At 60.3% G+C, this 111792-nt stretch carries 114 protein-coding genes, 1 other RNA gene and 1 other annotated feature (2 of these 116 running past the window's edge); of the genes, 47 read left to right on the forward strand and 68 right to left on the reverse strand.

The genetic code is table 11. The features are described 5' to 3' along the window. Positions 1–213: the 5' end (the start) of a heavy metal translocating P-type ATPase gene (locus tag B5E56_RS06925; protein ID WP_087389163.1), read on the reverse strand. The gene continues 2307 nt to the left of window position 1, outside the view; 213 of the gene's 2520 nt are visible here — the first part of the coding sequence; the start codon lies at positions 211–213; the stop codon falls past the left edge of the window. Between the two features lie 20 nt (positions 214–233). Then, entirely contained in the window at positions 234–497 is a 264-nt protein-coding gene (locus B5E56_RS06930; protein WP_087188540.1) for a metal-sensing transcriptional repressor, read from the reverse strand. Positions 498–652: 155 nt separating this feature from the next. Between B5E56_RS06930 and B5E56_RS06935 the strand changes: the two genes are divergently transcribed. The 3 genes from B5E56_RS06935 to trxA are packed head-to-tail and all read left to right on the forward strand — an operon-like array spanning position 653 to position 2147. After that, positions 653–967 carry an ArsR/SmtB family transcription factor gene (locus B5E56_RS06935; RefSeq protein ID WP_087188541.1) on the forward strand — a complete coding sequence of 105 codons (315 nt, stop codon included), beginning with the start codon at positions 653–655 and terminating at the stop codon, positions 965–967. Further along, positions 949–1806, forward strand: a complete 858-nt coding sequence (locus B5E56_RS06940; RefSeq protein WP_087389164.1) for an NAD(P)/FAD-dependent oxidoreductase — start codon at positions 949–951, stop codon at positions 1804–1806. The genes B5E56_RS06935 and B5E56_RS06940 overlap by 19 nt, the downstream gene beginning before the upstream one ends. A gap of 26 nt (positions 1807–1832) precedes the next feature. Then, positions 1833–2147 (forward strand): thioredoxin, encoded by a 315-nt coding sequence (gene trxA / locus B5E56_RS06945; RefSeq protein WP_087389165.1) that lies wholly within the window; start codon positions 1833–1835, stop codon positions 2145–2147. A gap of 61 nt (positions 2148–2208) precedes the next feature. Here the strand turns inward: trxA and B5E56_RS06950 are convergent, their stop codons facing one another. The 13 genes from B5E56_RS06950 to B5E56_RS07010 form a co-directional block, all read right to left on the reverse strand. Next, positions 2209–2544, reverse strand: a complete 336-nt coding sequence (locus B5E56_RS06950) for a thioredoxin family protein (RefSeq protein WP_087389166.1) — start codon at positions 2542–2544, stop codon at positions 2209–2211. Between the two features lie 35 nt (positions 2545–2579). Beyond that, positions 2580–3596 (reverse strand): permease, encoded by a 1017-nt coding sequence (locus B5E56_RS06955; RefSeq protein WP_087389167.1) that lies wholly within the window; start codon positions 3594–3596, stop codon positions 2580–2582. Positions 3597–3685: 89 nt separating this feature from the next. After that, the gene (locus B5E56_RS06960; protein WP_087389168.1) at positions 3686–3997 is read right to left on the reverse strand and encodes an ArsR/SmtB family transcription factor; all 312 of its coding nucleotides are present in this window, start codon (positions 3995–3997) and stop codon (positions 3686–3688) included. Positions 3998–4121: 124 nt separating this feature from the next. Further along, positions 4122–5048 (reverse strand): helix-turn-helix domain-containing protein, encoded by a 927-nt coding sequence (locus tag B5E56_RS06965; protein WP_087389169.1) that lies wholly within the window; start codon positions 5046–5048, stop codon positions 4122–4124. Positions 5049–5179: 131 nt separating this feature from the next. Beyond that, positions 5180–5635: an AlbA family DNA-binding domain-containing protein gene (locus tag B5E56_RS06970; RefSeq protein WP_087389170.1), complete on the reverse strand. Its 456-nt coding sequence runs from the start codon at positions 5633–5635 to the stop codon at positions 5180–5182. Positions 5636–5735: 100 nt separating this feature from the next. Then, positions 5736–6461 (reverse strand): NAD-dependent protein deacylase, encoded by a 726-nt coding sequence (locus B5E56_RS06975; protein WP_087389171.1) that lies wholly within the window; start codon positions 6459–6461, stop codon positions 5736–5738. A gap of 13 nt (positions 6462–6474) precedes the next feature. Next, positions 6475–6639: a FeoB-associated Cys-rich membrane protein gene (locus tag B5E56_RS06980; protein WP_087188550.1), complete on the reverse strand. Its 165-nt coding sequence runs from the start codon at positions 6637–6639 to the stop codon at positions 6475–6477. Between the two features lie 4 nt (positions 6640–6643). Continuing rightward, on the reverse strand, positions 6644–9091 hold the full coding sequence (gene feoB / locus B5E56_RS06985; protein WP_087389172.1) for a ferrous iron transport protein B: 2448 nt from the start codon (positions 9089–9091) through the stop codon (positions 6644–6646). 202 nt (positions 9092–9293) lie between these two features. After that, entirely contained in the window at positions 9294–9764 is a 471-nt protein-coding gene (locus B5E56_RS06990; RefSeq protein ID WP_087188552.1) for a CD1247 N-terminal domain-containing protein, read from the reverse strand. A gap of 197 nt (positions 9765–9961) precedes the next feature. Continuing rightward, the gene (gene efp / locus B5E56_RS06995; RefSeq protein ID WP_087188553.1) at positions 9962–10531 is read right to left on the reverse strand and encodes an elongation factor P; all 570 of its coding nucleotides are present in this window, start codon (positions 10529–10531) and stop codon (positions 9962–9964) included. 79 nt (positions 10532–10610) lie between these two features. Further along, positions 10611–11672 (reverse strand): M24 family metallopeptidase, encoded by a 1062-nt coding sequence (locus tag B5E56_RS07000; protein ID WP_087389173.1) that lies wholly within the window; start codon positions 11670–11672, stop codon positions 10611–10613. Between the two features lie 37 nt (positions 11673–11709). Further along, positions 11710–12555: a TIM barrel protein gene (locus B5E56_RS07005; RefSeq protein ID WP_087389174.1), complete on the reverse strand. Its 846-nt coding sequence runs from the start codon at positions 12553–12555 to the stop codon at positions 11710–11712. Next, positions 12552–13052 carry a YqeG family HAD IIIA-type phosphatase gene (locus B5E56_RS07010; RefSeq protein ID WP_087389175.1) on the reverse strand — a complete coding sequence of 167 codons (501 nt, stop codon included), beginning with the start codon at positions 13050–13052 and terminating at the stop codon, positions 12552–12554. The genes B5E56_RS07005 and B5E56_RS07010 overlap by 4 nt, the downstream gene beginning before the upstream one ends. A gap of 306 nt (positions 13053–13358) precedes the next feature. On the opposite strand from B5E56_RS07010, the gene B5E56_RS07015 reads away from it, so the two are divergent. Further along, positions 13359–14138, forward strand: coding sequence for a hypothetical protein (locus B5E56_RS07015; protein ID WP_087389176.1), 780 nt, complete (start codon positions 13359–13361; stop codon positions 14136–14138). A gap of 55 nt (positions 14139–14193) precedes the next feature. On the opposite strand, the gene rpsU is transcribed toward B5E56_RS07015, so the two are convergent. The 5 genes from rpsU to B5E56_RS07040 form a co-directional block, all read right to left on the reverse strand. Beyond that, complete coding sequence (gene rpsU, locus B5E56_RS07020; protein ID WP_009259223.1) at positions 14194–14376, reverse strand: 30S ribosomal protein S21; 183 nt, start codon at positions 14374–14376, stop codon at positions 14194–14196. 111 nt (positions 14377–14487) lie between these two features. Next, complete coding sequence (locus B5E56_RS07025) at positions 14488–14892, reverse strand: VOC family protein (protein WP_087389177.1); 405 nt, start codon at positions 14890–14892, stop codon at positions 14488–14490. After that, entirely contained in the window at positions 14889–17309 is a 2421-nt protein-coding gene (leuS, locus tag B5E56_RS07030) for a leucine--tRNA ligase (RefSeq protein ID WP_087389178.1), read from the reverse strand. The genes B5E56_RS07025 and leuS overlap by 4 nt, the downstream gene beginning before the upstream one ends. 147 nt (positions 17310–17456) lie before the next feature. Continuing rightward, complete coding sequence (locus B5E56_RS07035; protein ID WP_087389179.1) at positions 17457–18794, reverse strand: DUF4179 domain-containing protein; 1338 nt, start codon at positions 18792–18794, stop codon at positions 17457–17459. Between the two features lie 49 nt (positions 18795–18843). Further along, positions 18844–19230: an RNA polymerase sigma factor gene (locus B5E56_RS07040; RefSeq protein ID WP_242958809.1), complete on the reverse strand. Its 387-nt coding sequence runs from the start codon at positions 19228–19230 to the stop codon at positions 18844–18846. Between the two features lie 146 nt (positions 19231–19376). Between B5E56_RS07040 and B5E56_RS07045 the strand changes: the two genes are divergently transcribed. Both B5E56_RS07045 and B5E56_RS07050 read left to right on the forward strand, forming a co-directional pair. After that, positions 19377–19934: a DUF2975 domain-containing protein gene (locus B5E56_RS07045; RefSeq protein ID WP_087188563.1), complete on the forward strand. Its 558-nt coding sequence runs from the start codon at positions 19377–19379 to the stop codon at positions 19932–19934. 12 nt (positions 19935–19946) lie between these two features. After that, positions 19947–20159 carry a helix-turn-helix domain-containing protein gene (locus B5E56_RS07050; RefSeq protein WP_087188564.1) on the forward strand — a complete coding sequence of 71 codons (213 nt, stop codon included), beginning with the start codon at positions 19947–19949 and terminating at the stop codon, positions 20157–20159. Positions 20160–20235: 76 nt separating this feature from the next. Here the strand turns inward: B5E56_RS07050 and B5E56_RS07055 are convergent, their stop codons facing one another. Then, complete coding sequence (locus B5E56_RS07055) at positions 20236–20772, reverse strand: uracil-DNA glycosylase (protein WP_087188565.1); 537 nt, start codon at positions 20770–20772, stop codon at positions 20236–20238. A gap of 447 nt (positions 20773–21219) precedes the next feature. Here B5E56_RS07055 and aspS point away from each other — a divergent pair, with 447 nt between their 5' ends. The 5 genes from aspS (at position 21220) to B5E56_RS07080 (ending at position 27165) form a co-directional block, all read left to right on the forward strand. Next, positions 21220–22518 (forward strand): aspartate--tRNA(Asn) ligase, encoded by a 1299-nt coding sequence (gene aspS, locus B5E56_RS07060; RefSeq protein ID WP_087389180.1) that lies wholly within the window; start codon positions 21220–21222, stop codon positions 22516–22518. Positions 22519–22530: 12 nt separating this feature from the next. Then, the gene (gene gatC / locus B5E56_RS07065; RefSeq protein ID WP_087268720.1) at positions 22531–22818 is read left to right on the forward strand and encodes an Asp-tRNA(Asn)/Glu-tRNA(Gln) amidotransferase subunit GatC; all 288 of its coding nucleotides are present in this window, start codon (positions 22531–22533) and stop codon (positions 22816–22818) included. Between the two features lie 10 nt (positions 22819–22828). Further along, positions 22829–24271 (forward strand): Asp-tRNA(Asn)/Glu-tRNA(Gln) amidotransferase subunit GatA, encoded by a 1443-nt coding sequence (gatA, locus tag B5E56_RS07070; RefSeq protein WP_087389181.1) that lies wholly within the window; start codon positions 22829–22831, stop codon positions 24269–24271. Then, positions 24268–25689 carry an Asp-tRNA(Asn)/Glu-tRNA(Gln) amidotransferase subunit GatB gene (gene gatB, locus B5E56_RS07075; RefSeq protein WP_087389182.1) on the forward strand — a complete coding sequence of 474 codons (1422 nt, stop codon included), beginning with the start codon at positions 24268–24270 and terminating at the stop codon, positions 25687–25689. The genes gatA and gatB overlap by 4 nt, the downstream gene beginning before the upstream one ends. Positions 25690–25863: 174 nt before the next feature. Next, complete coding sequence (locus B5E56_RS07080; protein WP_087389183.1) at positions 25864–27165, forward strand: MATE family efflux transporter; 1302 nt, start codon at positions 25864–25866, stop codon at positions 27163–27165. 59 nt (positions 27166–27224) lie between these two features. Here B5E56_RS07080 and B5E56_RS07085 read toward each other — a convergent pair whose 3' ends face one another. After that, positions 27225–28883: a Na/Pi cotransporter family protein gene (locus tag B5E56_RS07085; protein ID WP_255396441.1), complete on the reverse strand. Its 1659-nt coding sequence runs from the start codon at positions 28881–28883 to the stop codon at positions 27225–27227. A gap of 265 nt (positions 28884–29148) precedes the next feature. Between B5E56_RS07085 and B5E56_RS07090 the strand changes: the two genes are divergently transcribed. Next, the gene (locus tag B5E56_RS07090; protein WP_242958810.1) at positions 29149–30921 is read left to right on the forward strand and encodes a CvpA family protein; all 1773 of its coding nucleotides are present in this window, start codon (positions 29149–29151) and stop codon (positions 30919–30921) included. 44 nt (positions 30922–30965) lie between these two features. Here B5E56_RS07090 and B5E56_RS07095 read toward each other — a convergent pair whose 3' ends face one another. From B5E56_RS07095 to spoIVB, 4 genes are all read right to left on the reverse strand, one after another. Further along, positions 30966–32345, reverse strand: coding sequence for an alanine/glycine:cation symporter family protein (locus B5E56_RS07095; protein ID WP_087389184.1), 1380 nt, complete (start codon positions 32343–32345; stop codon positions 30966–30968). 75 nt (positions 32346–32420) lie between these two features. Beyond that, the gene (locus B5E56_RS07100; RefSeq protein WP_087389185.1) at positions 32421–33023 is read right to left on the reverse strand and encodes a pentapeptide repeat-containing protein; all 603 of its coding nucleotides are present in this window, start codon (positions 33021–33023) and stop codon (positions 32421–32423) included. Between the two features lie 144 nt (positions 33024–33167). Next, entirely contained in the window at positions 33168–33941 is a 774-nt protein-coding gene (gene spo0A, locus B5E56_RS07105; RefSeq protein ID WP_343212787.1) for a sporulation transcription factor Spo0A, read from the reverse strand. Positions 33942–34191: 250 nt separating this feature from the next. Then, positions 34192–35247, reverse strand: coding sequence for a SpoIVB peptidase (spoIVB, locus tag B5E56_RS07110; protein ID WP_087389186.1), 1056 nt, complete (start codon positions 35245–35247; stop codon positions 34192–34194). A 261-nt stretch (positions 35248–35508) separates the two neighbouring features. On the opposite strand from spoIVB, the gene B5E56_RS07115 reads away from it, so the two are divergent. After that, on the forward strand, positions 35509–36024 hold the full coding sequence (locus B5E56_RS07115) for a DUF6512 family protein (protein ID WP_087389187.1): 516 nt from the start codon (positions 35509–35511) through the stop codon (positions 36022–36024). A gap of 256 nt (positions 36025–36280) precedes the next feature. After that, entirely contained in the window at positions 36281–38518 is a 2238-nt protein-coding gene (locus B5E56_RS07120; protein WP_206404962.1) for a bifunctional metallophosphatase/5'-nucleotidase, read from the forward strand. Between the two features lie 64 nt (positions 38519–38582). Here the strand turns inward: B5E56_RS07120 and B5E56_RS07125 are convergent, their stop codons facing one another. Continuing rightward, a complete protein-coding gene (locus B5E56_RS07125; protein WP_087188146.1) occupies positions 38583–38831 on the reverse strand; it encodes a TIGR03905 family TSCPD domain-containing protein in 249 nt (82 codons plus the stop codon). A gap of 200 nt (positions 38832–39031) precedes the next feature. Between B5E56_RS07125 and B5E56_RS07130 the strand changes: the two genes are divergently transcribed. Continuing rightward, positions 39032–39592, forward strand: coding sequence for a TetR/AcrR family transcriptional regulator (locus B5E56_RS07130; protein WP_242958812.1), 561 nt, complete (start codon positions 39032–39034; stop codon positions 39590–39592). 231 nt (positions 39593–39823) lie between these two features. Next, a complete protein-coding gene (locus B5E56_RS07135; protein ID WP_242958814.1) occupies positions 39824–41071 on the forward strand; it encodes a cation:proton antiporter in 1248 nt (415 codons plus the stop codon). Positions 41072–41131: 60 nt separating this feature from the next. Here B5E56_RS07135 and B5E56_RS07140 read toward each other — a convergent pair whose 3' ends face one another. The 3 genes from B5E56_RS07140 to B5E56_RS07150 all read right to left on the reverse strand — a co-directional run bounded on the left by B5E56_RS07140 (position 41132) and on the right by B5E56_RS07150 (position 45799). Continuing rightward, positions 41132–41614: a DUF4358 domain-containing protein gene (locus B5E56_RS07140; RefSeq protein ID WP_087328341.1), complete on the reverse strand. Its 483-nt coding sequence runs from the start codon at positions 41612–41614 to the stop codon at positions 41132–41134. Between the two features lie 45 nt (positions 41615–41659). Further along, positions 41660–42958 carry an S-layer homology domain-containing protein gene (locus B5E56_RS07145; RefSeq protein WP_087389190.1) on the reverse strand — a complete coding sequence of 433 codons (1299 nt, stop codon included), beginning with the start codon at positions 42956–42958 and terminating at the stop codon, positions 41660–41662. Between the two features lie 249 nt (positions 42959–43207). Beyond that, a complete protein-coding gene (locus B5E56_RS07150; protein ID WP_087389191.1) occupies positions 43208–45799 on the reverse strand; it encodes a transglycosylase domain-containing protein in 2592 nt (863 codons plus the stop codon). A 297-nt stretch (positions 45800–46096) separates the two neighbouring features. Between B5E56_RS07150 and B5E56_RS07155 the strand changes: the two genes are divergently transcribed. The 6 genes from B5E56_RS07155 to B5E56_RS14735 all read left to right on the forward strand — a co-directional run bounded on the left by B5E56_RS07155 (position 46097) and on the right by B5E56_RS14735 (position 49943). After that, on the forward strand, positions 46097–46417 hold the full coding sequence (locus tag B5E56_RS07155; RefSeq protein WP_242958817.1) for a DUF1292 domain-containing protein: 321 nt from the start codon (positions 46097–46099) through the stop codon (positions 46415–46417). A gap of 3 nt (positions 46418–46420) precedes the next feature. Continuing rightward, positions 46421–46622, forward strand: a non-coding RNA gene (gene ssrS, locus B5E56_RS07160) — 6S RNA. 180 nt (positions 46623–46802) lie between these two features. Beyond that, the gene (locus B5E56_RS07165) at positions 46803–48401 is read left to right on the forward strand and encodes a peptidylprolyl isomerase (RefSeq protein ID WP_087389192.1); all 1599 of its coding nucleotides are present in this window, start codon (positions 46803–46805) and stop codon (positions 48399–48401) included. Between the two features lie 52 nt (positions 48402–48453). Beyond that, positions 48454–49173 (forward strand): tRNA threonylcarbamoyladenosine dehydratase, encoded by a 720-nt coding sequence (locus tag B5E56_RS07170; protein ID WP_087389193.1) that lies wholly within the window; start codon positions 48454–48456, stop codon positions 49171–49173. A gap of 45 nt (positions 49174–49218) precedes the next feature. Continuing rightward, positions 49219–49587, forward strand: coding sequence for a TSUP family transporter (locus B5E56_RS14730; RefSeq protein WP_191433693.1), 369 nt, complete (start codon positions 49219–49221; stop codon positions 49585–49587). Beyond that, positions 49587–49943: a TSUP family transporter gene (locus tag B5E56_RS14735; RefSeq protein WP_206404963.1), complete on the forward strand. Its 357-nt coding sequence runs from the start codon at positions 49587–49589 to the stop codon at positions 49941–49943. Before B5E56_RS14730 ends, B5E56_RS14735 begins: the two co-directional genes overlap by 1 nt. 7 nt (positions 49944–49950) lie before the next feature. On the opposite strand, the gene ruvX is transcribed toward B5E56_RS14735, so the two are convergent. Further along, positions 49951–50370 carry a Holliday junction resolvase RuvX gene (gene ruvX, locus B5E56_RS07180; RefSeq protein ID WP_087188158.1) on the reverse strand — a complete coding sequence of 140 codons (420 nt, stop codon included), beginning with the start codon at positions 50368–50370 and terminating at the stop codon, positions 49951–49953. A 321-nt stretch (positions 50371–50691) separates the two neighbouring features. Between ruvX and rpmG the strand changes: the two genes are divergently transcribed. The 7 genes from rpmG (at position 50692) to rplL (ending at position 54214) form a co-directional block, all read left to right on the forward strand. After that, a complete protein-coding gene (rpmG, locus tag B5E56_RS07185) occupies positions 50692–50856 on the forward strand; it encodes a 50S ribosomal protein L33 (RefSeq protein WP_087188137.1) in 165 nt (54 codons plus the stop codon). Between the two features lie 43 nt (positions 50857–50899). Beyond that, entirely contained in the window at positions 50900–51184 is a 285-nt protein-coding gene (gene secE / locus B5E56_RS07190) for a preprotein translocase subunit SecE (protein ID WP_087188136.1), read from the forward strand. Between the two features lie 10 nt (positions 51185–51194). Continuing rightward, on the forward strand, positions 51195–51716 hold the full coding sequence (gene nusG, locus B5E56_RS07195) for a transcription termination/antitermination protein NusG (protein ID WP_087188135.1): 522 nt from the start codon (positions 51195–51197) through the stop codon (positions 51714–51716). Between the two features lie 93 nt (positions 51717–51809). Further along, on the forward strand, positions 51810–52235 hold the full coding sequence (rplK, locus tag B5E56_RS07200) for a 50S ribosomal protein L11 (protein ID WP_087188134.1): 426 nt from the start codon (positions 51810–51812) through the stop codon (positions 52233–52235). A gap of 21 nt (positions 52236–52256) precedes the next feature. Then, positions 52257–52949, forward strand: a complete 693-nt coding sequence (gene rplA / locus B5E56_RS07205; protein ID WP_087188133.1) for a 50S ribosomal protein L1 — start codon at positions 52257–52259, stop codon at positions 52947–52949. Positions 52950–53064: 115 nt separating this feature from the next. Continuing rightward, positions 53065–53200: a sequence feature (ribosomal protein L10 leader region), on the forward strand. Between the two features lie 45 nt (positions 53201–53245). After that, positions 53246–53788: a 50S ribosomal protein L10 gene (gene rplJ, locus B5E56_RS07210; protein WP_087272719.1), complete on the forward strand. Its 543-nt coding sequence runs from the start codon at positions 53246–53248 to the stop codon at positions 53786–53788. A gap of 51 nt (positions 53789–53839) precedes the next feature. Then, a complete protein-coding gene (rplL, locus tag B5E56_RS07215) occupies positions 53840–54214 on the forward strand; it encodes a 50S ribosomal protein L7/L12 (protein ID WP_087188131.1) in 375 nt (124 codons plus the stop codon). Positions 54215–54303: 89 nt separating this feature from the next. Here rplL and B5E56_RS07220 read toward each other — a convergent pair whose 3' ends face one another. Then, positions 54304–55563: a diaminopimelate decarboxylase gene (locus B5E56_RS07220; RefSeq protein WP_087389194.1), complete on the reverse strand. Its 1260-nt coding sequence runs from the start codon at positions 55561–55563 to the stop codon at positions 54304–54306. A 316-nt stretch (positions 55564–55879) separates the two neighbouring features. Between B5E56_RS07220 and B5E56_RS07225 the strand changes: the two genes are divergently transcribed. Together B5E56_RS07225 and B5E56_RS07230 are read left to right on the forward strand one after the other, a co-directional pair. Continuing rightward, on the forward strand, positions 55880–57280 hold the full coding sequence (locus B5E56_RS07225; RefSeq protein WP_087389195.1) for a uracil-xanthine permease family protein: 1401 nt from the start codon (positions 55880–55882) through the stop codon (positions 57278–57280). A gap of 145 nt (positions 57281–57425) precedes the next feature. After that, positions 57426–57995, forward strand: coding sequence for an ECF transporter S component (locus B5E56_RS07230; RefSeq protein WP_087188128.1), 570 nt, complete (start codon positions 57426–57428; stop codon positions 57993–57995). A 51-nt stretch (positions 57996–58046) separates the two neighbouring features. Here B5E56_RS07230 and B5E56_RS07235 read toward each other — a convergent pair whose 3' ends face one another. From B5E56_RS07235 to glnA, 4 genes are all read right to left on the reverse strand, one after another. Further along, on the reverse strand, positions 58047–59264 hold the full coding sequence (locus B5E56_RS07235) for an LL-diaminopimelate aminotransferase (RefSeq protein WP_087389196.1): 1218 nt from the start codon (positions 59262–59264) through the stop codon (positions 58047–58049). Between the two features lie 18 nt (positions 59265–59282). Continuing rightward, on the reverse strand, positions 59283–60077 hold the full coding sequence (dapF, locus tag B5E56_RS07240; protein ID WP_087389197.1) for a diaminopimelate epimerase: 795 nt from the start codon (positions 60075–60077) through the stop codon (positions 59283–59285). Between the two features lie 93 nt (positions 60078–60170). Beyond that, positions 60171–60689, reverse strand: a complete 519-nt coding sequence (locus B5E56_RS07245) for an ANTAR domain-containing response regulator (RefSeq protein ID WP_087272071.1) — start codon at positions 60687–60689, stop codon at positions 60171–60173. Between the two features lie 32 nt (positions 60690–60721). Continuing rightward, positions 60722–62053, reverse strand: a complete 1332-nt coding sequence (glnA, locus tag B5E56_RS07250; protein ID WP_087389198.1) for a type I glutamate--ammonia ligase — start codon at positions 62051–62053, stop codon at positions 60722–60724. 329 nt (positions 62054–62382) lie between these two features. Here glnA and fumC point away from each other — a divergent pair, with 329 nt between their 5' ends. Then, positions 62383–63747, forward strand: coding sequence for a class II fumarate hydratase (gene fumC / locus B5E56_RS07255; protein WP_087389199.1), 1365 nt, complete (start codon positions 62383–62385; stop codon positions 63745–63747). Between the two features lie 16 nt (positions 63748–63763). Continuing rightward, positions 63764–64933, forward strand: a complete 1170-nt coding sequence (locus B5E56_RS07260; protein ID WP_087389200.1) for an NAD(P)-dependent malic enzyme — start codon at positions 63764–63766, stop codon at positions 64931–64933. A 75-nt stretch (positions 64934–65008) separates the two neighbouring features. On the opposite strand, the gene ftsZ is transcribed toward B5E56_RS07260, so the two are convergent. The 30 genes from ftsZ to mutY form a co-directional block, all read right to left on the reverse strand. Continuing rightward, positions 65009–66124: a cell division protein FtsZ gene (gene ftsZ, locus B5E56_RS07265; protein ID WP_087328301.1), complete on the reverse strand. Its 1116-nt coding sequence runs from the start codon at positions 66122–66124 to the stop codon at positions 65009–65011. A gap of 60 nt (positions 66125–66184) precedes the next feature. Next, positions 66185–66574 (reverse strand): small basic family protein, encoded by a 390-nt coding sequence (locus B5E56_RS07270; RefSeq protein WP_087389201.1) that lies wholly within the window; start codon positions 66572–66574, stop codon positions 66185–66187. Beyond that, positions 66575–67327 carry a DUF881 domain-containing protein gene (locus B5E56_RS07275; RefSeq protein ID WP_087389202.1) on the reverse strand — a complete coding sequence of 251 codons (753 nt, stop codon included), beginning with the start codon at positions 67325–67327 and terminating at the stop codon, positions 66575–66577. A 16-nt stretch (positions 67328–67343) separates the two neighbouring features. Continuing rightward, complete coding sequence (locus B5E56_RS07280; RefSeq protein ID WP_087389203.1) at positions 67344–68318, reverse strand: cell division protein FtsQ/DivIB; 975 nt, start codon at positions 68316–68318, stop codon at positions 67344–67346. An 89-nt stretch (positions 68319–68407) separates the two neighbouring features. Then, on the reverse strand, positions 68408–69655 hold the full coding sequence (murA, locus tag B5E56_RS07285) for a UDP-N-acetylglucosamine 1-carboxyvinyltransferase (protein WP_087272091.1): 1248 nt from the start codon (positions 69653–69655) through the stop codon (positions 68408–68410). 63 nt (positions 69656–69718) lie between these two features. After that, positions 69719–70852: an undecaprenyldiphospho-muramoylpentapeptide beta-N-acetylglucosaminyltransferase gene (gene murG, locus B5E56_RS07290; protein WP_087389204.1), complete on the reverse strand. Its 1134-nt coding sequence runs from the start codon at positions 70850–70852 to the stop codon at positions 69719–69721. Between the two features lie 25 nt (positions 70853–70877). Beyond that, on the reverse strand, positions 70878–72089 hold the full coding sequence (locus tag B5E56_RS07295) for an FtsW/RodA/SpoVE family cell cycle protein (protein ID WP_242958822.1): 1212 nt from the start codon (positions 72087–72089) through the stop codon (positions 70878–70880). A 34-nt stretch (positions 72090–72123) separates the two neighbouring features. Beyond that, positions 72124–73104, reverse strand: a complete 981-nt coding sequence (gene mraY / locus B5E56_RS07300; protein ID WP_087389205.1) for a phospho-N-acetylmuramoyl-pentapeptide-transferase — start codon at positions 73102–73104, stop codon at positions 72124–72126. 97 nt (positions 73105–73201) lie between these two features. After that, a complete protein-coding gene (locus B5E56_RS07305) occupies positions 73202–74665 on the reverse strand; it encodes a UDP-N-acetylmuramoyl-L-alanyl-D-glutamate--2,6-diaminopimelate ligase (RefSeq protein ID WP_087389206.1) in 1464 nt (487 codons plus the stop codon). A 36-nt stretch (positions 74666–74701) separates the two neighbouring features. Beyond that, complete coding sequence (locus tag B5E56_RS07310) at positions 74702–77137, reverse strand: penicillin-binding transpeptidase domain-containing protein (RefSeq protein WP_087188114.1); 2436 nt, start codon at positions 77135–77137, stop codon at positions 74702–74704. A gap of 192 nt (positions 77138–77329) precedes the next feature. Next, positions 77330–77881: a hypothetical protein gene (locus B5E56_RS07315; protein ID WP_087272097.1), complete on the reverse strand. Its 552-nt coding sequence runs from the start codon at positions 77879–77881 to the stop codon at positions 77330–77332. 36 nt (positions 77882–77917) lie between these two features. Further along, positions 77918–78868: a 16S rRNA (cytosine(1402)-N(4))-methyltransferase RsmH gene (gene rsmH, locus B5E56_RS07320; RefSeq protein WP_087389207.1), complete on the reverse strand. Its 951-nt coding sequence runs from the start codon at positions 78866–78868 to the stop codon at positions 77918–77920. 1 nt (position 78869) lies between these two features. Further along, positions 78870–79295 carry a division/cell wall cluster transcriptional repressor MraZ gene (mraZ, locus tag B5E56_RS07325; RefSeq protein ID WP_242955360.1) on the reverse strand — a complete coding sequence of 142 codons (426 nt, stop codon included), beginning with the start codon at positions 79293–79295 and terminating at the stop codon, positions 78870–78872. Between the two features lie 318 nt (positions 79296–79613). Beyond that, positions 79614–80123, reverse strand: a complete 510-nt coding sequence (locus B5E56_RS07330; RefSeq protein ID WP_087188111.1) for a hypothetical protein — start codon at positions 80121–80123, stop codon at positions 79614–79616. Beyond that, positions 80123–80620: a pantetheine-phosphate adenylyltransferase gene (gene coaD / locus B5E56_RS07335; RefSeq protein WP_087188110.1), complete on the reverse strand. Its 498-nt coding sequence runs from the start codon at positions 80618–80620 to the stop codon at positions 80123–80125. The genes B5E56_RS07330 and coaD overlap by 1 nt, the downstream gene beginning before the upstream one ends. 7 nt (positions 80621–80627) lie before the next feature. Then, complete coding sequence (rsmD, locus tag B5E56_RS07340; RefSeq protein WP_087389208.1) at positions 80628–81185, reverse strand: 16S rRNA (guanine(966)-N(2))-methyltransferase RsmD; 558 nt, start codon at positions 81183–81185, stop codon at positions 80628–80630. Beyond that, positions 81182–83020 carry an excinuclease ABC subunit UvrC gene (gene uvrC, locus B5E56_RS07345; protein WP_087389209.1) on the reverse strand — a complete coding sequence of 613 codons (1839 nt, stop codon included), beginning with the start codon at positions 83018–83020 and terminating at the stop codon, positions 81182–81184. The genes rsmD and uvrC overlap by 4 nt, the downstream gene beginning before the upstream one ends. 97 nt (positions 83021–83117) lie before the next feature. Continuing rightward, the gene (locus B5E56_RS07350; protein ID WP_007495691.1) at positions 83118–83381 is read right to left on the reverse strand and encodes an HPr family phosphocarrier protein; all 264 of its coding nucleotides are present in this window, start codon (positions 83379–83381) and stop codon (positions 83118–83120) included. A gap of 154 nt (positions 83382–83535) precedes the next feature. After that, positions 83536–85908 (reverse strand): endonuclease MutS2, encoded by a 2373-nt coding sequence (locus B5E56_RS07355; RefSeq protein WP_087389210.1) that lies wholly within the window; start codon positions 85906–85908, stop codon positions 83536–83538. A gap of 57 nt (positions 85909–85965) precedes the next feature. Next, positions 85966–86829, reverse strand: coding sequence for a PhzF family phenazine biosynthesis protein (locus tag B5E56_RS07360; protein WP_087389211.1), 864 nt, complete (start codon positions 86827–86829; stop codon positions 85966–85968). Between the two features lies 1 nt (position 86830). Then, positions 86831–87586, reverse strand: a complete 756-nt coding sequence (gene recO, locus B5E56_RS07365; RefSeq protein ID WP_087389212.1) for a DNA repair protein RecO — start codon at positions 87584–87586, stop codon at positions 86831–86833. Position 87587: 1 nt separating this feature from the next. Continuing rightward, on the reverse strand, positions 87588–88481 hold the full coding sequence (gene era / locus B5E56_RS07370) for a GTPase Era (RefSeq protein ID WP_087334516.1): 894 nt from the start codon (positions 88479–88481) through the stop codon (positions 87588–87590). Between the two features lie 25 nt (positions 88482–88506). Beyond that, positions 88507–88722, reverse strand: coding sequence for a hypothetical protein (locus B5E56_RS07375; RefSeq protein ID WP_087269465.1), 216 nt, complete (start codon positions 88720–88722; stop codon positions 88507–88509). Next, positions 88715–89212 (reverse strand): rRNA maturation RNase YbeY, encoded by a 498-nt coding sequence (ybeY, locus tag B5E56_RS07380; RefSeq protein ID WP_087389213.1) that lies wholly within the window; start codon positions 89210–89212, stop codon positions 88715–88717. The genes B5E56_RS07375 and ybeY overlap by 8 nt, the downstream gene beginning before the upstream one ends. Then, positions 89209–90189 (reverse strand): PhoH family protein, encoded by a 981-nt coding sequence (locus B5E56_RS07385; RefSeq protein ID WP_087389214.1) that lies wholly within the window; start codon positions 90187–90189, stop codon positions 89209–89211. The genes ybeY and B5E56_RS07385 overlap by 4 nt, the downstream gene beginning before the upstream one ends. After that, positions 90186–91415 carry a sporulation protein YqfD gene (locus B5E56_RS07390; RefSeq protein ID WP_087389215.1) on the reverse strand — a complete coding sequence of 410 codons (1230 nt, stop codon included), beginning with the start codon at positions 91413–91415 and terminating at the stop codon, positions 90186–90188. Before B5E56_RS07390 ends, B5E56_RS07385 begins: the two co-directional genes overlap by 4 nt. A 16-nt stretch (positions 91416–91431) precedes the next feature. Further along, entirely contained in the window at positions 91432–91713 is a 282-nt protein-coding gene (locus tag B5E56_RS07395; RefSeq protein ID WP_087188098.1) for a YabP/YqfC family sporulation protein, read from the reverse strand. A 101-nt stretch (positions 91714–91814) separates the two neighbouring features. Continuing rightward, complete coding sequence (locus B5E56_RS07400; protein ID WP_087389216.1) at positions 91815–92687, reverse strand: 4Fe-4S cluster-binding domain-containing protein; 873 nt, start codon at positions 92685–92687, stop codon at positions 91815–91817. Positions 92688–92717: 30 nt separating this feature from the next. Continuing rightward, positions 92718–93293, reverse strand: a complete 576-nt coding sequence (locus tag B5E56_RS07405) for a thymidine kinase (RefSeq protein WP_087389217.1) — start codon at positions 93291–93293, stop codon at positions 92718–92720. After that, positions 93263–94333 carry an A/G-specific adenine glycosylase gene (mutY, locus tag B5E56_RS07410; RefSeq protein ID WP_087389218.1) on the reverse strand — a complete coding sequence of 357 codons (1071 nt, stop codon included), beginning with the start codon at positions 94331–94333 and terminating at the stop codon, positions 93263–93265. The genes B5E56_RS07405 and mutY overlap by 31 nt, the downstream gene beginning before the upstream one ends. A gap of 165 nt (positions 94334–94498) precedes the next feature. Between mutY and B5E56_RS07415 the strand changes: the two genes are divergently transcribed. From B5E56_RS07415 to B5E56_RS07425, 3 genes are all read left to right on the forward strand, one after another. After that, a complete protein-coding gene (locus tag B5E56_RS07415; protein WP_087389219.1) occupies positions 94499–96409 on the forward strand; it encodes an FUSC family protein in 1911 nt (636 codons plus the stop codon). A 107-nt stretch (positions 96410–96516) separates the two neighbouring features. After that, on the forward strand, positions 96517–96981 hold the full coding sequence (locus B5E56_RS07420; protein WP_087269443.1) for a sigma-70 family RNA polymerase sigma factor: 465 nt from the start codon (positions 96517–96519) through the stop codon (positions 96979–96981). Between the two features lie 3 nt (positions 96982–96984). Beyond that, a complete protein-coding gene (locus B5E56_RS07425) occupies positions 96985–98358 on the forward strand; it encodes a DUF4179 domain-containing protein (protein ID WP_087389220.1) in 1374 nt (457 codons plus the stop codon). 203 nt (positions 98359–98561) lie between these two features. Here B5E56_RS07425 and B5E56_RS07430 read toward each other — a convergent pair whose 3' ends face one another. Both B5E56_RS07430 and recG read right to left on the reverse strand, forming a co-directional pair. Further along, positions 98562–98948: a C-GCAxxG-C-C family protein gene (locus B5E56_RS07430; RefSeq protein ID WP_087389221.1), complete on the reverse strand. Its 387-nt coding sequence runs from the start codon at positions 98946–98948 to the stop codon at positions 98562–98564. Positions 98949–98971: 23 nt separating this feature from the next. Continuing rightward, complete coding sequence (gene recG / locus B5E56_RS07435) at positions 98972–101059, reverse strand: ATP-dependent DNA helicase RecG (RefSeq protein ID WP_087389222.1); 2088 nt, start codon at positions 101057–101059, stop codon at positions 98972–98974. A 431-nt stretch (positions 101060–101490) separates the two neighbouring features. Here recG and B5E56_RS07440 point away from each other — a divergent pair, with 431 nt between their 5' ends. From B5E56_RS07440 to B5E56_RS07490, 11 genes are all read left to right on the forward strand, one after another. Then, positions 101491–104919, forward strand: coding sequence for a pyruvate carboxylase (locus tag B5E56_RS07440; RefSeq protein ID WP_087389223.1), 3429 nt, complete (start codon positions 101491–101493; stop codon positions 104917–104919). 68 nt (positions 104920–104987) lie between these two features. Next, a complete protein-coding gene (locus B5E56_RS07445) occupies positions 104988–105944 on the forward strand; it encodes a D-2-hydroxyacid dehydrogenase (RefSeq protein WP_087389224.1) in 957 nt (318 codons plus the stop codon). 85 nt (positions 105945–106029) lie between these two features. Further along, complete coding sequence (locus tag B5E56_RS07450; protein ID WP_087188088.1) at positions 106030–106374, forward strand: PadR family transcriptional regulator; 345 nt, start codon at positions 106030–106032, stop codon at positions 106372–106374. After that, complete coding sequence (locus B5E56_RS07455; RefSeq protein ID WP_242958827.1) at positions 106311–107213, forward strand: hypothetical protein; 903 nt, start codon at positions 106311–106313, stop codon at positions 107211–107213. Before B5E56_RS07450 ends, B5E56_RS07455 begins: the two co-directional genes overlap by 64 nt. Before the next feature lies 1 nt (position 107214). Continuing rightward, positions 107215–107859, forward strand: coding sequence for a DUF5044 domain-containing protein (locus tag B5E56_RS07460; protein WP_087389226.1), 645 nt, complete (start codon positions 107215–107217; stop codon positions 107857–107859). Positions 107860–107863: 4 nt separating this feature from the next. Continuing rightward, positions 107864–108682: a permease prefix domain 1-containing protein gene (locus B5E56_RS07465; RefSeq protein WP_087389227.1), complete on the forward strand. Its 819-nt coding sequence runs from the start codon at positions 107864–107866 to the stop codon at positions 108680–108682. Beyond that, positions 108675–109301, forward strand: a complete 627-nt coding sequence (locus B5E56_RS07470; protein WP_087389228.1) for a DUF5044 domain-containing protein — start codon at positions 108675–108677, stop codon at positions 109299–109301. The genes B5E56_RS07465 and B5E56_RS07470 overlap by 8 nt, the downstream gene beginning before the upstream one ends. A 4-nt stretch (positions 109302–109305) precedes the next feature. Then, on the forward strand, positions 109306–110064 hold the full coding sequence (locus B5E56_RS07475; protein WP_087188081.1) for a permease prefix domain 1-containing protein: 759 nt from the start codon (positions 109306–109308) through the stop codon (positions 110062–110064). Further along, positions 110061–110792 carry a hypothetical protein gene (locus tag B5E56_RS07480; RefSeq protein ID WP_087389229.1) on the forward strand — a complete coding sequence of 244 codons (732 nt, stop codon included), beginning with the start codon at positions 110061–110063 and terminating at the stop codon, positions 110790–110792. Before B5E56_RS07475 ends, B5E56_RS07480 begins: the two co-directional genes overlap by 4 nt. A 12-nt stretch (positions 110793–110804) precedes the next feature. Then, on the forward strand, positions 110805–111563 hold the full coding sequence (locus tag B5E56_RS07485) for a permease prefix domain 1-containing protein (protein WP_087389230.1): 759 nt from the start codon (positions 110805–110807) through the stop codon (positions 111561–111563). After that, positions 111560–111792 carry the 5' end (the start) of a hypothetical protein gene (locus tag B5E56_RS07490; protein WP_087389231.1) on the forward strand. Its footprint extends 451 nt past the window's final position, so only the first 233 of its 684 coding nucleotides appear in the window; the start codon lies at positions 111560–111562; the stop codon falls past the right edge of the window. Before B5E56_RS07485 ends, B5E56_RS07490 begins: the two co-directional genes overlap by 4 nt.

The following is a 111792-nucleotide window of genomic DNA, read 5'->3' on the forward strand; positions in this document are numbered from 1 at the left end:
GACTGCCGGGAGGGAGGCTCCGTAGCCCGCCTCCTCCACCGCGTGGATGATCTGCCCGGCATCGGTGGCACCCTCGTCGTAGTCCACCACCATGGAGTTGCCCAGCAGATTCACATTGACCCCGTCCACGCCGGCCACTTTGCACACAGCCTTTTCCACATGAGCCGAACACGCCGCGCAGGTCATGCCTTGTACATCGAACTTTTGCTTCATGGTCTCACCATATCGTCTTTCTACTTTAAAATCTTGCCCAGCGTGCCGATAAACTCATCCACCTTCTGGCTGCGTTCCTCCGGCGTTTCCGCCTCCTGAACGCAGTGCTTGAGATGGGCCGCCAGGATCTCTTTATTGGTACGGTTCAAAATAGCTTCCGTAGCCATAAGCTGCTGGGAGATATCGATACAATATCGATTCTCTTCCACCATTTTTATAATTCCGTCAATCTGTCCCCGGGCGGTACGCAGCAGCCGGAGGACTGTTTTCTGGTCTGCCATCATATCAGACACCCCCCTGGGGTGTAGTATAGCATCATCAGTTAGTCGTGTCAACCTCCCCTGTCGAAAAGTCCCGGAAAAAAAGTAGGAAAAAAGGGGTTGACATATTAGAATATTTGAATATAATAATATACAGATCAAGACAGGGAGGTGATCCTATGGAAGGTACGGATTCCATCTATCTGGAGAAGGCGGAGCTGCTGAAGGCCCTGTCCCATCCCGTCCGACTGCGGATCGTCCGGGGCCTGCTCCACTGCGGCTGCCGCAACGTGGGCTGTATGGAGGCCAATACCGGCCAGTCCCAGTCCTGCATCTCCCAGCACCTGATGCGCCTGAAGGCCGCCGGTATTGTAAAGGCGGCCCGGTCAGGCAACGAGGTCTATTACGAGGTCTCCGATCCTCAGACAGCGGCTGTGATTGCCGCTCTGTTCGGAGAGTGTGAGGAGGAATACCATTGTACGACATCGCAGTAATCGGCAGCGGCCCTGCCGGCCTGTCGGCCGCCGTCCAGGCACGGGTTCGAAATAAATCGGTGCTGGTGGTGGGCGGTGACGACCGGGATAATCCCCTCTATAAAACTCCACGCATCGAAAACTACCTGGGCTTTCCCCAAGCCAGCGGACAGGAACTGCTGGATCGGTTCCACGCCCACGCTCGTGAAATGGGAGCCGAACGAAAAGAGGGCCGTGTTCTGAATATCATGCCCATGGGCGACACATTCTATCTCAGCATCGGTTCTGAGATGGAACAGGCCCGGGCCATCATTCTGGCTACCGGCGTGGTGTGGGCCAACAAGTATCCCGGCGAGGCGGAGTATCTGGGCCGGGGCGTCAGCTACTGCGCCACCTGCGACGGAATGCTCTACCGGGGCAAGGAAGTCGTTGTGGTGGGTAAAGCCGCCGACGCCCCTCAGGAGGCCAACTACCTCCAGGAGCTGGGATGTAAGGTCACCTACGTCAGCGACAAGGCCCCCGACGGCCTGCGGCCCGACATTCCCTATGTGAAGGCTCCCAAGGTGGAGATCACCGGCAGCAGCAAGGTGGAATCCATTCGGGCCGGCAGCACCACCATTCCCTGTGAGGGTGTGTTCATCCTCCGCCCCTCGGTGGCTCCCGCCGATCTGCTCCCCGGCCTGGCACTGGAGGGCGGATATATCCAGGTAGACCGGAACATGGCTACCAGTGTACCCGGCGTCTTTGCCGCCGGCGATTGCACTGGCCTCCCGCTCCAGGTATCCAAAGCCGTAGGCGAAGGTCTGGTGGCCGGCCTGCGGGCTGCGGAATACGTAGACCACATGAGCAATTCAAATTGATTTGATACAGAGAAAGGATGTTATCTATGTCTATCATTCATCTGACCAACGATGCCTTCGACAAGGCGGTTTCCAACGGTATCTCCATGGTGGATTTCTGGGCTTCCTGGTGCGGCCCCTGCAAGATGCTCTCCCCCGTGATGGAGGATCTGGCGGGCAAGTACGAGGGCAAGGCCCTGGTGGGTAAGGTCAACGTGGACGACGAGCCCGACCTGGCCATGCGCTTCGGCGTCATGAGTATCCCCACCGTCATTTTCCTGAAGGACGGCAAGGAGTTTGACCGCAAGGTGGGCGTCATGCCTCCCCAGGCCTACACCGCCGTGCTGGATGCCAACCTGTAATCTCATTCGTGCAGCAAAAGGGCTGCCGCCAAATCTGGCGGCAGCCCTTTTGTTGTGCCGATCAGCCCCGCACCTTTTTCAGCAGAGCCTCAATTTCCTCCGACTTGAGCACCTTACCATAGGACACCACTTTTCCATCCACCACCAGGCCGGGCGTAGTCATGATCCCGTACTGAGCGATCTGGGTGAAGTCGGTGACATGGCCGATGGTAGACTGTGTGTCTCCCATCCGCTCCAGCGCCGCCCGGGTATTTGCCTCCAGCGTCCGGCAGTTCTGGCAGCCGGAACCCAGGATGAGGATGGATGCCTCCGCCTGCTCAGGCGCGGCGCTGCCGCCGCAGCCGCAGGCATAGCAGCAGCTGTTCTTTTCCTTCTTGCCAAATCCAAACAGTCCCATTACAAGTTACCTACATAAATGATTTGATATGGTTCTCAGATTACAAAAAAATACTGAAAGAAATTGAAGAAATAACCCACCAGAATAATGCCTGCCGTGCAGATCCCGATAAAAGCCGCCAGCAGCCGGGGCTTCACCGCCTTTTTCAGCATAATGAGCGAGGGCAGGCTCAGGGTGGTCACCGCCATCATGAAGGACAGGATGGTCCCCAGGCTGGCTCCTTTAAACAGCAGGCTCTCCGCCACCGGGATGGTACCAAATATATCGGCGTACATGGGTACCCCCACCAGGGTAGCCAGAATTACCGCCGCTGGATTACGGCTGCCCAATGCCGTTTCCACCCAGGTCTGGGGGATCATATTGTGGATCACTGCGCCGATGGCCACCCCGATCAAAATATAGGGCGTCACCTTTCGGATGGTGCTGAGCAGCTGCTCTTTGGCGTAGGCCGCCCGGTCACGGCGCGTCAGCTTCTCCCTTTCCAACTCAATATTGGGTGCATTTTTGATGAAGTCCTCCACATACCGGTCCATTCCCAGTTTTTCCAGCAGCGTGCCTCCAATCACCGCCACCACCAGGCCCAGCACCACATACACCACCGCCACACGGGCGCCAAAAATGCTCATCAACAGTACCAGCGAGCCCAGATCCACCATGGGCGAGGAGATGAGGAAGGAAAAGGTCACCCCTACAGGCAGTCCGGCACTGGTAAATCCCATAAAAATCGGAATGGAAGAGCAGGAACAAAAGGGGGTCACCGTGCCCAAAAGGGCTGCCACCGTATTGGCCCCAAGCCCGTGAAACCGTCCCAGGATGCGCTTGGTCCGTTCAGGCGGGAAGTAGCTTTGCAGATAAGATATGCCAAAAATCAACACCGACAGCAGAATGAAAATTTTGATGGTATCGTAAATGAAAAAGTGCAGACTGCCGCCCAGAGTGCTGTCCAGCTTCAGGCCCAGCGCCTCCAGTATGGCGCCGATCCACCCGCTGAGCCACTGCATACCCAGGACCTGGTCCTGGAGAAACCGGCCAAAAGCGCTTAAAAAATCCATCTAACTATCCCCTTTCCAGCAGATACATTCATAGTTCTAAATATATCGATATGACGTTCATAAGAAAAGCCACCGTCCGAACGATGGCTTTATTTTCGGCAAGCACAACCCGTATCAGCAGCGCCCCCGCTGTTGGTAAGCGCCTGAAGCCGCTCCCGGGCCCGCCGGGCGCCCTCCTCGCTGATGGCATAGTGCATCCACTTTCCCTCTGGATGCCCTACCACCACACCGGAATCACACAGGATCTTCATATGGTAGGAAAGGGTGGATTGGCTGATCTCCAGATCCTCCAGCAGCACACAGGCGCACTTCTCTCCTCCACGGAGCAGCTCCAGAATTTTCAGCCGGTTGGGGTCGCAAAAGGCTTTAAATATTCTGGCGTCCTCAGCATGGCGGTCCATGGTCTCCCCTCCAATCAATCGAATTTTTTCGATGTGTAGATCATACTCCATAGATGGTCATCTGTCAACAGCTATTTTTGGCGCAAGAAAAAGTGCCCATCTCACCAGAGACAGGCACTTATTCTCACTCATCCTCTTCTCCCAGCAGATGGGAAGCCAGCGCACAGATCACACCGGCAATGGGATAGACGATCCATCCCCAGGCCCAGCCCCAGTTTCCACCGTAGTCCCCTTCCAGGGCCATAGAGCCAAACCCCAGAATCATGTAAATCACGGTGGCGGCCAGCATGATGGCCCCGCACACCTTGCCCACCTTCTTCCGTTGAGCTACCGCCTCCGGGCTGGGGTCGTGCTCCTTGTTCCACTGGTCAATCTCATATTTGCCCTTCCGCAGGACAGCCCATACCAGCACCGCCACGCCAATCGCGATGATGATCAGGAACACCGCCGCTACCTTAGCCTCCGCCCGATCACCCATCAGCTCCGCACTGTCCCCCAGCAGGATCAGCCACACCACCGCAAGGAAAAAGCCCACGATAGGCAGAGCGATGAGGAAGGGATAGCGATTCAGGAACCGCTCCCGCTGCTCTTTGGTATAGAAATCCTGAAGGACCGGGTGTTCCTTCTCAAAGCGATCATAGCGCATACCGACAATCACCAGGATGGCCACCGCCACCGCGATCCCCGAGATGAGCACCGCCGCCACCCAATTCTCTGGCATACCCACCGCACCGTAGAGCCCCAGCGCGCCCCCCACCGACAGGATGATAAGCCCTGTCGCCATGGCGATCCAATTGGAGAACCAGTTCATAAAACGGTCGTATCCAACGGCGTCGGTCTGATAATTGGCCCGCACATCCCCCCGCAGCAGGGTGTCCAGGTCGGTGTGGAACAGCTCACACAGCACCAGTAATTTTTCCATTTCTGGAAAACTGGTATCCGACTCCCACTTGCTCACCGACTGCCGGGACACCTGAAGGGCCTCGGCCAGCCCCTCCTGGGTCATCCCGGCCCGGTCCCGGAGAAATTGTAGATTCGTCCCAAAACTCATGGTCTCTGCCTCCTCTCAAGGTGGCTATAACATATCAAAACCCAAGCGCAACTGAAACCAATTTGCAGTTGCGTTTGGGTTTTTTCCTGTAAACTTTCGGTTGCATCGGGCTTTTTGCCCTCAAAAAATGCTCAGTGGGACCGGCCGCCCAGCATGGCGTTCAGCTCCGCCTGGGTACAGTGATAATCCCCGTCTCCGCTGCGGCGGTAGGACCCTCTGCGGAGATTGCCCCCGATATACACCGGCCGCTGATCCTGTTCCGCCATAGGCACGGTAATGGCCACAATATCCCCGCCGTCCACATGGAGGATCTGGATGTCCTCCTCGTTTAGGATATTGAGGCTGACCACTGCCGGATCGTCCAGACCGGCAATGAACTCCTCCACCATGCCCTGGGGGTCCAGCAGACCCTGTACCCGCAGGCTGTGGTCGGGCAGCTCCTCCACCCCCAGCAGGATCACCCCGCCGTAGCTATTGGCAAAGGCGGAGTAGGTCTCCCAGATGCTGTGGGGCAGACCGCCGGTGGCCAGCTTGGCCTCCAGGCGGTTGTTCTCCCGATAGCGGCTAATCTGTGTGAAGTCGAACATAGGGCCTGCCTCCCCTTTCGTAGTGCCTTCATTATACCGGGAAGGATGGCCGTTGACAAGGAAAAAAGGGGCCTGTCCGTGGACAGGTCCCTTTTATGGGTTATACGGTAACAGCGCCCAAAATCTCCCCAATGGGTCCGGCAATCACCAGGTCGGCCTCCTTGTCGTAGGGGGTGGGGCTCTTGTTGATGAGGGTCAGCTTGTTCCCCCGGTAGTAGCGGATGAGACCCGCCGCCGGATACACCGCCAGAGAGGTGCCGCCGATGATGAGCATATCCGCCCGGGAGATGGCCAGCACAGCGGCCTCGATGGTCTCCTGGTCCAGGGACTCCTCATAGAGCACCACATCAGGCTTGATCATGCCGCCGCACACCGGGCAGTGGGGCACGCCCTTCTGCTCCATCATAAAGTCCAGGTCGTAGAACTGGTGACACTTCATACAGTAGTTGCGGTGGACCGAGCCGTGGAGCTCGTAGACGTTGACGCTGCCCGCCGCCTGGTGAAGGCCGTCAATGTTCTGGGTCACCACCGCTTTCAGCTTGCCCGCCCGCTCCAGCTCCGCCAGCTTCAGATGGGCGGCATTTGGTTTGGCGTCAGGAAAGAGCATCTTGTTGTGGTAGAAGCGGTAAAACTCCTCCGGATTCTTCTGGAAGAAGGTGTGGCTCAAAATGGTCTCCGGGGGATACTGGTATTGCTGGTTGTACAGGCCGTCCACGCTGCGGAAATCAGGGATGCCGCTCTCGGTGGACACGCCCGCCCCGCCGAAAAAGACGATATTCTCACTCTCGTCGATCCATTTCTGGAGCTGTTCCAGTTTTTGATCCATACCAAGCCCCTCCTTACGGTGCTTTCCTGTGGCGGCAGTAGGTGTGGGGGCAGCTGGAGCAGCCGCCGCAGTCGCACCCCCGCTTGCCCTTTAGATTCTGATGGAAGCGATAGATCAGGTAGACCGCCGCCCAGATAATGAGGACGGCCACCCCGGCGTAGATCAGGTATTTCAACATAGCGTTACCTCAAAAACAGAGAGCCGATCTGGTAGACCAGGAAGGAACCCAGCCAGGCCGCCCCCAGCTGCCAGCAGATGGAGGCCAGAGTCCACTTGGCGGAGTTCATCTCCTTGCGGATGGTGGACACCGCGGCCACACAGGGCACATAGAGCAGCACGAACACCAGGAAGGAGTAGGCCGCCAGGGGGCTCTGGAACGTGCCGCCCAGGGCCGCGGCAATGGCGGTGCCGCTGGCGGTGACGGAGAAGCCGTAGAACATACTCATGGAGGACACCACCATCTCCTTGGCGACCAGGCCGGAGAGGAGGGCCACCGCCGCCTGCCAGGTACCGAAGCCCAGCGGCGCGAAGAGGGGGGCCAGGAAGGACCCGATGGCGCCCAGGATGGAATATTCCTCGTTGGACACCATACCGAAGGCGCCGCCCTCAAAGCCGAAGGTCTGGAGGAACCACAGCAGCACGCTCATGGCCAGGATCAGAGTGCCCGCCTTGATGAGGAAGCCCTTCACCTTCTCCCACACATGGAGGGCGATGTTCTTCAGGGTGGGCAGGCGGTAGGGGGGCAGCTCCAGCACAAAGGCGGCGGGCTCCCCCTTGAACACCAGTTTCTTCAGCAGGATGCCGGAGAGAATGGCGAAGATCAGGCCCAGGAAGTAGAGGGAAAACACCACCAGGCCGCCATACCGTGGGAAGAAGGCGGCGGTGAGCAGGCCGTACACCGGCAGCCGGGCGGAGCAGGACATGAAGGGCACCAGCATGATGGTCATGCGGCGGTCCTTCTCATTCTCCATGGTGCGGGCGCCCATAACGGCGGGAACCGTACAGCCAAAGCCCATCAGCATGGGGATAAAGGCTTTGCCGCTGAGGCCGAAGCGCCGCAGCAGCCGGTCCATGATGAAGGCGGCCCGGGCCATATAGCCCGAGTCCTCCAGGAAGGACAGGAAGAGGAACAGAATGGCGATCTGGGGCAGGAACGTCAACACGCCGCCTACACCGGCAATGACGCCGTCCACCAGCAAAGCCTCCACCCAGGGAGCAGTACCGGCGGCAGCCAGCACACCCCGCACCCAGTCGGCAAAGTAGCCGCCAATGAGGGTATCCACCTCATCAGCCAGCATCTGGCCGGGGCCGAAGGTGAGGGCGAACATAGCCAGCATCATCAGCAGGAACACAGGGATGGCGAACACCTTGTGGGTGACGATGGCGTCGATCCGATCGGACAGGGTGGGCGTACCCAGGGGACAGCCCCGGTGCACACAGCTGTCCACCACCTTCTGGATAAACTGATACCGGGCGTCGGCGATAAGGGTCTCCCGGTCGCCCAGCTCATAGGCGCTCTCGTATTCCTGACAAACCCGTTCCAGGGCGGCCTTCTCCACCCCGTTCAGGCCCAGGGCCTTCTCCACCAGATCGTCCCCCTCAATGAGCTTGATGGAAGCCCAGTGGGCGGGAATGTGGGCGGCATAGGCCTTGTCGTGGATGAGCTCGCCCATCTTATGGTGGATCTGGTGGGTGAAGTCGTCATACAGGTCGTCCGGCTCTACGGTGACCCCAACGTGCATCTGGTGGTGGGCCACCTCCAGCAGCTTCTGGATGTTTTTGCCCGACCGGGCGGTGATGGGGATCACCGGTACGCCCAGTTCCTCGGACAGCCGGTCCACATCGATCTTGTCCCCGTGCTTCTCCACCTCGTCCATAAAGTTGAGAGCAATGACCATAGGCCGCTCCAGCTCCAGCAGCTGGGCGGTCAGATAGAGGTTGCGCTCAATGTTGGTGGCGTCAATGATGTCGATGATGGCGTCGGGCCGCTCTCCGACGATAAAATCCCGGGCCACGATCTCCTCCATGGAGTAGGGGGAGAGGGAGTAAATGCCGGGCAGATCCACCACGGTGACGGATTTCCCATCTACCTCCGCCCTGCCCTCCTTCTTCTCCACCGTCACGCCGGGCCAGTTGCCCACATACTGGTTGGAGCCGGTAAGGGCATTAAAGAGGGTGGTCTTGCCGCAGTTGGGGTTGCCCACCAGGGCCAGCTTCATCTCCCGGGTGTCGTGGCTGGCGTAGTCGGGCACGCCGCCGTGGGCCGCCGCCTCATGGGCGTGGTCGGCGTTCATCCGGCGCAGGGTCTCCTCGTCGGGCATATGCTGCACCATGCCCATGCGCTGCCTGCGGGTCTGGGCCCGCCGCTCCCCCTCCTCGCCGGTGGCGATGAGGATCTGGGCGGCGTCGGCCTTCCGCAGGGACAGCTCGTAGCCCCGCAGGTTGAGCTCCACCGGGTCGCCGAAGGGGGCCACCTTGCGCACCATGACCTGGGTACCGGGGGTCAGGCCCATGTCAACCAGGCGGCGCTTCACCGGCCCCCGGTCATTGCCTACCTGGAGAATGATGCCCTTTTCCCCGGGCTGGACTTCCTCCAGAGTCTTATGTGTCTGTGTCTCTTGTAGTTTCATCTTATCCCATCCGCAGTTCTCAGAGTTAATCTAATCTAATTCCGTGCCCATTATACTACGCTGGCAGCGGCAGACGCAAGAGACTTCCCCCGCCATTTTCACCAAAATCCCACTGGTTTTGTGGCCATAAGAGAAAACATCGAACAAAGGCAAAAAAGGAGCGCCGCGGAATCTCCGCAGCGCTCCCGATATACCTTGGAACTTAGTCCTCGTGGTCGTGGTCCTCACAGCCGCAGCCACAGCCGCAGTCGTCCTCGTCCTCATCGCCGCAGCAGCAGTCGTCAGACAGGTCCAGAGCGAACTTCTGCTTGCAGCTGGGGCACTGGATTACGCCCTCGTCCAGAACGGACTCGTCGATCACCAGAGTCTCGCCGCAGTTGGGGCACTCGGTCTCGAAGAAGTCGTCGTCATCGCAGCAGCAATCGTCGTCGTCATCCTCGTCGTCCTCGTCCTCATAGACGGCCTTCTCCACGTCGGCCAGGTCGTCGGAGATGGCGTCGATCTCCTCGCCCAGAGCCACGGTGTTCTCCTCCAGATCCTCAATGGACATCCCGATCTCCTCCAGGATGCCGATGATCACGTTGAGGAGCTTGCCCTCCTTGGACTTCTCGGTGTCGATATTCAGGCCCTCAGCCAGGCCCTTCAGGTACGCGACCTTCTCAGAAATCGTCATAATGCGTCTCCTTTTCTTCATCAGTCAGCCACGAAGGGCCAATAGAATAGGAATCTGTTTTGGGGTGGATTCACTTCACCCGAAAACACCTCGACCCGCGCCACGGGGCGCGAAACCGGGGGTATCAAATGGATTGTGCCGCCATGCGGCGCGGTCCATTTGTATCTAGGGGGCATTGGATGCCCCCTAGACGTTGATTACCCCTTGCAGCGCTCCAGGTACTCGCCGGTACGGGTGTCGATCTTGATCTTGTCGCCGGGGTTGATGAACAGGGGCACCTTGATCTCGGCGCCGGTCTCCAGGGTGGCGGGCTTGGTCACGTTGGTGGCGGTGTCGCCCTTGAAGCCGGGATCGGTCTCGCTGACCTCCAGCTCCACGAAGGTGGGGGGCTCCACGGCGAAGATCTTGCCCTTGTAGGAGTTGATCTTGCACACCATGTTCTCCTTCACGAAGCGGAAGTTGTCACCCAGCAGCTCGGAGCCGATGGGCACCAGGTCGTAGGTCTCGGGGTCCATGAAGTAGTACAGATCGCCGTCGTTGTAGCTGTACTCCATGTCCTTGCGCTCCACATAGGCCTGCTCAAACTTGGCGGTGGGGTTGAAAGAGGTCTCGGTCACGCCGCCGGTGATGACGTTCTTCATCTTGGTGCGGACGAAAGCGGCGCCCTTACCGGGCTTGACGTGCTGGAACTCGACGACCTGCATGACCTGGCCGTCCATCTCAAAGGTCACGCCGTTGCGGAAATCACTGGCAGAAATCGTAGGCATTGAAATTCATCCTCCAAAAGGTTTTTTAAATCATCAGCTAAGTCATTTTACCTTATTATTCCCCTCATTGCAAGGCTTTTTACAGAATAATCAGCTCTTTGGGAGATTTGGTGAGGTTCACAGTGCCCTCCTCGGTGTAGATGAGCACATCCTCAATCCGCACACCGAACTTGCCGGGCAGGTAGATACCGGGCTCAGCAGAAACAGCGGCACCCACAGGCATGGGGGTCTCGTCACGGCCGTTGGCATTGGGGGACTCATGGATCTCGATGCCTACGCTGTGGCCGAAGCCATGACCAAAGTATGCCCCGTAACCGGCGTCCTCAATCACCTTGGCAGCGGTGTTGTGGATCTCCTTGCCGGGCACGCCCGCCTTGGCGGCGGCAATACCGGCCAGCTGGGCCTTCAGCACGGTGTCGTACACCTTGCGCATCTCCTCGGTGGGCTCGCCCAGGGCAATGGTGCGGGTCATGTCGGAGCAGTAGCCGCCGTACTTGCAGCCAAAATCCATGGTGATAAACTCGCCCTTCTGCACCTTCTTCTCGCTGGGGATGCCGTGGGGCAGGGAGCCGTTGGGGCCGGACACCACAATGGGATCAAAGCTCATCTTTTCAGCGCCCCGGCACAGCATCTCGTACTGAAGGCGGGCAGCGATCTCCTGCTCGGTCATGCCGGGCTGGATGAACTTCAGAATGGCATCAAAGGCCTGGTCGGTGATCTCCTGGGCCTTCTTCATCAGGGCGATCTCTTCCTCATCCTTGGCCGCCCGCAGGTTGTTCACCAGGCTCTGGGCAGGCACCAGCTCGCAGGGCAGCTTGGAATACTGGTTGTAGGAGGCCACAGTCACATAGCCGTCCTCAAAGCCCATCTTCTGAATGCCCAGCTCCTGCACAGCCTGCTCGGCCAGCACCATGAAGTTCTTGTTCCGGTCGGTCATGGTAATATGGGCGCCGGTCACCAGGTTGCCGGCGGCCTCAATGTACCGGGAGTCGGTGAAATAGCGGCTTTCATTCTTGGTCACGATGACCATGCCCTCGCCGTGGAACCCGATGGCGTAGTACTCACCGGGATCGCTGGTGATGAGCATGGCGTCCAGCTTGTATTCGTCCAGCTTGGCCGCGATCTGATTGAGATGATTCATGATAAAGACTTCCTTTCTATCTCGCGCCGCAGCAGCCCTAAAGGGCGCTTTGGTACAGCTTTTTCATGGTTAGAGCGTCCTCGGCCTGTGTCCCGGCCGACTCGCAGATAAAAGTAGGGCTCCAGCCCCGGCGGGCCACCTCGGTCATCAGAGGCTCCGGGTCGGGCCCGAAGTCCGCCTGATCGAAGGTCAGGTGCATCTTCTCTCCCCCGTTGGGGGTGAACTGGATCTTGGAGAAGTGGCTGTGGAAACGGGAGGCCCGCTCCTCTCCCAGCACCTCTTTGATGCGGTCCAGCATTTTCACGCAGGCCTCATGGCCCTCCAGCTCTCCCAGAGTACGGGCGTACAGGTGGCCGAAATCCACGCAGGGGGTAAGCCGCTCATCCAGAGTACACAGCTCCAGCACCTCGTCCAGATCCCCCAGCTGGTTGATCTTGCCCATGGTTTCGGGGCAGAGGGTGATATGTCCAAACCCGGCAGCGTCGCAGGCGGTCACCACTTCTTTCAGGGATTTCAGGGCAATATCCTGGGCCTCCCGCCGGGTGCGCTTCATCAGTGCACCCGAGTGAATAACTACCCGGGTGGCACCCATCCAGTCTGCCGCCTGGCAGGCCGCTGTGATATAGCCGATGGTCTTTTGCAGGCTGTCGGGATCGGGATTGGCCAGATTGATGAAATAGGGAGCGTGGAGGGATAGGGCAATGCCCGCCTCCCTGGCCGCCTCCCCCACCTTTCTGGCCGTGGCTTCCCCTACGTTGACGCCCTTGCCGCACTGGTACTCGTAGCAGTCCAGCCCCAGCCCCGCCAGCCAGCGTGGAGCGTCCACCGAGGATTTATAGGGAAAGGACTCGGCATTACCTGCCGGTCCGAAAATAGCGCTCATAATGGTTTTGCTCTCCTTTTTGTCAGGGCGCGGAAGGGCCACTCGGCGGCGTACCGCAGGTAGCGCCCCGGATTACCCGCCAGCCGGATAGGCTCCACCAGCAGCGTGGTCACGCCAGCCCGGCTGCCGCCCAGAATATCGGTAAAAATCTGATCCCCCACAATGGCGGTCTGCTCCGGGGTGCAGCCCATCTGCTCCATGGCCTTGTAAAAGGAGCCTGGCTTGGGCTTCCCGGCGTGGCCGATATAGGGGACGCCCAGGGCCTTGCAGAACCGCTCGGGCCGCTGGGGATGCCGGTTGTTGGACAGCACAAACAGGGTGATTCCCTGATTTTCCAGTTCCGCCGTCCAGTCCCGCACCGCCTGGGTAGGTTCCGGCACCCCGTAGGGCACCAGGGTATTGTCCAGATCGGCCAGCAGCAGGCGGATGCCCTGTCCGGCCAGTGCGGCGGGATCGATGTCGTAAATGGTCTTTCCTGACCAGTGGGCCGTCAGCATGGTTTCACCTCGTCTATTTGCTGTCTGGTCAGCATAGGATGGTACAGGCTATCGAAAAGAACCTCCAGAGCAAAGGATTCGGAGGGAAAGATAGTGTGAAAGACTGCCCCGCAGGGCGATTCGGAGCGCAACCGCCGCAAGGCGGCACTTGGCGCAGAGATAAACCGTCAGGGTTGTCTTTCGCGTTCGATCAAACACGTTTTGAAACTTGGCTCAAGTTTCAAAACGTGCTTCAGCTTGTCGGAAAGCCTTTTCGACAAGCTGATTATACACGCTTCTTACAACTTGGACAAGGGGGTAGCTGATATGCAGCTGAATTCCACATTGATTCTCACCGCACCCCCCGCCCACAGCCGGGCGGCTCTGCGGTTTGGCCTTCCCGTGGCCCATGCGGCCTATCGGGTGGGGGGCGGCCCCCATCTCTTCCGGGCCAATATGCCCATATCCGTCCGGGGCGGCCTCATGGCGCTGGACTGCGTGGGCTTTGACGGCCGGGGTGAGGCCGGGCCCTTCTGCCAAGAGGTTCTGCGGGAGTGCTCGGCCCGGGGGTATGACGGCATCTTATGCGACTTTGAGGGCCGTCCCATGCCCCTGCTGGCGGAAATCGTCCGTACCCTGGCCGGTCTCACCCAAAAGCGGGGCTGGCCTCTCTATGTGACCGAGGCCTATGGCGGCTATGCCGACAGCGCCAAAGTGCTCATCTCCTCCGCCCTGTCCGGCGGCTCTCTGGCCCAGCGGCTGGCGGAGGCGGCGCAGCGGTACGGCCAGGGCCGGGTGGCCCTGGCCATAGAGCGGGTGGCAGAGGACTTCTACCTCCCCTCCCCCTCCGGTCAGGGGCAACCTCTCAGCCAGGAGGAGCTGCGCCGGCTGATGGACGAACGCAGTCCCTCCATCTTTTTCTCTACTGAGTTGTGCGCCCACTACTTTACTTATATGTCCCGGGAGAACGGCGCTCATTTCGTTCTCTTTGACGACGCCGGGTCCATCCGCAAAAAATTGCAGGTGGCCCGGGGACTGGGCATCCGGCAGGCGGTGCTGTCCTATCCACAAATTGAGGATCTGCTGGAGGATATTCTGGCAGGATAGGCAAAGATACAACAGGACCCCGCGCCATAGGCGCGGGGTCCTGTAATCTGTAGGATTAGTAATACTTCTTGCGGTTCTTGCGGGCGGCCTCAGACTTCTTGCGCCGCTTAACGCTCGGGCTCTCGTAGTGCTCACGCTTGCGAACCTCGGCCAGAACGCCAGACTTGGCACAGCTGCGCTTGAAACGCTTCAGCGCATTCTCCAAGGACTCGCCGTCCTTCACATGGACTTCCGACATTGACTTCCCCTCCCTCCGAAGCGGCGGGGTTCCACCGCCAAAGGGCCACACATAGATATGGCTTTAACAGAATCATTGTATGCTATTCGCAAGCAAATGTCAAGTGCAGATTTATTTCTTTCTTTTTTCCTGGGTCAGTTCCTGGAAAAATTCCAGCTCTTCCCCAATGGGACCGGCACAAAAAGCGATGCGGATGGGGTAGTTCCCACCCAGATTTTTATCCACCGGCTGGACCAGCACCGGGCATCCTGCGGCCCGCAGCCGCTCCACCATACCGTCCACATCGTCTGTGGCAAAAGCCAGGTGGGCAAAGAGGCCCTTACAGCGCTCCATGCCATTGGAGGTAACTTCCAGAATGGTATTACCCAGATCCAGCATGGCGCCCTGGCTGTCCCCCTGGCCCCAATGGCGGATCAGGGGACAGTCCAGCACCTGCTGATAGAAATCCAGAACCCGCTGGAATTCTTCCGCTCCCTGGGCTTTCAGGGAGACATGATGCACGCCTTTGATGCTCATTTGGCAATCAGATTGACCAGCTTGTTGGGTACCAGGATGGTCTTAACCAGGTTCTTGCCCTCGGTAAACTTCTGCACCTTGGGATCGGCCAGAGCGGCAGCCACCACGGTAGCCTCGTCGCTGTCCATGGGGACGGTGACGGTGGCGCGCAGCTTGCCGCACACCTGGACGGCCATCTGCACCTCGGCGGCCACGGTCTTGCTCTCGTCGTAGGAGGGCCAGGCCTGCTGGCAGGCCATACCGTCGGCATTGAATCCCAGGGTCTCCCACAGCTCCTCCACCATGTGGGGAGCGAAGGGGGAGAGCAGCAGCAGCAGAGTCTTGTACTCGCCCTTGGAGCAGCCGTTGGCATAGAAGTCGTTGACCAGAGCCATCAGGGCGGCAATGGCAGTATTGAACTTCATGGCCTCGATGTCGTCGGCCACCTTCTTGATGGTCTTGTGGACAGCGCTCTCATTGGCGGCGGAGTAATCCATGGAATCGGTCAGATTCTCGGACAGGTTCCACACACGGTCCAGGAAGCGCTTACAGCCCTTAACGGCGTTGTCGCTCCAGGAGGCAGCCTTCTCAAAGTCGCCGATGAACATGATATAGGTGCGCATGGTGTCGGCGCCGTACTGAGCCACCACGTCGTTGGGGTTGACCACGTTGCCGCGGCTCTTGGACATCTTCTCGCCGCCCTCGCCCAGGATCATGCCGTGGGAGGTGCGCTTCTGGTAGGGCTCCTTGGTGGGCACCACGCCGATGTCGTAGAGGAACTTATGCCAGAACCGGCTGTACAGCAGGTGCAGGGTGGTGTGCTCCATGCCGCCGTTGTACCAGTCCACAGGGCTCCAGTACTCCAGAGCCTCCTTGGAGGCCAGGGCCTTGTCGTTGTGGGGGTCCATATAGCGCAGGAAGTACCAGGAGGAACCGGCCCACTGGGGCATGGTGTCGGTCTCCCGCTTGGCGGGGCCGCCACAGTGGGGGCAGGTGGTGTTGACCCAGTCGGTCATCTTGGAGATGGGGGACTCGCCGTCGTCGGTGGGCTCGTAGGAGTCCACATCGGGGAGCAGCAGGGGCAGCTGATCCTCGGAAATGGGCTGCCAGCCGCACTTCTCACAGTACACCATGGGGATGGGCTCGCCCCAGTAACGCTGACGGGAGAACACCCAGTCACGGAGCTTGTAGTTGACCTTGGCCTCGCCGATGCCCTTCTCCTCCAGCCACTTGGTAATGACGGGGATGGCGTCCTTGACAGTCAGGCCGTTAAGAAACTCGGAGTTGACCAGGATACCGGTCTCGTCCTTGGCGGTGAAGGCAGCCTTCTGCACGTCCTCGCCGCCGGAGACCACCTCGATGATCTCGCAGCCGAACTTCTTGGCAAACTCCCAGTCGCGGTCGTCGTGGGCGGGCACGGCCATGATGGCGCCGGTGCCGTAGGTGGAGAGCACATAGTCGGAGATAAAGATGGGGATCTCCTTGCCATTGACCGGGTTGATGCCCTTCACGCCGTCCAGGCACACGCCGGTCTTTTCCTTATTCAGCTCGGTGCGCTCCAGGTCGGACTTGGAGGCGGCGGCGGCCTGGTAGGCCTTTACATCGTCGGCGTTGGCCAGCTTGCCGCTCTCCAGCCAGCCCTTCACCAGGGCGTGCTCGGGAGAGAGGACCATATAGGTGGCGCCGAACAGGGTGTCGGGCCGGGTGGTGAACACCACGATGTCCTCGCCGGTGGTGGCCTTGAAGGTGACCTCGGCGCCGGTGGAGCGGCCGATCCAGTTCTTCTGCTGGGTCTTGACCCGCTCGATGAAGTCCAGGTCGTCCAGGTCGTCGATGAGCCGCTGGGCGTACTCGGTGATCTTGAGCATCCACTGGCTCTTTTCCTTGCGGACCACGGGGGCGCCGCAGCGCTCACACACGCCGTCCACGACCTCCTCATTGGCCAGCACGCACTTGCAGGAGGTACACCAGTTCACGGGCATGGTGGTCTTGTAGGCCAGACCGTGCTTCCAGAGCTGCAGGAAGATCCACTGAGTCCACTTGTAATAGCTGGGATCAGTGGTGTTGATGACCCGGTCCCAGTCGAAGGAGTAGCCCAGCATATGCAGCTGCTTGGTGAAGTTCTCGATGTTGTCGTGGGTCACCTTGGCGGGGTGAATGTGGTTCTTGATGGCGTAGTTCTCGGTGGGCAGGCCGAAGGCGTCATAGCCCATGGGGAACAGCACATTGTAGCCGTCCATACGGCGCTTGCGGGCCACCACGTCCATGGCGGTATAGGGGCGGGTGTGGCCTACGTGCAGACCCTGTCCGGAGGGATAGGGGAACTCCACCAGGCCGTAAAACTTGGGTTTATCACTGTGGTTTTCACAGTGGAAGGTTTTTTCCTCTGCCCATTTTTTCTGCCACTTGGGCTCGATGGCAGCAAAATCGTACTTCATTGACTGCACTTCCTCGTATCATATCCTGGCGGCATCCACCGCCTCCATAATCCAGCATATTATACTAGAAATACAACATCAATGCAAGAAAAACCATCAGGCCCCGCCGTAAAATACGGCGGGGCCTGGGTCTGCTCCTGTATGACATCACTGGGCATCCAACCGGATGACCGCCTTCTGTCCCTCCAGCAGTTTATACTGCTGAACAGAAAAACAGATCCGGGCCACCTTGTCCACATCCCGGGCGTAGGATTCCGCGCTGGGGGTGGAAATCACGGTGATGGTACCGTCGCTCCGGTTCTTGATCTTTTCCACCCACACGTCCTCAAAGAGATCCTCACCCTGGGCATCCTGAAAATACACCCCATTCAGCAGGCGGGCATACCAGGCGTTTACCGCCCCCACCGGCTGCATCTTCACGATGAGTTGTCCATCCACCGCTTCATAGCTGGCCGGAGCATACCCTCCGTCGGGATTTCCTGAGTCCGCAGATGGCAGGTCTTCCAGCGCCACCACCTGTCTGGGTGAAACTCCGCCCACGGATGTGGTTGGGATGATCTCCAGCTGCTTCAGTCCCCTCACATCCCCGTACAGCTCATAGACGCTGTCCACATAACCCTCCGGGTCCCAGTAATGGTTAATCACCACCTGGTCATAGGGGATATAGGCTCCGGTATCTCCATCCCGCAGGGCAAAGTCATACCAATCCTTTTCACTGGAATCCTCCTCCGCCCAACGCAGCCTAAGCAGAGTACCCAAAGGAGACCGGTTCAGGGAGACCGCCTCCACCTGTACCGGCTCTCCCCCAATTCTGGCGGAAAGGACGGCGTCCAGCTCAAACTGCTCCCCCTGGATGGGGTTGACAGAAAAGGTCAGCGTGTTTTCCCACAACAGCGGAGCAAGTTCACCCGGCTCTGCGTCTCCATATCGCGCCAGCTTCAGCTCCACCTGCTCCCCATCTTCCAGAGGCATGCGCAGGAGGAAACGCCAGGCGCCGTACAGAGTGTGGTCGTCGGCCAGGTATTCCTGGTTTTCAAAGCTGTTGTCATAGCCCTCCATGGAAATATCCTCCCCGCCGGAGCACAGGGCCATCCTGGGGGCGTATTGCCATGTCTCGTCCTGAACGTACAAACAGTAAAAGATGGTGCAGAACGTCCCGTCAGTTGCCACACGGTCCACCGTAAACACATCGCCGTTTTCTGCCGTCACTGATACGCCCACTGGCTGGGCGCAGGTCTCATACACCTCATTCATACCCAGCATGGCATACTCATTTTGCTCCTTTAGAAACTCAAAGGCCCCCATGTAATAGGCCGCCGCTGTAATCCCCAGCAAACCGCACATCACTGCCGCCGCCACAAGCACCCGGAACGTATGTCTAGGGGTTTTTACCGGCTCTGATGTCATGGCCTCCGTCAGCCGGGCCTGAAAGTCCTGATCCGGCTCTACCTGGTCCATCCAGGTCTGATAATCCTGCTTCAGCATGGCGTTTCTCCCTCCTGTAAGTCCTCCCGCAGCATAGCCCGCGCCCGGCTCAGGCGGGCACGGAGGTCCCCTCCCGCTTGCCCAGCACCTTGGCGATCTCCGCGGTACTCAGCTCCTCGTAGTAATAGAGATGGACCACCACCCGGTAGTCCTCCGGCGGCTCCGGCGCGGCCATCTGCCCCGCCTCCTCCAATGGCACCGCACGCCTGCGCCAGAGGGAGCGGTGCAGATCCCCCGCGCAGTTGGCGGCTACCCGCAGCAGCCAGGCCTTGCAATGCTCCCCATCCCGAAAAACCGGGGCCGTCCGCACCAATCGCAGGAAGGTCTCCTGGGTGATGTCCTCCGCATCCTCACGGCTGCCCGTCCGGGCGTAGGCCAGCCGGTATACCGCCGGGCTGTACTGCTCCACCAGCCGGGCGGCTTCCTCCCGATCCATAGCCCACTCTCCTTTCTCTGTTCCTATAGGATACACGTTTTTGCTCCGCAAAACGTTACAAGCCCCGTCGTTATATTGAAAAACGATAAAAACGCATTTACAAGCAATGTGTTCCGTGGTACAGTGATGCCAAAGGAGGCGTGATTATGGAGAGAACCGGCGTGCAGAAACTGGCCCATGTGCTGACAATACTGGTTACCATCACTTTTGTATGCAACCTCATTGCACTTATCATGGTGCCCGGGCTGGTACACATCGGCTCACAGCAGGGGCTCGCGGCGTGGTGGGACTATGACATCGACGATACCCTGCATATGCTGCTCATCGGCGGCTGGTCCATGTGGGGGCGCAACGGCATCCAGGCGGATGTTCTGTCTGGTTTTCTGCTCTTCTGCGGCGCCTGTACAGCGGCCATCCTGTGGCAGGGCCGCCGGGTGCTGGGCACTGTCCTCAAAGGTACTCCCTTCTGCCTGGAAAATGCCAAAAGCCTTTTGGGGTCGGCGGTCCTCTGCTTTCTGATTTCCGGGGCCGCCCTGGTGCGTGTGATCTGGAGGATCTGCTATGCCCAATCCATCGCGCCTCTGTTCAGCTATAATACACTCTTTGTTCCGCTCTTCTTTCTGGCCGGGCTGCTCTGTCTGGTCATATCCGCCCTCTTCCGCCAGGCGGCGGAGATGAAGGCGGAAAACGACCTGACCATCTGAGGAGGTGTTCCCATGCCCATCGTTGTGAATCTGGATGTGATGATGGCCAAGCGGAAGATGAGCCTCAATGAGCTGTCCGCCAAGGTGGATGTCACCCTGGCCAACCTGTCCATTTTGAAAAACAATCACGCCCGGGCGGTCCGCTTTACCACCCTGGAGGCCATCTGCAAGGCCCTGGACTGCCAGCCCGGGGATATTCTGGAATATGTGCCGGAGACGGAGTGAACCATAACGCTCCCTTTGCCTTCTGTGATAAAAAACGAATAAAAAATTGGGACCTGCCTCAGGCAGGTCCCGTTCTTCAGTCGTAGGTATGGTTGCAGATCTCCCGGATCTTGGCCTGGAGGGTCTTTAGATCCACAAAGCTTTCAGGCCGTTTAGAGGGGTCCCGCAGCAGAGCGGAAGGGTGGAACATGGCCATCATCCACACCCCGGCCTTCTCCATCCACTGTCCGTGCTCCCGGGTGATCTTGAAGTCGTCTTTCATCAGCCGAATGGCGGCGATGCGCCCCAGGCAGACGATGATTTTGGGCCGGATCAGGGCCACCTGATTGCGCAGGTAACCGATGCAGGCCTCCTGCTCAATGTTCAGCGGGTCCCGGTTTCCCGGCGGACGGCACTTGACCATATTGCCGATAAACACCTTGTCCCGGCGCAGGTCGATCATCTCCAGCATATCGTCCAGCAGCTGGCCCGCCCGACCCACAAAGGGCCGTCCGGTCAGGTCCTCCTGCTCACCGGGCCCCTCGCCGATGAACATGACCTCCGCGTCCCGGGCGCCCTCGCCAAAGACCACGTTGTGCCGGGTATCGGCCAGGGAGCACTTGCGGCAGTCCATACATTCGGCATAGAGCTCATCCCAGTTTTTCGTGTCCTCCGCCCCCTTTCTTCGAGGATTTTCCCCATTGTAACATAGGGCCGCCCTCCTTGCCTAGGGCAGATTTTGTCAAAATTCACAGTTGCTTTTCCACGCAAAAGCGCATATACTACGCCCATAAAGGCTGCGACAAAGACCGCCGCCCGTGAGAGCCGACAGAGAATCCGGGTCACCGACTGAGAGCCCGGTCCGGCAGGATGGGATGGTGCAACACTTTTGAGCCGGCGTTTCGAGCCCCGTTTGGGAGGTAGGTTCGTCCGTATTACTCGCGTTAAGAGTTCCAAGTGGCTCCATCAAGGGTGATGGGGCAACTACGGGTGGTACCGCGGAGTTTTTCCGTCCCGAAGTCGTTTTGATCGACTTCGGGACTTTTTTTATTTTTTTCAAACAAGAAAGGTTGTGAACGGTATGGTATTCCTGGCAAAACAAATCGACAAAGCGGTGGAGGGCCGGAATAACCAGCCCGTCACCATCCACGGCGCGGTCCATGCCCTGCGGGACATGGGCGGCATCACCTTCGTCACCCTGCGCACCCGCACCGGTCTGGTCCAGTGTGTCTGCACCCAAAAGGACGCCCTGGGCGGGGCCACCGAGGAGTGCGCCGTCACCGCCGCCGGTATGTGGCGCATCGAACCCCGGGCTCCCGGCGGGAAAGAGCTGACCGACGCCAGCCTCACCGTCCTGTCCCGCCCCGCCGCTCCTCTTCCGGTGCCACTGTCCAAGAAAAAGCTGGACCTGAACCTGGACACCGAGCTGGGCCTGCGGCCGGTAGTGCTGAGAGCCCCCAAGGAGCGGGCAGTGTTCCGCGTCCAGGCCGCCATTGGCCGGGCCTTCCGGGACTACCTCCAGGGGGAGGGCTTTACCGAGATCCACACCCCCAAGATCGTCCACGCCGGGGCCGAGGGCGGGTCCAACATCTTCCGTCTGGACTACTTCGGCAAAAAGGCCTTCCTGGCCCAGTCCCCTCAGTTCTACAAGCAGACCATGGTGGGGGCCTTCGAGCGGGTATACGAGGTGGCTCCCGTGTTCCGGGCGGAAAAGCACTCCACCCAGCGCCACCTGAACGAGTACACCTCCCTGGACTTTGAGATGGGCTATATCCAGTCCTTCACCGAGATCATGGAGATGGAGCAGGGCTTCCTCCAGCACCTGATGGAGCTGCTGAAGAAAGAGTATTCCGCCGAGCTGGCTCTGCTGGGGGTGGAACTGCCCGACGCCACCAAAATCCCCTCCGTCCGCTTTGACGAGATCAAGCGGCTGGCAGCGGAGAAGTACGGCTATCAGATCCGAGACCCCTTCGATCTGGAGCCGGAGGAGGAGCACGCCATCGGCAAGTACGCCATGGAGGAGTGGGGCAGCGATTTCGTGTTCGTCACCCACTACCCCAGCAAGAAGCGGCCCTTCTATGCCATGGACGACCCTGATGATCCCCGCTTCACCCTGTCCTTCGACCTGCTGTTCCGGGGTCTGGAGGTAACCACCGGCGGCCAGCGTATCCACGACTACGCCGCCCAGGTGGCCAAGATGGAGGCCCGGGACATGGACCCGGCGGAGTTTGAAAGCTATCTCATGATCCACAAGCACGGAATGCCCCCCCACGGCGGACTGGGCATCGGCCTGGAGCGGCTGACCATGCAGCTGTGCGGTTTGGACAACGTCCGCCGGGCCTGTCTGTTCCCCAGAGACCGCACCCGACTGGAACCGTAAGGAGGATTGAACATGAAAATCACCGAAGATATGGTCGACTATATCTCCCAGCTCTCCCGGCTCCAGCTGCCGGCGGAGGAGAAAACCGCCATGACGGCGGAGCTGGAACGCATCGTGGCCTATATGGATGTACTCAACACCCTGGATACCACCGATGTGGAGCCCCTGAGCCACATTTTCCCCCTGAAAAACGTGTTGCGCGCCGACGAGGTGGTCCCGTCCTACGACCGGGAGACCCTGCTGGCAGGGTCTCCCGCCGGGGACGGCGAGACCTTCCTGGTCCCCAAGGCGGTAGAGTGAGGTGGCACACATGGAACTGTATGAACTGACTGCCCTGGAGCTGGCTCAAAAGCTCCGCACCGGCGAGGTGACCCAGCAGGAGGCGGTGGAGGCCGCCCTCTCCCGTATTCACGCCACCCAGCCGGGCAACAACGCCTTTGTCACGGTGGACGGCCCCGTCTTCTCGGCGGCCGACCTGTATGCCTCCCCTCTGGCCGGGGTGCCCATGGCCTACAAGGACAACATCTGCACCAAAGGGGTGCCTACCACCTGTGCTTCCAAGATTCTGGAGGGCTTCGTCCCCTGCTATGACGCCACTGTGGTGGAGCGTCTGTCCGCCGCCGGAGCGGTGTCCATGGGCAAGCTGAACATGGATGAGTTCGCCATGGGCTCCACCTCTGAGACCTCCCACTGCGGCCCAGTGAAAAATCCCTGGGATCTGACCCGGGCAGCTGGCGGCTCCTCCGGCGGCGCTGCCGCCGCCGTGGCAGCCGGTGAGGTGTGGTACGCCATCGGCTCGGACACCGGCGGGTCCATCCGCCAGCCCGCCGCCTACTGCGGCGTCACCGGCATGAAGCCCACCTATGGCACTGTGTCCCGATACGGCCTCATCGCCTACGCCTCCTCCCTGGACCAGATGGGCCCCATCGCCCGGTCCGCCGCCGACTGCGCGGCGGTGCTGGACCTGATCCAGGGCAGGGACCCCCGGGACGGCACCAGCCTGGACGCCCCCGCCGGAGGACTGCTGGCCTCCCTCACCGGGGACCTGAAAGGCAAGAAGATCGGTCTGCCGGTTGACTGCTTCGGCGAGGGCCTGACCCCGGAAGTGCGGACCGCCGTGCTGGCCGCCGCCGAGGTGCTGAAAGCCCGTGGGGCTGAGGTGGAGGAGTTTGCCCTGCCGGTGATGGAGTATGTGGTGCCCACCTACTATATTATCGCCGCCGCCGAGGCCTCCTCCAACCTGTCCCGGTTCGACGGCGTGAAGTACGGATGGCGGGCTGAGGGCTATGAGGACCTCACCAGCCTTTACTGCAAGACCCGCACCCAGGGCTTCGGCTCCGAGGTGAAGCGGCGCATCCTGCTGGGCACCTTCGTGCTGTCCTCCGGCTACTACGACGCCTACTACAAAAAGGCCCTTCAAGTAAAGGCCCTCATCAAGAAGGCCTTCGACGAGGCCTTTGCCAAATACGATCTGCTGCTCACACCGGTGGCACCCACCACCGCTCCCAAGCTGGGGGAGAGCCTCACCGACCCGCTGAAGATGTACCTCAGCGACATCTACACCGTGTCGGTCAACCTGGCGGGCCTGCCCGCCCTGTCCATGCCCTGCGGCTTTGACGGCAAGGGTATGCCCATCGGCGCCCAGCTCATCGGTCCCGCCCTGGGCGACGGCGGGGTGCTCAACGCCGCCCACGCCTTCCAGCTGGACACCGGCTGGCACAAGAAAAGCCCCAAAGGAGGCGACGCACAATGACCTGGGAAACCGTCATCGGTCTGGAGACCCATGTGGAGCTGGCCACCAAGACCAAGATTTTTTGCTCCTGCACCACCCAATTCGGCGGCGCGCCCAACACCCACTGCTGCCCGGTGTGTACCGGTATGCCGGGCACCCTGCCGGTGCTCAACGAAAAGGTACTGGAGTTTGCGGTAAAGGCCGGTCTGGCTCTGAACTGCGAGATCAGCCGTTTCAGCCGCTTTGACCGGAAGAACTACTTCTACCCCGACCTGCCCAAGGCCTACCAGATCTCCCAGCTCTACCTGCCCATCTGCCACGACGGCAAAGTGGACATCGGGGAAGGCAAGACCATCCGCATCCACGAGCTGCACATGGAAGAGGACGCGGGCAAGCTGGTCCACGACCCCTGGCTGGACCAGACCCGGGCGGACTACAACCGCTGCGGCGTGCCCCTCATTGAGATTGTCACCGAGCCCGACTTTCGCTCGGCTGAGGAGGTCATCGCCTACCTGGAGAAGCTGCGCTCCACCCTGCAATATCTGGGCGTGTCCGACTGCAAGATGCAGGAGGGCTCCCTGCGGTGTGACGTAAACCTGTCGGTGCGTCCCGCCGGGTCCACAGAGTTCGGCACCCGCACCGAGATGAAGAACCTGAACTCCTTCAAGGCCATCTCCCGGGCCATCGCCTATGAGGCCCGGCGGCAGATCGAGCTCATTGAGGAAGGCAAGCAGGTGGTCCAGGAGACCCGCCGCTGGGACGAGAACAAGGACGCCACTTACGCCATGCGCTCCAAGGAGAACGCCCAGGATTACCGTTACTTCCCCGAGCCGGACATTCCGCCGCTGGAGCTGTCCGACAAATATATCGAAGGACTCCGGGCCGCCCAGCCCGAGCTGGCCGAGGCCAAGCGGGAGCGATATCAGCGGGACTGGGGCCTGCCCGCCTACGACGCTGAGATGCTCACCTCCCAGAAAGCTTTGGCCGACTTTTTTGAAGAAGTAGTTGCCCTGGGAGCCGATGCCAAGCAGGCCTCCAACTGGGTCATGGGTCAGGTTATGGGCCAACTGTCCGCCCACGGCCTGGAGGCCAAGGACATGAAGCTAACCCCCGCCACTCTGGCCAAGCTCATCGCTCTGGTTCAAGATGGCAAGCTCAACCGCAACACCGCCGTCAAGGTCTTTGAAGCGGTCTTTGCCGACAACGGCGACGTGGATGCTTATATTAAGGAACATGGTCTGGCCCAGGTGTCCGACGCCGGGCTGGTGACCGCCGTGGTGGAACAGGTGCTGGCCGCCAACCAGAAGTCGGTGGAGGACTTCAAATCCGGCAAGGAGAAGGCCTTCGGCTTCCTGGTGGGCCAGGTCATGCGGCAGCTCAAGGGCCAGGCCGCCCCGGCGGTGGTCAACCAGGTGCTGCGGGAAAAGCTGTCCCAGTAACGCGCCTCACACCTTGACAGGATTCCGCTCTTCTGGTATGCTCTTATCCACAAGTAAACCATGTGCATGACGCCCGTCACCGGATGGGCGAGGCAACGTGCCTGAGTATATTCCGTAGGTCTTTGAAGGAATATACTCAGGCACGTTTTTCATTTGCACCCGGGAGGACAAACCATGCGGCGGACTTTTTTCAAGTACATCTCCTTAAATATGCTGGGAGCCCTTGGGCTGTCCGGCTACATTATGGCGGACACCTTTTTTGTGGCCAACCGGCTGGGCTCCGACGGGCTGGCGGCCCTCAATCTGGCTATTCCCATTTTCGGGCTCATCAACGGACTGGGCATCCTGCTGGGCATCGGGGGCGCCACCCGCTACTCCATCTGCCGGTATCAGGGGGATAAAGATCGGGCCAACCGCACCTTTACCTTGTCCCTGCTCACCGGGCTGGGGCTGGGGATCATCCTGGCTCTGCTGGGAGCCTTCTGTGCCCGGCCCATCGCTCTGCTGCTGGGGGCTAATACCGACACACTGCCTCTGTGCACTGTCTATCTGCGCACGGTACTCCTCTTCTCTCCCTGTTTTCTCCTCAACCATGTGATGGTGTGCTTTATCCGCAATGACGGCAATCCCAAGCTGGCCATGACCGCCATGCTCACCGGCAGTCTGGCCAACATCGCCCTGGACTACCTCTTCCTCTATCCTTTAAATATGAGTATTTTCGGGGCAGCTCTGGCCACCGGCACCGCTCCGGTAATCGGGCTGTGTCTCTCCTCTCTCCACAGCCTCACTGGTCGGAATCAGTACCGGCTGAGCCGGCCCGCCAACCCGGCCCGGTCCCTGGCCGACGTGGCAGGCCTGGGCAGCGCCGCCTTTCTCAATGAGTTTACCTCCTGCATGGTGCTGGCTCTCTATAACGCCCTGATGCTCCGGGCTGCCGGTACGGTTGGGGTGGCAGCCTACGGCGTGGTGGCCAATCTGGCGCTCATGGCTCTGGCTCTGTTTACCGGCCTGTCCCAGGGGGCCCAGCCTCTCATCAGTCAGTCCTACGGTCGGGGAGACCATCACACCGTCCGTCAGCTTTGCCGTCTGGCCCTGCTGGTCTCCTGTCTGGTGGGTCTGGCCTTGGCCCTCATCGCTCAATTCGGGGCCGAACCCCTGGCAGCCCTGTTCAACCGGGATGGCGACCCGGAACTGGCCCGGCTGGCAGTAAGCGGGCTGCGGATCTATTTCTGGGGCTTTCTCTTTGCCGGACCCAACATTATTGCCGCCTCCTTTCTGGGTGCTGTGGAGCAGCCCCGTGCCTCCTTTCTCCTGTCCCTGTTCCGGGGCGGCGTAGGCATTGCCGCGCTGGTACTTTTGCTGGCATGGCTGCTGGGCGTCACCGGGATCTGGCTGGCTTTCCCGGTCACAGAGCTGCTTACCCTCTTTCTGGCTCTGGGTGTCAGCCGCAGGGTCCTTCGTACTCCACTATCTTAATAAAACAAACTCCCCCCGGTTCAGCTCAAAGGTTGAACCGGGGGGAGTTTTGGTTTGGTTTAAACGCCGGTGGCGTCGGAGGAAATGGAGGCCCGCTCCTGAGCAATGTTCAGGGCGTGGTCGCCAATCCGTTCAAAGTCGGTGAGCAGCTCGGAGAAGATAATGCAGGCCTCGTCGGAGCAAGAACCCTTCCGCATCCGCTTGAGCTGGTTGCGGCGGTATTCCTCAGTCATGTCGTCCATCCGCTGCTCCAGGGCGGACACCTTGGTCAGCCACTTAGTGGGATCGGTAACCTCCTGTCCCAGGAGATCCAGGGCCTCCAGGCTGACCTGCTCCATCCGCTTAATCTCTTCCCGGGCCTCGGGAGAGAATTGGATGTTCTTATCATGCATCATCTGGGTATACTCGCAAATGTTCATGGCATGGTCGCCGATGCGCTCAATGTTGCCGGTGATCTTGAAGTAGGCGCTGACGGCGGTGGAATCCTGCTCGTTGGTCTCATGGACGATAACCTGGGAGATATACTGGGAGATCTCCTTATTCAGGTAGTCCAGATAGTCCTCGGTGGCCTCGGCACCTTCCATTTTCTTGGGGTCCACATCCAGCACCGCCTGGAAGCAGGTGGCGATGTTTTCCCGAGCCATCCCCAGCATCCGGTTCAGCTCCTGCCGCAGCTGGGTGATATACATGGCGGAGAAGCCGATGGGGTGCTCCTGCTTGGTGTGGGTGGGGTTGGGCACCAGATAGGCCAGGTGCATTCCCTCCTCGCCGCTCTCACTCCGGTCGGGCAGGATGAACATGGCCAGCTTCACCAGCCCGTTGCCGAGGGGCAACAGCAGAATGGTGGTGACAACGTTAAAGAGGGTGTGCATATTGGCGATCTGGGCCGCCGGATAATTCGGGGTCAGGCTCACCATGAAGTCGGTCAGCGGCGTCAGAATACAGACCGCCGTAAAGAGCACCGTACCAAACAGGTTGAACATCAGGTGGATCACCGTAGTGCGCTTGGCGTTACGGCTGGTGCCAATGGAAGCAAGCACAGCGGTGATACAGGTGCCGATGTTCTGGCCAAACAGAACGAACACGGCGCTGTCCAGGCCGATGACTCCGCTGACTGCCAGGGCCTGAAGAATGCCTACAGAGGCGGAAGAGGACTGGATCAGTGCGGTAAAGAGGGTACCCACCAGAATACCGATCAGGGGATTGGAGAAGGTGCTGACCACGTCCACGAAGGCGGGCCACTCCTGCAGGGGCTCCATGGAGGAGCTCATCATCTCCATGCCGATGAAGAGTACGCCCAGACCGGCCAGGATGTTGCCGTAGTGGTGGATCTGGGGTTTCTTCAGGAATACCACCATGGCCACGCCCACAAAGGCAAACAGGGGAGCCATCGCACCCACATCCAGGGCGATGAGCTGGCCGGTAATGGTGGTACCGATATTGGCACCCATAATGATCCACACAGCCTGCCGCAGGGTCATCATGCCGGAGTTAACGAAGCCCACCACCATGACTGTTGTGGCGGAAGAAGATTGGATCACCGCAGTGATCACCGCGCCCACCAGGACGCCAAGGAAACGGTTGGAAGTCAGTCGCTCAAGGATGCGCTTCATACGGTTGCCAGCTGCGGCCTCCAGGCCGGAACTCATCATCTGCATACCGTAGAGGAACAAGGCCAGGCCGCCCAGCAGCCCCAGAAGGATGCTTATGTTTCCCACGTTTTTTCTCCTCTTTTTTTATATTTCCTTTTCAGTTTCTTTACAATGTCCTGTCTAAGTATATCGAATGTAAAGTTTGTCGTCAATGGGATTTTGTACGAAGTTTTGCTCCCTTTCTCCCTCTGCTCCGGCAGGTTTTTCCCCCTCATTTTATGGAAATTTAATGCCTGTTCAGTTGCCTTTTCCACCGCTATGGGCTATACTACCTTTATCAGTCCCTTCTGATACTGAAAAAAATGTCGAATTGCCTAAAGGAGAAACGTTCATGGAACAGCAACCGGCCAAAAAGGCCCATGGGCCCAAAAGCAAGTCCGGAAAACTGGTGCTCTGTATCATACTCACCATTTTGATCGGCTTGGTCTATTTCTATGTGGCTCTGCCCCCTATCAATCCCCAGTCCGGCGATTTTTATGTCTTTATCGCCGTGTTGTGTATCGTATTTGTGGTCACCTCCATCCTCACCTCCGGCATGGACCTGATCCGGGACGGCAGTGGGCCCAAGGACTACCTGCGCTTCATCAAATCCCGCTGTCTGCCGGCCGGCATCCTGCTGCTGGTCCTCATCGCCATCGGCATCGTGGGCACCCTCATTTCCCTGCCCATCTTCCGGGCCGGGGCCTACCGGGATCTGCTCACCGTGGAGGACGGCAACTTTACCACCGACATCGCCGAGATTTCTTTTAATGAGATCCCCACGCTGGACGAGTCCTCCGCCGAATACCTCAGCGACCGCCAGATGGGTACCCTCAGCGATATGGTGAGTCAGTTTGAGTATTCCTTTGACTCCACCCAGATCAACTACCAGGGCCGGCCCGTCCGTGTGGCTCCCATCGCCTACGCCGACTTGTTCAAATGGTTTACCAATCGAGGTACCGGTCTGCCCGCCTATGTCACGGTGGACATGGTCACCCAGGAGGCCACGGTGGTCCGGCTGGAGGAGGGCATGAAATACTCCTTCTCCGAGCCTCTTAACCGCAATATTGAACGCCACCTGCGCTTCAACTACCCTACCTTTATCTTCGGCACCCCCCAGTTTGAGATCGACGAGGAGGGCCGCCCCTACTGGATCGCTCCCCGCATCGTCAAGACCATCGGCCTGTTCGGCGGCGACGACATCCAGGGCGCGGTGCTGGTGGACGCCATCACCGGCGAATGCACCTACTATGAGCTGGCCAATATCCCCAGCTGGGTGGACAACGTGTTTACCCCCGAGCTGATTATGGAGCAGTACGACTACCACGGCACTCTGGTCAACGGCTTCATCAACTCCATCTTCGGCCAGCGGGACGTGACCATCACCACCAGCGGCTCCAACTATATTGCCCTCAACGACGACGTGTATATGTACACCGGCGTTACCTCCGCCAATGCCGACCAGTCCAACCTGGGCTTCCTGCTGTCCAACCAGCGTACCAAGGAGACCAAGTTCTACTCCGCCCCCGGCGCCACCGAGGCGGCGGCCATGTCCTCCGCCGAGGGCGTGGTGCAGGACCTGAAATACACTGCCACCTTCCCCCTGCTGCTCAACATCGCCAACGAGCCCACCTACTTCATCCCCCTGAAGGACGCCACCAATCTGGTGAAGAGCTACGCCATGGTCAACGTAGCCCAGTATCAGGTGGTGGCCACCGGCTCCACCGTGTCGGCCTGTGAGCAGGAGTATATCAAGCTGCTCAACAACAAGGGCATCACCACCCCGAATGAGACCCCACGCACTGAGGTCTCCGGCGTCATCAGCGACATCCGCTCGGCAGTCATGGAGGGCAACTCCTACTACTTCATTCAGCTGGAGGGCGATCCCACCTACTACGCCATCTCTGCCGCTCAGAATCCCTTGGCTGTCATTCTCAATGTGGGCGACCAGGTGACTATCCAGCACACTCCCGCCATTGACGGGGAAACCTCCTCCATTCTGGATGGCTCCACCATCACTCTGGACGGAGCGGCCCAGCCCGCTCCCTCGCCTATTGTCACTCCCGCACCCCAGGAGGAGACCGGTACCGGGGAAGCTTCTCCCTCCCCCGCTCCGGCGGAATAAGATTTCTACAAAAAGAGCACGCTGCTGATGCAGCGTGCTCTTTTTCACTTCTGTTTGCTTTTCCATGTCCGCAGCAGTGCTAATGCCTCCGGGGACAGCAGCAACAGGGCGAACAGGTTGGGCAGTGCCATGAGCCCGTTGAAGATGTCCGCCAGCTGCCACACCGCTGTTACGTCGGCTACACTGCCCCACACCAGCGCCCACAAAAATACCAGCCGGTAGATCCACCGCCAGCGGTTGGAGCCGCTCAGGTAGGCCAGCCCCCGCTCGCCATAGTAACAGCACCCCAGGAGGGAGGTGAAGGCAAACAGCAGCAGGCATACCGACACAAAAATTTCCCCAAAAGAGCCGAACACGGTGGAAAACCCCGCCGCCGACAGGGGAGCTCCCAGCATCTCCGGCGTCACCTGTCCCCGCTGGATGGCTGCCAGGGCCTCCTCCGGTTGATAAACTCCGGTGGTAAGGATCACCAGCGCGGTGATGGAGCACACCACGATGGTAGCCACAAACACCTCAAAAATGCCCCACATCCCCTGCTCCGCCGGCTCTCTGGTGTCGGCGGCGGCATGGGCGATGGAGGAGGAGCCCATGCCCGCCTCGTTGGTGAACACCCCCCGGGCCACGCCGTACCGCAGCGCCGCCGCCATGGAGTAGCCAGCGCCGCCCCCCAGGGCCGCCTTGGGTGTGAACGCGCCCTCCACGATCTCTCTCAGCGCCCCAGGCAGGGCCTGGGCATGGCAGCAGAGCACCGCCATGCCCCCTCCCACGAAGAGGAGGGCCATACAGGGCACCAGAGTCTCGCTCACCTTTCCGATGCGGCCGATGCCGCCCACCACCACCGCACCGGTGAGCAGGGCCACCACGATGCCCACCGCCAGCGGGTCCAGACCGAAACCGGCGTGGAGGGCGGCTGAAATGGAATTGGCCTGCACCATATTGCCGCCCCCCAGGGAGGCGGCCACACAGCACAGGGCGAACAGGGTGGCCAAGGCGGGGCTCCCAAGCCCCTTTTCCATATAGCACATGGGGCCACCCTGCCAGCAGCCCTTCTCGTCCTTTTCCCGGTAGCGTACCGCCAGGATCTTTTCCACACAGCCGGTCATCATGCCCAGGAAGGCAGATACCCACATCCAGAATACCGCCCCCGGCCCACCGTAAAAGATGGCGGTGGCCACTCCGGCGATGGAACCTGTGCCAATGGTGGCCGCCAAAGCGGTGGACATGGCCTGCAGCTGAGTCAGCCCCCGCCCGGTACCTTTTCTGGCTTTTTTGCCCAGTGCCCCCGCCGTGGTCCTGAGCCACAATCCACAGTGTACTACCTGAAAAAATCCGCTGCGCACCGACAAATAAAGGCCCGCAATCAGAAACAAGCCCAGCAGCCACGGATTCCAGATCAGATCGGCCAGCCGCTCCAATCCGGTCATAGCCCCACCCCCTTGTCCCAGGGGTATGCGGACAGGGGCAGTTCCATGCCTGTATCTTGTCCGGAGCCGGAACGATCAGAGCAGCTGCACCCCCAGCAGAGGGGCCAGATCCACCGCCTGTCCCGGATTGATCTTCAGCCCCCGCAGCTCCTGCAGGCTCTCTGACACGGTAATGCCCTGGATCTGGCAGTCGGACAGGTCCAGACCCTTCAGCGGAGTTCGGAAAAAGTCCACCCTCTGAAAGTTGGACCCATGGGGCTCCAGGCCGCTTACCCGGGCCTCTGCCATGGAGGCCTCCCGCAGATCGCAGCCGGTCAGACTGGTCCGGTTCCACAGGGATTTGGAAAAATTCCCATAGCGAAAGCTGCTGTCGGTCACCGAGCAGTCCTTCCAGCGGCTGGAGATCATCTTCACGCCGTCTCCCTTGCACCCGGACATCCGGCACTTGTTCCACACCGTATCCAGAAAGCTGCAGTTGGAAAAATCACAGCCGTCAAATTCCGACTGATAAAAAGCCGCTTTGGAAAAATCGCACCGCTCAAAACGGCATTTATAGAACCGGATCCGGGTATACTCCAAGTGGGACAGATCCAGTCCCACAAGCTGTTCCTGTTCAATGGCCAGATCCTCCAGGTCCCGCTCCTCGGTTCTGGCCCAATGTAATTGCTGCACCAGCATGATGGTCACGCCTCCTAGGGGATACGCCCCGGCAGCGGGGCCGCATCCTGTCTGCTTATGTTATACTCCTTTTTTGTCCGGCTGTGTAGAGAAAAACGCGCCCGGCTCCGGGGCGTTCCCCGTCTGCCGGGCACATCACAGCCTTCACCGCTCCTTCTGCTGCAGTTGGAGCCGATCGGCGATCATGGCAATAAATTCCGAATTCGTAGGCTTTCCCTTGGCGTTGGAGACCGTGTAGCCGAAGTATTTTTGCAGTGTCTCCAGATCGCCCCGGTCCCAGGCCACCTCGATGGCGTGGCGGATGGCCCGCTCCACCCGGGAGGCAGTGGTGCCAAAGCGTTTGGCCACCTCGGGGTAGAGAATTTTTGTGACCGCGTTGATCACATCCATATCCCCCACGGCAATGATGATAGCCTCCCGCAGATACTGGTAACCCTTGATGTGGGCGGGCACACCGATCTCATGGATGATTCCCGTCACCACATTTTCCAGCCGTCTGGCCCGCTCTTCGCCGTCATCCCCTTCCTCCGTCTCCTGAAGGGCGGCCAGCTGGCGGACCCGCTCGGCCACCGCCGTCAGCCGGCAGGGCTTGAGCATATAGTAATCCGCGCCGGTGGATGCAGCCAGCTCAGCCACGCTGCCCCGGGCAAATCCGGAGAGCACCAGCACCCGGGGTCTGGCTTCGGCCTTGGACAGCGCCTGCAAGACCTCCACCCCATCCATCTGGGTCAGCACCAGATCCATCACCAGCACATCCGGCGCCAGACGCTCTGAAAGCTGAAGCGCCTCTTCTCCATCTCCTGTGGCTCCCACCACCTGGATGCCCGCTTCCCCTTCCAGCTGTTCCACCAGAATACGGCGAAATTCTTCGCTTGCATCCGCTACCAGGACTTTGATTCTCCGTTCCAATATTGACACCCTTTCCAGCAGGCTCCTCCTGCTCCACATTTGCCGCCTGGCCAAGGCTGATTACCGGTTGGCTATAATTTACCATAATCAGACAGCAAGCGCAAGGGTTTTACTGGTAATTTATGGTTATTTCTCTTCGACTTCGTTCGACTTTTCCGCAGAAATTCCGACGCAGACCCTCTTTTCCCTCTCATATCTTCCAATGTTCGTGCAAAAAAGACGCCGGGAGCGGCGGACCGCTCCCGGCGTTTTCGGGTTATTAGGCTTCTGTTTTACCAGTTTCCGCCTGCTCCAGCATATGCTCTGCCAGGATGCCGTAGCCCTGGGTGGGATCATTGACCAGTACATGGGTCACAGCCCCCACCAGTCTGCCGTTCTGGAGGATGGGCGAGCCGCTCATCCCCTGCACAATGCCGCCGGTAGTATCCAGCAGTCTGGCGTCGGTGACTTTCAGCATCAGATTGCGGGTATCTCCCTCTTTTTCGGGAAAAATACGGGTGATCTCCACCTCATACTCCTCCACCTGATCGCCGGCCACATTGGACAAAATGACCGCCGGGCCCACCTGGACCTGGCTGCGTTCCGCCACCGGCACCGGCTCCATGCCGTCAGTCATGGTCTCATCGCTGATCTGGCCAAAGACGCCGCTACAGGTGTTGGACCACAGCACGCCCAGGTCCCGGTCAGTCTGAAAAGCTCCGTGGAGTTCCCCCGGCGTTCCCTTCACGCCCTTCTGCACATCGGTGACTTCGGAATAGAGGATGGACCCGGACTGCATGGGCATCAGCTTTGCCGTATCCACATCGTTGATGCCGTGGCCCAGAGCGCCGAAGGTACCAGTCTCAGGATCGCAAAAAGTCATGGTGCCGATACCTGCCATGGAGTCTCTGATCCAGGCGCCCAGTTTATACTGCCCGTCGGCACTGCACTGGACCGCCTGGGCGGTAAACTGGACCTCTTTGTCGTCCCGCACCGCACGGATGCTCATGGCCTGGTCCCCCACCTGCTGCAGCACGGCCTGGACCTCTTCAATGCTGTCTACTTCTTCCCGGTTGATGTGGGTGATGATATCCCCTTCCTTCAGCCCACAGTCCCGGGCCGGGGTGTGACTGCCGTCAGCCGCCGTCACCTCACCAAAACCAACCACCATCACGCCGTCGGAAAACAGTTTAATCCCTACGGTACGGCCCATGGGGATCACTTCTCTGGTTTCCGCCGCCCTGACGGGCTGGAACCAGGCCGCCCAGGCAAGCAGCAGCACCGCCGTCAGTACCGCGCCCACCCAGGGCCTGATCTTTGGTTCTTCTTTTCCCATTTCGCTGTCCACGCTCCTTCCCCAAATCATTGGCGTTTTGTACGCCTGTTACTAATATGGTTTTCAAATGGACGAACCACGCTGGCAATGAAATGTTCCTTTGGCTTGGTGCTTCTTTCCAACTGCCGCCCGGCAGATCGTTGGCGCTTTACCCCTGTTCTTTTCTCCCCCTGTTTCCTGCTTTTTATCTGGAGGCTCTGTGGTATTTTTTTCTTTTGTTTGCATATGTTACGGCATATAAGACGAAAGGATGTGTCCGCCATGCCGCGCCTGAGCAAGACCGAGTGGATCGCTTTTGTTGCCGCCACAGTGGCCGGCGCCTGTCTGCATTTCCTCTATACCCTGCTTCCCTGTCCTGCCACCGCTCTGGTGGCTCCGGTGCGGGAGAGCCTGTGGGAGCACGTCAAACTGCTCTACTGGCCCTGCCTCATTGCCGGGCTGGCTCTGCGCCGCCAGCAGCCTGAGCTGCTGGGACAGCGGGCCTTTGCCCTGCTGGCAGCCACGGCCGGAATGCTGGGAATCGGCTACCTCTATCACATTTCCTTTCAGGGGGACTCCCTTATCTTTGATATCGTCCTCTATCTGTTGATGATGGCGGTATTTTTCCTGCTGCCCTATCTGCTCCACCAGCCCTTCTGGCAGAGCTTTCGGGAAGTGCTGGTCCTGCTGGTACTGGTGCTGGGAATCGCCACACTTCTGTTCACCTTTCTGCCTCCCAACGGCCTTCTCTTTACCGATCTGTCCGGCACTCCCACCTGGGTCACCCTGCCCTGCTGAAGCAAGTCCCCGGAGCGTTTCTCCGGGGACTTGTTGTCTTTTCTGCCTTTCTGCCTGTTTTACCAAAACCACATAAAATTTACCTGCTTTCTACACCGGACCCCTTGTATTTTTGTTTCCGTTTTGTTACCATTATGATATCCGATTTGCCCACATCCAGAGGAAATCTTTATGTGCCGCGGATGCGTTCAGGCTCCATCCAGCCAGCCGAAAAGGTCCCCTCCGGTAGGGCCCGGAAGGAAAGGTGGAATGTTTCATGAGAAAACACACACGCAAGTTCCTGTCCCTGTTCCTCTCCCTGTCCATGGCCAGCAGCTTCTGCATCCCCGCCATGGCTGCCGACGAGGGGGACACCACCGCTGCTACGGATGACGGTATTGTGGTGCTGTACACCAACGACGTCCACTGCACCAGCGACGACGGTATGTCCTATGCCGCCATCGCCGCCTATAAGGCCGAGATGGAAGCCAGCTACGGCGCCGACAACGTTACCCTGGTGGACAACGGCGACGCCATCCAGGGCGGCATCCTGGGCTCCCTGTCCAAGGGCAGCTGGATCGTGGACATCATGAACAATGTGGGCTACGACATTGCCATCCCCGGCAACCACGAGTTCGATTTCGGCATGGATACCTTCCTGGACATCGCCAAGAACCAGGCTGAGTACACCTATGTCAGCTGCAACTTCGTGGACGCCGACGGCAAGGCCGTGCTGGAGCCCTACACCATGGTCACCTACGGCGACGTGGACGTGGCCTATGTGGGTATCTCCACTCCCGAGACCCTGACCAAGTCCGCCCCCGCCTACTTCCAGAACGACAAGGGCGAGTACATCTACGGCTTCTGCCAGGATAAGGACGGCAAGGCCCTGTACGACCAGGTCCAGGATACTGTGGATGCCGCCCGCAAGGCCGGCGCTGACTATGTGGTGGCCCTGGCTCACCTGGGTGAGGACGCCCAGAGCTCTCCCTGGATGTCCACCGAAGTCATTGCCAACACCACCGGCATCGACGTGGTACTGGACGGCCACTCCCACACCACCGAGCCCTCCAAGACCGTGAAGAACGCCGACGGTGAGGACGTGCTCCTGAGCCAGACCGGCACCAAGGCCGAGTCCGTGGGCAAGCTGGTCATCGCTCCCGACGGCACTATGACCACCGAGCTGGTTGCCCTGGCTGACGTGGATACCACCTCTCAGGCCTACACCACCGCCAAGACCTTCATCGAGGGTATCCAGGCTGAGTACAAGGCCATGTCCGAAGAAGTGGTGGCTACTTCCTCCGTGGACCTGACCATCAACGATCCCTACACCGGTGAGCGTGCTGTCCGCTCCGCCGAGACCAACCTGGGCGACCTGTGCGCCGACGCCTACCGCGTGCTGCTGGGCGCTGACATCGGCTTTGTCAACGGCGGCGGCGTCCGCGACAACATCGCTGCCGGCGACATCACCTACGGTAACATCATCGCCGTCCATCCCTTCGGCAACCTGGCCTGCCTGGTTGAGGTCTCCGGCCAGCAGATCCTGGATGCTCTGGAGCTGGGCTCCATGCAGGCCGGCGTGTCTGAGAGCGGCGGCTTCCTGCAGGTCTCCGGCATCAAGTACACCGTGGACACCTCCATCCCCACCTCCGTGGAGCTGGACGACGCTGGTAACTTCGTGAAGGTGGCCGGCGACCGCCGGGTCAAGGATGTTCAGGTTCTGGACAGCGAGACCGGCGAGTACACCGCCATTGACCCCGAGGCCACCTACACCCTGGCCTCCCACAACTATATGCTCAAGGACGGCGGCGACGGCTATGCCATGTTCGGCGCTGACAACGTGAAGATCCTGAAGGATGAGGTCATGGTGGACAACGAGGTCCTCATCAACTACATCAAGGACGAGCTGGGCGGCGTGGTAGGCGAGCAGTACGCCAATCCCAGAGGCGACGGCCGCATCACCGTTCTGTACGCCGACGCCGACTTCTCCGCCTGGTACGGCGAGGCTGTCCGCTATGTGGTGAACAATGATATGATGAGCACCACCAACGGCTTCAGCTTCACTCCCTTCGGCCAGGTGAGCCGCGCCACCGTGTATCAGGTGCTGTACAACATGGAGGGTGCTCCCGCCGTGGAGAAGACCACTGTCACCGACACCGAGGGCAAGTGGTACTCCGACTGCATCAACTGGGCCGCTTCCGTGGGTCTGTTTGAAGGCACCACCTTCGGCGAGGATCAGACTATCACCCGCGCTGAGATCGCCGACCTGATCGCTGCCTATGCCGAGTACAAGGGCATCCAGGCCCCTGCCGCCGACGGCTCCATGGAGAAGGCTCCCGACTATGCCTCCATCCCCGCTGAGTCTCTGGACGGCATGACCTTCTGCTACTACGCCGGCATCATGACCGGCAACGAGGCCGGCCAGCTGATGCCCGCCGGTCAGCTGACCCGGGTGGAGTTTGCTCAGGTTCTGTCCAACTTCGGCGCCCTGACCGCCGAAGAGCCTGCTGCCTGAGGCTCACTCCTGCGTATACCAAAAAAGCTGGGGCGTGCATATGCACGCCCCAGCTTTTTTCTGTTTAGGCCTGTACCGCCTGTTTCAGCGCCTGGGCCAGCTGGTCCGGGCAGGAGGTGGCTTTGAAGCCGCAGCGGATGCCTTCCAGCCGCCGGATGGCCTCATCCACCTTCATACCCTCCACCAGACGGGAGATTCCCTGAAGGTTGCCGTTGCACCCGCCCTGGACCTGCAGGGAGCGGATCACGCCGTTCTCCACATCCACCACCATGCGGTTGGAGCAGACGCCCCTGGGACGATAATCAATGGTCATTTTTCTCTCTCCTTTGATGTTCCCGTTTAACGGGGCAAATCATACCATACTTTGGACAGGATTGCAATTCTTTATACCACTGTGGTATAATAAGCGCAAAAGCCGCAGATGCGCGGCTGTACATTTATACACCCGCCCTTTGTGCTATAAAGGGTAGGCTGCGCCTGTTACACCAGTCCGAATGAGAGGAGGTGTGCCCATTGGCTCCCAGCACCAAACTGGCGCTTGCCAATTCTTTGCGGCGACTGCTGCAGAAGAAGTTCTTGGACGATATTACCGTCAAGGAGATCGTAGAGGACTGCGAAGTCAACCGGCAGACCTTCTATTATCATTTCCAGGATATCTATGATCTGCTCCACTGGTTCCTGGAGCATGAGACCGCCGAGGTCCTGCAGCCCTGCACCTCCTGGCAGGAGGCTTTGATGACCTCCTTCCACTACATACAGGAGAACCACGTCATCATCTATCACATCTACCGCTCCAGCGGCCGTGAGCACCTGGACTGTCAGTTCTTCACCATGTCCCACGCCTTGACTGCCAAGCTGCTGGATACTGCCGCCGAAGGTCTTGTCCTGGCGGAGAGAGACCGGGAATTTCTCATTGATTTCTATATGTACGCCCTGGCCGGCACCATGCTGGGCTGGCTGGCCGACGACATGAAGGAGGAGCCCTCGGAACTGGCTGCCCGCATCAGCTTTTTGCTGGAGGATGAATTCCGGCGGGTGGCTCAGCGTTTTTCCTCACCCCCTCAGCCATCCTGATTTATCCATATATGTATCACCCCGGTAGGAATTGTCTCAGACAGTTCTTCCCGGGGAATTTTCTTGTCAGTTTTTTGAGTTGAATTATGACAGCAGCCTGAAATTCTATCCAGGTTGCCAGTTGATTTTTTGACCAAAATAAACTACCATTTATAGTGCATTTTTACTACACTAGAGAGAGGGGTGTGGGATACGAGTTATCACTTTTTATTTGAGATCGCGGTCATCCTGTTGAGCACCAAGGTCCTGGGAATTGTAACCAAGCGGTTTGCGCTGCCCCAGGTCGTCGGCGCACTGTTGGCCGGACTGCTGCTGGGCCCCGCTATGCTGGGCGTGCTTCAGGAAACCACGCTGATGGACCAGCTGGCAGAATTGGGCGTCATCGTCCTGATGTTCAACGCCGGTCTGGAGACTGACCTGGGCGAACTGAAGAAGGCAGGCGCATCTGCATTCATCATTGCCCTCATCGGTGTTCTGGTCCCGCTGGCAGGCGGCTTTGCGCTGGCCTGCTTCTTCAATACCGGAACTGACACCTTCCTGCAAAACGTCTTTGTCGGCGTGATCCTGACCGCCACCTCCGTCAGCATCACGGTAGAGACTCTGAAGGAGATTGGGAAGCTGTCCACCCGTTCGGGCAACGCCATTCTGGGCGCCGCCATCATTGACGATGTGCTGGGCATCGTGGCGCTCACCATCATCACCAGTATGTCGGGCACCGGCGCCAATGTGCTGATGGTCCTGCTGAAGATTGCAGCCTTTTTCGCTATCAGTGTGGTGGTATGGATCGTGCTTCACCGGATCGTGGAGTGGTGGTTCAAACGATATGACCGGGATAAACGCCGGTTTGTTGTCATTTCCTTTGCGTTCTGCCTGCTGTACGCCTACTTTGCCGAGGAAGTATTCGGCGTGGCCGACATCACCGGCGCCTATATCGCCGGTCTGATCTTCGCCAAGACCCCCCGGGTAGCTTACTTGCAGGACCGCTTCGATACCCTGTCTTACACGCTGCTCTCCCCCATCTTCTTCGCCAGCCTGGGTCTGAAGGTGGTACTGCCGGAGATGAGCGGCTCCATCGTTCTTTTCTCCGTCCTGCTGATCCTCTTGGCTGTAGTCTCCAAGGTGGTGGGCTGCGGGCTGGGCGCCAAACTGTGCCGCTACTCCAATCAGGATTCCCTCCGCATCGGCGTGGGCATGATCTCCCGGGGCGAGGTTGCCTTGATCGTGGCCAACAACGGCATTGCGGCGGGGCTGATGAACGACGACTTCTTTGGTCCCGTGGTGCTGATGGTTATCGCAACCACCATCCTCACCCCCATTTTGCTTAAGCTTGTCTACCGCGGCAAAGAAAAGGACTACAGCGACCTGCAGGAGAGCGAGCTGGTCAACCGCTATGAAGACGCTGCCGCCTTTGATTTGGCCGCTCAGGCCCTGCTGGAAGATCACGAACGACTCCGCGATAGTTCTCACAATCAAAAATAAGAACGCAAAAGCTCCGCTGCTATGGCAGCGGAGCTTTTGTTTTTCTAACTACTAACTAAATCAGCCGTTCAGGTAGCTGTTGTACAGCTCCACCAACTCGTCCTGCTGGGGAGAGATGATAAGCCGCACATACACGCCGTCCCGCTTGACTTCGCTCTTTTCCACGATGGCGTACTGATCGGGCAGGTAGTTGTTGAACTCGTTGCGGCGGGCGTCCAGCCGACTCTGCAGCTTGCTCTCCACCGTCTTGGCGCTGTCCTCGTCCTTGGCCTTCACCAGCACGATCTCCTTGGCGGTAATGCCATCTGCTGCAAGGTTGGCGGCAAAAGCCTCCATATCCTCACTCTGGATGCCGTAGAAGTTGAGCATATCGTCCTGACTCAGCTCAATGCCGCCCTCAATCGGGGCCTTCTCCAACATGGCGTCCATCACTTTCGCCACATCCATATCGGCGGTCTTTGTCCCGCCGCTGCAGCCAGCGGCGCTAACCGCCATCATGACAGCCAATGCCAGCAGCAGTACGCTGCGTACTTTCTTTTTCATACGATCACCTTTCCGCGGTTTCTACCGCACTGTTTTTCCATCCGGTCAGCCGTTCTGACGGGCGGCTGCATCCTGCTTCAAATAATCCACCCAGATCCGGCAGGCCTCATCGGTGAAGTGCATCCCCATACCGGAGGCATCGCTGCAATAGGAATCGGGCAGATAGCCTTCCGCGTCGGTAAGCACCGAGGCGATGTCCACGTAGTAGTAGCCGTTGCGGTCACACATCTCCTTCAGCTTCTCATTGTACAGCCGCAGGTTGGCGTTGTTAAGCACCTTTTTCTCATTGCCCTTGTGGATGGGAGTGGCCGACTGGACAAAGATCTGCAGATCGGGGGTCTTTTCCTTGATAAGCTTGAGCAGTGTCTCCATATTGGCCACCGAGCCGTCCACGCCATACAGGCCCACATCATTCATGCCCAGCAGGATATAGAGCTTTTTAGCGCCGCAGGCATGGACCGAATCCTCCAGACGCATCTTGGTGCCCTGGTAGAGAGGATGAACCGACTCGTCGCTGACCTCCCACAGCGCATTTCCGCTGCCCAGGCTGCCGGCGGTAAGGAACTGGGCCTTGCCCAGATAGTCCGGATCGCTCTGGCGCATCTTGGTCACATATCCGGTCAGCTTCAGGGATACCGAGTCGCCTACAAAGACCACGTCGTCAAACCAGGCCCACTCATCTTCAGGTACTGCCGTGGAAACCGTGGGGGTGCCGCCCCCTTCGATCTCGCCGGCCAGATCCAGTGTCTTATAGAGGAGCGTGGCGGTCTCGCTGCGAGTCACCGGCTGGTGGGGCGCCAGAAGTCCGTCCCCGGTGCCGCTGACGATCCCCCTGGCGTACAGATCACCAATGGCCGCCAGGGCCCAGTCGCTCACCGTGTCCACGTCCTGGAAATCAGCCAGTCCGCCTGACAAGCCCTCTTTCTGCTCTACGCCGAATACCGGCAGGGCCCGCCACAGGAAGGTAAAGGCCTGCTCCCGGTCCAATGAGGCCGCCGGGGAGAATTTCGTCTCAGAGGTACCCTGAGAGATCCCCTGCTCTACCGCCCAGCCCACCGCCTGATAGCAGGCGTCCTCCGGGCGCACATCGGTAAAATTGGGCGTGGCTCCGGACGGGCTTCCCGCCGCCCGCCACAGGCTGAGCACAAAGTCACCCCGATTGATCTGGACCTCCCCCAGGAAGTTTCCAGTCTTGGTGGTGTACATCACATCATGTTCCACCATATAGGATACATAGGGGTAGGACCAATGATCCTGTGAAACATCCTGAATGGTGACCCCGGACGATCCGCCGGTCATCAGTGCCCCAGCCAATAAAAATGCGACCACCTGTTGGATCAGCATAATGTTCCCTCCTGCTGTGATTTGGCTTCAGTGTATCAGATTTTTCAGGTTCCGTCCAGAGAAAGAGGAAGATTCTTTTTGCTCCATTTTCCTTTTTTCCCACAATGATACGGAAGTATGCTTCAATATCGTTGGGCCCCAACGACTTTGCCCTTTTCCGACCTACTTCTTACGATTTTATGATGGCCCGCAATACCAAAAGCGGAGGAGCCGCCCAAAGGCAGCTCCTCCGCTTTCATACTGATTGGCTCATCCGGCGGGAACGTATGGTTCCTCCGGCGGTGTCTCCGGCGTAGGCGCGGGAGACGGTGTTACACTGGGCTCCGTGGTCTCTCCACCGGACCCGCCCGAATCTGTAGGCTCCGGCGGAACCGTGGGATAGGTGGCCGGATTGGTGGGATCGAAGCCAGGCCACTGCTCCTGGGTAGGCCAGGTAGATTGGTCCTCCAACCGGAAGGTAGAGGGATCATACTCATCCGGCTCCGGGGCCTCCGGCTCCGAGGTGTGCACCGTACAGCTGCCCTGGGACTCCAGATACGCCTTGGTATACTGGTTGCTGCTGTCTCCGCTGACCAGTACGCCGATAGACTTCACTGTACCCTCGGTGATCCCCAGCGCCTCGTTGGCCTCTCTGGGACAATAGTCGCCGGCCAGATGATACAGGCCCTCGATGGGATTGCCGTCGGCATCCAGAATGGGGGAGTCGGTACAGACATCCACCATGGTGTGCTGGTCACAGTTCTCTACCGGCACATCGTCCGAGAAGAGGTACATCTGGTAGACCCGGTCCCCTCTGGGATCGCTGAGACAGGCCTCGGTGGCCCGCAGCCCGCTGTCCTTACACAGCTGTACCGGCGTCAGTCCGCTGGCCTGCGTAAAGTCCTTGTTCTCCAGGCCCTCATGGACCTGGCTCATCACTTTCTGCCACAGTACCGCCGCCGGGTTGTTGCTGGCATAGATCCGCTCGGGGGTCTTATAGCCCACCCACACAGCTGCGGTGTAGTAGGGCGTATAGCCCACAAACCAGCGGTCGTTGTTGGCGGTGGTGGAACCGGTCTTACCGGCCACCGTCATGCCCGAGATACGGGCGGCGGTACCGGTACCGTTGCTTACCACGTTCTTGAGCATCTCATTCATATAATAGGTGGTTTTAGTGGAGAGAATGACTTCCTCTTCCGTTTCCGTGTTATCCAGCAACACCTCTTCCACACCGTCCACCTCACGGGTGACCTTGGTGTAGGTACGGGGCTCGATATACACACCGTCCCGGGGGAACACCGAGTAGGCAGCCGCCATATCCATCACGCTGACACCGTGGGTCAGACCGCCCAGGGCCAGCTGGCTGGAACCGTAGTCGTTCTTGACCTCGCCGTTGCTCAGATAGGACTCCTCCAGATCAATGTGGAAATTCTGCTCCACAAAGTCAAAGGAAGTTTCCGCCCCCATCTCCTCCAGAATACGCACCGCCACAGGGTTGGAGGACACCTCCACAGCGGTATTGACCGTAATATCACCGCGGTAAGTCTGGGGGTTATTCAGGGGCCAGTTCTTTCCGTTGAGCACACGCACCGGTTCATCGGCATAGACCGAAGCCGGGGTAATCATACCCAGCTCAATGGCCGGCGCATAGACCGACAGGGGCTTGATGGAGGAACCAGGCTGACGGACAGTGCCGCTGGCCATATTGAGCACCCGGTTGGCCGTCTTTTCGCCTAGGGCGCCCGCCAGGCCCACCACATTGCCCTCGGGGTCAATGATGACAATGGAGGACTGGATATCCTGTCCCTTGGAGGAGGTAAGCACCAGACTGTTCTGATCGTAATAGACCGATTCCACAATGGACTGGATGCGGGTATCCACACAGGCGTAGATCTTCAGGCCGCCGGAGTACACCATGTTCTCCGCCAGCTGCTCGGAGTAGCCATATTCCTCCATCAGGTCGTTGATCACATCGGTGATGACCTGCTCGTCGTACCAGTTGTAAATGGTACTGGGCTTCTTTTCATCTTCGCTGCGGGTGAACACCAGTTCCTCCGCCACAGCTTCATCGTACTCCTCCTGGGAGATCATGCCCAGGTCCAGCATCTTCCACAGCACCAGTTCCTGGCGCTGCTTGTTGCGCTCCCGGCCGGTGGTGACCTCGCCGGTCTCCTCATTGGTGATACGAATGTTGGAGTTGGGACCATACAGGGTGGGGTTATTGGTGATGCTGATGAGGCTGGCACACTCGGCCAGACTCAGCTCAGACACGTCCTTGCCAAAGTAGTTTTCGGCGGCGGTTGCCACACCGTAACAGTTGTCGCCCAGATAGATCAGGTTCAGATACCACTCCATGATCTGCTCCTTGGAGTAGGTGGCGTCAAAGTCCAGGGCGGTAAAAATCTCCAGGATCTTACGCTTGACGGTGACGTCGTCATACTGGGTGGCGTTCTTAATGAGCTGCTGGGTAATGGTGGAGCCGCCCTGGATATCCTTTCCGGTGAACATGAGCAGCACGCCGTTGAGGGTACGCTTCCAGTCCACGCCATTGTGGGTCAAAAATCGCTCATCCTCAATGGCAATGGTGGCGTTGACCAGATTTTCCGGGATCTGATCGTAGGTCACTTTCTTACGGTTCTCTGTACCGTGAAGGGAAAAATGTTCCTCGTATTCTCCCGTCTCCTGGTTCATATAATAGATGGTGCTGGTCAGGTTCATATCAAAATTGGCGTCCAGATGGGCCTGAGGCAGGATGACTGTTTTGATATAGACCATGGCGAAGCAGACGAGGATGATCCCGGTGATCAGCATGACCAGCAGGAAGGTCCCCACCACCTTGCCCACGATTCCCAGGATATGCATCGCGGGACTGTAGGTCTTTTCGCTCCGGCGCCTGGGCGGCCGGGGACTTTGATTGGATCTTGACGGCAAAATGACACCTCCGTATTGGGTAAGCAGGCTTTTGGTACTGCTATCTGCAACTAAAGCTTACAGAGAATCGATGTTATTATATCACGTTCTCACCTGTTGTCCACCCTCTTTCCCGGCTTTTTTGTATCCATTCCGTGATTGAAAAAAATTTTAGCACGTCCTGCTCTTGCATTTTACTCAACTACAAGCTACAATAGAGACGACACTAAGGAAGGTATGGTGCCATCTATGAGTGAAGAATTTGGCCCTGATTTCATCACCGTTACCGATGAAGAGGGCAACGAGTTTGAGCTGGAGCACGTTGATACCCTGGACTACAACGGTCAGACTTATATGGCCTTTTTCCCCGCCATTCAGGGCGAGGAACAGGAGGACGGCGTGGAAGAGGTGGACCTGGACGATGAGGAAAACGGCCTCATCATCCTGAAGGTGGTCCATGTGGACGGCGAGGATCAGCTCTCCACCCTGGACAGCGACGAGGAGCTGGAACTGGTCTATCAGCAGTTTATGGAAGCTCTCTTCGCTGACGAAGACGAGGAACATTCCTGAACCTGATTCCTGCTCGGTGCGTGACGGGTTTTATTTAAACCCACATCTCTTAAACGGGACGCCCCCTCATGGTGTGGACTGCAGGCCTCCCGGCGCCCCTTCGAGGGACGGCTGGAAGTTGGAAGCAACGAAGCATCATGGAGGCGACCCACCTGCCATTTCGTGCAGGTTTTAAATGGATCCGCACGGCCAGAGCGGGGCCCCCACGAAACTGTGGTTTCGTGGGGTTTTCTTATATCCGCAAATCTGAACAAAGTGTAAAACTGGTTTTTAGGCTTGAAAGACAGGCCCTTTTCTTGTATAATACAGGCTTGTCTATACAGATTTGGATGTACAGCCACCCCTGCCGACGGCAGGAACATTGACGAGAGGACTGAAGCAACAAATGAGCGCATCCAGAGAAAAAAAGCAGCGCCGGAGCGATCCCGAGCAGGGATTGACCCAAAAGCAGCGGGCTGAGCTCCGGGAGCAGAAGGCCGCCAAGCAGAAAACGGTATTGTATACCGCCATCGGCGTGATCATCGCCATCCTGGTGGTCATTCTGCTGGTGTGGCACTCCGGTATTTTCCAGCGCGGCGCCACCGCCCTCACCGTGGACGGCCGGAATTATAATGTCAACGATGTGGAATACTATTTCTACGCGGCCATGGTTGAATCCTATTCCAACGGCGCCTCCTTTGATCCTCAGACCGACCTGCGTGAGCAGTATGTGGACGAGGAGCAGACCCAGACCTACTATGACTACTTCCTGGAGCAGGCCATTACCGACCTGACCGAAGTGGCTGCTGTGGAGAATGCCGCTGAGGAGGCCGGGTATACCTTTACCGACGAGGATCAGGCCACCGTGGACAATTCCATCGCCTATATGAAGAGCTATGCCGCCCAGCTGGGCGCCAGCAGCTTTGAAGGCTACCTGAGAAGCACCTATGGCAAGTATATGACCGTGGGCGCCTATGAGGACTGTGTCCGTCGGGATGTGCTGGTTTCCAGCTATAAGAACGCCTATATGGACGGTCTGGATATCACCGACGACGCCATCCAGACCTACTATGACGAGCACAAGAATGATCTGGACAGCTTCACCTTCCGCTCCATCCAGATCGACGGCACCGCTCCCAGCGGCACCGACGAGGAGGGCAACACCGTGGAGCCCACCGAGGAGGAGTCCGCCGCCGCCATGCAGGCCGCCAAGGCCAAGGCCGACGAGTTCGCCGCTGCCGTGGAGGCTGCCGAGGACAAGGAGGCCACCTTTGCCGAGCTGGCTCCCGACTATGTGTCTGAGAGCAGCAAGGAGAAGTATGAGAGCGATCCTGACTACTCCCTGACCACCGCTCTCTCCGGCACCAGCGTCTCCAGCCGCACCTACGGCGAGTGGATGCTGGATGCCTCCCGCACCACCGGCGACGTGGGCGTGGTGGAATATGATACCGGCTACTATGTGGTGCTCTTCCAGGAGCGTTACCTGGACGAGACTCCCACTGCCGACATCCGCCACATCCTCATCAAGGCTGAGCTGACCCAGGAGGATGATCCCGCCACCGAGGATGTGGACGAGTCCACCGTTCCCACTCAGGAGGCTCTGGACGCCGCCAAGGCCGAGGCCCAGTCCCTGCTGGATGAGTGGAACGCCGGCGACAAGACCGCCGAGTCCTTCGGCGCTCTGGCCGAGGCCAACTCCGATGATCCCGGCTCCAACACCAACGGCGGTCTGTATGAGGAGGTCTACAAGGGTCAGATGTTCGATGCCTTTAACGACTGGATCTTTGATGAGGCCCGTCAGCCCGGCGACACCACCCTCATTGAGAACACCCAGTCCGGTCAGCAGGGCTGGCACGTGGTGTACTACCAGGGCGCCAACGATCCCGTCTGGAAGCTGGACGCCGACAGCGCCCTGCGTCAGGACGGCCTGAACACCTGGCTCACCGGTCTGACCGAAGGTCTGGAAGCGGTCCAGGGCGACGGTATCAAGTATGTAAACGACTAACGACCAAAAGGCGGACGGAGCCCAGCCCCGTCCGCCTTTTTTCGGAGGCTTTATGGACGAAAAATTCTTACGCACCCAAATGCTGCTGGGCGACCAGGCTATGGAGCGCCTGACCGCCGCCCATGTGGCGGTATTCGGCCTGGGCGGCGTGGGTAGCTGGTGCGCCGAGGCCCTGGCCCGCTCCGGCGTGGGGGCCCTCACCCTCATCGACCATGACGAGGTGGGACTCACCAACCTGAACCGTCAGGTGGAGGCCACCCTGTCCACCCTGGGTGTGCCCAAGGCCCAGGCCATGGCGGATCGCATCGCCGACATCAATCCCCAGTGCCGCACCACGGTCCGTGTGGAAAAGTACGAGGCCCAGAACCGGGAGTCCTTCTTTTCCACAAAGTACGACTACATTGTGGATTGTATCGACCTGGTGTCCTGCAAACTGGACCTGATCGAGACCGCCATCACCCGAAAGATCCCCATTCTCTCTGCCCTTGGGACCGGCAACAAGCTGGACCCCTCCCTGTTCCGCATCGGGGACATCTCCAAAACCGAGGGCTGTCCCCTGGCTCGGGTGGTCCGCAAGGAGCTGCGGGCCAGAGGCATCCACCACCACCGGGTGCTGTGGTCCCCGGAGGAACCCAAGGCAGCCACCCAGCATGAGGCTCCGCCCCCCGGCCGCCGCTCCGTCCCCGGCAGCGTAGCCTGGGTGCCCCCAGTAGCGGGGCTCATGATGGCCGGCGACGTGGTACTCACGCTGTCCGGTCTGCAACCCGTATAAAAACATCCCTCCGCCGGCAAACTAAGGCCAACGGAGGGATGTTTTTTGCGTCAGAATCATGGAACATGGCTCCGCCCCGCTCTGGCAGGAGGGGCGGCGGGCTTAGTCAACGGTTTTTTCGGGGGCGGGGGCGGTATGGTGCTGGTCCCCCTGCTGGCAGGCTGGTGCGGCCTGGGACAGCGGAAGGCTTTCGCCACCTCAGTCGCCATCATTCTGCCCATGTGTGCCCTGTCCGCCGCCATCTATCTGTTCCGGGGCGGCGTGGATTTGTGGATGGCACTGCCCTATCTGGTGGGGGGCTTGCTGGGCGGTCTCCTGGGCGGGAGGCTGTTTCGGCGCATGAATATGGTGTGGCTCCGACGGCTCTTTGCCCTGCTGCTGCTCTACGGCGGGGTAAAGGCCCTGTTCTTCTGATGGGCTGGCTGACCGCCATTCTGGCAGGGGCTCTTACCGGCATCCTGTCCGGCTTTGGGGTGGGAGGCGGCACCCTGCTGCTCATCTATCTGACCACCTTTGCCGGTATCGCCCAAAACCAGGCTCAGGGCATCAACCTGCTCTACTTTCTGCCCTCGGCCGCCGCAGCTCTGCCCGCCCACATCAGGAACGGTTATGTGGAAAAGTCGGTTCTGCTCCCCGCCATCCTCACCGGCCTTGTGTGCGCAGCTTTGGCCGCCTGGGCGGCCACCGGGCTGGACACTGCCCTGCTGCACCGCTGCTTTGGAGGATTTCTTCTGATAGTGGGCTTGCGGGAGCTGTTCCGGAAAGGGTAGGTATTCCTTATCCTCTGGCCCGCTTGAAGGTGAGGTAGCCCTCCAGGATCAGGGTGGCCGCAACGGCATCCACGGTCTTCTTGTGGTTTTTCATCTTCTTGCCAGAGGCGTGGAGGATGTTGTGAGCCTCCACGGTGGTGCGCCGCTCATCCCACAGCACCGGCTTCAAGCCGCAGGTCTCTTCCACCTGGGCGGCAAAGGCCTTGTACAGCTCCGCCCGGGGGCCCTCGGTGCCGTCCATATTCCGGGGAAACCCCATCACCAGCTCGTCCACCTGGTGTTCCTTCACCAGCCGGGCCAGCTCCTCCGCCACCACATCCGCCTTGCGGCTGTGGATCACGGTGGTGTAACCAGCCAGCAGGCCGGTGGGATCAGAAATGGCAACGCCCGTCCGGGCGTCGCCGTAATCAATGGCCATGATACGCAAGATCATCACTCCTTTTTCTGCTTTCTACACTATACAAAAGGAATGAAGAAAAAACAAGTGGAAACTGCTTGACTTTGGTCTCATGCTGTGGTATAGTTCAATTACCTATGAAAAAGGGCTCTTTTTTTGTGCGCATTTTTACGGTGTGATGACGTGCGAAACCCTTCCCTCCGCGTGAGACATAGGGAGGCAAATGTGCCGAATCCGCACCGTGACGTTCCATCCGGCAGCGTTTCGCCGCCGGTACGTGCTGGATTCGGCCTGCGGCCGCATCCGGCATTTTTGCTGTTATGCGGTCAAACAATGAAGGAGGTGCCGAACATGGCGAAGGCCGGCAACCGGGTGAAGATCACCCTGCGCTGCTCCGAGTGCAAGCAGCGGAACTATAACACCAACAAGAACAAGAAGAACACTCCCGACCGTCTGGAATTGAAGAAGTACTGCCCCTTCTGCAGAAAGCACACGGTCCACAACGAGACCAAGTAATGAGCGCTGCAAGACGGCTCAGAAGAAAGAAGGGTTAAACGGAATGTCTGAAAACGAGAAGCTCGAGCAGACCAAGCCCGCCAAGTCCGAGAAGAAGAAGGACGCCAAGGCGGACAAAAAGCCCGGCTTCTTCGCCCGCATCGGCAAGTGGTTCAAGGAACTCAAGAGCGAGCTGAAGAAGGTCCAGTGGCCCACCAAGAAACAGACCATTAACAACACCGTGATCGTCATTCTCTGCTGTATCGTCGTTGGGATCTGCATCTGGGTGTTCGACGCCCTCGCCGGCTCCGTGATTCGTGCCCTGTTGGATCTGTTTGGCAAGGGTTAAGGTGTAGAAGATGGCTGAGAACGCGAAATGGTATGTGGTGCATACCTATTCCGGCTATGAAAACACCGTGGCCGCCAGCATCGAAAAGGCAGTGGAGAACCGCGGCCTGCGGGACCTCATTTTTGAGGTCAGTATCCCTCTGGAGACCGTTACCGAAATTACGGACAACGGCCCTAAGACCGTAGAGCGCAAGGTATTCCCCGGCTATGTGCTGGTCAAAATGGTCCTGACCGACGAGACCTGGCATCTGGTGCGCAACGTGCGCGGCGTCACCGGATTTGTGGGCTCCGGCAACAAGGCCATCCCCCTCTCTGACGAAGAGATCGCCGCTCTGGGCGTGGAAAAGCGCGAGGTAGTGGTGAACTACCAGGTAGGCGACAACGTCAAGATCATCAATGGCGCCCTGGAATCCTTCCTGGGTACCGTGGAGGAGATCGATCTGGACCGCAGCAAGGTCCGGGTGGTAGTCTCCATGTTCGGTCGTGAAACTCCCGTAGAACTGGAACTGGACGAGGTCGAGCCAGTCGAATAAGTCTCCGGGCACGGCCCCTTTCCCCCGCACGTGGGAGGGACTGCAAAGCAGTTCCGCTTCCAACCACATTTATCGTAGGAGGTGCTGTTTCAAATGGCACAGAAAATTACTGGTTATGTGAAACTTCAGATTCCCGCCGGCAAGGCGACTCCCGCGCCCCCCGTCGGTCCTGCCCTTGGTCAGCACGGCATCAACATCGCCGCCTTCACCAAGGAGTTCAACGAGCGCACTAAGAACGATGTGGGCCTGATCATCCCCGTGGTGATCACCGTTTACGCCGACCGTTCTTTCACCTTTATCACCAAGACTCCTCCCGCCGCCGTCCTCATCAAGAAGGCCTGCAACATCGAGTCCGGCTCCGGTGTGCCCAACAAGACCAAGGTGGCCACCATCAGCAAGGAAGATGTGCGCAAGATCGCCGAGACCAAGATGCCTGACCTGAACGCGGCCAGCATCGACGCGGCTATGAGCATGATCGCCGGCACTGCCCGCTCCATGGGCATCGTGGTGGGCGACTAAGCCGAAGGAGGGAATAGAGCAATGTTTAGAGGCAAGAAATATCAGGAGAGCGCCAAGCTCATCGACAAGGGCGCTCTGTACGATACCGCTGAGGCCATGGAGCTGGTGGTTAAGACCGCTCCCGCCAAGTTCGACGAGACCGTTGAGCTGCACGTGAAGCTGGGCGTTGACTCCCGTCACGCCGACCAGCAGGTCCGCGGCGCCATCGTTCTCCCCCACGGCACCGGCAAGACCCAGCGCGTGCTGGTCTTCGCCAAGGGCGACAAGGCTGAGGCTGCTAAGGCTGCCGGCGCCGACTTCGTGGGCGAGATGGACATGGTTGAGAAGATCCAGAAGGAGAACTGGTTCGACTACGATGTGGTCGTGGCTTCTCCCGACATGATGGGTGTTGTGGGCCGTCTGGGTAAGGTCCTGGGCCCCAAGGGCCTGATGCCCTCCCCCAAGGCCGGCACCGTCACCCCCGACGTGGCCAAGGCTGTTACCGAGATCAAGGCCGGTAAGGTTGAGTACCGTCTGGACAAGACCAACATCATCCACTGCCCCATCGGCAAGGTCTCCTTCGGCGCTGAGAAGCTGACCGAGAACTTCAACGCTCTGATGGGCGCCATCATCAAGGCTAAGCCCTCCGCTGCCAAGGGTCAGTACATTCGCTCTTGCGTGTGTGCTTCCACCATGGGCCCCGGCGTGAAGATCAACGGCGCTAAGCTGATGTAATGTAAAATGGGGAGCAGGTTTTCCTGCTCCCCGTTTTTCTCACTCTTTTCCCCAGGATACTTACAAAAAAGTGATGATTTTTCAAAAAAGTGCTTGACATCCTCGGTGTTTTATTGTATACTATCACTCGTGTTCAAAGACAGCAGGCGGCGCAAGCCGTAAGTCCTGCCGAGAATGCAGCCACAACGGAATGAATTTCTTTGTGCTGTTTTCGCTGCTTTGAATGCGAAAACAGCTTTTTTGTTGCGTGACTGCATCGGAAAAGTTGAACTCAAATTCAACGGAGGTGAATCCAAATGCCTAACGCAAAGGTTCTCAGTGAGAAGCAGGCCATCGTGGCTGAGCTGACCGAGAAGCTGCAGACCGCCGCCAGCGGCGTGCTCGTGGACTACAAGGGCATCACCGTGGCCGAGGACACCGCTCTGCGCGCCGAGTGCCGCAAGAACGAGCTGGACTACGCCGTGGTGAAGAACACCCTGGTGCGTTTCGCCATCAACAACGTGGGTCTGAACGAGATGGATGACGTGCTCAACGGCACCACTTCTCTGGCTCTGTCCCACGGCGATCCCATCGCTCCCATGCGTGTGATCAACAAGTTCGCCAAGCAGTTCAACGGTGCTAAGTTCACCATCAAGGCCGGCTTTATGGACGGCAAGGTCCTGTCCATGGACGAGATCATGGCTCTGGCTGAGCTGCCCTCCAAGGAGGTCCTGCAGGCTCAGGTCCTGGGCACCATGCTGGCTCCCATCACCAGCCTGGCCATCGTCATCAAGGCCATCTGCGAGCAGAAGGGCGGCTCTGTCGAGGCTGCCGAGCCCGCCGAAGCTGCCGCCGAGTAATTCCCCGCACCATTCTGTATCAATTATAATTTATTTAGGAGGTTACCTATCATGGCTTCTGAGAAAATCACTGCCCTCATTGAAGAGGTTAAGGGTCTGACTGTTCTGGAGCTCTCCGAGCTCGTGCACGCTCTGGAGGACGAGTTCGGCGTTTCCGCCGCTGCTATGGCTGCTCCCGCCGCTGGCGGCGCTGCTGCTCCCGCTGCTGAGGAGAAGACCGAGTTCGACGTGGTGCTGGCTGAGGTCGGCGCCGAGAAGATCAAGGTCATCAAGGCTGTCCGTGAGATCACCGGCCTGGGCCTGGCTGAGGCCAAGGCTGCTGTCGAGGCTGCCCCCAAGGCTATCAAGGAGGGTGTCTCCAAGGACGAGGCCGAGGAGCTGAAGAAGAAGCTGGAAGAGGTCGGCGCCAAGGTGGAGCTGAAGTAATTCCGCTTTCCAATCGGATGAAAAAGACCTGCTGCATTTGCAGCAGGTCTTTTTTTACCGGGCCGGGAATTTCCCGGCCCAGTTTTGTTTTAATCAAAGATCAGCGTAGCGAAGTAGTCCTCCGGGGTCTCCGCCCGGCGGATCAGCCTGGTGGAGCCGTCCTCTTGCAGGAGCACCTCGGCGGAGCGCAGCTTGCCGTTATAGTTGTAGCCCATAGAGAAGCCGTGGGCGCCGGTGTCATGGATCACCAGCAGGTCTCCCCGCTCCACCTCCGGCAGCATCCGGTCGATGGCAAACTTGTCGTTGTTCTCGCACAGGCCGCCGGTGACATCATACTTGTGGTCGCAGGGGGCGTCCTCCTTGCCCATGACGGTGATATGGTGGTAGGCGCCGTACATGGCAGGGCGCATCAGGTTGGCGGCACAGGCGTCCACGCCTACATATTCCTTGTAGGTGTGCTTGAAGTGGAGTACCTTGGTGACCAGGCAGCCGTTGGGCCCCAGCATAAAGCGACCCAGCTCGGTGTAGATGGCCACATCTCCCATGCCCGCGGGCACCAGGATCTGCTCAAACTGCTTGCGCACCCCCTCACCAATGGCGGCAATGTCGTTGGCAGGCTGATCAGGCTTGTAGGGGATGCCCACGCCGCCTGACAGGTTGATGAAGCAGATATCACAGCCGGTCTCCTGCTCCAGCTCCACCGCCAGTTGGAACAGGATGCCCGCCAGGGTGGGATAGTACTCATTAGACAGGGTGTTGGACGCCAGGAAGGCGTGGATGCCGAACCGCTTGGCTCCCATGGCCTTCAGCTTTTTAAAGCCCTCAAAGAGCTGCTCCCGGGTGAAGCCGTACTTGGAGTCACCGGGGGTGTCCATCACCTGGAAGCCCTCGGTAGATGCGCCGATGGTGAAGGTACCGCCGGGGTTAAAGCGGCAGGAGATGGTCTCAGGGATATATCCGATGGTCTCTTTGAGAAAATCAATGTGAGTAAAATCGTCCAGATTGATGGTAGCGCCCAGCTGGGCAGCCAGTTTGAAATCCTCCGCCGGGGTATCGTTGGAGGAGAACATGATCTCCGGCCCGGTGAGACCGCAGCGCTGGGAGAGCATCAGCTCGGTGAGGGAGGAGCAGTCGGCGCCGCAGCCCTCCTCCCGCAGGATCTTCAAAATGGCAGGATTGGGGGTAGCTTTCACGGCAAAATATTCTTTAAAGCCCGGATTCCAGGCAAAGGCAGCTTTCAACCGCCGGGCATTTTCCCGGATGCCTTTTTCGTCATACAGGTGGAAGGGTGTGGGGTACTGCTGGGTGATGGAGCGCAGCTGCTCCGCTGTCACAAAGGGTCGTTTCATGGGGTCACCTTCTTATCTTTTGCTATTTACTATAGTAAAGTTTCGGCCATCTGTCAATGTACAGATCATCCTTTGTTTCCCAATTTCACAAATCCATCTTTAGAATTATGCCCAAATGCGCAAAATATCACCGGCCCTCCTTGCATATATAACGCTGTTTTGATATAATATCATGAATTTAGAATGCGGACAGGGGGCGTTTGTTTTGAAAGGGAAGGTATTGCAGCAGACAAACGCTATGGCTAGGAGGCAATTGTTTTTTCTTTGAAAAAGCAGTTGCTTTTTTTCTGCCCGCATGGAAAGAGAGGAATGTTGAATGAACGACAACCGCACCCCCGGCAGTGAGCCCATCCGGGATGCACGCACCCTGGGTCTGCCCAAGATGCTCATCCTGGGCCTGCAGCATATGTTCGCCATGTTTGGCGCCACTGTGCTGGTCCCCATCCTGGTTCAGGGCTACGGCCTGCCCCTGTCCATCCAGACCACCCTGTTCTTCGCCGGTATCGGCACCCTGTTCTTCCACATCTGCACCCGTTTGAAGGTACCTGCTTTCCTGGGTTCTTCCTTTGCCTATCTGGGCGGCTTCTCTGCCGTGGCTGCTCTGGACGCCGGTAAATACGCCGGCATGGATCCGGCCGTCAAGCTCCAATATGCCTGCGGCGGCATCGTGGTGGCCGGTCTGCTCTATGTGGTACTGGCCGCCATCATCAAGCTGGTGGGCGTGAAGAAGGTCATGCGCTTCCTGCCCCCCGTGGTCACCGGCCCCATCATCATTCTGATCGGCCTGAACCTGGCCCCCTCCGCCGTCTCCAACGCCTCCTCCTGCTGGTGGCTGGCCATCGTGGCCATGGCCATCATCATCGTGGCCAACATCTGGGGCAAGGGCATGATCAAGATCATCCCCATCCTGCTAGGTGTGGTGGGCTCCTACGTCATCGCCGTCATTGCCAACGCCATGGGCGCCACTGCTCTGGACACCGCCGGCAATGTGGTGCCTCTGATCGATTTCTCCGGCGTGGCTGCCTCCGCCCCTGTGGGCCTGCAGCCCTTCTTCACGGATTTCACCGGCTCCATTGCCAAGTTTGACCTGACCTCCATCCTGGTTATGGCTCCCATCGCCATCGCCGCCATGATGGAACACATCGGCGATATGTCCGCCATCTCCGCCACTGTGGGCGAGAACTTCCTGGAGAACCCCGGCCTCCACCGCACCCTCATCGGCGACGGCATCGCCACCTCTCTGGCCGGTCTGTTCGGCGGCCCCGCCAACACCACTTACGGCGAGAACACCGGCGTGCTGGTGCTCTCCCGTGTGTATGACCCCAAGGTGGTCCGTCTGGCCGCTATTTACGCGGTGATTCTGTCCTTCTCCCCCGCCTTTGCCGCCATCGTCAACTCCATTCCCACCGCTATCATCGGCGGCGTGTCCTTCATCCTCTACGGCATGATCTCCGCCATCGGCGTGCGCAACGTGGTGGAAAACCGGGTGGACTTTACCAACTCCCGGAACCTGATTATCGCCGCCGTCATTCTGGTGTGCGGTCTGGGCTTCTCCAACGGCATCACCTTCTCCATCGGTGAGGCCCATGTTACCCTCACCAACCTGGCCATCGCCGCCATTGCCGGTATCGCTCTCAACGCCATCCTGCCCGGCAAGGACTATGAGTTCGGCTCCGACGTCACCGAGGGCCGTTCCGGCGACTTCGGCCGGTACTGAGCCCATCCAAAGCAACCGCAGCCGCCTGCTGCGGTTGTTTTTTGCTCATTCTGACCTTATTATATTTTTTATATCTGGCGTTTGAATAAAGGTCAGTCCAGCGCTATAATCAAGGCAAAGAGAAAGAACAAAGGAAGTGTTCTCCATGCGATCCCGTTCCAATTCTACGCTGAAAATCGCCGTTTTGGCCATGATGGCCGCTCTGGTGTTTGCCAGCAACTACCTTCGCATCACCATGCCCATCGCCATCGGAGGCAATACCTCCTTTACCCTGGCCAACATCATGTGCTGTCTGTCGGGCCTGCTGCTGGGCCCCATCGGCGGTCTGGCCTCCGGTCTGGGCTCCGCCCTGTATGACCTGACCAATCCCCTGTTTGTGTCTGAGTGCTGGCTTACCTTCCTGACCAAGGGCGCCATGGGCCTGGGCGCCGGTCTGGTGATGTGGAAGGCCTCTCACCGGGAGGAGCCCACCTATCCCCGCTGCCTGTCCGGCGCGGCTCTGGGCTGCGTGATCTACTACATCCTCTATTTTGCCAAGAGCTACTTCTACAACGGCCTGCTGGTGGACGGCCTGACCCCCACTGTGGCGCTGGCCACCTTGCCGCTGAAGGTACCCGCCTCCATCTTCAATGCGGTACTGGCCCTGGTGGCCGCTCCCCTGCTGTGCGTACTCATCCGCAGCGCTCTGAAGCGCTCCCACCTGAAGCTGGCCTGATTCCTGCATAAAAAATGCCCGCTGCCTTTGCAGCGGGCATTTCTTATGCTTTTACAGGACGGCCTTGATGCGCTCCACAGCCTGACGGGTGGCCTCGGCCTCACCAAAGGCGGTAAGACGGATATAGCCCTCGCCGCTGGGACCGAAGCCGGCGCCGGGGGTGGTGACCACGTTGGCCTCCCGCAGCAGCTTGTCGAAGAAGTCCCAGGAGCCCATGCCGTCGGGGGTGCGGGCCCAGATATAGGGGGAATTCTCTCCGCCGGACACAGTAAGACCGGCAGCAGCCAGGCCTTCCCGGATGACCTTGGCGTTATTCAGGTAGTAGTCGATGGTCTCCTTCACCTGCGCACGGCCCTCAGGGCTGTACACGGCCTCAGCGCCCCGCTGGACCACATAGGGCACCCCGTTGAACTTGGTGCACTGGCGGCGGTTCCACAGGCCGTTGAGGGCGGTACCATTGCGCTCCAGGTCCTTGGGGATCACGGTATAGGCACAGCGGGTGCCGGTGAACCCGGCAGTCTTGGAGAAGGAGCGGAACTCGATGGCGCAGGTACGGGCCCCCTCGATCTCAAAGATGGAGTGGGGAATGGCGGGATCGGTGATGAAGGCCTCGTAGGCGCTGTCAAAGAGAATGACGGCGCCGGTGGCATTGGCGTGATCTACCCAGGCCTTCAGCTGCTCCCGGGTGGCTACAGCGCCAGTGGGATTGTTGGGGAAGCACAGGTAGATCAGATCCACCTTCTGCTCCGGAATGGCGGGAGAGAAGCCGTTCTCCGCCACGCAGGGCATATAGACCAGGTTGCTCCACCGGCCGGTAGCGGCGTCGTAGTCCCCGGCCCGGCCAGCCATGGCATTGGTGTCCACATACACGGGGTACACCGGGTCGCACACCGCCACCACGTTGTCAATGCCGAAGATATCGCCGATGTTGCCGCAGTCGCTCTTGGCGCCGTCGGACACAAAGATCTCATCGGGCTGGATATCCACGCCCCGGGCCTTGTAGTCGTGCTGGGCAATGGCCTGCCGCAGGAAATCGTAGCCCTGCTCCGGGCCGTAGCCGTGGAAGCCCTGGGCGGTGGCCATCTCGTCCACCGCCTTGTGCATGGCGGCGGTAACGGCGGCAGGCAGAGGCCGGGTCACGTCGCCGATGCCCAGCCGGATCAGGGTCCGGTCCGGATTGGCCTCACTGTAGGCCGCCACCCGGCGGGCGATCTCAGAAAACAGATAGCTGCCGGGCAGCTTGTTGAAATTTGCATTGATGTTTGCCATTGTGCTCTCTCCTTTGCGTTAAACAGGGTATTCCCCTTCAAAGACCGTATTGGCCGGTCCTGTCATAATCATTTCCATCTCATTGTCCGGCCACTCCAGTTCCAGCACGCCGCCGGGCAGTTCCACAGCGGCTCGTCTGCCGCACTTGCCCTGGACCACCGCCGCCGCCAGAGCGGCACAGGCCCCGGTGCCGCAGGCCAGCGTTTCGCCGCTGCCCCGCTCCCACACCCGCATGACCAGCCGGTCCGGAGCAGCACAGCGGACAAACTCCGTGTTGACGCCCTGAGGAAAGGCGTCATGGTGCTCAAAACAGGGACCCAACTGTTCCAGGTCCAGCTCCTCCGGGCGGTCCTCAAAGAGGACGGCGTGTGGGTTGCCGATGGATACCGGGGTAATCTGCCACATACGCCCTCCCGCTGTCAGCTCCATGGCTGTCCTTACCTGTGGGCGGCCCATATTCACCCGGACCGCCTTCACCAGGCCGTCCTCGGTCAGCAACTCCAAAGTACGCAGGCCGCCGCCAGTCTCGATGGTCAGTTTCTTTTTGTGGGTCAGCCCCTTGTCATAGACGTACTTGCCCAAACACCGGATGCCGTTGCCGCACATCTCCCCCTCCGAGCCGTCGGCGTTGAACATCCGCATTCGGAAGTCCGCCCGTTCCGAGGGACAGATACAGATGATACCATCGCTGCCCACGCCGAAGTGGCGGTTGCTCATCCGCCGGGCCAGAGCAGGCAGGTCCTCCGGCAAGCCGTCCAGACCGTTGAGGTAGATATAGTCGTTGCCCAGGCCCTCCATCTTGGTAAATCGCATATGGTCCCTCCTGTTGTCGGAATATGCGGCGGCGGCGGTCCTGTCCCGGACCGCCGCCGCGAGACTGCTTCGTCTCCTGCTATTTTATGCTCCTTACCAACGGTCCAGAATCATCCGGGCCGCCTGAGCCAGCTTGACACCGGCTGCCATGCTCTTCTTCTGGAGCGTGCGGTGGGCCTCCTCTTCGCTGAGGCCCTCGGTCATCAGCTTGGCCTTGGCCTGGACAATGCAGTCCCGTTCCTCCTGACTGCGTCCAAGGGGCTGGGCATGGACCTGCGCCAGCAGCTCCTCCACGGCGCCCAGCAGTTCACTGCGGGATGCCGGAGCACTCAGCCGCAAAATCTCCGGATTCTGCACCAGGTCCAGTTGACTCTGGGATGCCACCATCAACATATGGCAGAAGGAGGGCAGATCCTCATACAGAAGCTCCGCCGGGCCATCGGCAAATTTGTAGCCGCATACCACGGCGGGCACCTGCTGCTCGTGGACGGTGCGGCGCACCTGGTCGGCGGAGGTACACAGCAGACAGGCTGCGGTGCCCGATCGCTCCAAGATCTCCCGGATGCGCTTGCCGTTTTGCAGGCCGGCAAAAGCTACAATCACCTTTTCCATATTCGGTCAATTCCGCTGGGGTGGGTGGTTCATCAATAGTTGATGATATACTTTTCCCGCTCCCAGGAGGACACACGGGTGCGGTATTCCTCCCACTCCTTCTTCTTGCCGTCCAGGTAGTTCTGGGCTACATGGCTGCCCAGGGTATCCAGGATCAGCTGATCGGCCTCCAGCTCGCGGATGGCCTCCTCCAGAGAACCGGGCAGGGAGTCGATGCCGTGGGCCTTCCGGGTGGCGTTGTCCATGGCATAGATGTTCTCGGTGATCTCGGCGGGAGGCGTGAGACCCTTCTCGATGCCGTCCAGGCCGGCGGCCAGGCACACGGCAAAGGATAGATAGGGGTTACAGGCCGGATCGGGGGAGCGCAGCTCCACACGGGTAGACTGGCCCCGGGAGGCAGGGATGCGGATAAGGGCAGAGCGGTTGGAGGCGGACCAGGCCAGGTAGCAGGGGGCCTCGTAGCCGGGCACCAGCCGCTTATAGGAATTGACCAGGGGATTGGTGATGGCGGCCATACCCTTCACATGGGCCAGCAGGCCGGCGATGAAGGAGTAGGCCTCCTTGGACAGACCCCGCTCGCCGTTGGGATCATAGAATACATTCTTGCCGTTGCGGAAGAGGGACATATTGGTGTGCATACCGGAGCCAGCCACGCCGTAGATGGGCTTGGGCATAAAGGTGGCGTGGAGGCCGTTCTTCTGGGCCAGGGTCTTAACCGCCAGCTTGAAGGTCATGATGTTATCGGCGGCGTGGAGGGCCTCTTCGTACTTGAAGTCGATCTCATGCTGGCCCTCTGCACACTCGTGGTGGGAGGCTTCGATCTCAAACTTCATGGCCTCCAGGGCCAGGCAGATTTCCCGGCGGGTGGACTCGCCGTGGTCCAGAGGACCCAGGTCAAAGTAGCCGGCCTCGTCGTTGGTCTTAGTGGTGGGCTTACCTTCGTCGTCGGTCTGGAACAGGAAGAACTCGGCCTCGGGTCCCACGTTGAAAGCATCAAATCCCATATCCTTGGCCTTCTGCAGAGCACGCTTGAGCACATAGCGGGGATCGCCGGCGAAGGGGCTGCCGTCGGTATTATGCACGTCACAGATCAGCCGGGCCACCTTACCGTGATGGGGCTGCCAGGGAAATACCCGGTAGGATTTCAAATCCGGATAGAGGTACTGGTCGGACTCGTCGATACGGACAAAGCCCTCGATGGAGGAACCGTCGAACATACACTGATTGTTCACCGCCTTCTCGATCTGGGAGGCGGTAATGGCCACATTCTTCAGCTGGCCGAAAATGTCGGTGAATTGCAGACGGATGAATTTCACGTCGTCTTCCCGTACCATGCGGATGATATCTTCTTTGGTATGCGGCATGACAGGGGCCCCTTTCTCTCATCAAAATCATAGACTCAGATAGCAAAGAAGGCGCTCCGCCCCCCGGGCCGGAACGCCTTTGTTCACAACTGAAATTAGTATAAGTGCTTGCTCCGCTCCTGTCAAGGGAGTAGCCTACCAGAAAAAGATTTTTGTGGCAACAAGCAGGGGGGCCTGCTTTCGCCCCCCTCTTCCTTGTGCGGACAGCACAAATCCGACACAAAAGGGCGCTCTTTCCAGGTGTCAGACTTTTATCCCGACAGAAACTGTGCTAAAATGCAGACATTAGAATGGCGCCGTCCGCAGACGGAGAAAGGGATGGTCAATACATGGAATATCGGATCGAACGGGACAGCATGGGCGAGATGCAGGTGCCCGCCGACCGCTACTGGGGCGCTCAGACCCAGCGCAGCTACCAGAACTTCAAGATTGGCACGGAGCGGATGCCCCAGGAGATTATCCGTGCCTTTGGTATCCTGAAAAAGGCCGCCGCCATGGCCAACCACAGCCTGGGCAAGCTGGACGAGGAAAAGCTGAATGTGATCTCCCAGGCCTGTGACGAGGTGATCGCCGGCAAGCTGGACGGCCACTTCCCCCTGGTGGTATGGCAGACCGGCAGCGGCACCCAGTCCAACATGAACGTCAACGAGGTGGTGGCCAACCGGGGCAATGAGCTGGCGGGCAAAAAGCTGCTCCACCCCAATGACCACGTCAATATGTCCCAGTCCTCCAACGACACCTTCCCCACCGCCATGCACATTGCCGCCGCAGTGGAACTGGAGGACAAGCTTTTCCCCGCACTGGACGCCCTTATCTCCACCTTTAAGCGCTTGGAGGAGGAAAATCAGGACGTGGTGAAGAGCGGCCGCACCCATCTCCAGGACGCGGTTCCCATCACCGTGGCCCAGGAGATCAGCGGCTGGCGCTCCAGCCTGGAGAAGGACAAGGCCCTGCTGGAGCTGGCCCTGCCTCCCCTCCATGAGCTGGCCCTGGGCGGCACCGCTGTAGGAACTGGCCTCAACGCCCCCAAGGGTTTCGACACCGCCGTGGCTCAGGCGGTGAGCCAGCTCACCGGCAAGCCCTTTGTCACCGCTCCTAACAAGTTCCACGCCCTCACCAGCAAGGACGAGCTGGTCTTTGCCCACGGCGGCCTGAAGGCCCTGGCGGCCGACCTGATGAAGATCGCCAACGACGTGCGCTGGCTGTCCTCCGGCCCCCGGTGCGGCCTGGGCGAGCTCCATATTCCCGAGAATGAGCCCGGCTCCTCTATTATGCCCGGCAAGGTCAACCCCACCCAGTGCGAGGCGGTGACCATGGTGGCCGTTCAGGTCATGGCCAACGATGTGGCAGTGGGTATGGCCGCCTCCCAGGGCAACTTTGAGCTCAACGTATTTATGCCGGTGTGCATCTACAGCTTCCTCCAGTCGGTGCGGCTGCTGGCCGACGCTATGGACTCCTTCAACCGCAACTGCGCCATAGGCATCACCGCCAACCGGGACAAGTGCCGCCACAACCTGCATAACTCCCTCATGCTGGTCACCGCCCTCAATCCCTACATCGGCTATGACAACGCCGCCAAGACCGCCAAGAAGGCCCACGCCGAGGGGATCTCCCTGAAGGAGGCCTGCGTCAGCCTGGGCTTCCTCACGGCGGAGCAGTTTGACGAAGTATTCCATCCGGAAGAAATGGTTTAAGAAAGAAGGCTTTTTCATGGATATCAATCAGCAGGCTCTGGACCTCCACTATCAGCTCCAGGGCAAGATCGAAGTGATCTCCCGCAAACCCATCCAGACCCGTGAGGACCTGTCCCTGATGTACACCCCCGGCGTGGCCGAGCCCTGCCGGGTCATTGCCAAGGACTACGAGCAGTCCTTCCGCCTCACCCGCCGGAGCAATCTGGTGGCCGTCATCACCGACGGCTCTGCCGTGCTGGGGCTGGGAGACATCGGCCCCGCTGCCGGTATGCCGGTGATGGAGGGCAAGTGCGCCCTGTTCAAGGAATTCGGCGGGGTGGACGCCTTTCCCATCTGCGTGGACACCAAAGATGTGGATAAGCTGGTAGAGACCATCGCCCTCATCTCCAAGAGCTTCGGCGGCATCAACCTGGAGGATATTGCCGCCCCCCGCTGCTTTGAGGTGGAGCGCCGCCTGAAAGAGGTTTGCGACATCCCCGTGTTCCACGACGACCAGCACGGCACCGCTATCGTGGTGGCCGCCGCCATGCTCAACGCCGCCAAGGTCACCTGCAAGGCCCTGGGCCAGATGAAGATCGTCATCAACGGCGCCGGAGCCGCTGGCATTGCCATCGGCAAGCTGCTCATCTCCATGGGCTTCGGCAACATTGTCATGTGCGACTTGGGCGGCATCATCTGCGAGGGAGACGAAGGTCTCAACGCCGGTCAGGAGGAGATCTCCCACATCTCCAATCTGAACCGCGAGCATGGCACCCTGGCCGATGCCCTCAAGGGAGCCGACGCTTTCGTAGGCGTGTCCCGGCCCAACCTGGTCACCGCCGAGATGGTCTCCACCATGAACCAGGGCATCGTCTTTGCCATGGCCAACCCCACCCCCGAGATCATGCCCGATGAGGCCAAGAAGGGCGGCGCCGCTGTCATCGGCACCGGCCGCTCCGACTTCCCCAACCAGATCAACAACGTGCTGGTGTTCCCCGGCATCTTCAAGGGCGCCCTGGCCGTCCGGGCCAAGGAGATCACTGAGGGCATGAAGATCCGGGCCGCCAAGGCTCTGGCCGCCCTGGTGAAAGACGACCAGCTCAGCGCCGCGTACATTCTGCCCTCCGCCCTGGACAAGACCGTGGCAGACGCGGTAGCCGACGCCGTGGCCCAGGAGGCCAGAGAGCAGGGCATCGCCCGCATCTGAGCACTTTCCAAACAGAAAACCCCCGTTCCGCCAAAGCGGAACGGGGGTTGTTTTTTCTGTTCGTCAGCCGCTCTCTCAGCGGTTGCGGTTGAAGATCTTGAAGATATCGTCGAAGGGATCGTCCTCCGCGGGAGCGGCAGGCGCCTCCTGACCGGCAGCGGGCTGCTGGGCAGGCTGGGCCACGGCCTTCTTCTCCGCAGCGGCGGTGAAGGGCTTGTTGGGCATGGCGCCCTCCAGCTCCTCAAAGCCGGTAGCAATAACGGTAACCCGGATCTCGTCCTCCAGGGTGTCGTCGAAGGCGGCACCGAAGATGATGAGGGCGTCGGGATGGGCGGCCTGCTGCACCAGGTTGGCAGCGGTCTCCACTTCCTCCAGGCCGATGTCCACGGAGCCGGTAACATTGACCAGCACGCCCTTGGCGCCGTTGATGGAGGTCTCCAGCAGGGGGCTGGAAATGGCCATCTTGGCGGCCTCCTCGGCCTTGTTCTTGCCGGCTGCCCGGCCAACGCCCATGTGAGCCATACCGGCATTCTGCATGACGGCGGTCACGTCGGCAAAGTCCAGGTTGATGAAGCCGGTATTCTTGATCAGGTCGGAGATGGACTGCACCGCCTGGCGCAGCACATCATCGGCGATCTCGAAGGCATTCTGGAAGGTGATCTTCTGATCGGTGGCAAACTTCAGCCGCTCGTTGGGGATGATCACCAGGCTGTCCACCCGGGTGCGCAGCTCCTCAATGCCCTTTTCCGCCTGCATCATACGCCGGCGGCCCTCAAAGTTGAAGGGCTTGGTGACCACGCCCACGGTGAGGATGCCCATCTCCTTGGCGATATCGGCCACGATGGGAGCCGCACCGGTGCCGGTGCCGCCGCCCATACCAGCGGTGATGAACACCATGTCGGCGTCCTCCAGAGCCTTGGAAACCGCGTTGCGGCTCTCCTCGGCGGACTTACGGCCCACCTCGGGGTCGCTGCCCGCGCCCTGACCGCCGGTGAGCTTTTCACCAATCTGGATTTTAAAGGTAGCGCTGGAAACGGCAAGCGCCTGCTTGTCCGTATTCACAGCGATAAAATCAACACCCTTGGTTCCGGATTTCACCATCCGGTTGACTACGTTGTTGCCGCCGCCGCCGACACCAATCACCTTGATCGTGACCACATTGTCCGGCCCGGTGTCCAGTCCAAACGCCATAACTGCTCCTCCTATGTAGAACGTATTCGTGAAAAACACACGTAGAAGAGGCAGGACCTGTTATCTTTGGTCCTCCTCCTGGGAAGATACTATATCTAGTTGATTTATTGTATCTCTCTTTTGCTTCGAGGTCAATAGTTCCCGCCGGATTTTAGCAAAGTTTTGGAACATACGGGTGCCAAAGACCACCACTGCCGCCAGGTACAGAGGGATGCCCAATTTCTGCCCCAACCAGGTGAGAAAAGCGGCGATGGCGGCGTTTCCGATGGTGCCCGACAGGAACACCGACAGCCGGAACTGTTTTTCCAGCCGGGCGCAGTAGCCGCCCAGGGCGGAGTCCAGCGCCGCCAGCAGTCCGGCGGCCACATAGAGGGAATATTGACTGGGAATGGTCCAGGGCACCAGAATGCCCACCAGCACACCCACCAGCAAACCGATCAATTCCAGCATTTACTCGCCCCCCTCTTCGCTCTCCGGCACCACCGTGTGGGCGTATTGATACTCCACCGTGCCGTTGTACTTGGGGATGAGCAGCAAGTCGCTGGCTGTCACCTTCACCGAAATGCCCCACTGGCTCAGCACATCCACCACGCCGTTGCGCATGGTAAGCGCGCTGTACAGGGTATCCGGGTCGCCGATGGCAAAGATCACATAGGGGGCGGCATACCGACGGCCATTCACCGTCACCACCGCACCGGTACAACGAATCTCACTGTTGGCCAGCAGACGCTCCCCGTTGAGGGAGATGGCCTCCGCCCCGGCGGAGCGCAGCTCGTTGACCACCGACAGCAGATCGTTGTCGTGAATGAGATAGTCCGCCTCTTCACCGGTCACATTGCTCTGGGTGGAGTCCTCCAGGATTACAGTGACGCCCGGCCCCTCCACATCGGTGCGGCCGGCGGTGATCTCCAGCTGCTCCACTTCCCTCCGCAGGGCCTCGCTGCCCTCGTCGCCGGAGGCCGCCTGATCCCGATAAATCGCCAGTTCACCTTGCAGCTGGGCCACCTGATCCTCCAGGGCGTCGTTCTGCTTGCTCTGCTCGTTATACAGCTCCTGCAGGGTCTCCAGGCGGCTGGCATTGGTGGCGTCCGCCGCACCGGTGAGCTGGACCGTCCGCAGCTGGGCTGCCAACAGATAGCCCACGATGATGCACACCACCACCACAGCAAACTCGCCTTTGTTGCGTCGTTTCTTTTCTGCCATGAAATACTCCTTGCTCTTATTGCTCCGGCGCCTGTTCCGGTACCGTGGGCGTATGGGACGGCTGGGCCGGCGCCTCCGGCTGGACCGATTCCTCCGGTTGCACGGATTCCTCCGGCGGAGTTGTGGTCTCCGTCTGAGTCTCTCCGCCAGAGCTCTCCGGCTGCTGCGTGGGCTCCGTGGGAACCTCCAGGGGACTCCAACCCTCCGGCAGCCACCGCTCCGGCAGCAGATGGATCTCCCGCTCATCATAATTCTGGTCCAGAGTACCCGTCCGTGGCAGGCCCCGCTCATCCATGGTCTCCAGGGCCAGCTTCAGCTCGTAGGTCTCCTCGTCAAAGTCGCCGTTCATAGGGAAGATCACCGTCAGATTTTCGCCGTAGCCGAAGCGGATCTCATTGCCGGAGGACAGATCGATAAAGCTCTTCAGGCTTCCTGTCATCACCCGGCCCCGAATAGCCTTCAAAAAGGCCTGGAGCCGCTCCAGCTTATCCTGCTGCTCAGGGGCCACGGTGAGCACATTGCCCACCGTTGGGTTGACCGGGTCCAGGCCCAACACCTGGGGCTTGCCCTGGACCAGAGCGGCATCTCCTACCTCCAGCAGCTTGCACTTGTCGTCCAGCAGCCAGTAACTGCCGCCGCTCTCCACCCAGGCTACGCCGGTGCTCTCCGTCACCTCAAAAATCAGGGTGTCAGGCAGCTTTCGGCTGATAGCCACGTCATCCACATAGGGCAGCTGGGTCAAGATCCGGTCGGCGATCTGATACTTGTTCAGCGTGAACAGGTTGTCCCCTTTTTCCACGCCAGCGGCCGCCAGCACCTCCTCCTGGGTATAGCGGGAATTGCCCGTTACCACCATGGTGTTCACCCGGAAAAAGATGATGCAGCCTACCAAAATGGCGGCGAAGATGAGCAGAATGGACAGCAGCTTATAGAGGACGCCAAAGCGCCCCCGATTCCGCCGCCGTCTTTTTCTGTTCCGTCTTGCCGCCATTGTGCCGTTCTCCTGTTCTTTTTTCTCCATCCTCGCACAGAATGGTTGATTCTTTGCTAAGAAATTCTTACAATTTCCTCAAACTTATCTCACACCCGCCGGATCTGGGCCCCCAGCCGCTGCAAATCGTACTCCAGAGACTGATAGCCCCGGTCAATATGGTGCAAACCGGTGACGGTGGTGGTCCCCTCCGCTCCCAGAGCGGCCACCACCAGGGCGGCCCCGCCCCGCAGGTCGGAGGCCATAACGGTGGCTCCGTGGAGCCGGGACACCCCGTACACCACAGCCACCCGGCCTTCCACCCGGATGTCCGCCCCCATACGGATGAGCTCATCCACATGGCGGTAGCGGCTTTCAAACATATTCTCCACAAAGACCGTGCAGCCGGTCCCCCCTGCCAGGGCCGCCATCAGAGGGGCCTGGGCATCGGTGGGAAATCCGGGATAGGGGGCCGTCCGCACCGGACGCACTCCCTTCAGCACGCCGCCACTTCCAAGGCAGATCCGGTCCACCTCACTGTGTACCTGGCAGCCGGCCTCCTTCAGCACTGCCGTCACCGTGGACAGGGTGCGCCAGTCTACGCCGGTTACCTCTACGTCGCCTCCCGCGGCGGCAGCTGCCGCCAGGTAGGTGGCAGCCACGATCCGGTCACCCATCACCCGATAGGCTCCGCCGTGGAGGGGGATGCCCCCTTCCACCGTAATGACCGAGCTACCCGCCCCCCGGACCTGGGCGCCCAAAGCCTGCAAAAAGCCCTGGAGGTCCACAATCTCCGGTTCCCGGGCGGCGTTGGTGATGGTGGTAGTGCCCTGGGCGCACACTGCCGCCAGCATGGCGTTCTCGGTGGCCCCCACGCTGGGCAGAGAGAGGACGATGTCCGCGCCCCGCAGCCTGCCGGAACAGGAAAGTCCCCCCTCCCGGTCCTCCACCCTTCCCCCCAGGGCACGGATGGCAGCCAGATGCAGGTCAATGGGGCGGGGTCCCAGCTCACATCCGCCGGGCGCGCACAGCCGCGCCTGTCCCATCCGCCCCAGGATGGCCCCCAGGAAGATAACGGAGGAACGCATCTCCCGCATCAGAGCGTCGGGCACGTCCCAGCGGCTGGGGGCGGAGGCGTCCACCACCACGCCGTCCCCCTGCCATTCCGCCCTGCAGCCCAGATGGCGCAGGATGGCCAGAGAGGCCTCCACATCGGAAAGGCGGGGACAATTTTGGATCACACAGGCCCCCGGAGCCAACAGACAGGCGGCCAGGATGGGCAGCACACTGTTCTTTGCCCCGTGGACCATCACGGAACCCTCCAGCGGCCGGCCCCCTTCTATCACGTATGCACTCATAGCTTCCATCCTCCGCATTCAGGATTTATGTACGCCATCCTATGCGTCCGATGGAAGGCCGGTTCATTTTGCCCGCTTTTCCAGCAATTCCTTCAGTGTCTGATAGATTTTTTCCGCCGCGTCGGGAGAACCCATCTCCCGCAAAGCCCGGCTCATCTTTTCCCGGCGGTCCGGGTCAGCCAGCAGCTGACCCACCAGCTCATGGAGCTTTTCGCCGCTGGACTCGCTCTCGGGCAGCAGCACCGCCCCACCGGCGTTGGCCAGCACCCGGGCGTTCTTGGTCTGATGGTCGGCTACCACATTGGGGGATGGTACCAGCACCGCCGGCCGGGCGATGGCGGTAAGCTCCGCGATGGTGGAGGCACCGGCCCGGCAGAGCACCAGGTCGGCCGCCGCCATCACCAGAGGCATATCATAGATGTACTGCCGCACCTCCACGCCGGGATACTGAGCCAGGTCAATGCCCTGCTCTTTCAAACCGGCCAGGACCTGCTCATAGTTGCGGCCTGCGCCGTGGATATGCCGCCAGGGCGCGCCCGCCCGGCATTCCCGGACGATACAGTCGGTGATCTGCTCGTTCATCACCTTGGCGCCCAGGCTGCCCCACACCGACACCACCAGGGGCCGGTCATCGGTAAAGCCCAGCTTTTCCCGGGCCTCCTTCCGGTTGTAGCGGAAGAAGTCCTCCCGGACCGGGGTGCCGGTCACCACCACCTTGGAGGGGTCCTCATAGTGGCTGCGGCTCTCCTCAAAGCCTACCATTACCGCGTCCACCACCTTGGACAGAGTCTTGGTGGTAAGGCCGGGAACGGCATTGGACTCGTGGACGGCGGTGGGAATCCCACGGGCTGCCGCCGCATTGACCACGGGGTAGGAGGCGTAGCCGCCGGTACCCACTACCAGGTCGGGCCGGAACCGGTCCAGAATGGCGTTGGCCTGCTTCTTGGATTTATTCATATTCAGCAGGGTCTTGATGTTATGGCCGATGGCCGCCGGGGTGATGGACCGCTGGAAATTGGTGATGGTCACCGTCTGGATCTCATAGCCCTCCTTGGGCACCAGCCGGGTCTCCATACCGCCGTCGGCTCCCACAAAAAGCACCTGACAGCCCGGATTACGGGCCTGAAACATCTGGGCCAGGGCCACCGCGGGATTCACATGACCCGCGGTCCCGCCGCAGGTAAAGAGGATTTTCATTTACCCATTTCCCTCCTGCACTGTTCTATTCTTGTTTGGGCGCCGGTATTTGTCGTGACACTGACAATACCATACCCATCTCCGCCAACTGGATCATCAATGCCGTACCTCCGTAACTGAAGAAGGGTAGGGAGATACCGGTGGAGGGGATGAGGTTGGTAACCACGGCGATATTCAGGAACACCTGCACCGCCGTCAGCGTGGTGATACCCACCACCAGCAGGGCACCGAAGCGGTCCCGGGCATGGACGGCGATCCAGTACCCCCGGATCACCAGCAGGATGAACAGCAAAATAACGATGGCGGCCCCCACAAAGCCCATCTCCTCACACCAGATGGAGAAAATATAGTCGTTTTCCGACTCAGGCAGGTAGAGGAACTTCTGGCGGCTCTTGCCGAAGCCTACACCCAGCAGACCGCCGGAGCCAATGGCATAGAGGGACTGGATGATCTGGAAGCCCTTGTCACGGCCATTCATTCCGTCGTTCCACGGGTCTTTCCAGATGGCCAGACGGGTGGCCATGTAGCTGGTCTGGGTCATGATGAAGAAGAGTCCGGCCGCTGCCGCCGCTCCGCCGCCGATGAACCAGTACAGCTTGATACCGGCGGCAAAGAGCACCGACGCCCCCCCCACCAGCACCAGGATGGTACCCGACATATGGGGCTCCATCAGCATCAGAATGGCCACCAGACCCAGGATGAGGAAATAGGGGATGGGCTCCAGGACCCCCTTCTCATCCAGCCAGGCATAGAGGCCGCTGAGGGGGTGACGGGGAGGCAGCCGCTTGTGCTTCTCCGTATTGCGCTTGGACAGGCGGGCCGCAAAATACATGATGACGCCCACCTTGGCAATCTCAGAGGGCTGGAAACCGCCGATGATGGGCAGACTGATCCACCGCTGGGCGCCCACGGTGCTCTTGCCGTAGCCGAAGGGAATGACCAGCACCAGCAGGATAATAGAGATGCCCAGCACGAAAATAGACAGGCCACGGAAGGTCTGATAGTTAATCTTGGAGATCAGAAACATGGCGATCAGGCCCACCACGCCAAACCCAGCCTGCTTGATAAAATAGTTGGCCGGATCCAGCCCCTCCTGCATGGCGGTGGGATAAGACGCAGAGAACACCGCAATCACACCAATGGCGGTAAGGATCACCACCAGCATCAGAAACGGGATATCGATGGGCCCCCGGGCCAGCTGCTGCATCACCGTCAGGTCTCGTCTGCGTTTTACCATGGTCTGTCACCTCCCGTATCACGATACCAATGGGTCAGCGGTACATGACCCCCCAGAAAGCCAGCGCGCACATCACCAGGGTAATCCCGGTAAACACGCAGAACAGTTTGACCTCACTCCAGCCGCCCATCTCCAGATGGTGGTGGAGGGGGGCCATGCGGAAGATCCGCTTACCGTGGGTCAGCTTAAAGTATCCAACCTGTATAATGTCGGACAGGGTCTCCGCAATGTAGATGATGCCCACCAGGATAAGCACCAGGGGGATATCCAGCGCAAAGGCCAGGCCGCACACCGCGCCGCCCAGGAAGAGGGAGCCGGTGTCGCCCATGAATACCTTAGCAGGATGGAAATTGTAGATCAGGAAACCGGCCAGGCCGCCCAGCAGAGCACCGGAGAAAATGCCCAGCTCATAGTGGCCCCACCAACAGGCCACGGCGGTAAAGAAGAGCATCACCGGCATGGTAACGCCGCTGGCCAGACCGTCGATGCCGTCGGTGATGTTGACGGCATTGACGCAGCCCACCATAACAAAGGCGGCAAACACCATATACACCGGCCAGGGCACCGACAGGGTCACGTTGAAGAAGGGGATATACAGGTCGGGGGTCAGATAGCCGAAGTTGCGCATGAGCACAGTGAACAGGATGGCTGCCGCCAGCTGCAGAATGAACTTCTGGGGGGCGGTCAGGCCGGTGTTCTCATGCTTCTTTACCTTAAAATAGTCGTCGATATAGCCGATGATGCCAAACACCAGGGCAAAGAGCAGAACAAATCCGCCGCCGAACTTCCCAGCGGCAAAATCCTGCCAACCCAGTGCTGCCACCGCCACGATGGCGGCGATGATAAACATGAGTCCACCCATGGTGGGGGTACCCTGTTTGGACATATGCCAGGTGGGGCCAATCTCCTTGATGGACTGGCCAGCCTTCATGCGCCGCAGCACGGGAATGAGCACCCGGCCCGCCAGAGCGGCCACCACAAACCCGATCAGGCAGCTGATGACGATCCTCAACATCTCTTTTGCAACCTCCAAAGCCTCTTGCAGCTCAAATTTTGTCCGTTCCAAATGGACCAACGTGGTATTCTATCACAGACTGTCCCTGGTTTCCACTCTAAAATGCAACAAAGTTCTGCTTCTCTCCGGCAAAAAAGGCAGCCACTTCCTCCCGCTCATCCAGATGGTACTGCACGCCGTCGATCTCCTGGTAGGTCTCATGGCCTTTGCCCGCCAGTACCACCGTATCCCCAGCCTGGGCAAGGGAGAGGGCCAGGGCAATGGCCCGCCGCCGGTCAGGTTCCACATGGCACTGGGCTCCGGTGCCCTCCATTCCCTTCAGGATGTCGTCAATGATAGCCTGGGGCTCCTCGGTGCGGGGGTTATCGGAGGTGACCACTGCTACATCGGCCAGCTGCCCGGCGATGGCTCCCATCTGGGGACGCTTGGACCGGTCCCGGTCGCCGCCGCAGCCGAACAGACAGATCACCCGGCCTTTGGTAAAGTCCCGGACGGTGGTAAGAATGTTCTCCAGAGCATCCGGGGTATGGGCATAGTCAATGAGCACTGTGTAGTCCACCGGTACCGGTACCACCTCAATGCGGCCCTTCACTCCCTTGGCATTGGCCAGAGAGGAGGCAATCTGACCCAGAGGCAGACCCAGGGTCAGGCCACAGGCAATGACGCCCAGGGCGTTGTAGATGGTAAAGCCGCCGGGAATAGGCAGGCGGACCCGGGCAATGGCGTCCATGGTCACTGCCTCAAACTCCACCCGGTCGGGGAAAAGCCTCAGATTCTTGGCGGTGAGATCGGCCTCATCCCGGCTCTCAGAGTAAGTAAAAGAAGGACAGGGTACGCTCTGGGCGTAATACCGTCCGGCCTCATCGTCCAGGTTAAGTACCGCTGTACCACACTGGTGAAACAGCAGGCCCTTGGCCTGCCGGTAGGCCTCCATGGTTTTGTGAAAGTCCAGATGATCCTGAGTCAGATTGGTGAAGATACCAGCCCGAAAGGAGATGCCGTCCAGCCGGTGGAGCACCAGGGCGTGGGAAGAGGCCTCCATCACCACATGGCTGCATCCGGCATCCGCCATCTCCCGCAGCAGCTTCTGCACCTCCCAGGACTCCGGAGTGGTGCGGTGGGCAGGCAGAACCTCCTGGCCGATCATATTCTGGTTGGTGCCGATGAGGCCGACTTTCGCCCCCAGCACCCCCTCCAGCATGGCTTTCAGCAGATAGGTGGTTGTGGTCTTGCCGTTGGTACCAGTGACAGCCAGCACCGTCAGTTCCTCCGCAGGATGTCCAAACCAGTTGGCGGACACCGCGGCCAGGGCCGCCCGTGGGTTTTCTGTGACCAGCCACGGGCCCTCTTCCGCCGGCGGGCGGCGGCACAAGATGGCCGCCGCCCCCTGATCCAGCGCCTGCTGAATGTACTTGTGGCCGTCGGTCTTGTAGCCCGGCAGGGCCACGAAGAGGCAGCCGGAAATCATATCTCGGGTGTCATAGCAGATGCCTGAAATTTCCACATCCTGGATGTGACGGGCCGTTAGCTTCACACCCGCCAGCACTTCATTCAGCTTCATGCTCACACCCCGCTTTCTCCCCACAGGGGAAGGTAATTACAGGCCCGCGCCGCTGGCCGTGGAGTCGGTAAAGCGCACCTCAATGGTGGTGCCCCGGTCCACGCTGGTACCCGCCGGGGTGGATTGCTCATAAGCCACCACAGTGGAACCGAACTCAGAGGCGCCGCTGGCCTTCAGATAGAGGCCCTGGGCGGACAGCTTCGCCTTGGCCTGCTCCACGTTCAGGCCGATGACGCTGGGCACCTGGACCTGGTCGGTGGGTACTTCGGCGCCCATATAGACCACCACTTCGCTGCCGCCGGGGATGGATGCTCCCTTGGCCGGGATCTGGCCGGTGACGGTGTCGCCGTCGCCCACCACCCGGATGGACAGGTTATTCTTCTTCAGGGATGTGGTGGCGTCAGCCAGATTCAGACCGGTCAGGTTGGGTACCATCACATCGGCGGTGGCAGAGTAGCTCTTCTCCACGCCCAGATAGTCCAGAATCTTTTCCATCAGCTCGCCAGCCTTGAGGGCAGCCATATTGCCGCCGCTGATGTACCAGTTGTCCGCCGTATAGTTGGAGCCGGGGCTCACCGGCTTGGGGCTGTCGTAAGCCAGCAGGATGACCACCTGGGGATCGTCCGCCGGGGCGAAGCCCAGGAAGGAAACGATGGTGTGGTCGTCGCCCTTCAGGGTCTGGGAGGAACCGGTCTTGCCGCCGATGCGGTAGCCCTCCACGGCGGCGTTCTTACCGGTACCGCCGTCCACCACCTTTTCCAGGATGGCCCGGCACCGCTCGCTGGTCTGCTCGCTGATGACCTGCCGCACTTCGGTGGGCTCGGTGTGCTGGAGTACGTTGCCGTCGGCGTCGGTGATCTGGCTCACCACATAGGGCTGCATCAGGTGGCCGCCGTTGACCACGGCAGAGGCTGCGGTGATGAGCTGCAGGGGGGTAACCTGGAAACGCTGGCCGAAAGAGGCCACCGCCAGGTCTACATTGGTAAAATCGTCCCGGCTCCAAATCACGCCGGTGGTCTCACCCTGCATATCGATTCCGGTCTTTTCCAGGAAGCCGAAGTCCTCCAGATAGTCGTAGAACTTCTCCGCTCCCAGCCGCTTGCCGATCTCGATGAAAGCAGGGTTACAGGAGTTGGCCACCGCCTTGGCCAGATCCTGGTCGCCGTGGCCATCGCGCTTGGAACAGCGGATGGGGTCACCGTTCCACCCATCTACCTGGGCCACACCGCTGCAGTAGAAGTGGTCGCTCTCACTGATCACGCCCTCCTCCAAGGCGGCAGCCAGCACGATGGACTTGAAGGTGGAACCTGGCTCATAGGAGCTGGTTACCGCCTTGTTGGCCCACTGGCTGTAAAGGACCTCCTTCTCCGCCTCCTGGACGGCCGCGTCGTAGGCCTCCTGAGCGGTGGCGCCCTCAGCCAGCGCCTTCGTATAGGCCTCCTCCTTGGTGTATCCGCCGCTCTTGATGTCCTCCAGATACTGGAGAAGCACCGGGTCGCTGACAGTCCAGGGATCGTTCAGATCAAAGGTGGGGGAGTTGGCCCAACCCAGGATGGCCCCAGTGTTGGGGTCCATTACCAGGCAGAAGGCACCGTCTTGTATATCGAACTGCTCCACACCCTCCTGGAGGATACTCTCACAGTAGGACTGAATGGTGGCGTCGATGGTGAGGGTCAGATTGTTGCCGTCGGTGGCGTCGTAGTAGTCCTCAAAACGGTAGAGCAGCTCGGTGCCCACACCGTCCTTGGCGGTGACCACCCGGCCGGTCTGACCGGACAGTTCCTCTTCGAACTGGGCCTCCAGCCCGTAGGCGCCCACATTGTCGGTATTGGGGTTGACCCAGCCCACCACATGGGCTGCCAGGCTTCCCTTGGGGTAGTACCGCTTGCTGGTGGGCATCAGGTAGATGCCATGGGACAGGTGATTCTCGGTGATAAATTCCTGTACCGCCTCCGACTCCTCGGGCTCCACCCGGTATTTGATGATCTCATACTGGGAGTTCTTGTTCTCCAGATGCTTCATCACATCCTCAACTTCCAGGTTCAGGATGGACGCCAGGTTCTCCGCCACAAACTGGTCGGTAGGCTCCGGATAGTCGGGCAGCGTGCCGCCATTCTCCTGAGCGTCCTCCACCTTCTCCCGATAGGTCTCCTGGGTCTCCAGCAGATCCTTGGGGGAGAGCTGCACATTGTACACCGTGGCGCTCATGGCCAGCACGGCCCCCTGGCTGTCATAGATAGTGCCCCGGTTGGCAGTAACGGTGCTGTCTCTGGTTTGCTGCTGCACCGCCAATTCCTGATAGTAGTCATGCTGACTGATCTGGATCTGCCACAGTTTGAAAAACAGGGGGATAAACACCACCAGTCCGAACAACACCATCAGGAACAGGCTGCGGATCAGAATGGTGCGGTTGGCCCGCCGGTCCGGCTTCTGCCGGATGATTCGAGTGCCTTTCTTTCTTTTTTCTGCCATTTCCGGCTCACCTCGCTTGGGATCATACAGCACTTGTATGCTGCTCCACGGCTTGAAATACCGCAGGAGGGCGTAAGAAAATTTCTTTTCTTACGCCCTCTCTCACTTACACTTGCTTGCTGACTTGTTCTTGCCGACGTCTCAGGAACGCCCGCTCTCTTTTCTGCCCGCTGATGCAGTATATGGCGCTGATCAACTGAAATATTCCACAATCTCCGTAAAGATGGAATGCATACTCTCCACGGCCCCCTCCACACCGGTGGCCTCCTCTTCCTGCTGGAAGTAGGTCACCGAGTCAGGCTCGGACAGGTCCACGTAGATGATCTGACCATTCTGGGGCTTGACCATGGCGCCGCTGTCGGTCAGGTTCTGCTCGATGCTCTCCAGATCGTAGGCCAGCTCATACTGGGCCCGCAGCTTGGCCTCCTCCGTCTTCAGGCCGGTCAGATCAGACCGCAGGCTTACCACCTGATCGGAGATCACCGCCAGCTGCACATAACTGAACAGCAGCAGCACCGCGAAAACCAGTACCGCCAGGAAACCCACCACGGCAAAGGGAGAGACGATACCCGCCTCCCGTACCCGAACCTTGGGACGGACCACCGCCCGTTCCCGGGGCCGGACCAGCGGACGGGGACGCAGGACCTCTTCCTGCTCCAGCTGCCGGGCTGCGGAGCCGTCATACATGGGGAAAGGGATGGTATCATATTTGGAATATTTTCTGCGCTTCACGGCAGTTGCCATGGCTGCTCCACTCCATTCTCATTTGTAAATCTGCCGTTATCTCTCTCTCAGCTTCTCCGCCACCCGCAATTTGGCGCTGCGGGCACGGGGATTCTCTTCCAGTTCTTCCGGGCCGGATACAATGGGCTTCCGGGTAATCAATTTAATCTGAGGCTTTTTCCCGCACACACATACCGGGAAATCGGGGGGACAGGTGCATCCTTTTGCATACTCCGCCAGGCCGTTCTTCACGATGCGGTCCTCCAGAGAGTGGAAGGAGATCACCGCCAGCCGGCCGCCGGGGTTGAGGCGGGGCACTGCGGAGCGCACCATCTTGTCCACCGAGCCCAGCTCGTCGTTGACCGCAATGCGGATGGCCTGAAAGGACCGCTTGGCAGGGTGCTGCTTCTCCCGCAGGGCGGAGGCGGGCATGGCCCCCTTAATAATGTCCACCAGTTCCAGGGTGGTCTCCACCGGCTTTTTCTCCCGGGCGCGCACAATGGCTCCCGCAATGGCGGAGGAATAGCGCTCCTCGCCGTACTGCCACAGAATGCGCCGCAGTTCCTCCTGAGGCCACTCATTCACCACGATGCGGGCGGTCAGTCCGTCGGACTGGTCCATCCGCATATCCAGCGGCGCGTCCGCCATATAGGAGAAGCCTCTGGATCCGTCGTCCAGCTGAGGAGAAGACACACCCAGGTCGAAGAGCATTCCGTCCACACCCTCCAGACCCAGCCCGTCCAGAATGGCGTCCAGCTCGCAGAAGTTGCTGTGGACCAGGGTAACCTTGTCCCGCCACTGGGCCAGCCGCTCCTCTGCCGCGTCCAGGGCCGCCTGGTCCCGGTCCACGCAGATCAGCCTGCCGCTGGTCAACCGCTTGACGATCTCCCGGCTGTGACCTGCCCGGCCCAGGGTGCCGTCCAGATAAACACCCTCCGGCTTGATATTCAGCGCTTCTATACATTCCGCCAGCAGTACCGGCTTGTGAGAAAATCCCGTTTCACTCATCTCAGAACCCCAGCATCTCCATACAGGCGGACATCTTCTCCGGCGTCATTTCTTCCTCTTCCTGGGCCTGCCAGGCATCGGCACTCCAGATCTCGGCCCGATCATTGACGCCGATGATGACCACGTCCTTGTCCAGTCCGGCATACTTCCGCAGCTTCTGCGGAATCACAATACGGCCCTGACTGTCCAGTTCGCACTTAGCGGCATTGGCAAAGAGGGGACGCATGGCTTTGGACTGGCTCATGGGAAGGGAGGAAAATTTTTCTGTAAACCGATCCCAGGTGGACTGGGGATAGATGGCCAGACAGGCGTCCACGCCCATAGCCAGATAGAAGGTGACCCCCAGTTCCTCCCGGAGTTTGGCGGGAATGAACAGGCGTCCCTTGCCGTCGATGCTATGCTCGTAGGTACCGGTCACGCCCTTCACTTCCCTCCACTTTGGTGTTTTTAAGCGGGGTTTTCCCCCATTTCGCTCCACCGTCTCCTTCAGTATAAAGGTTCTGTAACGGAATTGCAATAGTTTTTTACTCTTTTTTAACCCCCAAACTCCCTGTTTTTCATACGAAAGTCGTGCTTTTTTGCATCAAAAACATATGTTCGATCTCTTTTCGTTTCCAATCGGCAGCAAAAAGCACCATACCTGGTGGTATGGTGCAAAAAAAATCACAATTTTATCGTATTATGTAAATAGGATAATGGAAAAAAACAGCTCCCCGCCGCAGTGGGGCAGGGAGCCGTTTTGCTGTTATTCGTCGGCCTCAGCGTCGTAGGGCTGACGGCTGTTCTGGGGGCTGCTGCCGCCGGCCACCGCCCGGAACCGGGCGCGGGACTTCTTGATCTCGTCATAGGCCTCGGCCACCGCCTCCTCGGTGCGGCGGAGGGCGTCCTCACAGTAGTCGTTGGCCGCCTTGCGCAGGTCCCGGCTGCGCTCTTCGGCGGTACGCATCATCTCATTGGCCTTCTGCTTGGTCTGGGCCAGCAGTTCGTTCTCAGACACCATCTGGCGGGCCTGCTCCTCGGCCTGCTTGCGAATGAGCTCAGCCTCCCGCTTGGCGGAATTGATATAATCGGTACGGGCGGCGATCAGCTTCTTGGCCTCGCTCAGCTCCATGGGGAACTGACCCCGCACTTCATCCAGCAGATCCAGAGCCTTGTCCCGCTCCAGAATGCACTTATCGCTGCTCAGGGGCATATTTTTGGCGTCTTCAATCATCTCATAGAGCATATCCAGTAATTCTTCCACACCGGTGGCCATCAGCGATCCCTCCCGCTTTCGATTTTTTGCCGGACGTCCTCAATGATCTCACGGGGGAGAAAGTCCGACAGATCCGCTCCGTAACGGGCCATTTCCTTGACCACGCTGGAGCTGACATAGGTGTACTTGGCGCTGGACGGCAAAAACATGGTCTCCAGCCTAGGATTGAGTTTTCGATTGATGAGGGCCATCTGCAGCTCATTCTCATAATCGGACACTGCCCGCAGACCCTTCACCAGGGTGCAGGCCTTCTTCTGCCGGGCGTACTCCGCCAGCAGAGTGGAGGAGCAATCCACCTCCACATTGGGCAGCTTAGCCACCACCTTGCGGATGAGCTCTGTCCGCTCCTCCGGGGTGAAGAGGCCCCGGTTCACCTTCTCCGAGTTCACCAGCACGCAGACGATGAGCCGGTCAAAGCAGACGGCTGCCCGCTTGATAATATTGAGATGCCCCAGCGTGATGGGATCAAAGCTGCCGGGGTAGATGGCTGTCTTCATAAGGGCTTCACATCCTGTTGCCGACGGTACGGTGATAGATGGTGAGTTTGATCTTGCCGTAGCGGTACTCCCGGCCCTTCTCGTAGGGGCCTTCCAGCTCCGGCAGCACCGACTCGGCGGCGCTTTCGCAGACTATTATACCATTTTCCGTCATGATGTCAATCTTGGCGATGGTCTCCAGGGCCTTTTCCAGCATACCGGTGCCGTAAGGCGGGTCCAGGAAAACCAGGTCAAATTTCTCCCGGCAGCCGGTGAGAAAGGCCAGATAATCCCCCTGGATCACCTTGGCACTGTCCGCCAGCTTGGTGTGGGCCAAATTCTCCCGCACCACCGCAGCGGCCTCCCGCCGCAGATCCACGAAGGTGCAGAAGGCCGCCCCCCGGGACAGGGCCTCGATGCCCATCTGGCCGGTACCGGCAAACAGGTCCAGCACCTGCCGGCCCTCGATGTCGAACTGAACGATATTGAAAACCGATTCCTTCACCTTGTCGGTGGTGGGCCGGGTCTCCAGGCCGGGCAGCTCTTTCAGCTTACGGCCCCGGGCAATTCCGGTGATCACTCTCATGTGGGTCCTTCCCCTTTCGGATGAAAATAGTCAAATACCGCTTGAGCGGTGTTTTTGGGCACCACCTCCGCCAGCTGGGCCTGGGTGGCTTCCTTGATCTTTTTGATACTCTTGAAGTGCTTGAGCAGGTCGCTCCGCCGCTTCTCCCCCACGCCGGGGATCTGGTCCAGCACCGAGCCTTTCACCCGCTGGTTCTGCTGCTGGCGGTGGAACTCGATGGCAAAGCGGTGGGTCTCCTCCTGGATCTGGCCGATGAGGGAGAAAATGGCCTGATTACCCTGGATGCCGATCTCCCGGCCCTCCGGTGTCACCAGGGCCCGGGTACGGTGGCGGTCGTCCTTCACCATACCAAAGATGGGGATGGACAGTCCCAGCGTCTCCAGCACCTTCACCGCCACATTGGCGTGGTTGACGCCGCCGTCAATGAGCAGCAGGTCAGGCTTGTCCGCGAATTTTTCGTCCCCTTCCAGGTAGCGCTTGAACCGTCGTGTCAGCACCTGCTCCATGGAGGCGTAGTCGTCTGGGCCGTCCATATCCTTCAGCTTGAAATGACGGTAATCCCGCTTCAGAGGACGGGCATTCACATACACCACCATAGAGGCCACGATGTCGTCGGCGCCCTGGTTGGAGATGTCGTAGGACTCGATACGCCGGGGCGGAGCCTCCAGGTCCAGCATCTTCCCCAGCAGCTCCATCAGCTTGCTCTGCCGCTCCTCCCGAGTGGTCCAGCGCTCCACTTCCTCCACCGCGTTCTTGTTGGCCAGACGGATCAGGTCCATCTTGGCCCCCCGCTGGGGGGTCACCAACTCCACCTTGCGGCCTGCGTCCTCGGATAGCATCCGCATCAGAGGCACTTCGTCCTCCAGCTCACAGGGCAGCAGGATCTGCCGGGGCAGGTTTCCCCGGCCTCCATAGTATTGCCGCACCAGGGCGGACAAAATGTCCGCTGTTTCCTCCTCCATGGGGGTATCGATCAGGTCCCAGTCCTTGGCGGCCAGCTCGCCCTCCACAAAGTGGAGCACCACAAAGCAGCTCTTGGTGGCCTCTCCCTTGTGGAAGCCTACCACGTCGGTATCGGCCAGGGAACCGGCCACCACCTTCTGCCGCTTGCCCAGCAGTTCAATGGCCTTATAGCGGTCCCGCAGTTCGGCGGCCTTCTCAAAGCGCAGCTCCTCGGCGGCCAGTTCCATCTCCGCCTTCAGTTCGTCCCCTACCTCCTGGAACTTGCCCTCCAGCAGACGGACGGCCTGGTCGATGGCCTCCCGGTAGCGGCTCTGGTCCATGTCCTTCCGGCAGTAGCCGTCGCACTGGCCCATGTGGTAGTTGAGGCAGGGCCGCTCCTTGCCGATGTCCCTGGGAAACTTTTTGTTACAGGAGGGCAGGCGCAAGGCTACCCGCAGGGCGTCGATAATATTCTGGGTGTTGCCCCGGCTGCCGTAGGGGCCGAAGTACCGGGCCCCGTCCTCCGCCGCCCTGTTGGCTAGAGAGAACTTGGGGTACTCCTCCTTCACCGTCAGCCGGATGTAGGGATAGCCCTTGTCGTCCTTGAGCAGGATGTTATACCGGGGCTGGTGGCGCTTGATGAGGGAATTTTCCAGCACCAGGGCCTCAAACTCCGAGTCGGCCACGATGACGTCGAAGTGGTCGATCTGGCTTACCATGGCCCGGGTTTTTTCGGTGTGGGAGGCCAGGTTGGCAAAGTACTGGCTCACCCGGTTCTTCAAGGCCTTGGCCTTGCCCACGTAGATGACCACATTTTTGGCATCCTGCATGATATATACGCCCGGCTTCAGCGGCAGGGCATGAGCTTTCTCTTTTAACTCGTCAAAGGTCATAGCAAAAACTACAAGCCCTCCTTTCTGCCGTACATGGCAACCCTACTATCAAAAAAAGCGCCGCAGATGCGGCGCTTTTTTCTCTCGCTTTGGTCGCTTACTCAGAGAAGTTGGAGGAGATCAGCTCGATGAGAGCCTCCACAGCTTCCTTCTCGTCGGGGCCGTCTGCAATGAGGTTAATGGAAGTCCCCTTGACGATCCCCAGAGAAAGCACACCCAGCAGGCTCTTGGCATTGACTCTCCGCTCGTCCTTCTCCACCCAAATAGAGCTCTTGAACTCATTGGCCTTCTGGATGAAGAACGTAGCCGGTCTGGCGTGCAGGCCGACCTGGTTGTTCACAACTGCCTCTTTCATATACATAGCGTTTCCCCCCAAGATGCATTCGCATACTTCGTATTATAGGATAGCAAATTTATCCCAAACCGTCAATGACAAAATGCACAAAATCCGTGCAAGAATCTGTTTTGAATGACGAACCCTCTGGTTTTATTTCCGAATCAGAACGGAAACTCCATCACCGCAGCTCGGCGATGGTCACACCATCCTCCCCTTCGCCGTAGCGGCCGGGGCGGAAGGACTTCACATAGCGGCTGCGCTTGAGGTGCTCCCGCACCGCCTTGCGCACCGCACCGGTGCCCTTACCGTGGATGATGCGCACCTCGTTGAGCCGGCCCAGCACCGCGTTGTCCAGGAACAGGTCCAAGGCGCCGATGGCCTCGTCGGTCATCATGCCCCGCAGGTCCACCTCGGGAGAGGCTCCCAGGGAGCGCAGCTTGTGCTCTGCCCGGGCCACCACCTTCTTGGCGGCCTTGACGCTCTCCCCTTCCACAACCCGGACCTCGTCCTGCTTGGCGGTGATCTTCAGGATACCGGCCTGAAGCTGGAGGGAGCCGTCCTTGTTGACGGAGAGCACGGTGGCCTGGGTACCCATCTTCACCAGCTCCACCGTGTCGCCCTTCTGTGCGGGACGGGTGGGCGGCGGGACGGGTGCCTCAGGCCGCTGGCCCAGCTTGCCTTCGGCCTCGTTGAGTCTGTGACGCAGACCTGCCCGCTCGTCGTTGATCTTCTGCCAGTCCTCTTCCTTCCGCTGGCGGCGGCGCATTTCGTTCAGTTCCTTGAACACCTGGTCGGCGGTGTCCCTGGCCTCGTCCAGGATGGCACGGGCCTCCGCCTGGGCCTTCTCCACCGCCTTCCGGCGCTGGGCATCCATCTGGGCCTTGTACTCCCGGGAGGCCTTGGCGGTCTCCTCCATCTCCCGGCGGAGGCGTGCTGCGGCCTCCTTCTCCTTCTCCATCTCCTGGCGCTGTTCGTCCAGCTGGGTGAGCACATCCTCAAAGCGAACGTTCTCCGCGTCAATGCGGGCGGCAGCCTTCTGGATGATGGACTTGGGCAGGCCCAGCCGCTCAGAGATGGCAAAGGCGTTGGACTTGCCGGGGATGCCGATGAGCAGCCGGTAGGTGGGTGCCAGGGAGTCCACGTCGAACTCGCAGGAGGCGTTCTCCACCCCCGGGGTGGTCATGGCGTACACCTTCAGTTCGGCATAGTGGGTGGTGGCGGCCACCAAAGCCCCCATTTCCCGGGCAGACTCGATGATGGCGGCGGCCAGGGCCGCGCCCTCAATGGGGTCGGTGCCCGCGCCCAGCTCGTCGAAGAGGATGAGGGTGCGGTCGTCCGCCTCCTGCAAAATGCCCACAATGTTCACCATATGGGAGGAAAATGTGGACAAGTTCTGGGCAATGGACTGCTCATCACCGATATCGGACAGCACCCGGTCAAAGACTTTTACACAGCTGCCGTCCCCCACGGGGATGTGGAGGCCGCACTGGGCCATCAAGGTCAGAAGGCCGATAGTCTTGAGGGTGACCGTCTTGCCGCCGGTGTTGGGGCCGGTAATCACCAGGGTGTCGAAGCTCTCCCCCAGCATCAGGTCGTTGGCCACCGCCTTGTTGGGGTCCAGCAGGGGGTGGCGGGCCTTTCGCAGGTAGAGGCCCTGGCCGGACAGCCGGGGCGCGCCCGCCCGCATCCGATAGGCCAGCTTGGCCCGGGCAAAGATCACGTCCAGGATGATGAGCAGGTCGTAGTCCTGGCTGATGTCCTCTTTGTACTGGGCGCACTGGGCAGACAACTCCGCCAGAATGCGCTCGATCTCCTTCTCCTCCTTGGCCTGCAATTCCCGCAGCTCGTTGTTGGCCTTCACCACCCCCATGGGCTCAATGAAGAAGGTGGAGCCGGAAGAGGACACATCGTGGACCAGGCCGGGCACGTCGTTTTTGTGCTCCGACTTCACCGGCACCACATAGCGGTCGTTGCGCTGGGTGATGATGGACTCCTGGAGGTACTTGGACTGGTTGGAGGAGATCAGCTTGTTCAGGATGTCCCGCACCTTGGAAGCGGTAGCCCGGATATGCCGCCGGATGGAGGCCAGCTCCGGGCTGGCGGCGTCGGCAATCTCGTCCTCCCCCACGATGGCGCCGGTGATGCGCTCCTCCAGGAAGCGGTTGGAGGTAAGGGAGCGGAACAGGTGGTCGATGCAGGTCTTGGCCCGGTCCCCCTCTCCTTCGCCATACTCCTTGGCGGAGCGGGCGGAGCGCAGCACGGCGGCGATGTCCAGCAGCTCCCGGGTGTTGAGGGCGCCCCCCATGTTGGCGCGCTGGAGGGAGGCTCCCACCGGGCGCACGCCGGAAAAGGAGGGCGAGCCCCGCAGGGCGGTCATATTCACCGCGGCGGTGGTCTCGTCCAGAGCCCGCTGCACGTCGTCCACATCGGTCAGGGGCCGCAGGGCCAGGCAGCGGTCCTTGCCCTCCTCGGTCACCGCCTGCTCGGCCAGCTTCTCCAGCACCCGGGGCAGCTCCAGAGTCTGAATGGATTTTTCAAATAAATCGGTCATGTAGGTTCTCCAAATTGCATGATATCCAGAGGCGGGCCAGTGTCCCGCCCCTGTGGGTTATCCCATCAGTTCACATTTCAGGGTAATCAGGGCCCGGCCTCCCACCCGTACCTTCACACTACCGTTGTCCTCGGTGATGCGGCTCAGGATCTCAGAGGGCTTGCCCATCTTCTCCCCCTGCACAAAGCGGTTATCCGCACCGGCCTGGATCAGCCCCCGGCGGAACAGGTAGTAGGTCAGGGCTCCGTTGGAGGTGCCGGTGGCCGCCTCCTCCGGGATGGCGTACAGGGGGGCGAAATTGCGGCAGTGGGCGGCGGCGTCTGGGGTGTGGGGGCAAAACATATGCACCCCCACCACGTTGTAGTGCTCCGACAGACGGGTGACCTCCGCCTCGTTCTGGACAGCCCGGTCCAGGGTATCCAGGTCACGCACCGGTAGCAAAATGTCCATCAGCCCGGTACTCACTGCCTGGGGCTCCAGCCCCTCCGGCCGGTCGGCCAAAGACAGGCCATAGGCAGCGTACAGCGCCCCCTGCTCCTCCTCTGAGAAGGTAGGGCCATCGGTGGGGGGCGCCATATCCATCCACACGGCGTCCGCTCCCACCCCGATCTCCAGGTCCCCGGAGCGGGTATGGAGGGCGTAATCTCCGGGAACAATGGCCCCGGTATCCCGCAGGACGGTGAAAGCGGCGATGGTGGCGTGGCCGCACAGGTCCACCTCCTCAGCGGGGGTGAAGTAGCGGATATGGAAGGCCTTGTCCCCGGTCCGGCGGACAAAGGCTGTCTCGGAATGCTTCAATTCCCCGGCCAGGGCACGCATCAGGGATTCCTCCGGGAAGTCTCCCTCCCCCAGGAGAGCCACGCCGGCCTGGTTGCCGGAAAAGCGCACGGTGGTAAAGGCGTCTGCCACATACAGTTCCATGTTACATCCCCGCTTTCAGTTCATGATAAAAATCCAGGGTACGGAATCCCCGGTCCAGCTGGGTGCGCAGGAAGCCCTCACACACCCGGGCCAGGCAGTCCAGCCCCCCTTGGTCCAGTTGAAAGGAGAACAGCCGCTTGGGATCGCCGTAGAGAATGTGCCGCAGGGCGGACAAGGTTCCCTCCGTCAGGGGCAGGGAAGTGCCCTCCCCCACCTCGCTTTTGCAGGAGGCACAGTGGAGCACGCCCTCCGCCAGGTTCAGCATGGGCTTTTCCGGGTCAGGCCTGCCGCATACCGCGCAGGCATCGACAAGAGGCTCATAGCCCTCCAGGGCCATGAGCTTCATCTCATAGGCCGCCTTCACCAGAGCCTGGGGCTTGTTCAGCTTGTCCAGGGCGTGAAGGCTGTTCAGAATGAGGGACATGGCGGCCGGATCGGGCCGTCCCTCCACCGACACCGCCTCCATCACCTCGGCAAAATAGGAGCCCAGGGCCAGCAGCTCCACGTCGGATTTCAGATGCCAGAACTGCCGGATGGACTCGGCCTCGTTGAGGGTAATCCGGTCCTGGTACGCGAAGAGGGTCATGTCGGAATAGACCAACAGCTGGGCGGAGGCCGCCAGGGGGCTGTTTTTCTTCCGGCAGCCCCGGGCCTTTACGGTGCGCTTGCCCCCCTCGGCGGTGAGGACGGTGAGAATCTTGTCGGACTCCTTGTAGTTGACCTCCCGTAACACCAGGCCCTGTGTGGCAATGTGCATTTTACTCGTCCCGGTAGCCGAAGTTGTGGATGAGATTCAGATTGTCCCGCCAGCCCTCCTTGACTTTCACCCAGGTCTGGAGGAACACCTTGGTGCCCATAAAGGCCTCGATGTCGGTGCGGGCCAGGGTGGAGATCTTCTTGAGCATGGCGCCCCCCTTGCCGATAATGATGCCCTTGTGGCTGGCCTTCTCACAGTAGATGGTGGCGTCCAGGTCAATGATCTCGTTGTCCCGCTCGGAGAAGCGGGTGATCTCCACGGCGGTGCCGTGGGGGATCTCCTTGTCCAGGCAGAGCAGCAGCTTCTCCCGGATGATCTCGGCGCACACCTGCCGCTCGGGCTGGTCGGTGACCATGTCGTCAGGGAAGAGCTGGGGGCCTTCAGGCAGGAACTCTGCCAGCAGGTCCAGCAGCTCGTTTACGCCCTCGTTCTGCTTGGCGGAGATGGGCAGGATGGCGTTGAAGTCGTGGGCCTGGCCGTAGGTCTGCATGACGGCCAGCAGGGCCTCCTTCTCTACCGTGTCCATCTTGTTGATGACCAGGATGGAGGGCACGCCCAACTGCTTGATGCGGGCGATGAGCTCGGCCTCGGGGCCACCGATGTGAGGGATGGGCTCCACCAGCAGCAGGATGGCGTCCACGTCGGCCACGCTCTCCTTGACTACCTTCACCATGTAGTCGCCCAGCCGGGTACGGGCCTTATGGAGGCCGGGAGTGTCCAGGAAAACGTACTGGCACTCTCCCCGGTTGACCACGGCGCTGATGCGGTTGCGGGTGGTCTGGGGCTTGTTGGAGACAATGGCGATCTTTTCACCCACCAGGGCGTTGGTCAGGGTGGACTTGCCCACGTTGGGCCGGCCCACGATGCTGATCATTCCAGATTTTTTAATTTCCATAGGTGATCCTCAACTTTCTTGAGCGTTATTTCGTATTTTCCCAGTCGTTCCGTCTCTCTTTCAGCGCCTCATACAGCCCCCAGGCGCAGCCGGCCACAATACCCGGCAGCGCAAAGAGCACTCCGCAGGCCACAATCGTTATGGCGTTTTCCACCATGCTGCCCAGCGCCATGCACAGCAGGATGCAGATGCCGATGGAGATGGCCCCGCCGGCGGCGGCATACCGTCCAACCTTACCCATCCTGTCCCTCCCGGCCAATGCCCAGCCGCCCCAGGATGATCTCCTCACGCTCTCTCATTTGGGCCTTCATAGGGCCCTCATCCATATGGTCGTACCCCAGCAGGTGGAGCACCGAGTGGACAGCCAGATAGGCCACCTCCCGGCGGGTACCGTGGCCGAACTCCTCCCCCTGGGCGCGGGCCCGCTCCAGGGAGATCACCATATCCCCCAGAGGTACCAGGTTGTCGCCGGGGTCGGCGTCCTCCCCGGTGGGATGTTCTCCGGGCTGGAGGTCGAACATGGGGAAGGAGAGTACGTCGGTAGGCCTGTCCACCCCCCGCTGCTCCAGATTGATCTGGTGGATGCCCTCGTCGTCAGTGAACAGCACGTCCACCTCGCAGGGCACATCCACCCCCTGGGCGTCCAGAGCGGCGGGGATCACCTGCCGCAGCAGGTCGGCATACTCCTCCGCCCCGTCTACCTCGGTCTCAATGATGATCTCGTGGTTCATGCCTTCCGGCCCTCCTTTTTGGCCCGGCGGTTCTCGTCGGCCTCATAGGCCTTGATGATCCGCTGGACAATGACGTGACGCACCACGTCGGACTCGTTCAGGCGGCAGATGGCGATATCCTCCACCCCGTCCAGCACCCGCATGGCCTCCTTCAGGCCGGACACAGTGTCGCGGGGCAGGTCGATTTGGGTGATGTCGCCGGTGATGACGATCTTGGAACCGAAGCCCAGGCGGGTCAAAAACATCTTCATCTGCTCCCGGCTGGTGTTCTGGGCCTCGTCCAGGATAATGAAGGAGTCATCCAGGGTGCGGCCTCTCATATAGGCCAGGGGAGCCACCTCGATGTTGCCCCGCTCCAGGTACTTCTGGTAGGTCTCGGGCCCCAGCATCTCAAAGAGGGCGTCGTACAGGGGCCGCAGGTAGGGGTCTACCTTGCTCTGCAAATCGCCGGGCAGGAAGCCCAGCCGCTCGCCCGCCTCCACGGCGGGCCGGGTCAGGATGATGCGGTTGACCTGCTTGTCCCGGAAGGCGGCCACGGCGGCGGCCACCGCCAGATAGGTCTTGCCGGTGCCCGCCGGGCCGATGCCCAGGGTAATGGTATTTTTCTTGATGGCATCCACATACCGCTTCTGGCCCAGGGTCTTGGCCTTGATGGGCTTTCCCTTGGCGGTGACGCACAGGACGTCCCGGGCGATGTCGTTGATGTGGGACTCATTGCCCGCCTTTACCAGATTGATGATGTAGCGCACGTTCTGTTCGGTGATGGTCTCCTTCCGCCCGGCCAGGCCCAGCAGGCCCTCGATGGCCTTGACGGCGTGCATCACGTTTTCCGCCTCGCCGGACACCTTCAGCTGGTCGTCCCGGCTCACCACCGTTACATTTAGCTCGTGCTCCACCAGCTTGATATTCTCGTCAAAAGAGCCAAAGACGTCTACCACGTCCTCCATCCGCTCGATATTGATGGTCTGTTCTATCATGGATCGGCCTCGTTTTCTTGTGTAGTGGAATCGGGCACAAATGTCCCGATCTCTTCCCGGCACTCTGCCTGGAGGGTCACGGTCAGCATCCCGTTCTCCGTCTCCGCGGCAAACTCCGTGCTGACGATCTCCCCCTCCCCCACCGCCTCTTCCAGCGCCTCCATCAGGCGCTCTTTCAGCATGGCCTCCGCCGCGTCCGGCTCCACGGCCAGCGTCTCCAGTTCATAGGCCCGGCAGGTCTCCCGCTGGACGGCCAGGGGCATCTCCTCGCCGCCGGGCAGGGTCAGGGTCCAGGTATGGCTTATTTTATCATACCTGTCGAAAGAAATTCCACCCTTTCCAAAAAAATCGGTCCGGCGGCCCAGAGCGGTGACTGACCACAGATTGGTCTCCTCCCCGGTGTACCGCTTCACCTGAGCCTCCAGGGGCAGCTGGGCCGCCATGGTGCGCCAGGTCCGGGCGTACACCCGACCGGAAGCCCGCACCTGTATCTGCCCGATCTCCGGCTTATCGCTGTAGGCCGGGCCTTCCAGGTGGACAGTGCCCGAGATGAGAGTCTCCCCCTCCAGCACCGTATCCCCCACCTTCACCACCGCCTCGCCAGTGAGAGCCTCCACACGGGTTACAATGCCGGAGGCCCGGGCCACCACACTGCCATACTCCTGGGCGTCCACCAGTTCGGGCGCCTCCACCGCCTCCCGCACCAGCACTTCCGCCCGGGTGCCGTACAGATTGATGGACAGCCAGGACAGCTGGGGCAGCTGGAGCAGCACCTTGTTGCCCACCGTCCGCTCATCCAAACCGGGGCCGAAGGTACCGATACCCAACCCCTGCCGCCTCAGTTCGGTGAGGATCTGGGCGGTGGGCACGGTGGTGTTGCCCTTTACTTCAATGGTCAGCACAAAGGAGGACAGAACGCACACCGCCGCCATGGACAGGCCCATCCCCACCCAGAAGGCATAGCGTTTTTTGAATCGGGCCAGAAAGTAGGGCATCCCCTTCCGCCCGGCGGGAGTGACGATACACAGCGTCCGTTCCCCCAGGGCGGCGACCTGGCGGCTGCCCCGGCGGGTGACGGTGAGCCGCAGGCGGGTGGTCTCCATCCACTCCACGTTCCAGAACAAAATACCCCGCTGAGCGCACAGGTTGAGGAACCGTTCAGGAAAGGCCCCCTCCACCTCCAGACGCACGCTCCCCCGCAGGGCGTTCACCAGCCGCAGCAGCATCCTTCCACCTCCTTTTTCAGGTCAGATCCACCCCGTCGATCTCGCCGGTGATGAGCAGCTGGCTGGCGTTCATGGATTTCAGCTCCAGGTTGCTGCCCCGCACCTTGATGACCAGCTTGCCGCCGGAGATGTGGATCTCCTGGCTGCCATAGGCCAGGATGCCCTTGTGGTTTTCCATCCGCAGCTCCCGGCTGCCGGTGAGCTCCACCCTGGGCAGGCCGGCCACCACGTCCCCGGGCAGGTCCAGCACCTCTGCCGTCTTTTCCAGCAGACCGGGCCGTTTTCGGTCTCGTTCCATGGCCTCCACCCCCCTCCGACCTATGCTTATGCGGGGTGGTTGTCCCATTTGACAGGAAAAGGGCGGGCCAGCGGCCCGCCCCAGAATGGGATATGCAGTTTTTATACGCCGGTCAGGTCAAAGGGCGGGATATACTCCGCCTGGGCGGCCTCCGCCCCCTGGGCAAAGCCCTCCAGTCCCAGATCCGCCATGTAGGCCTCCGCCGCCCGCACCTCCGAGGGACGCACCCGGCGGTTGATCTCCGGATAATCCGCCGCCCGGCCCCAGGGAATGTACTGGCTCATAAGGGAGAAGAGTACCTCTCCCGGCTCAAAATGCTCCGCCACCCAGTCCATCACCCGCTTGGCCTCGGCCAGCTTGCCGGGCAGCAGCAGGTGGCGGATGACCACCCCCTGTTTCAGCAGCCCGTCCTCATACCGGACGGGACCGGTCTGGCGGAACATCTCCAGGATAGCCGCCTCCGCCGCCTGGGGATAGTCCGGAGCGGCGGAGTAGCGCCCGGCATAGTCGCCGGTGCGGTATTTATAGTCGGGCAGGTAGATCTGGACCTTGCCCTCCAGAGCTTTCAGGGTCTCCACCCGGTCGTAGCCGCCGGAATTCCACACCACCGGCACCGGCAGAGACTCGGCCAGCGCCGAGCGCACCACATGGGCGTAGTGAGTGGGGTTCACCAGATTGATGTTGTGGGCCCCCTGATCAATGAGTTCAAAGAAGATGGCCCGCAGTCGCTCCACCGTGATGGGCTTGCCGAAATCCCGGTGGCTGATCTGCTCATTCTGGCAGAACACGCACCCCAGGGAGCAGCCGGAGAAAAACACGGTGCCCGAGCCCTTTGTACCGGAGATGGGGGGTTCCTCCCACATATGGAGAGCCGCCCGGGCCACCACCGGGGCTTCTGGCATCCGGCAGCGGCCCTCACCCCGGTCGGCCGTACGCACCGCCCCGCACTTCCGGGGGCAGAGATTACAGATCATTTCAATGGTTCCTTTCCGCTTTCCTGGGACTTACTTTTGCTTGGGGCCCAGGTTACCCTCTTTCCAGTGCTTACGGCACAGGCCGATGTATCGGTCGTTGGCCCCCAGCACCACCTGCTCGCCCTCCTTGAGCACATTGCCTTGCTCGTCGAAACGGGCGTTGCACAGGGCCTTCTTGCCGCACCAGCAGATGGTCTTGACCTCCTCGATCACGTCGGCGGTGGCCAGCAGCTCCGCCGAACCGGGGAACAGGTCCCCCTTGAAGTCGGCCCGCAGGCCGTAGCAGATCACCGGGATATTCCAGTCGTCCACCAGATCGGTGAGGTAGCGCACCTCCTCCCGGCTGAGGAACTGGGCCTCATCCACGATGATGCAGGCGTAGGGCTTCAGCTCCCGGGGGGTCATCTCCATCAGGTCAGAAAAATAGATGCAGTCGTGGCTCAGCCCCGCCCGGGAGGCCACAAACCGGGCCCCGTCCCGCTGATCGATGGCAGGCTTCACCAGCAGGGCATCCTGGCCCCGCTCCTCATAGTTGTAGCGCACCATCAGGGCGTTGGCGGTTTTGCTGGAGCCCATCACTCCATACCGGAAATACAGCTTTGCCATGGTTCCTCTCCTTCTCCTTTAAGCCGCCCCTCCACCGCAGGCTTGAAAGCCTGAAAGGCGTTGGGCACGGCGTAGTCCCGGTCCAGTTCCTCCAAAGTGGCCCACACCCAGCCCTCGGGCAGGGTATCGCCGGCCGCCTGGACCAGCACGGCCTTCATATGCCACTCGATATGGGTAAAAATGTGCTTGCCCGACGGCCCCTGCTCCAGGGAGAGGGCCTCCACCGGACAGGGTGCGGGGGACAGCTCGTTGGGATACTCCCACAGTCCCGCCAGCAGGCCCCGGCTCTTCCGCCGCCGAAGGGCCACCGCCCCATCCCGGAAGATGAGGAACACCGTCCGCTCCTCCACCCGCCGGGCCTTCTTGGCCGCCTTTACCGGCAGTTCCCCGGTGCGCTCCGTCAAACGGGCCACACAGAAGTCTCTGGCCGGGCACTGATCGCACAGGGGGGCGCCGTTGGGCAGGCACACGGTGGCCCCCAGCTCCATCAGGGCCTGGTTAAAGTCCCCGGGGGCATCCACCGGCATGACCCGCTTCAGAGCCACTCCCATCCGGGCCTTGGTGTCCGGCTTCATAATATCCCCGTCGTCCCCGGTGATGCGGGCTACCACCCGCAGCACATTGCCGTCCACCGCCGGTTCGGGGATGCCAAAGGCGATGGATGAGATGGCTCCGGCGGTGTAGTCGCCGATACCAGACAGGGCGTGGATGGCCTCATAGGTATCGGGAAAGACGCCGCCGTGATCCTCCATGATCTGGCGGGCCGCCTTTTGCAGGTTGCGGGCCCGGTTGTAGTAGCCCAACCCCTGCCACAGCTTCATGAGCCGATCCTCCTCCACCGCCGCCAGATCAGCCACAGTGGGCAGTTCCGCCAGAAAGCGTCGGTAGTAGTCCAGCACCGCCGCCACCCGGGTCTGCTGGAGCATGATCTCGCTGATCCATACATGGTAGGGGGTGGGGTCGCTGCGCCAGGGCAGCACCCGGGCGTTTTCCCGGTACCATTGCAGCAGCGGGATGGGAAGCAGTTCCAGGGGTTCCAAAGGCATACCTCCAAAGTCTGATTGTTATCCCGCTCATTATATAATGGCCGCCCTCCTTTTTCAATTCCCACGGTTCTACAAAATTTTCTTCGCCCCCTTGCACTTACCAACAGGTTACCTCTATAATGTTAGATAAGCAATCAATCTCGACTGGGGGTATCTGTTGTGGCCGCGGGTTCCGGCATCAGGGGCTTTCCGGCGCTGTTCTGGCGCCGGTGGAAGGGGGCCTTTTCCACCATTTTGTTCTACGTGGTCCAGTTCCTGCTGGTAACCTGGATCTTCGGCAGCACCTACGCCATGGTGGTCTCCTGCTCCACCACCCTGTTTCAGCTCCGCCGGAAGGAGGCCAACCGGCTGGAGGACTACGCGGCCATGTGCCTCATGTCCCTGCTGCTGTGCCTGCTGGCCTTTGCCGCCGCCCTCAATGTGTGGCTGTGCGCCATCCTGAATTTCGCCGTACCCTTCTTCCTGGTGTTCTGGAAGTGCAGCCAGTTCACCCCCAAGGGCCACATGGGCTACGCCATGACCTTCGTCTTTCTGGAGCTGCGTCCACCCACGCTGGAGCAGCTGCCCATTCAGCTGGAGGCGGTGGGCTTCTGCTGCGTACTGCTGGTGATCGCTCTGCTCATCAACGCCAGGGTAACCCACATCACCAGTGACCCGGCGGGTCAGATTTCTGCCAGCCTGCTGCGGCTGGCCGACCTGCTGGACGGGCTGTCCAGCGGCGGCGACGACAAATCCGCCGGCAAGGAGCTCTACGACCTGGCCCGCAGTTTCCACCGAAAGGGCTATGACCGGCGGCACCTGCTCCACCTGCCTGACCGGCAGAAGCGGTGCTATCATCTGCTGGCTCTGCTGTTTCAGCGGGCCTCCTATCTGGTCACCGACGGTCCCTCCTGGCAGGACGCCAAAAACACCCCGGCCTTCCCCCATACCATGCACACCCTGGCGGAGGTGGTGCGGCAGCTGCAAAGCGCCTGGGAGCCCGCCGCCCGGCAGCGGCTGGCCGCCCGCATTCAGGCCCTGCTTGACAATACCGACCTGCCCCAGGGCCGTCTGCGCATCTTCTACCGCAGCGTACTCCACACCCTGCTGCTCCTGTGCCGGGAGTCCTTCCACGCCCAGCACGACCCCTTTTTCCGCAAGGTGCCCTGGCGGGCTGCCTGGAGCAGCCTGTGCCAGCGGTTCTCCCCCGCCCGGTTTGAGTTCCGCTTTGCTCTGCGTCTGGCGGTGGTTATGACCATCAGCACCACCGTCAGCTTCCTGTGGGAGTTTGAGCACACCTACTGGTTCCCCCTCCATGCCTTCCTGCTCCTCCAGCCCAGCTATGAGGAGAGCGCCCACCGTATGGTCACCCGCCCCGTGGGCACCGCCATCGGCTGTGTCATTGTCCATCTGGTGTATCCCTGGCTGCCCGGCCTACCAGGTATCTTTGTGTTCTCCCTCATTATGATCTCCCTGATGTACTGCTGTACCCCAGGCACCTGGGTCCATCCCATTTTCTCCACCTCCTTTGCTCTCACCATGGCCACTTTAACGGTACAGGAGACCGAAGCCATCGGCCTGCGGCTCATGTATCTGGGTATGGCAGTGGCGCTGGTGCTGGTGGTCAACACCTTCCTGCTGCCCAACCGGAAGGAACCCCAGTTCCGCCGGAACTTCCAGGAGCTCTACCGACTCCAGGCCTACTACTGGGAGGTCATCCGCCGCAGCCTCCGCCAACCGGTGGACCCCGCCCTGTTCAGCGAACTGCTCTCTCAGTTCCACATGGTCTATCATGAAGCTGCCCAGTACACCGACCATCAGGCCCCGGAGGAGGCCGAATACCACCGGAAACGGCTGGTGATCCTGTGGAATATGTTCTCCGAGCTGGAGCAGACAGAAGGTCTCATCCAGTCAGGGGCCGTCACGCCGGAGGAGCAGACCGCCCTGGACAGCGTGGCCGCCGCCCTTGGCGCCCGGATCTGTCCCCTCACCGATCTGAACGGCGTCCCGGTGGAGACGCTGCCCCAAGGGGAACTGTGCTATGTGGTCCGCCGTTATATGGAAAACGCCCAGACCCTGGCAAACGCATAACAACAGCCGCGCCGCAGAAACAATTTGCGGCGCGGCTGATTTTTTTGCGCCACGCAATGAAAAGGGCCCGCCAAATACTCTAATAGGCAGAAAGGGGGGCGCCACCCTTGACCGAACAGGAATTTGCGACCCGTACCGAGGCACTTAAGGCCAGACTGTACCGCACCGCCTATCTCTACCTGGGCAGCGAGGCCTATGCCCTGGATGCGGTGGACGAGGCTATCTATCTGGGGCTGCTGCATCATAAGCGGCTGCGCCAGCCGGAACACTTCAATACCTGGCTCACCCGCATTCTCATCAACGCCTGCAACGCCGAGCTCCGACGCCGCAAGCGGGAGCTGGCGGTGGAGGAGCTGCCCGAGACCGCAGCGGAGACCTATGACAATCTGCCGCTGAAGGAGGCCATCCGCCGCCTGCCTCGGGATTTGCGGGCAGTCATCATCCTGCGCTACTTCCAGGGTCTCACCCTGGCGGAGACAGCGGAGGCCCTGGAGATCCCAACCGGCACCGTCTCCACCCGGCAGCGCAAAGCCCTGTCCCTGCTGAAACTGGAATTAAGCGAGGAGGCTTGAACCATGGACCGTATGGAAGAATACCGCCTGCTCCTGGATGAGCTGGAGCAGACGCCCTCCGGGCTGGAGTCCGCCCTGCCCCGGGCCAGAGCCAGATACCGGCGGCGCCGGCTGAGCCGCTGGATCGCTGCCCCCGCCGGCAGTGTGGCCGCCATGTTTGCCGTCTTTGTGCTGCTGGTCAACCTGGTAACTCCCTTCGCCCTGGCCTGCTCCAACATCCCCATCCTGAAGGAGCTTACCGCCGCCGTGGCCTTTTCCCCCAGCCTGAAAGCCTCCATTGAGCACGAATATGTCCAGCGGGTGGCGCAGAGCCAGACCGACGGCGACGTGACCATGAAGGTGGAATATCTCATTGTGGACCAGAAGCAGGTCAATGTCTTCTTCTCCCTGAGCAGTGACCGCTATTCCCAGCTGGACGGCTCCGGGGATATCCGAATGGCCGACGGCCAGCAAGCCCATGCCAGCCTCTCCTTCTCCCAGACCCCCAGCGACCCGAAGGAGCTGCGGCATATCTCCATCGACTTCCAGGAGGAGGACGTACCCGATACCCTGATCCTGGACTACAAGGTGTGGGCGGCGGACGACACCGAAGCCGCTGTTCCATCGGAAGATTCCGGCCTGTGGGACGATCCACCCGGTGATCCCGATGCGGTGGCCATTTTCTCCTTCACCCTACAGTTCGACCCCAACTTTACCAGCCAGGGCAGTCAGATCACCCTGGACCAACCCTTTACCCTGGACGGCCAACAGCTGAAAGTAGTGGGGCTGGAGATCTACCCCACCCACGTCCGGGTGGACATCCAGGAGGACGAGGCCAACACCGTTCAAATCAACAGCCTGACCTGCTGGCTGGAGGACGACAAGGGCGTGCGCTATGACCGGCCTCAGGGGCTGATCGCCCACGGCGATGGCGGCACCCCCCGGGTCACCTCCTACCGCTTTGAGAGCAGCTATTTTGAGGATGCCCAGCACCTGACCCTTCACATCGAAGGAGCCATCTGGCAGGACAAGGAGGAACACTGGGTCACAGTGGATCTGACCACTGGCCGGACTGATCCTCTGCCCGACGGCATCACTCTGGCTCGAATTGAGGAAATAGACGGCATTCCAACCCTCACCTTCCGGGCCCCCACCCTGGCAGACGGCATGGTGTTCCGCCAGGTGGTAGGCCCCATCTACCGCGCTCCCGACGGAAGCGAGCACCACTTCAGTATGGCATCCCACACCATCGCCAGAGATGAGGACGGGACGGAGCTGGAGGGAGTCTTTGAGGAGTCCGTTCCCCTGAAAGATTATCCCTTTGACCAGGTGGAACTGGAGATCCTGGACTGTTATTCCGCCGCCCCGGAGTCCCCCATCGTGCTCCCATTGCGCTGAAGCGCCAAAAGGGGCTGTTGCAAAATGTGCAGCTCGTACAAAGACCCGTCATTCCGAGAAAAACGGCCGCCCACCGGGCGGCCGTTTTTCGTGGGAATCCGTCCCTTTTGCCGGGGAAACGGATTGCCACGCCAGTGTGCGCACTGGCTCGCAATGACAGGTTTGTGCAAAACAGCTATTTTGCAACAGGCCCCTTTGCGCGCTTACTGTTTCTCCAGCAGCTCCTCCAGCAGTTCCACCGCCTCATACACCATCCGGTCGCAGTGGCACTTGTGCTCTTCGCCCCGCTCCTCCGCCAGGCGCAGTAGAGTAGCACAGTCCAGGGCCTGATTGTGCTCCCGGAACCGGCGCATCAGGTCCAGGGCGGCGTTGCTGTCGGCCCCCGCCATACCCAGTGCCATCAGGGCCCCGGTCACCGCGCCGCAGGTGGCGCCGTGCTTCATGCCCGCTCCGAAGTGGGCGCCCAGCTGGTAGGCCGCCTCCTTGGTCAGTCCGCACTGGTCGGCAAAGGGCACCAGCACCGACTGGCAGCAGTTGAAGTGGATATCGGTTCGGGCCCGCAGGCCCTTGGTCTCTTCCATACGATCCATAAAACAGTTTCTGTCCTTTTCTCTTAGTTAAATACGTCCCCCTGCTCGGCAAAAAGACGTTTCACCCGCCCCAGCAGTCCGGCGTGCTCCGGCAGAGTCAGGCCGGGGTCGGAGCGGAGCAGTTCCTCGGCGGCAGTCTGTGCCTCCTTCAGCACCCGCATATCCCCCGCCAGATCGGCAATACCCAGCTGAGGCAAGCCGTGCTGCCGGGAGCCGAAAAAGTCGCCGGGGCCACGGAGGTGCAGATCCTCCTCCGCGATTTTAAACCCATCGTTGGTTTTTGACAAGACCCTCAGCCGCTCCCGGCTGTCCTGGCTGCGGGTGGAGGTCACCAGCACGCAGTAGGACTGGTGCTTGCCACGGCCCACCCGGCCCCGCAGCTGGTGGAGCTGGGAAAGGCCGAAGCGGTCGGCGTTCTCCACGATCATCAGGGCGGCGTTGGGCACGTCCACCCCCACCTCGATGACGGTTGTGGACACCAGCACATCCAGCTCCCCGGCGGCAAAAGCGGTCATAACCGCGTCCTTCTCCTTGCTCTTCATCTTGCCGTGGACCAGCCCCACCCGCAGGTCGGGAAAGACCTGGGTCTGGAGGGTCTGGGCATAGGTAACGGCGGCCTTCAGGTCAGCCGCCGGGCCGCCGGGACCCGGCTCCTCTCCGTCAGCCTCTCCTTCCTCTACAGCAGGGCAGACCATATAGACCTGACGGCCCTCTCCCACCAGCTTGCGGACAAAATTGTACATCCGCTGCCGCTTGTCCTCCCCCACCACATAGGTCTCCACCGGGGAACGACCGGGGGGCAATTCATCCACCACCGACACATCCAGATCGCCGTAGATGATGAGGGCCAGGGTGCGGGGAATGGGGGTGGCCGACATGACCAGCACATGGGGCGTGCCGTTAGCCTTGGCCGCCAGGGCTGCCCGCTGGCCTACGCCAAAGCGGTGCTGCTCGTCGGTGACCACCAGCCCCAGCTTTGCAAAGGTCACTCCCTCGCTCAAAAGAGCGTGGGTGCCGATGGCCAGATCCAGCTCGCCGCTCTCCAGGGCGGCATACACCGTCTTGCGGGCCTTACCCTTCACCGCGCCGGTGAGCAGCCCCACCCGCAACCCGGCCTGCTCCAGCAAAGGCGCCAGAGAGCGGTAGTGCTGCTCAGCCAGCAGCTCGGTGGGCGCCATCAGGGCACACTGATACCCGTTTTTCGCCGCCAGCCAGGCCCCGTAGGCCGCCAGCATGGTCTTACCCGAGCCCACGTCGCCCTGGACCAGCCGGTTCATGGGAGCGCCGGAGGTGAAATCGGCAGTCATCTCCCCAATCACCCGCCGCTGTGCCCCAGTGAGAGAGAAGGGGAGCAGATTCAGGAAGTCCTCCTCTGGGAACTGTTCAAAGGACAGCCCTGCCGCCTTGTCCCGGCGGATACGCAGCAGAGCCATGCCGCAGGTGAGATAGAACAGCTCCTCGAAAATGAGCCGCCGCCGGGCCACCGCCAGGGCATCCTCATCGGCTGGGAAGTGGACGTTGCGGACGGCAAACTCGGCCTCGGCCAGCTGGTGGGCCTGCCGCAGGTTGTGGGGCAGACTCTCCTCCACCTGAGCGGCACACTCCTCCACACATCGGAGAGTAAGCCCCGCCAGCAGGTTGTTGGACACCCCGTGGGTCAGGGAATATACCGGCAAAATGCGGCCGGTGAAGCGCACCTTGTCCACCCGCTCGCACACCGGGTTGGTCATCTGCCGCCGGGCGCCCTCCCCTTCCACCTTGCCGAAGCAGACGTAAGTTTCCCCCGTCCGCAGGGCATCCTTCAAATAGGCCTGGTTAAAAAAGGTGGCGGTGAGGCTGCCGGTGTCGTCCACCAGGCGCGCCTTCACCAGCTCCAGTCCCTTTCGGATACGGGAGAGTCGGGGCGGCTCGGCCACCATCAGAGTGAGGCATACCGGCACATCCGCCGGCGCCGAGGCAATGGAGGCACTCTTCCGCCGGTCCTCGTAGTCCCGGGGATAGTAGCCCAGCAGATCACCCACGGTAGTCAGCCCCAGACGGGCCAGAGCTTTGGCCCGCGCAGGACCCACCCCAGGCAGGGCCTCCACGCCGGTCTTTAGTGTCAGCGACATGATCTCACCTCTTTTGCATCGTTCTATACCATTTTTGCATAAAAAGTTTCCAGGCTTCCATTTTCGGAAGGGAAGATAGTGTGAAAGGAAACCATCAGGGTGTCCTTTCGCGTCCAGTCAAAACTTTTTAAAACTTCTCAGAAGTTTTAAAAAGGCACTCAGTTTGTCGAAACCGCTTTTCGACAAACTGAGTGTAGCATATTTCCTATTTCCCGGCAAGCGGCCGGGAAGATTCCTGTAGTTCCCGCCAAGATTTGCAATTTTAAAGAAAAATGATTGCAAATACTTTAGCGTATAAGATATAATGTTTCTACTGGTATAATATCATAGGGAATATGCCCGGAAAGGACCGGGCCCTCAGCCCCCGGCACGAAGGAGTGACCGGGGATTGCTTGCACAGTAAGAGATTTTTGTTAGAAAGGACGGACAGTATGGCGGAATGTAAGTTCAACAAAGTCCTGGTGGCAAACCGGGGCGAAATCGCCATCCGGGTATTCCGGGCCTGCTACGATCTGGGCCTGCACACGGTGGCCATGTATTCCAACGAGGACACCTTCGCCCTTTTCCGCACCAAGGCGGACGAGGCCTATCTCATCGGCGAGAACAAGTCCCCCCTGGGGGCCTATCTGGACATCCCCTCCATCATTGACCTGGCCAAGCGCCGCAACGTGGACGCCATCCACCCCGGCTACGGCTTCCTGAGTGAGAATGCCGACTTTGCCAAGGCCTGCGAGGATGCCGGCATCACCTTCATCGGCCCCTCCTCCAAGATTCTGGCTCAGATGGGCGACAAGCTGACGGCCAAGGCCATCGCCAAGGCCTGCAACGTGCCCACCATCCCCGGCTCCTCTGAACCCCTGAAAAGCGGAGAAGAGGCCCTGGAGAAGGCCATCTCCTACGGTTTCCCCATCATTCTGAAGGCAGCCGGCGGCGGTGGCGGCCGCGGTATGCGCCGCTGCGACAAGCCGGAGGAGGTCATCCCTGCCTTCAATCTGGTGAAGAGCGAGGCCAAGAAGGCCTTCGGCAACGAGGACATTTTCATTGAGAAGTACCTGGTGGAGCCCAAGCACATCGAGGTACAGATCCTGGGCGACAAGCACGGCAATGTGGTACACCTGGGTGAGCGCGACTGCTCCCTCCAGCGCCGCTATCAGAAGGTGGTGGAGTTCGCCCCCGCCTTCAGCGTGCCCGAAGCTACCCGCCAGAAGCTGTATGAGGATGCCGTCAAGGTGGCCAAGCACGTGGGCTATGTCTCCGCCGGCACCGTGGAGTTCCTGGTGGATAAGGAGGGCAACCACTACTTCATTGAGATGAACCCCCGTATCCAGGTGGAGCACACCGTCACCGAGATGGTCACCGGCGTAGACCTGGTGCGGGCCCAGATCCTCATTGCCGAGGGTCACCCCCTGTCTACTCCGGAGATCGGCATCCCCTCTCAGGATGCCGTCCATATGAACGGCTATGCCCTTCAGTGCCGGGTGACCACCGAGGACCCGGCCAACAACTTCGCCCCCGACACCGGCAAGATCACCGCCTACCGCTCCGGCGGCGGCTTCGGCGTCCGTCTGGACGGCGGCAACGCCTACACCGGCGCTGAGATCTCCCCCTATTACGACTCTCTGCTGGTCAAGGTCACCTCCTGGGACAACACCTTCGAGGGCGTGTGCCGCAAGGCCATGCGTGCCATCAGCGAGGAGCACGTCCGCGGCGTCAAAACCAACATCCCCTTCGTCACCAACATTCTGGCCCACCCCACCTTCCAGGCCGGCCAGTGCCACACCAAGTTTATCGACGAGACTCCCGAGCTCTTCGACATCGACACCGGACGGGACCGTGCCACCAAGATCCTCAAATATATCGCCCAGATCCAGGTGGACTCCCCCTCTGCCGAGCGTCCTCAGCATGACATTCCCCGTTTCCCGCCCTACGAGAACACCCCGCCCAAGTGTACCGGCCTGAAGCAGCTGCTGGACAGCAAGGGCCCCGAGGCTGTGCGGGACTGGGTGCTGGATCAGAAGAAGCTGCTCATCACCGACACCACCATGCGGGACGCCCATCAGTCCCTGCTGTCCACCCGGGTGCGTACCCGGGATATGCTGAAGGCCTCCGAGGGTACTGCCGAAATCCTCAACGACTGCTTCTCCCTGGAGATGTGGGGCGGCGCCACCTTCGACGTAGCCTACCGGTTCCTCCACGAGTCCCCCTGGGAGCGTTTGCGGCTGCTGCGGGAGAAGATCCCCAACATCCCCTTCCAGATGCTGCTGCGGGGTGCCAACGCTGTGGGTTACACCAACTACCCCGACAACCTGATCCGCGCCTTTATCAAGGAGGCCTGCATTGGCGGCATCGACGTGTTCCGTATCTTCGACTCCCTGAACTGGATTCCCGGTATGGAAGTGGCCATGGACGAGGTCCTCAAGCAGGGCAAGCTGTGCGAGGCCACCATCTGCTACACCGGCGACATCCTGGACCCCAAGCGGGACAAGTACACCCTGGAGTACTACGTCAACATGGCCAAGGAGCTGGAGAAGCGGGGGGCCCATCTGCTGTGCATCAAGGATATGTCCGGCCTGCTGAAGCCCTACGCCGCCAAGAAGCTGGTGTCCACCCTGAAGCAGGAGATCGGCCTGCCCATCCACCTGCACACTCACGACACCTCCGGCAACCAGGTGGCCGCCTATCTGATGGCCGCCGAGGCCGGCGTGGATATTGTGGACTGCGCCATCGACTCCATGTCCTCCATGACCAGCCAGCCCTCCATGAACGCGGTGGTGGCCGCCCTCCACGGCCAGGAGCGGGACACCGGCCTGGACAGCGACAAGCTGCAGAAGCTGTCCGACTACTGGGCCGACGTGCGCCTGCGCTACAGCAAGTTTGAGGCGGGCATCAAGAACCCCTCCACCGATATCTACCGCTACGAGATGCCTGGCGGCCAGTACACCAACCTGAAGAGCCAGGTGGAGAGCATTGGCCTGGGCCACCAGTTCGAGGCGGTCAAGGAGATGTACAAGACCGTCAACCATATGCTGGGCGACATCGTGAAGGTGACCCCCTCCTCCAAGATGGTGGGCGACCTGGCTATCTTCATGGTGCAGAACGATCTGACTCCCGAGAACATCGTGGAGCGGGGCGAGGCCCTCACCTTCCCCGACTCCGTGGTCAGCTACTTCAAGGGCATGATGGGTCAGCCCGCCTGGGGCTTCCCCGAGGATCTGCAGAAGGTGGTCCTCAAGGGCGAGAAGCCCATCACCTGCCGCCCCGGCGAGCTGCTGGAGCCCATCGACTTTGAGAAGGCCCGGGAGGAGGTCCGCAAGTTCTATCCCGACGCCTCCGACCACAATGTCATCTCCTGGTGCCTCTATCCCAAGGTGGTGGAGGACTTCTACCGTCACCGTCAGGAGTACGGCTATATCATGCGCATGGGCAGCCATGTGTTCTTCAACGGCATGGCCCTGGGCGAAACCAACAAGATCAACATCGAGGACGGCAAGACCCTGGTCATCAAGTATATGGGTCTGGGCGACCTGAACGAGGACGGCACCCGCAACGTGCAGTTCGAGCTCAATGGTATGCGCCGCGAGGTGGCCGTGCCCGACAAGAGCGCTACCGCGCAGGCCCGCAAGGTCAATCTGGCCGATCCCTCCGACAAGAGCCAGGTGGGCGCCTCTATCCCCGGCATGGTGTCCAAGGTAAACGTCAAGCCCGGCGACAAGGTGGAGGAGAACCAGGTCCTGGCCGTCATCGAGGCCATGAAGATGGAGACCTCCGTGGTGGCCCGCATGGCGGGTACCGTGGACGAGGTACTCATCAAGGAAGGCGGCTCTGTCAAGGCCGGCGAGCTGCTCATTACCATTAAGTAATTGCTTAAGAGGGCTGGTTTTCCAACCAGCCCTCTTTTCTACATTATCCATATCTGGAGGCTTATCCTATGGAAACCATTCTCCACCTGCTCCCCCTCACCCCGGAAGAGCAGGACCGCTTCCGTACCGCCGCTCCCAACGAGGAGCACCTCTTTCTCCCCACCAGTGACCGCCGGGGGGCGGCGGCCATCCCCCAGGACTGGCGGGAACGCACCACCATCCTCATGGGTTTCGTTCCCCCGGCAGATCTCAAAACCTTCCCCCGGCTGAAATGGGTCCAGAGCTGGAACGCTGGTGTGGACCCCTATCTGGCCCCGGGCGTGCTGCCCGAGGGGGTGCTCCTTACCTGCGCCGCCGGAGCCTACGGCCCCGCCGTCTCCGAGCATCTGCTGGCCATGCTGCTGGCTATCTACAAGCGGCTGCCCGCCTACCGGGACCAGCAAAACGACCACATCTGGGCCGATTTAGGCCATGTCCGCTCCCTGCGGGGGCAGACCGTTCTGGTGGGGGGTACCGGCGACATCGGCCGCCACTTCGCCCACCTGTGCCGGGCGCTGGGGGCCAAAACCGTCATGGGCCTCCACCGCTCCGACGCTCCCGTGGAGGACTTCGACCAGACTTTCCCCCTGTCCGCCATCGACTGCCTGCTTCCCCAGGCCGATGTGGTGGCCCTGGTCCTCCCCCATAACAGGGATACCGCCGGACTCATGGACCGTCGCCGTCTGCTGCTGATGAAGTCCGATGCCGTGCTTCTCAACGCCGGCCGGGGCTCTGCCATCGACTGTGCCGCCCTGGCGGAAGTCCTGTCCCAGGGGCATCTGCTGGGAGCCGGGCTGGACGTCACCGCCCCGGAACCCCTCCCTCCGGATCACCCTCTCTGGAGCGCTCCCCGGGCCCTCATCACCCCCCACACCGCCGGAGGCTACAACCATATGCAGGTCACCCTGGATCAGCTCCAGGCCCTGTTTTTGGACAATCTGGACCGCTTTTTGTCCGGCCGGCCCCTCCGCAGCCGCATGAAATAAAACCTCCGTTGACATACCTCGGGTTTCTAGGTATAATATGCCTAGAAACCCGAGGTATTGTTTTTGATCTGAAAGGAGGTTTCCCATGAAAGCGGATAAATCCCTGCTGTCCGGCAGCACCACCCTGCTGGTGCTCTCCCTCCTGTCCGGCGAGGACAAGTACGGCTACCAGATGATTGCCGAACTGGAGGCCAAGAGCGACCACACCTTCTCCATGAAGGAGGGCACCCTCTACCCCATTCTCCACACCCTGGAGAAGGAGGGGGCGGTCCAGTCCTACGAGAAGGAGGCCCCCACCGGCCGCACCCGCAAGTATTACCACATCACAAAAAAGGGCTTTCGGCTGCTGGATGAGAAGAAGAAGGAGTGGACCACCTTCTCCCAGGCGGTGAACGCGGTGCTGGCCGGGTCTGCCCCGGCCATGGCCTGATGGACGCCCCCGGCGGTTCCCGGCTCACCATAAACCAATTCTGCGGTCAGGTATGTTCCTTCGTCCGGTTCTCTCCCGACCACGACGCCATTTCCGCAGAGCTGACCGGCCACATGGAGGAGCACCGGGACACCCTGCTGGAGGCCTATCCCAACATGACCCTGCGGGACGCCGAGTCCAGAGCCGTCCGGGCCATGGGAGACCCGGAAGAACTGGGCCGCTGGCTGGATCAGATCCATCATCCCCTGTTGGGCTGGTTTCAGATCTGGTTCCGCCGGGTGGTGTGGACTCTGGCCATCCTCATCCTGCTCTTCGCCCTGCCCCAGGCAAAAGAGACGGTCACTAACCTGATCGCGCCCCCCAGTTACGACGGTGTGGGGATGGGCTATCTTCTGGAGCATTATGACGAGCACGACGTGGTGGCCGATTTCACCCCTGGGGCTGTTTGGCAGTATGAGGGCTACACCTTCTCCATCCAGCGGGCGGTTGTCACACACTCGGAGACCAGCGTATACCGTGACGAGGCCCTGCATCTGAGCTATCTGCTGAAGGTGACCCACTCCAACCCCTGGCAGCGGGGGCCGGAATTCCGGGAGTGGCTGTGGGCGGAGGACGATCTGGGCAACCGCTACCCCTCCAGAGGTGAGCAAGTGCTGTACCAGCTGCCCACCTCCGCCGGGGATTCCTCCGGCAATCCCACCGCCGTCTATCCCTTCGCCTCCTACTACGATCTGTGGGTAGGCGGTATCCATCCGGAGGCAACCTCCATCACCCTCCACTTTGATCGGTTCGGGGAGAACGCCATCTCTCTAACCCTGCCGCTGAAAGGAGGGGACTGATATGGCCAGACCCTCCGTCACCCCCGCCCAGCGGAAGCGCCGCATCCTCCGGGACGCCCTGCTGCTGGCAGTTGTCCTGGTGGTGCTGGTACTCCGGCTGGACTTTCCCATCCTCACCGCCGAACAGGCTCTGGAGGCTACCCAGGACCGCTATTTCTTCGGCCCCGGGGAGGTCATCACCACCCTGGACTATTCCCGGGAGGCCAACAAAGTCAAGATCGGCCAGTACGACCGCTACTACATTCTCCGCCACGGGGACTGGTACGCCTGGTGCGGCGTCAACCACTACGGCCTGTTCTGGCAGACCGGCGGCCTGGACGCTGTGGAGAACGATCCGGACCTGCCTCTGGTACCTCTGGTGGTCAGCGACTGGAACAGCGGAGCTGTGCTGGTGATCTCCAACGACCCAGAGATCACCCAGGTGGAGATCACGTTCCCCATTTCTGCTGAAACAAAGCAGGGCTACACCCTACTCTCCGCCAGCCAGACCGAGAGTACAGAGAACTGCTTCCTGATCCCCTATACATCAGGTCCCGGCTTCGTCTTTCCGGAGGACCTCCAGGTCAAGGGCTACGACGCCGCCGGAGCCCTGCTCTACCAGTCACCCAAACCGGAATCCTGGGCCACCCGTTATGAATTGAGGTGAGTGTATGGCCTCCAATCGCTGCGAGACATTTTGCAGGCAGGTATGCGCCTTTGTCCGCTTCTCTCCCGACCACGACGCCATCACCGCCGAACTCACCGCCCACCTGGAGGACCACCAGGACGCCCTGCTGGAACTTCACCCCGACCTGACCCCGGAGGCGGCCGAAGAGGCAGCCGTTCTGGCTATGGGTGACCCGGAGGAGCTGGGCCGGGCTCTGAATGAGAGCCACAGTCCCCTGCTGGGGTGGTTCCAGATCTGGTTTCAAGCGGTGGTGTGGCTCTTGTCGGCCATCATTATAATATTTTGCCTGTTCCACCTGCCCGGCACCTTGGAGAACCTGACCGGAAAGCCCGATTCTGTCAGCAGCGATCCCGCCCTATACTTTGAGCGGAATGTCCACCCAGACAATCTGGTGGCTCAGTATGAGACCAATGCTGTCTATCAGGACCCGCCCTATACCTACACCATAAAACAGGTCGGCATTGAAAACTACTCCGGCGCCCGCTATGTGGACTGTATCCTCCAGGTAACGCAATCCAATCCCTGGCTGCGCTGTCCCGCCTTTGGCTATGACTTGTGGGCGGAGGACGATGTGGGCAACCGCTATCCCTCTCCCCGGGAGCGGCAGGCTCTGGACGAAACCGTCTTTTCCAGAGTGCAGGTCAGCACCCCCATGGGTGATTTCCCCTTTGCCACTCACTACTGCCTCACCGTCACCAATGTGGACCCGGCAGCCACCCAGTTGACCTTCCGCTTCGACCGCTATGGAGAAGTCCGCCTCTCCCTCACCGTTCCGCTGAAGGGAGGCGAAGCAGATGGCTGAACGTCCCATCTCCCGGCGGGGCCGCAAATGGCGCCTCCTGCGGGACGCCGTGATCCTGCTGCTTACTCTGGTTTTCCTGGCTGTCACTCTGGATTTCCCCATGTTTACCGCCAGACAGGCCCTGCGGGCCACCCAGACCCGGTATTACTGGGAGGACGGCCAGGTGGTGGCCGATCTGGGGTCCGGTCCTCTCTATGACCGCCAGTACCTGCTGCGCATGGGAAACTGGTACGCCTGGTGCGGTCTGTCCCGGGAAGGGCTGCTCTGGGATTCCGGCACGCTTGTGTCCCTTTACCGGGACCCGGAACAGCCGCTGAGTGCCGTCACGCCCCACAATCTGGGGGTTGTTCTGGTGTTGGCCGGTGACCCGGACATTGTCCAGGTGGAGGTGGAATACCCGGTGTTGGTCTCTGAGTCGGACGCCGGCATGGTCTATGGCCTGAATACCCTCCGCCAGGGCCCGGCGGCAGATGGCTGCTTCTGGTTTCAGCTCACCGGAAACCTGCTCCCCGCCTATTATATGGACCGTATTCGCCTCCGTGGCTACGACGCCGACGGAAGGTTGATCTACCAGTCCCCTGAACCGGAATCCTGGACGACTCGTTATGAACTGAGGTGAGTGTATGTCCTCCAAAACCTTTGATAGTTTCTGCGATCAGGTGTGTGCATCTATCCGCTGGCCTCCCGCCCGGCATCTGGCCCGGGAGGAGCTGACCGCCCACCTGGAGGACCACGCCGCCGCGCTGGAGGAGAAAGGGATCTCTGCTGAGGAGGCCGCAGTCCAGGCCGTGGAGGCCATGGGAGACCCCCAGGAGATCGGCCGCCAGCTGGACCGCTGTCACAGTCCTCTGCTCCCCCGGCTGTCCAAAATCTTTGCCCTGTGCGCCTGCGCTCTCTTTCTCATCGGCTTCTGCGCCAGCGTTCTGCATCAGACTGGTTTCTTCCGCTATGAAACGGTGCTGCTGCCCACCCCCACCCTGCCCGGCTGGGACGATGGAGACCTGCTCTGCGAGGGAGATGCCCAGGGCGGCGGCCATGTGGGGGGCTATACCATCCAGGCCAAAGACGCCGCTCTGGTCCACCGCCCCAGCACCAAATTCCGCCCCTCCATGCTGGAAATCCAGGCCGCCGTCACCGTCTCCCACTGGCAGCCCTGGCTGGACCACCTGACCCCCTCCATCCCCGCCGTCTGGACCGACTCCGACGGCGCCTCCGGTACGGTCTCCTGTTGCCCCATGGCCTCCACCCTTCTGGCTCAAAACTGGTATCTGGTTCTGGAGGACCCCACCCCCGGCTGCAGCTGGTTCTCCGTCACTCTGGGCAGGCCCGGCGATCAATGCACCCTGGAAATCACGCTGGATGAGGAGGTGCCTCCGGCATGAAACACTTTCGCTATTACATCCTGCCCCGCCTCCTGCTGGTTCTGAGTATCATAGCCGCTCTGTTCTGTCTCTTCTTCCTGTGGCTTTCACTGGATGCCCCGCTCCCCTCCCCGGCCGCCATCTGCGCCCGGATAGATCGGGAAAACTACAGCTCCGGCGGCGAGATCGTGGCCTCCGGCCCCATCGATATGACGGAGGAAGGGATCATCATCAAAAGTGATTATACCGACCGGGACTGCTGGTGGTTCATACGCCGCAGCGGCGATCGCTTTCAGCTCCAGGTGCTGGAGCGGCTGGCCGGGTTCCTGTGGCGCCCATTGGACCGCGCTACCCGTGGCCGTTCCTATCAGCTCTCCCTCCAGGATCAGCCCATCGGATGTACCTTTGATGTCTTTCAGCTGACCTCCCTGGATGGCTTCTCTGGTATGGATGCCTCAAAGGTCATTCCCATCCTCCTCTGTGCGGACCCCGCTGTGGTGCGGGTGGAGGCCCAACTGGTTGCCCTGTCAGAGGAGGACTGGGCCAATCCACAGGCCGCCATCGCCCAGCGCGGAGTCTCCCCCACCTTCACCAAGGCGGGAGACGGAGTATGGGTAGGTCCCTCCCCCTATGTCCTGATCCCCTGGGCATCCCCCAAGAGCAGCGGCTATCTCGTGGCCTTCTGCCAGGGCTATGACGCCGACGGCAGTCTGGTCTGCTCCTATGATCCCACCAAAGACAGGGAATGAGGTGAATCCGCCTTGTGCCAGCCATTTGAACAATTCTGCGACCAGGTATGTTCTGTCATCCGACTGCCGCTGGCAAAACGTCTGGCCCGGGAAGAGCTGACCGCTCACCTGGAGGATCACGCCGCCGCACTGGAGGAACAGGGCATCGAACCTGAGGTAGCCGCCCGCCGGGCGGTGGAGGCCATGGGAGATCCCTATCAGATTGGCCATGAGCTGGACCGCTGCCACAGCCCCCTGTTTCCCGGCCTGACCGCCCTGTTCACCGTGCTGGGCATCATGCTCATTCTGGTCAGCACCGTGGCCAGCGGCCTGCACCAGACCGGCCTGTTCGCCCACAACTCTCTGCTTCCACCCTCCTGTACCCTTCCCGCTCAAGTCAATGAGACCCTGGTGGTCTCCGGCTCCGCCTCCGGCGGCGGAACGGTAGGCGGTTACACCATCTCCGCCCACGACGCAGCCCTGGTCCGCACACCGGACTACCCGAATTTCCCCTCCCGGCTGGAGGTCCAAGCCTCCCTCTCAGTCTCCCACTGGCAGCTGTGGCTGGACAATCTGGAACTGTACGAGGTACCGTATACCTGGATCGATTCCACCGGCGCCACCGGGGAGGCCTATTGCTTTACCTTATCTACCTCGCCTCTGGCCGCCAGCGGGTATCTCGCCATCGCCGATCCCACCCCCGGCGCCCAATGGTTCACCATCACCCTGGGCAAACCCGGCGACCAGATCATACTCCGCATTGAGCTGGAGGAGGAGGTGCCGTTTTCATGACCCATTTTCGCTACTATACCCTACCCCGCATCCGCTGGGCCTTGAGCATCCTGCTGCTGTGCCTGGGACTGCTCTCCGTCTGGGTAGCCCTGGATACTCCCCTCCCCTCCTCCGCCGCCGCGTGTGAGCGTCTGAACCGGGAACACTATGTGATAGATAACACCATCCTGGCCTCCGGCCCCATCCAATATCAGGAGATTCGGGGTGACTATGTACCAAAAAACACCTG

It is taken from the genome of Flavonifractor sp. An112 (assembly GCF_002161085.1).
GTDB classification, from domain to species: domain Bacteria; phylum Bacillota; class Clostridia; order Oscillospirales; family Oscillospiraceae; genus Flavonifractor; species Flavonifractor avicola.

Excerpts from the sequence above, each read along its gene's own strand:
- B5E56_RS07150 (WP_087389191.1), bottom strand. The coding sequence starts at position 45,799 with ATGCATATCCTGGGAATCGTGGGCAAGGTGGTGGGGACCTTCCTGCTG.
- B5E56_RS07090 (WP_242958810.1), top strand. The coding sequence starts at position 29,149 with ATGGAACAGCAACCGGCCAAAAAGGCCCATGGGCCCAAAAGCAAGTCC.
- nusG (WP_087188135.1), top strand. The coding sequence starts at position 51,195 with ATGGCTGAGAACGCGAAATGGTATGTGGTGCATACCTATTCCGGCTAT.
- gatB (WP_087389182.1), top strand. The coding sequence starts at position 24,268 with ATGACCTGGGAAACCGTCATCGGTCTGGAGACCCATGTGGAGCTGGCC.
- B5E56_RS14735 (WP_206404963.1), top strand. The coding sequence starts at position 49,587 with ATGGGCTGGCTGACCGCCATTCTGGCAGGGGCTCTTACCGGCATCCTG.
- glnA (WP_087389198.1), bottom strand. The coding sequence starts at position 62,053 with ATGCCGCATACCAAAGAAGATATCATCCGCATGGTACGGGAAGACGAC.
- B5E56_RS07100 (WP_087389185.1), bottom strand. The coding sequence starts at position 33,023 with ATGCTGGTGCAGCAATTACATTGGGCCAGAACCGAGGAGCGGGACCTG.
- B5E56_RS07360 (WP_087389211.1), bottom strand. The coding sequence starts at position 86,829 with ATGGAACTGTATGTGGCAGACGCCTTTACCACCGTGCGCTTTTCCGGC.
- coaD (WP_087188110.1), bottom strand. The coding sequence starts at position 80,620 with ATGAAGACAGCCATCTACCCCGGCAGCTTTGATCCCATCACGCTGGGG.
- B5E56_RS07125 (WP_087188146.1), bottom strand. The coding sequence starts at position 38,831 with ATGACCATTGATTATCGTCCCAGGGGCGTCTGCTCCAACCGCATGGTG.
- B5E56_RS07470 (WP_087389228.1), top strand. The coding sequence starts at position 108,675 with ATGGCTGAACGTCCCATCTCCCGGCGGGGCCGCAAATGGCGCCTCCTG.
- B5E56_RS06955 (WP_087389167.1), bottom strand. The coding sequence starts at position 3,596 with ATGGATTTTTTAAGCGCTTTTGGCCGGTTTCTCCAGGACCAGGTCCTG.
- B5E56_RS07005 (WP_087389174.1), bottom strand. The coding sequence starts at position 12,555 with ATGAGCGCTATTTTCGGACCGGCAGGTAATGCCGAGTCCTTTCCCTAT.
- rplL (WP_087188131.1), top strand. The coding sequence starts at position 53,840 with ATGGCTTCTGAGAAAATCACTGCCCTCATTGAAGAGGTTAAGGGTCTG.
- B5E56_RS07475 (WP_087188081.1), top strand. The coding sequence starts at position 109,306 with ATGTCCTCCAAAACCTTTGATAGTTTCTGCGATCAGGTGTGTGCATCT.
- B5E56_RS07350 (WP_007495691.1), bottom strand. The coding sequence starts at position 83,381 with ATGTATATGAAAGAGGCAGTTGTGAACAACCAGGTCGGCCTGCACGCC.
- B5E56_RS06970 (WP_087389170.1), bottom strand. The coding sequence starts at position 5,635 with ATGTTCGACTTCACACAGATTAGCCGCTATCGGGAGAACAACCGCCTG.
- B5E56_RS07460 (WP_087389226.1), top strand. The coding sequence starts at position 107,215 with ATGGCCAGACCCTCCGTCACCCCCGCCCAGCGGAAGCGCCGCATCCTC.
- uvrC (WP_087389209.1), bottom strand. The coding sequence starts at position 83,020 with ATGACCTTTGACGAGTTAAAAGAGAAAGCTCATGCCCTGCCGCTGAAG.
- recG (WP_087389222.1), bottom strand. The coding sequence starts at position 101,059 with ATGTCGCTGACACTAAAGACCGGCGTGGAGGCCCTGCCTGGGGTGGGT.
- aspS (WP_087389180.1), top strand. The coding sequence starts at position 21,220 with ATGGTATTCCTGGCAAAACAAATCGACAAAGCGGTGGAGGGCCGGAAT.
- fumC (WP_087389199.1), top strand. The coding sequence starts at position 62,383 with ATGGAATATCGGATCGAACGGGACAGCATGGGCGAGATGCAGGTGCCC.
- B5E56_RS07095 (WP_087389184.1), bottom strand. The coding sequence starts at position 32,345 with ATGACCGGATTGGAGCGGCTGGCCGATCTGATCTGGAATCCGTGGCTG.
- efp (WP_087188553.1), bottom strand. The coding sequence starts at position 10,531 with ATGCCTACGATTTCTGCCAGTGATTTCCGCAACGGCGTGACCTTTGAG.
- ybeY (WP_087389213.1), bottom strand. The coding sequence starts at position 89,212 with ATGAACCACGAGATCATCATTGAGACCGAGGTAGACGGGGCGGAGGAG.
- B5E56_RS07315 (WP_087272097.1), bottom strand. The coding sequence starts at position 77,881 with ATGGCAACTGCCGTGAAGCGCAGAAAATATTCCAAATATGATACCATC.
- B5E56_RS07295 (WP_242958822.1), bottom strand. The coding sequence starts at position 72,089 with ATGGTAAAACGCAGACGAGACCTGACGGTGATGCAGCAGCTGGCCCGG.
- B5E56_RS07465 (WP_087389227.1), top strand. The coding sequence starts at position 107,864 with ATGGCCTCCAATCGCTGCGAGACATTTTGCAGGCAGGTATGCGCCTTT.
- B5E56_RS07035 (WP_087389179.1), bottom strand. The coding sequence starts at position 18,794 with ATGCTGAAGCAGGATTATCAGACCTGGATGGACCAGGTAGAGCCGGAT.
- era (WP_087334516.1), bottom strand. The coding sequence starts at position 88,481 with ATGGAAATTAAAAAATCTGGAATGATCAGCATCGTGGGCCGGCCCAAC.
- B5E56_RS07140 (WP_087328341.1), bottom strand. The coding sequence starts at position 41,614 with ATGAAAAAGAAAGTACGCAGCGTACTGCTGCTGGCATTGGCTGTCATG.
- B5E56_RS07235 (WP_087389196.1), bottom strand. The coding sequence starts at position 59,264 with ATGGCAAACATCAATGCAAATTTCAACAAGCTGCCCGGCAGCTATCTG.
- leuS (WP_087389178.1), bottom strand. The coding sequence starts at position 17,309 with ATGAAGTACGATTTTGCTGCCATCGAGCCCAAGTGGCAGAAAAAATGG.
- B5E56_RS07400 (WP_087389216.1), bottom strand. The coding sequence starts at position 92,687 with ATGATCTGTAATCTCTGCCCCCGGAAGTGCGGGGCGGTGCGTACGGCC.
- B5E56_RS07395 (WP_087188098.1), bottom strand. The coding sequence starts at position 91,713 with ATGGAACGAGACCGAAAACGGCCCGGTCTGCTGGAAAAGACGGCAGAG.
- B5E56_RS07260 (WP_087389200.1), top strand. The coding sequence starts at position 63,764 with ATGGATATCAATCAGCAGGCTCTGGACCTCCACTATCAGCTCCAGGGC.
- ftsZ (WP_087328301.1), bottom strand. The coding sequence starts at position 66,124 with ATGGCGTTTGGACTGGACACCGGGCCGGACAATGTGGTCACGATCAAG.
- B5E56_RS06950 (WP_087389166.1), bottom strand. The coding sequence starts at position 2,544 with ATGGGACTGTTTGGATTTGGCAAGAAGGAAAAGAACAGCTGCTGCTAT.
- B5E56_RS07425 (WP_087389220.1), top strand. The coding sequence starts at position 96,985 with ATGGACCGTATGGAAGAATACCGCCTGCTCCTGGATGAGCTGGAGCAG.
- B5E56_RS07220 (WP_087389194.1), bottom strand. The coding sequence starts at position 55,563 with ATGAAACGACCCTTTGTGACAGCGGAGCAGCTGCGCTCCATCACCCAG.
- dapF (WP_087389197.1), bottom strand. The coding sequence starts at position 60,077 with ATGCGATTTACCAAGATGGAGGGCCTGGGCAACGACTATATCTACCTC.
- B5E56_RS07445 (WP_087389224.1), top strand. The coding sequence starts at position 104,988 with ATGGAAACCATTCTCCACCTGCTCCCCCTCACCCCGGAAGAGCAGGAC.
- B5E56_RS07310 (WP_087188114.1), bottom strand. The coding sequence starts at position 77,137 with ATGGCAGAAAAAAGAAAGAAAGGCACTCGAATCATCCGGCAGAAGCCG.
- rsmD (WP_087389208.1), bottom strand. The coding sequence starts at position 81,185 with ATGAGAGTGATCACCGGAATTGCCCGGGGCCGTAAGCTGAAAGAGCTG.
- B5E56_RS07330 (WP_087188111.1), bottom strand. The coding sequence starts at position 80,123 with ATGGCCACCGGTGTGGAAGAATTACTGGATATGCTCTATGAGATGATT.
- B5E56_RS07170 (WP_087389193.1), top strand. The coding sequence starts at position 48,454 with ATGGACGAAAAATTCTTACGCACCCAAATGCTGCTGGGCGACCAGGCT.
- B5E56_RS07355 (WP_087389210.1), bottom strand. The coding sequence starts at position 85,908 with ATGACCGATTTATTTGAAAAATCCATTCAGACTCTGGAGCTGCCCCGG.
- feoB (WP_087389172.1), bottom strand. The coding sequence starts at position 9,091 with ATGAAACTACAAGAGACACAGACACATAAGACTCTGGAGGAAGTCCAG.
- B5E56_RS07115 (WP_087389187.1), top strand. The coding sequence starts at position 35,509 with ATGCCGCGCCTGAGCAAGACCGAGTGGATCGCTTTTGTTGCCGCCACA.
- rpmG (WP_087188137.1), top strand. The coding sequence starts at position 50,692 with ATGGCGAAGGCCGGCAACCGGGTGAAGATCACCCTGCGCTGCTCCGAG.
- B5E56_RS07165 (WP_087389192.1), top strand. The coding sequence starts at position 46,803 with ATGAGCGCATCCAGAGAAAAAAAGCAGCGCCGGAGCGATCCCGAGCAG.
- B5E56_RS07225 (WP_087389195.1), top strand. The coding sequence starts at position 55,880 with ATGAACGACAACCGCACCCCCGGCAGTGAGCCCATCCGGGATGCACGC.
- rplA (WP_087188133.1), top strand. The coding sequence starts at position 52,257 with ATGTTTAGAGGCAAGAAATATCAGGAGAGCGCCAAGCTCATCGACAAG.
- B5E56_RS07145 (WP_087389190.1), bottom strand. The coding sequence starts at position 42,958 with ATGCTGATCCAACAGGTGGTCGCATTTTTATTGGCTGGGGCACTGATG.
- B5E56_RS07390 (WP_087389215.1), bottom strand. The coding sequence starts at position 91,415 with ATGCTGCTGCGGCTGGTGAACGCCCTGCGGGGGAGCGTGCGTCTGGAG.
- B5E56_RS07000 (WP_087389173.1), bottom strand. The coding sequence starts at position 11,672 with ATGAATCATCTCAATCAGATCGCGGCCAAGCTGGACGAATACAAGCTG.
- B5E56_RS06935 (WP_087188541.1), top strand. The coding sequence starts at position 653 with ATGGAAGGTACGGATTCCATCTATCTGGAGAAGGCGGAGCTGCTGAAG.
- rplJ (WP_087272719.1), top strand. The coding sequence starts at position 53,246 with ATGCCTAACGCAAAGGTTCTCAGTGAGAAGCAGGCCATCGTGGCTGAG.
- B5E56_RS07050 (WP_087188564.1), top strand. The coding sequence starts at position 19,947 with ATGCCCATCGTTGTGAATCTGGATGTGATGATGGCCAAGCGGAAGATG.
- recO (WP_087389212.1), bottom strand. The coding sequence starts at position 87,586 with ATGCACATTGCCACACAGGGCCTGGTGTTACGGGAGGTCAACTACAAG.
- gatC (WP_087268720.1), top strand. The coding sequence starts at position 22,531 with ATGAAAATCACCGAAGATATGGTCGACTATATCTCCCAGCTCTCCCGG.
- B5E56_RS07405 (WP_087389217.1), bottom strand. The coding sequence starts at position 93,293 with ATGGCAAAGCTGTATTTCCGGTATGGAGTGATGGGCTCCAGCAAAACC.
- B5E56_RS06980 (WP_087188550.1), bottom strand. The coding sequence starts at position 6,639 with ATGTTGAAATACCTGATCTACGCCGGGGTGGCCGTCCTCATTATCTGG.
- B5E56_RS07055 (WP_087188565.1), bottom strand. The coding sequence starts at position 20,772 with ATGGACTGCCGCAAGTGCTCCCTGGCCGATACCCGGCACAACGTGGTC.
- B5E56_RS07245 (WP_087272071.1), bottom strand. The coding sequence starts at position 60,689 with ATGGAAAAGGTGATTGTAGCTTTTGCCGGCCTGCAAAACGGCAAGCGC.
- rpsU (WP_009259223.1), bottom strand. The coding sequence starts at position 14,376 with ATGTCGGAAGTCCATGTGAAGGACGGCGAGTCCTTGGAGAATGCGCTG.
- B5E56_RS07010 (WP_087389175.1), bottom strand. The coding sequence starts at position 13,052 with ATGCTGACGGCCCACTGGTCAGGAAAGACCATTTACGACATCGATCCC.
- B5E56_RS07230 (WP_087188128.1), top strand. The coding sequence starts at position 57,426 with ATGCGATCCCGTTCCAATTCTACGCTGAAAATCGCCGTTTTGGCCATG.
- rsmH (WP_087389207.1), bottom strand. The coding sequence starts at position 78,868 with ATGAGTGAAACGGGATTTTCTCACAAGCCGGTACTGCTGGCGGAATGT.
- murA (WP_087272091.1), bottom strand. The coding sequence starts at position 69,655 with ATGAGTGCATACGTGATAGAAGGGGGCCGGCCGCTGGAGGGTTCCGTG.
- B5E56_RS07305 (WP_087389206.1), bottom strand. The coding sequence starts at position 74,665 with ATGAAGCTGAATGAAGTGCTGGCGGGTGTGAAGCTAACGGCCCGTCAC.
- B5E56_RS07385 (WP_087389214.1), bottom strand. The coding sequence starts at position 90,189 with ATGATAGAACAGACCATCAATATCGAGCGGATGGAGGACGTGGTAGAC.
- gatA (WP_087389181.1), top strand. The coding sequence starts at position 22,829 with ATGGAACTGTATGAACTGACTGCCCTGGAGCTGGCTCAAAAGCTCCGC.
- B5E56_RS06990 (WP_087188552.1), bottom strand. The coding sequence starts at position 9,764 with ATGACGATTTCTGAGAAGGTCGCGTACCTGAAGGGCCTGGCTGAGGGC.
- rplK (WP_087188134.1), top strand. The coding sequence starts at position 51,810 with ATGGCACAGAAAATTACTGGTTATGTGAAACTTCAGATTCCCGCCGGC.
- B5E56_RS07450 (WP_087188088.1), top strand. The coding sequence starts at position 106,030 with ATGAAAGCGGATAAATCCCTGCTGTCCGGCAGCACCACCCTGCTGGTG.
- B5E56_RS06930 (WP_087188540.1), bottom strand. The coding sequence starts at position 497 with ATGATGGCAGACCAGAAAACAGTCCTCCGGCTGCTGCGTACCGCCCGG.
- B5E56_RS06975 (WP_087389171.1), bottom strand. The coding sequence starts at position 6,461 with ATGGATCAAAAACTGGAACAGCTCCAGAAATGGATCGACGAGAGTGAG.
- B5E56_RS07015 (WP_087389176.1), top strand. The coding sequence starts at position 13,359 with ATGCAGCTGAATTCCACATTGATTCTCACCGCACCCCCCGCCCACAGC.
- B5E56_RS07430 (WP_087389221.1), bottom strand. The coding sequence starts at position 98,948 with ATGGATCGTATGGAAGAGACCAAGGGCCTGCGGGCCCGAACCGATATC.
- B5E56_RS07440 (WP_087389223.1), top strand. The coding sequence starts at position 101,491 with ATGGCGGAATGTAAGTTCAACAAAGTCCTGGTGGCAAACCGGGGCGAA.
- B5E56_RS07080 (WP_087389183.1), top strand. The coding sequence starts at position 25,864 with ATGCGGCGGACTTTTTTCAAGTACATCTCCTTAAATATGCTGGGAGCC.
- B5E56_RS07040 (WP_242958809.1), bottom strand. The coding sequence starts at position 19,230 with ATGGATCGGGAGGAAGCCGCCCGGCTGGTGGAGCAGTACAGCCCGGCG.
- B5E56_RS07270 (WP_087389201.1), bottom strand. The coding sequence starts at position 66,574 with ATGCTGGAATTGATCGGTTTGCTGGTGGGTGTGCTGGTGGGCATTCTG.
- trxA (WP_087389165.1), top strand. The coding sequence starts at position 1,833 with ATGTCTATCATTCATCTGACCAACGATGCCTTCGACAAGGCGGTTTCC.
- B5E56_RS07480 (WP_087389229.1), top strand. The coding sequence starts at position 110,061 with ATGAAACACTTTCGCTATTACATCCTGCCCCGCCTCCTGCTGGTTCTG.
- mraY (WP_087389205.1), bottom strand. The coding sequence starts at position 73,104 with ATGTTGAGGATCGTCATCAGCTGCCTGATCGGGTTTGTGGTGGCCGCT.
- B5E56_RS07375 (WP_087269465.1), bottom strand. The coding sequence starts at position 88,722 with ATGGGTAAGGTTGGACGGTATGCCGCCGCCGGCGGGGCCATCTCCATC.
- secE (WP_087188136.1), top strand. The coding sequence starts at position 50,900 with ATGTCTGAAAACGAGAAGCTCGAGCAGACCAAGCCCGCCAAGTCCGAG.
- spoIVB (WP_087389186.1), bottom strand. The coding sequence starts at position 35,247 with ATGGGAAAAGAAGAACCAAAGATCAGGCCCTGGGTGGGCGCGGTACTG.
- B5E56_RS07120 (WP_206404962.1), top strand. The coding sequence starts at position 36,281 with ATGAGAAAACACACACGCAAGTTCCTGTCCCTGTTCCTCTCCCTGTCC.
- B5E56_RS07045 (WP_087188563.1), top strand. The coding sequence starts at position 19,377 with ATGGAGAGAACCGGCGTGCAGAAACTGGCCCATGTGCTGACAATACTG.
- B5E56_RS07280 (WP_087389203.1), bottom strand. The coding sequence starts at position 68,318 with ATGGCGGCAAGACGGAACAGAAAAAGACGGCGGCGGAATCGGGGGCGC.
- B5E56_RS06965 (WP_087389169.1), bottom strand. The coding sequence starts at position 5,048 with ATGAGTTTTGGGACGAATCTACAATTTCTCCGGGACCGGGCCGGGATG.
- B5E56_RS06960 (WP_087389168.1), bottom strand. The coding sequence starts at position 3,997 with ATGGACCGCCATGCTGAGGACGCCAGAATATTTAAAGCCTTTTGCGAC.
- B5E56_RS07275 (WP_087389202.1), bottom strand. The coding sequence starts at position 67,327 with ATGGCAGAAAAGAAACGACGCAACAAAGGCGAGTTTGCTGTGGTGGTG.
- B5E56_RS07155 (WP_242958817.1), top strand. The coding sequence starts at position 46,097 with ATGAGTGAAGAATTTGGCCCTGATTTCATCACCGTTACCGATGAAGAG.
- murG (WP_087389204.1), bottom strand. The coding sequence starts at position 70,852 with ATGAAAATCCTCTTTACCTGCGGCGGGACCGCGGGTCATGTGAATCCC.
- B5E56_RS07025 (WP_087389177.1), bottom strand. The coding sequence starts at position 14,892 with ATGAGCATCAAAGGCGTGCATCATGTCTCCCTGAAAGCCCAGGGAGCG.